Annotated in this window: 96 protein-coding genes (2 of these 96 cut by a window edge); 43 read left to right on the forward strand and 53 right to left on the reverse strand. The window is 65.4% G+C overall.

Going from position 1 to position 115343, the window contains the following annotated elements:
- The 5 genes from E2I15_RS10435 to E2I15_RS10455 form a co-directional block, all read right to left on the reverse strand.
- Positions 1-514 carry the start of a L,D-transpeptidase gene (locus E2I15_RS10435; protein ID WP_137477096.1) on the reverse strand. It extends 1106 nt beyond the left edge of the window, so only the first 514 of its 1620 coding nucleotides appear in the window; it begins with the start codon at positions 512-514; its stop codon lies beyond the left edge, outside the window.
- Positions 515-775: 261 nt separating this feature from the next.
- Complete coding sequence (locus tag E2I15_RS10440) at positions 776-2014, reverse strand: MFS transporter (protein WP_137477097.1); 1239 nt, start codon at positions 2012-2014, stop codon at positions 776-778.
- An 87-nt stretch (positions 2015-2101) separates the two neighbouring features.
- A complete protein-coding gene (locus E2I15_RS10445) occupies positions 2102-2671 on the reverse strand; it encodes a PRC-barrel domain-containing protein (RefSeq protein WP_137477349.1) in 570 nt (189 codons plus the stop codon).
- Between the two features lie 57 nt (positions 2672-2728).
- On the reverse strand, positions 2729-4930 hold the full coding sequence (locus E2I15_RS10450) for an amylo-alpha-1,6-glucosidase (RefSeq protein WP_137477098.1): 2202 nt from the start codon (positions 4928-4930) through the stop codon (positions 2729-2731).
- 84 nt (positions 4931-5014) lie between these two features.
- On the reverse strand, positions 5015-6778 hold the full coding sequence (locus E2I15_RS10455) for an ABC transporter ATP-binding protein (protein ID WP_016846512.1): 1764 nt from the start codon (positions 6776-6778) through the stop codon (positions 5015-5017).
- A 313-nt stretch (positions 6779-7091) separates the two neighbouring features.
- Between E2I15_RS10455 and E2I15_RS10460 the strand changes: the two genes are divergently transcribed.
- The 6 genes from E2I15_RS10460 (at position 7092) to E2I15_RS10485 (ending at position 13045) form a co-directional block, all read left to right on the forward strand.
- Entirely contained in the window at positions 7092-8159 is a 1068-nt protein-coding gene (locus tag E2I15_RS10460; RefSeq protein WP_028334341.1) for a glycosyltransferase family 4 protein, read from the forward strand.
- Between the two features lie 303 nt (positions 8160-8462).
- Positions 8463-9716, forward strand: coding sequence for an ABC transporter substrate-binding protein (locus E2I15_RS10465; protein WP_137477099.1), 1254 nt, complete (start codon positions 8463-8465; stop codon positions 9714-9716).
- Between the two features lie 16 nt (positions 9717-9732).
- A complete protein-coding gene (locus tag E2I15_RS10470) occupies positions 9733-10602 on the forward strand; it encodes a branched-chain amino acid ABC transporter permease (protein ID WP_137477100.1) in 870 nt (289 codons plus the stop codon).
- A complete protein-coding gene (locus E2I15_RS10475) occupies positions 10602-11588 on the forward strand; it encodes a branched-chain amino acid ABC transporter permease (RefSeq protein ID WP_137477101.1) in 987 nt (328 codons plus the stop codon). Before E2I15_RS10470 ends, E2I15_RS10475 begins: the two co-directional genes overlap by 1 nt.
- A 10-nt stretch (positions 11589-11598) precedes the next feature.
- The gene (locus E2I15_RS10480) at positions 11599-12348 is read left to right on the forward strand and encodes an ABC transporter ATP-binding protein (protein ID WP_155262311.1); all 750 of its coding nucleotides are present in this window, start codon (positions 11599-11601) and stop codon (positions 12346-12348) included.
- The gene (locus E2I15_RS10485; RefSeq protein WP_210241865.1) at positions 12341-13045 is read left to right on the forward strand and encodes an ABC transporter ATP-binding protein; all 705 of its coding nucleotides are present in this window, start codon (positions 12341-12343) and stop codon (positions 13043-13045) included. The genes E2I15_RS10480 and E2I15_RS10485 overlap by 8 nt, the downstream gene beginning before the upstream one ends.
- 139 nt (positions 13046-13184) lie before the next feature.
- Here the strand turns inward: E2I15_RS10485 and E2I15_RS10490 are convergent, their stop codons facing one another.
- Together E2I15_RS10490 and E2I15_RS10495 are read right to left on the reverse strand one after the other, a co-directional pair.
- Entirely contained in the window at positions 13185-15128 is a 1944-nt protein-coding gene (locus E2I15_RS10490; protein WP_137477104.1) for an alkyl/aryl-sulfatase, read from the reverse strand.
- A gap of 49 nt (positions 15129-15177) precedes the next feature.
- Positions 15178-16998 carry a flavin-containing monooxygenase gene (locus E2I15_RS10495; RefSeq protein WP_137477105.1) on the reverse strand — a complete coding sequence of 607 codons (1821 nt, stop codon included), beginning with the start codon at positions 16996-16998 and terminating at the stop codon, positions 15178-15180.
- 123 nt (positions 16999-17121) lie between these two features.
- On the opposite strand from E2I15_RS10495, the gene E2I15_RS10500 reads away from it, so the two are divergent.
- Positions 17122-17910 carry an IclR family transcriptional regulator gene (locus tag E2I15_RS10500; protein ID WP_137477106.1) on the forward strand — a complete coding sequence of 263 codons (789 nt, stop codon included), beginning with the start codon at positions 17122-17124 and terminating at the stop codon, positions 17908-17910.
- A gap of 62 nt (positions 17911-17972) precedes the next feature.
- Here E2I15_RS10500 and E2I15_RS10505 read toward each other — a convergent pair whose 3' ends face one another.
- The 4 genes from E2I15_RS10505 to E2I15_RS10520 form a co-directional block, all read right to left on the reverse strand.
- On the reverse strand, positions 17973-19076 hold the full coding sequence (locus E2I15_RS10505) for an ABC transporter ATP-binding protein (protein ID WP_137477107.1): 1104 nt from the start codon (positions 19074-19076) through the stop codon (positions 17973-17975).
- Positions 19077-19103: 27 nt separating this feature from the next.
- Entirely contained in the window at positions 19104-20129 is a 1026-nt protein-coding gene (locus tag E2I15_RS10510; RefSeq protein WP_246667936.1) for an ABC transporter substrate-binding protein, read from the reverse strand.
- Between the two features lie 23 nt (positions 20130-20152).
- The gene (locus E2I15_RS10515; RefSeq protein WP_137477108.1) at positions 20153-21895 is read right to left on the reverse strand and encodes an ABC transporter permease; all 1743 of its coding nucleotides are present in this window, start codon (positions 21893-21895) and stop codon (positions 20153-20155) included.
- Between the two features lie 379 nt (positions 21896-22274).
- Positions 22275-22637, reverse strand: coding sequence for a darcynin family protein (locus tag E2I15_RS10520; protein WP_137477109.1), 363 nt, complete (start codon positions 22635-22637; stop codon positions 22275-22277).
- 76 nt (positions 22638-22713) lie between these two features.
- Here E2I15_RS10520 and E2I15_RS10525 point away from each other — a divergent pair, with 76 nt between their 5' ends.
- From E2I15_RS10525 to soxA, 9 genes are all read left to right on the forward strand, one after another.
- The gene (locus tag E2I15_RS10525) at positions 22714-23337 is read left to right on the forward strand and encodes a TetR/AcrR family transcriptional regulator (RefSeq protein ID WP_137477110.1); all 624 of its coding nucleotides are present in this window, start codon (positions 22714-22716) and stop codon (positions 23335-23337) included.
- Between the two features lie 100 nt (positions 23338-23437).
- Positions 23438-24835, forward strand: a complete 1398-nt coding sequence (locus E2I15_RS10530) for an MFS transporter (protein WP_137477111.1) — start codon at positions 23438-23440, stop codon at positions 24833-24835.
- A 153-nt stretch (positions 24836-24988) separates the two neighbouring features.
- Entirely contained in the window at positions 24989-25438 is a 450-nt protein-coding gene (locus E2I15_RS10535) for a (2Fe-2S)-binding protein (protein ID WP_137477112.1), read from the forward strand.
- A 10-nt stretch (positions 25439-25448) separates the two neighbouring features.
- Positions 25449-27635: a xanthine dehydrogenase family protein molybdopterin-binding subunit gene (locus E2I15_RS10540; protein WP_137477113.1), complete on the forward strand. Its 2187-nt coding sequence runs from the start codon at positions 25449-25451 to the stop codon at positions 27633-27635.
- A gap of 58 nt (positions 27636-27693) precedes the next feature.
- Positions 27694-28965 (forward strand): NAD(P)/FAD-dependent oxidoreductase, encoded by a 1272-nt coding sequence (locus E2I15_RS10545; RefSeq protein ID WP_137477114.1) that lies wholly within the window; start codon positions 27694-27696, stop codon positions 28963-28965.
- A 13-nt stretch (positions 28966-28978) separates the two neighbouring features.
- Positions 28979-29407 (forward strand): sulfur oxidation c-type cytochrome SoxX, encoded by a 429-nt coding sequence (gene soxX, locus E2I15_RS10550; protein ID WP_137477351.1) that lies wholly within the window; start codon positions 28979-28981, stop codon positions 29405-29407.
- Positions 29408-29415: 8 nt separating this feature from the next.
- On the forward strand, positions 29416-29880 hold the full coding sequence (locus E2I15_RS10555) for a SoxY-related AACIE arm protein (RefSeq protein WP_137477115.1): 465 nt from the start codon (positions 29416-29418) through the stop codon (positions 29878-29880).
- Positions 29880-30200, forward strand: coding sequence for a thiosulfate oxidation carrier complex protein SoxZ (soxZ, locus tag E2I15_RS10560; protein WP_137477116.1), 321 nt, complete (start codon positions 29880-29882; stop codon positions 30198-30200). The genes E2I15_RS10555 and soxZ overlap by 1 nt, the downstream gene beginning before the upstream one ends.
- A complete protein-coding gene (soxA, locus tag E2I15_RS10565) occupies positions 30197-30970 on the forward strand; it encodes a sulfur oxidation c-type cytochrome SoxA (RefSeq protein WP_137477117.1) in 774 nt (257 codons plus the stop codon). The genes soxZ and soxA overlap by 4 nt, the downstream gene beginning before the upstream one ends.
- Positions 30971-31096: 126 nt before the next feature.
- Here the strand turns inward: soxA and E2I15_RS10570 are convergent, their stop codons facing one another.
- Entirely contained in the window at positions 31097-31870 is a 774-nt protein-coding gene (locus E2I15_RS10570; RefSeq protein WP_137477118.1) for a ferredoxin--NADP reductase, read from the reverse strand.
- 146 nt (positions 31871-32016) lie between these two features.
- Here E2I15_RS10570 and E2I15_RS10575 point away from each other — a divergent pair, with 146 nt between their 5' ends.
- The 3 genes from E2I15_RS10575 to E2I15_RS10585 all read left to right on the forward strand — a co-directional run bounded on the left by E2I15_RS10575 (position 32017) and on the right by E2I15_RS10585 (position 35787).
- The gene (locus E2I15_RS10575; protein WP_076827077.1) at positions 32017-33213 is read left to right on the forward strand and encodes an amidohydrolase family protein; all 1197 of its coding nucleotides are present in this window, start codon (positions 32017-32019) and stop codon (positions 33211-33213) included.
- Positions 33214-33615: 402 nt separating this feature from the next.
- Complete coding sequence (locus tag E2I15_RS10580) at positions 33616-35016, forward strand: selenium-binding protein SBP56-related protein (RefSeq protein WP_137477119.1); 1401 nt, start codon at positions 33616-33618, stop codon at positions 35014-35016.
- A 183-nt stretch (positions 35017-35199) separates the two neighbouring features.
- On the forward strand, positions 35200-35787 hold the full coding sequence (locus E2I15_RS10585) for a hypothetical protein (RefSeq protein ID WP_137477353.1): 588 nt from the start codon (positions 35200-35202) through the stop codon (positions 35785-35787).
- 159 nt (positions 35788-35946) lie between these two features.
- Here the strand turns inward: E2I15_RS10585 and E2I15_RS10590 are convergent, their stop codons facing one another.
- From E2I15_RS10590 to E2I15_RS10625, 8 genes are all read right to left on the reverse strand, one after another.
- The gene (locus E2I15_RS10590) at positions 35947-36402 is read right to left on the reverse strand and encodes a MarR family winged helix-turn-helix transcriptional regulator (protein WP_137477120.1); all 456 of its coding nucleotides are present in this window, start codon (positions 36400-36402) and stop codon (positions 35947-35949) included.
- Between the two features lie 15 nt (positions 36403-36417).
- On the reverse strand, positions 36418-37122 hold the full coding sequence (locus E2I15_RS10595; protein WP_038383941.1) for an ABC transporter ATP-binding protein: 705 nt from the start codon (positions 37120-37122) through the stop codon (positions 36418-36420).
- The gene (locus E2I15_RS10600; RefSeq protein ID WP_137477121.1) at positions 37119-37910 is read right to left on the reverse strand and encodes an ABC transporter ATP-binding protein; all 792 of its coding nucleotides are present in this window, start codon (positions 37908-37910) and stop codon (positions 37119-37121) included. Before E2I15_RS10600 ends, E2I15_RS10595 begins: the two co-directional genes overlap by 4 nt.
- Positions 37907-39796, reverse strand: coding sequence for an ABC transporter permease (locus E2I15_RS10605; RefSeq protein WP_137477122.1), 1890 nt, complete (start codon positions 39794-39796; stop codon positions 37907-37909). Before E2I15_RS10605 ends, E2I15_RS10600 begins: the two co-directional genes overlap by 4 nt.
- Before the next feature lie 151 nt (positions 39797-39947).
- Complete coding sequence (locus tag E2I15_RS10610) at positions 39948-41162, reverse strand: ABC transporter substrate-binding protein (protein ID WP_137477123.1); 1215 nt, start codon at positions 41160-41162, stop codon at positions 39948-39950.
- Between the two features lie 28 nt (positions 41163-41190).
- Positions 41191-41775 carry an amino acid synthesis family protein gene (locus tag E2I15_RS10615; protein ID WP_137477124.1) on the reverse strand — a complete coding sequence of 195 codons (585 nt, stop codon included), beginning with the start codon at positions 41773-41775 and terminating at the stop codon, positions 41191-41193.
- A gap of 16 nt (positions 41776-41791) precedes the next feature.
- On the reverse strand, positions 41792-42802 hold the full coding sequence (locus E2I15_RS10620; RefSeq protein ID WP_137477125.1) for a UPF0280 family protein: 1011 nt from the start codon (positions 42800-42802) through the stop codon (positions 41792-41794).
- On the reverse strand, positions 42799-44247 hold the full coding sequence (locus tag E2I15_RS10625) for a 6-hydroxynicotinate reductase (protein WP_137477126.1): 1449 nt from the start codon (positions 44245-44247) through the stop codon (positions 42799-42801). Before E2I15_RS10625 ends, E2I15_RS10620 begins: the two co-directional genes overlap by 4 nt.
- Before the next feature lie 275 nt (positions 44248-44522).
- Here E2I15_RS10625 and E2I15_RS10630 point away from each other — a divergent pair, with 275 nt between their 5' ends.
- The 5 genes from E2I15_RS10630 (at position 44523) to E2I15_RS10650 (ending at position 52024) form a co-directional block, all read left to right on the forward strand.
- A complete protein-coding gene (locus tag E2I15_RS10630) occupies positions 44523-44990 on the forward strand; it encodes a (2Fe-2S)-binding protein (protein ID WP_137477127.1) in 468 nt (155 codons plus the stop codon).
- Complete coding sequence (locus E2I15_RS10635) at positions 44990-48532, forward strand: molybdopterin cofactor-binding domain-containing protein (RefSeq protein ID WP_137477128.1); 3543 nt, start codon at positions 44990-44992, stop codon at positions 48530-48532. Before E2I15_RS10630 ends, E2I15_RS10635 begins: the two co-directional genes overlap by 1 nt.
- A gap of 61 nt (positions 48533-48593) precedes the next feature.
- On the forward strand, positions 48594-49898 hold the full coding sequence (gene pncB, locus E2I15_RS10640; RefSeq protein ID WP_016842460.1) for a nicotinate phosphoribosyltransferase: 1305 nt from the start codon (positions 48594-48596) through the stop codon (positions 49896-49898).
- Positions 49899-49944: 46 nt separating this feature from the next.
- Positions 49945-51240: an O-acetylhomoserine aminocarboxypropyltransferase gene (locus E2I15_RS10645; protein ID WP_137477129.1), complete on the forward strand. Its 1296-nt coding sequence runs from the start codon at positions 49945-49947 to the stop codon at positions 51238-51240.
- Positions 51241-51244: 4 nt separating this feature from the next.
- On the forward strand, positions 51245-52024 hold the full coding sequence (locus E2I15_RS10650; protein WP_137477130.1) for an alpha/beta fold hydrolase: 780 nt from the start codon (positions 51245-51247) through the stop codon (positions 52022-52024).
- A gap of 245 nt (positions 52025-52269) precedes the next feature.
- Here the strand turns inward: E2I15_RS10650 and E2I15_RS10655 are convergent, their stop codons facing one another.
- Both E2I15_RS10655 and E2I15_RS10660 read right to left on the reverse strand, forming a co-directional pair.
- On the reverse strand, positions 52270-53670 hold the full coding sequence (locus E2I15_RS10655; protein ID WP_137477131.1) for a DASS family sodium-coupled anion symporter: 1401 nt from the start codon (positions 53668-53670) through the stop codon (positions 52270-52272).
- Positions 53667-54359: a hypothetical protein gene (locus E2I15_RS10660; RefSeq protein ID WP_137477132.1), complete on the reverse strand. Its 693-nt coding sequence runs from the start codon at positions 54357-54359 to the stop codon at positions 53667-53669. The genes E2I15_RS10655 and E2I15_RS10660 overlap by 4 nt, the downstream gene beginning before the upstream one ends.
- Before the next feature lie 75 nt (positions 54360-54434).
- Here E2I15_RS10660 and E2I15_RS10665 point away from each other — a divergent pair, with 75 nt between their 5' ends.
- Both E2I15_RS10665 and E2I15_RS10670 read left to right on the forward strand, forming a co-directional pair.
- On the forward strand, positions 54435-55079 hold the full coding sequence (locus E2I15_RS10665; protein ID WP_137477133.1) for a hypothetical protein: 645 nt from the start codon (positions 54435-54437) through the stop codon (positions 55077-55079).
- A gap of 6 nt (positions 55080-55085) precedes the next feature.
- A complete protein-coding gene (locus tag E2I15_RS10670) occupies positions 55086-56015 on the forward strand; it encodes a TorF family putative porin (protein WP_137477134.1) in 930 nt (309 codons plus the stop codon).
- Between the two features lie 163 nt (positions 56016-56178).
- Here E2I15_RS10670 and E2I15_RS10675 read toward each other — a convergent pair whose 3' ends face one another.
- The 4 genes from E2I15_RS10675 to E2I15_RS10690 form a co-directional block, all read right to left on the reverse strand.
- Positions 56179-57201, reverse strand: a complete 1023-nt coding sequence (locus E2I15_RS10675) for a S1C family serine protease (RefSeq protein WP_137477135.1) — start codon at positions 57199-57201, stop codon at positions 56179-56181.
- A gap of 90 nt (positions 57202-57291) precedes the next feature.
- Positions 57292-57741, reverse strand: a complete 450-nt coding sequence (locus tag E2I15_RS10680) for a hypothetical protein (RefSeq protein WP_137477136.1) — start codon at positions 57739-57741, stop codon at positions 57292-57294.
- A 17-nt stretch (positions 57742-57758) separates the two neighbouring features.
- Positions 57759-59360, reverse strand: a complete 1602-nt coding sequence (locus E2I15_RS10685; RefSeq protein WP_137477137.1) for a GMC family oxidoreductase — start codon at positions 59358-59360, stop codon at positions 57759-57761.
- Positions 59361-59473: 113 nt separating this feature from the next.
- Positions 59474-60697, reverse strand: coding sequence for a cytochrome P450 (locus E2I15_RS10690; protein ID WP_137477138.1), 1224 nt, complete (start codon positions 60695-60697; stop codon positions 59474-59476).
- 234 nt (positions 60698-60931) lie between these two features.
- Here E2I15_RS10690 and E2I15_RS10695 point away from each other — a divergent pair, with 234 nt between their 5' ends.
- Entirely contained in the window at positions 60932-62566 is a 1635-nt protein-coding gene (locus E2I15_RS10695) for a flavin-containing monooxygenase (RefSeq protein WP_137477139.1), read from the forward strand.
- A gap of 230 nt (positions 62567-62796) precedes the next feature.
- Here E2I15_RS10695 and E2I15_RS10700 read toward each other — a convergent pair whose 3' ends face one another.
- The 11 genes from E2I15_RS10700 to E2I15_RS10750 all read right to left on the reverse strand — a co-directional run bounded on the left by E2I15_RS10700 (position 62797) and on the right by E2I15_RS10750 (position 78618).
- Positions 62797-66099 carry a carboxyl transferase domain-containing protein gene (locus E2I15_RS10700; protein WP_137477140.1) on the reverse strand — a complete coding sequence of 1101 codons (3303 nt, stop codon included), beginning with the start codon at positions 66097-66099 and terminating at the stop codon, positions 62797-62799.
- Positions 66100-66175: 76 nt separating this feature from the next.
- Positions 66176-67060, reverse strand: coding sequence for an ABC transporter permease (locus tag E2I15_RS10705; protein ID WP_137477141.1), 885 nt, complete (start codon positions 67058-67060; stop codon positions 66176-66178).
- Complete coding sequence (locus E2I15_RS10710; protein ID WP_137477142.1) at positions 67057-68013, reverse strand: ABC transporter permease; 957 nt, start codon at positions 68011-68013, stop codon at positions 67057-67059. The genes E2I15_RS10705 and E2I15_RS10710 overlap by 4 nt, the downstream gene beginning before the upstream one ends.
- A 3-nt stretch (positions 68014-68016) precedes the next feature.
- Positions 68017-69564, reverse strand: a complete 1548-nt coding sequence (locus E2I15_RS10715) for an ABC transporter substrate-binding protein (protein WP_137477143.1) — start codon at positions 69562-69564, stop codon at positions 68017-68019.
- Between the two features lie 18 nt (positions 69565-69582).
- Positions 69583-70587, reverse strand: coding sequence for an ABC transporter ATP-binding protein (locus E2I15_RS10720; RefSeq protein ID WP_137477144.1), 1005 nt, complete (start codon positions 70585-70587; stop codon positions 69583-69585).
- Positions 70584-71660: an ABC transporter ATP-binding protein gene (locus E2I15_RS10725; RefSeq protein WP_137477145.1), complete on the reverse strand. Its 1077-nt coding sequence runs from the start codon at positions 71658-71660 to the stop codon at positions 70584-70586. Before E2I15_RS10725 ends, E2I15_RS10720 begins: the two co-directional genes overlap by 4 nt.
- Positions 71660-74092, reverse strand: coding sequence for a CaiB/BaiF CoA transferase family protein (locus E2I15_RS10730; protein WP_137477146.1), 2433 nt, complete (start codon positions 74090-74092; stop codon positions 71660-71662). Before E2I15_RS10730 ends, E2I15_RS10725 begins: the two co-directional genes overlap by 1 nt.
- A gap of 173 nt (positions 74093-74265) precedes the next feature.
- Positions 74266-75705 carry an amidohydrolase family protein gene (locus E2I15_RS10735; RefSeq protein WP_155262312.1) on the reverse strand — a complete coding sequence of 480 codons (1440 nt, stop codon included), beginning with the start codon at positions 75703-75705 and terminating at the stop codon, positions 74266-74268.
- A gap of 210 nt (positions 75706-75915) precedes the next feature.
- Positions 75916-76941, reverse strand: coding sequence for an ABC transporter substrate-binding protein (locus E2I15_RS10740; protein WP_137477148.1), 1026 nt, complete (start codon positions 76939-76941; stop codon positions 75916-75918).
- 43 nt (positions 76942-76984) lie between these two features.
- Positions 76985-77761 (reverse strand): ABC transporter permease, encoded by a 777-nt coding sequence (locus tag E2I15_RS10745; RefSeq protein ID WP_137477149.1) that lies wholly within the window; start codon positions 77759-77761, stop codon positions 76985-76987.
- Between the two features lie 2 nt (positions 77762-77763).
- Entirely contained in the window at positions 77764-78618 is an 855-nt protein-coding gene (locus E2I15_RS10750; RefSeq protein WP_246667938.1) for an ABC transporter ATP-binding protein, read from the reverse strand.
- A 201-nt stretch (positions 78619-78819) separates the two neighbouring features.
- Between E2I15_RS10750 and E2I15_RS10755 the strand changes: the two genes are divergently transcribed.
- Positions 78820-79578, forward strand: a complete 759-nt coding sequence (locus E2I15_RS10755) for a GntR family transcriptional regulator (RefSeq protein WP_137477151.1) — start codon at positions 78820-78822, stop codon at positions 79576-79578.
- Between the two features lie 149 nt (positions 79579-79727).
- On the opposite strand, the gene E2I15_RS10760 is transcribed toward E2I15_RS10755, so the two are convergent.
- Positions 79728-80147 carry a nuclear transport factor 2-like protein gene (locus tag E2I15_RS10760; protein ID WP_137477152.1) on the reverse strand — a complete coding sequence of 140 codons (420 nt, stop codon included), beginning with the start codon at positions 80145-80147 and terminating at the stop codon, positions 79728-79730.
- Between the two features lie 154 nt (positions 80148-80301).
- Here E2I15_RS10760 and E2I15_RS10765 point away from each other — a divergent pair, with 154 nt between their 5' ends.
- Positions 80302-81561, forward strand: a complete 1260-nt coding sequence (locus E2I15_RS10765) for an amidohydrolase family protein (protein ID WP_137477153.1) — start codon at positions 80302-80304, stop codon at positions 81559-81561.
- 223 nt (positions 81562-81784) lie between these two features.
- Positions 81785-82999: a mandelate racemase/muconate lactonizing enzyme family protein gene (locus tag E2I15_RS10770; protein ID WP_137477154.1), complete on the forward strand. Its 1215-nt coding sequence runs from the start codon at positions 81785-81787 to the stop codon at positions 82997-82999.
- 79 nt (positions 83000-83078) lie between these two features.
- On the opposite strand, the gene E2I15_RS10775 is transcribed toward E2I15_RS10770, so the two are convergent.
- The 3 genes from E2I15_RS10775 to E2I15_RS10785 all read right to left on the reverse strand — a co-directional run bounded on the left by E2I15_RS10775 (position 83079) and on the right by E2I15_RS10785 (position 88274).
- On the reverse strand, positions 83079-84311 hold the full coding sequence (locus E2I15_RS10775; RefSeq protein ID WP_422109814.1) for an ABC transporter substrate-binding protein: 1233 nt from the start codon (positions 84309-84311) through the stop codon (positions 83079-83081).
- Positions 84312-84575: 264 nt separating this feature from the next.
- Complete coding sequence (locus E2I15_RS10780; RefSeq protein ID WP_137477156.1) at positions 84576-86615, reverse strand: hydantoinase/oxoprolinase family protein; 2040 nt, start codon at positions 86613-86615, stop codon at positions 84576-84578.
- 6 nt (positions 86616-86621) lie between these two features.
- The gene (locus tag E2I15_RS10785; protein WP_137477157.1) at positions 86622-88274 is read right to left on the reverse strand and encodes a hydantoinase B/oxoprolinase family protein; all 1653 of its coding nucleotides are present in this window, start codon (positions 88272-88274) and stop codon (positions 86622-86624) included.
- 233 nt (positions 88275-88507) lie between these two features.
- Here E2I15_RS10785 and E2I15_RS10790 point away from each other — a divergent pair, with 233 nt between their 5' ends.
- Genes E2I15_RS10790 through E2I15_RS10805 form a run of 4 tightly spaced genes read left to right on the forward strand, consistent with a single transcriptional unit; the run spans position 88508 to position 91739 of the window.
- Positions 88508-88984 carry a DUF305 domain-containing protein gene (locus E2I15_RS10790; RefSeq protein ID WP_137477158.1) on the forward strand — a complete coding sequence of 159 codons (477 nt, stop codon included), beginning with the start codon at positions 88508-88510 and terminating at the stop codon, positions 88982-88984.
- Positions 88985-88996: 12 nt separating this feature from the next.
- Positions 88997-90454: a YncE family protein gene (locus E2I15_RS10795; protein WP_137477159.1), complete on the forward strand. Its 1458-nt coding sequence runs from the start codon at positions 88997-88999 to the stop codon at positions 90452-90454.
- Positions 90451-90978 carry an RNA polymerase sigma factor gene (locus E2I15_RS10800; RefSeq protein WP_137477160.1) on the forward strand — a complete coding sequence of 176 codons (528 nt, stop codon included), beginning with the start codon at positions 90451-90453 and terminating at the stop codon, positions 90976-90978. The genes E2I15_RS10795 and E2I15_RS10800 overlap by 4 nt, the downstream gene beginning before the upstream one ends.
- Positions 90975-91739: an anti-sigma factor family protein gene (locus tag E2I15_RS10805; RefSeq protein ID WP_137477161.1), complete on the forward strand. Its 765-nt coding sequence runs from the start codon at positions 90975-90977 to the stop codon at positions 91737-91739. Before E2I15_RS10800 ends, E2I15_RS10805 begins: the two co-directional genes overlap by 4 nt.
- 13 nt (positions 91740-91752) lie before the next feature.
- On the opposite strand, the gene E2I15_RS10810 is transcribed toward E2I15_RS10805, so the two are convergent.
- The 8 genes from E2I15_RS10810 to E2I15_RS10845 all read right to left on the reverse strand — a co-directional run bounded on the left by E2I15_RS10810 (position 91753) and on the right by E2I15_RS10845 (position 100529).
- Entirely contained in the window at positions 91753-92988 is a 1236-nt protein-coding gene (locus E2I15_RS10810; RefSeq protein ID WP_137477354.1) for an MFS transporter, read from the reverse strand.
- A 157-nt stretch (positions 92989-93145) separates the two neighbouring features.
- Entirely contained in the window at positions 93146-93991 is an 846-nt protein-coding gene (locus E2I15_RS10815) for a CmcJ/NvfI family oxidoreductase (protein WP_137477162.1), read from the reverse strand.
- Positions 93992-94417: 426 nt separating this feature from the next.
- Positions 94418-95359 carry an ABC transporter substrate-binding protein gene (locus E2I15_RS10820; protein ID WP_137477163.1) on the reverse strand — a complete coding sequence of 314 codons (942 nt, stop codon included), beginning with the start codon at positions 95357-95359 and terminating at the stop codon, positions 94418-94420.
- Entirely contained in the window at positions 95356-96450 is a 1095-nt protein-coding gene (locus E2I15_RS10825; RefSeq protein WP_137477164.1) for an LLM class flavin-dependent oxidoreductase, read from the reverse strand. Before E2I15_RS10825 ends, E2I15_RS10820 begins: the two co-directional genes overlap by 4 nt.
- A gap of 33 nt (positions 96451-96483) precedes the next feature.
- Entirely contained in the window at positions 96484-97656 is a 1173-nt protein-coding gene (locus E2I15_RS10830) for an acyl-CoA dehydrogenase family protein (RefSeq protein ID WP_137477165.1), read from the reverse strand.
- Positions 97650-98447: an ABC transporter ATP-binding protein gene (locus tag E2I15_RS10835; protein WP_137477166.1), complete on the reverse strand. Its 798-nt coding sequence runs from the start codon at positions 98445-98447 to the stop codon at positions 97650-97652. Before E2I15_RS10835 ends, E2I15_RS10830 begins: the two co-directional genes overlap by 7 nt.
- Complete coding sequence (locus E2I15_RS10840) at positions 98441-99457, reverse strand: ABC transporter permease (RefSeq protein WP_137477167.1); 1017 nt, start codon at positions 99455-99457, stop codon at positions 98441-98443. Before E2I15_RS10840 ends, E2I15_RS10835 begins: the two co-directional genes overlap by 7 nt.
- Positions 99435-100529, reverse strand: coding sequence for an ABC transporter substrate-binding protein (locus E2I15_RS10845; protein WP_137477168.1), 1095 nt, complete (start codon positions 100527-100529; stop codon positions 99435-99437). Before E2I15_RS10845 ends, E2I15_RS10840 begins: the two co-directional genes overlap by 23 nt.
- Before the next feature lie 129 nt (positions 100530-100658).
- Between E2I15_RS10845 and E2I15_RS10850 the strand changes: the two genes are divergently transcribed.
- The 3 genes from E2I15_RS10850 (at position 100659) to E2I15_RS10860 (ending at position 103085) form a co-directional block, all read left to right on the forward strand.
- The gene (locus E2I15_RS10850; RefSeq protein ID WP_137477169.1) at positions 100659-100982 is read left to right on the forward strand and encodes a hypothetical protein; all 324 of its coding nucleotides are present in this window, start codon (positions 100659-100661) and stop codon (positions 100980-100982) included.
- An 18-nt stretch (positions 100983-101000) separates the two neighbouring features.
- On the forward strand, positions 101001-101987 hold the full coding sequence (locus E2I15_RS10855) for an ABC transporter substrate-binding protein (protein WP_137477170.1): 987 nt from the start codon (positions 101001-101003) through the stop codon (positions 101985-101987).
- Positions 101988-102305: 318 nt separating this feature from the next.
- The gene (locus E2I15_RS10860) at positions 102306-103085 is read left to right on the forward strand and encodes an SDR family oxidoreductase (RefSeq protein ID WP_137477171.1); all 780 of its coding nucleotides are present in this window, start codon (positions 102306-102308) and stop codon (positions 103083-103085) included.
- Between the two features lie 268 nt (positions 103086-103353).
- Here E2I15_RS10860 and E2I15_RS10870 read toward each other — a convergent pair whose 3' ends face one another.
- Positions 103354-103653, reverse strand: a complete 300-nt coding sequence (locus E2I15_RS10870) for an HU family DNA-binding protein (protein ID WP_016843119.1) — start codon at positions 103651-103653, stop codon at positions 103354-103356.
- 434 nt (positions 103654-104087) lie between these two features.
- On the opposite strand from E2I15_RS10870, the gene E2I15_RS10875 reads away from it, so the two are divergent.
- The 4 genes from E2I15_RS10875 (at position 104088) to E2I15_RS10890 (ending at position 109355) form a co-directional block, all read left to right on the forward strand.
- Positions 104088-105701 carry an ABC transporter substrate-binding protein gene (locus E2I15_RS10875; RefSeq protein WP_137477172.1) on the forward strand — a complete coding sequence of 538 codons (1614 nt, stop codon included), beginning with the start codon at positions 104088-104090 and terminating at the stop codon, positions 105699-105701.
- 221 nt (positions 105702-105922) lie between these two features.
- On the forward strand, positions 105923-106900 hold the full coding sequence (locus E2I15_RS10880) for an ABC transporter permease (RefSeq protein ID WP_038383993.1): 978 nt from the start codon (positions 105923-105925) through the stop codon (positions 106898-106900).
- Positions 106901-106902: 2 nt separating this feature from the next.
- The gene (locus E2I15_RS10885) at positions 106903-107733 is read left to right on the forward strand and encodes an ABC transporter permease (RefSeq protein ID WP_137477173.1); all 831 of its coding nucleotides are present in this window, start codon (positions 106903-106905) and stop codon (positions 107731-107733) included.
- The gene (locus tag E2I15_RS10890; RefSeq protein WP_137477174.1) at positions 107730-109355 is read left to right on the forward strand and encodes an ABC transporter ATP-binding protein; all 1626 of its coding nucleotides are present in this window, start codon (positions 107730-107732) and stop codon (positions 109353-109355) included. The genes E2I15_RS10885 and E2I15_RS10890 overlap by 4 nt, the downstream gene beginning before the upstream one ends.
- A gap of 16 nt (positions 109356-109371) precedes the next feature.
- Here the strand turns inward: E2I15_RS10890 and E2I15_RS10895 are convergent, their stop codons facing one another.
- The 3 genes from E2I15_RS10895 to E2I15_RS10905 all read right to left on the reverse strand — a co-directional run bounded on the left by E2I15_RS10895 (position 109372) and on the right by E2I15_RS10905 (position 113507).
- Positions 109372-110589 carry a fructose-1,6-bisphosphatase gene (locus E2I15_RS10895; RefSeq protein WP_276486392.1) on the reverse strand — a complete coding sequence of 406 codons (1218 nt, stop codon included), beginning with the start codon at positions 110587-110589 and terminating at the stop codon, positions 109372-109374.
- Between the two features lie 143 nt (positions 110590-110732).
- On the reverse strand, positions 110733-111920 hold the full coding sequence (locus tag E2I15_RS10900; RefSeq protein ID WP_137477175.1) for a 6-phosphofructokinase: 1188 nt from the start codon (positions 111918-111920) through the stop codon (positions 110733-110735).
- A 219-nt stretch (positions 111921-112139) separates the two neighbouring features.
- Complete coding sequence (locus E2I15_RS10905) at positions 112140-113507, reverse strand: NAD(P)/FAD-dependent oxidoreductase (protein ID WP_137477359.1); 1368 nt, start codon at positions 113505-113507, stop codon at positions 112140-112142.
- A gap of 77 nt (positions 113508-113584) precedes the next feature.
- On the opposite strand from E2I15_RS10905, the gene E2I15_RS10910 reads away from it, so the two are divergent.
- Both E2I15_RS10910 and E2I15_RS10915 read left to right on the forward strand, forming a co-directional pair.
- The gene (locus tag E2I15_RS10910; protein ID WP_137477176.1) at positions 113585-114439 is read left to right on the forward strand and encodes a VOC family protein; all 855 of its coding nucleotides are present in this window, start codon (positions 113585-113587) and stop codon (positions 114437-114439) included.
- A gap of 115 nt (positions 114440-114554) precedes the next feature.
- Positions 114555-115343 carry the 5' portion of an ABC transporter substrate-binding protein gene (locus E2I15_RS10915; RefSeq protein ID WP_137477177.1) on the forward strand. The gene runs 534 nt beyond the window's last position, so 789 of the gene's 1323 nt are visible here — the first part of the coding sequence; it begins with the start codon at positions 114555-114557; the stop codon falls past the right edge of the window.

A 115343-nucleotide genomic window follows, 5' to 3' on the forward strand; every position in this document is an offset into this window, starting at 1 on the left:
TCGGCGCGATGATCACCCGCATCCCGATCCGGGTCTTGTCGAACAGCTTCTCGGCAAAATCGTAGGGCATCCGCACGCAGCCGTGCGAAGCCGCATATCCCGGGAGCGGCCCGCCATGCAGCGCGATGCCGTTCCAGGTGATGCGCTGCATGTTGGGCATCCAAGCATCGTCATAGAGGGTCGAGTGGTGGTCCTTGTCCTTCTCGATCAGCGCAAAGACGCCGGCCGGCGTCTCGCGTCCCTTGACGCCGCTCGACACCGGCGCGCGGTAGATCCAGCCCTCGGCGTCGTAGAACGTGACCTTCTGGGCCTTGATCGACACGATCGCCATGATCGGCTCGCCAGCGGTGCGCGGCGCGGTCGCCTCGACGGCTGCCGCGGGACGCTGCTCTTTCGCCGCGACGCCACCGGTCAGTGACGCAACTGTGACCATCGCCGCGAAAGTCACAAAGGCGGGACGTCCCCAACGCCGCATCGCTCCGGTGGTCTGCGCCGTCGTCGTTCGATTTACCATGCCGTTCCTCGGTCGAATGCCTGCGCGCGCTGCGTCAACCGTACCAGACCGCGATTTTAGATTGATTAATCGCCGCCACGGTTCAACGCGCGAACTCGCTCCTGGGGACCATCGGACTCGTTCCAGCAGCAAATCACTTATGCATTCACTCATATATGACGGCACATGCAGGAGGAAGGGTGCCGCGCAGCAAAACGGACCCGTAGCCGCATCCCTGGTCCGGTCGGTGGCGGCCAGTGGTGCCGCGATTGCGCCCTGCCATCATGCCGTCCGCCGCGTCTCCGGCATCACCAGCCAGATCACGAGCAGCCCGAACGCGGCGATGCCGGCGAGGCCCATGAAGGCGGTGCTGCTGCCGAGCTTGTCGCTGACATAGCCGGCCAGCACCGTGCTGAGCGACGCGCCTATGCCGACCGCGGTGCCGACAATGCCCTGCGCCAGGTTGAAATGGCCGCTGCCGAAGGCGACGTCGGCCACGATCAGCGGAACCATCACGCTGAAGACCGCCGCTGTGATGCCATCGAAAATCTGCACGATGACCAGCAGATAGGGATCTCGCACGGTTGCAAACAAAAGGCCGCGAACCGCCAGCGCCACGAATGCGATCAGGAGCAGCGGCCGCCGGCCCCGGATCTGGGCTATGCGGCCGACCGAGGGCGAGGACAAAGCGACGATCGCCTGCGGCACAATGATGCAGGCCGCGATCAGAACCGGAGCCCATTGGCTCGACCGTGTCGTCACCACGCCCGCCATCAGCGGCAGCATCGCGGCGTTGGCGAGTTGGAACAGCATCATCGCGCCGGCGAAGATCAACAGCGGCCGCTGCCGCACCAGCGCGAACACGCTGGTGGCGCGCTTGTCGGGCACCTCGCGTTTCACCTCACCATGGGCTTGTGCGATGTCGATCTCGCGCTCGCGGATCCGCGCCAGCGACAGCAGCGTCGGGATCGCCAGGATGAAGGTGACGAGGAACACCGATCGGCTCGACAGCAGATAGCCGCAGGCGCCCATCAGTGCCGCGGCCGAGCCGCTGCCGAGCGAGGCGAAGCGCGCGTTGCGGCCGAGCCGCTCGCCGATCGCAAGCGGCCCGACCAGGCCGAGGCTGATCGCGGCGATCGCCGGACCGAGCACGCAGCTCGCGAGCGCGTGCAGCGTCGCGGCGAGCGTCACCACGGGAAAGATCGGCCAGAGCGCGTAGGCCAGCGCGCTGGCGCCGATCGCGGCCACCGCACAGCCCGCGACGACCCGCTCCGAGCGCGCCGCATCGACGATCGCTCCACCGGGCATCTGGCCCAAGAGGCCGATGATGCCGCCGATCGAGAGCACGAAGCCGATCTCGACCTGGGTCCATTTCTGCGTCGTCAGATAGACCGCGACGAACGGGCCGAAGCCGGTCTGCACGTCGGCCAGGAAGAAGATGAACCAGTCGAGCCCGCGCTGGCTTTCCCGCGATGGCCCGCGCGGCTGCTCCGGAGTAGGCTGATCCGGGACAATTGACACAACGTTGGTGCTGCCGGCTGATCGTTCGCCACGATCGTCGCCAACCGTCTCGAAAGAAGAGTTCGGACGCGCGACCAGCTCTACCCCCTAATGTTCGTAATCCCATGGATGGAGGCTTCCCGCCGCGCCCAGCACGATCAGCGGCGTATCTTCCTTGTACTCGGGCGCAGCGCTCACCTGCTGCTTGTTGAGATCCAGCGTGATGCTATCGCTCTTGCTGGAAACACCGGCGAAACGCAGCGCGTTCCAATCCACCACGATCTTGCGGCTGCCGACGCCGAGGAAGCCGCCGAAATCGATCACCGCGGCGCGGACCTTGCCGTCGCGGTCGACAATGACGTCGACGATACGGCCCATGTTCTCATTGGCGGAACTGCGAACGTCGCGCCCGAGAATGCCGTGCGCATCGCGCGCGCCGATCACGGTTACCGACGGCGGCGGCGACGGCTCCTTGGACGATTCCTTTGAAGGCTCCTTGGCCTGCTCCTTCGGCGTCGCAGAGGCGGCTGGCGGCGCAGGAGTTGCCGGCGGCGCCTGTGCTGCTGGCGGCGCCTGGGCCGCCGGCGGCGGCGATGGTGTCGGCGACGGCGCTTCGTCGTCGGCGGCACGGACACCCGCGCATGTCAGCAGCGCCGCTGCGACCAGCATCATCATCATCCTCGGACGCATGTTACTCTCCCCGCGATTTCCTTAGCGCGTGCCGCGCGACGACGCTCAATGCGTCAGCACGATCGACACCTGGATCTGGCCGCGCGTGCGCAACACTTCGAGCGACACCTCGTCGTCATGGCGGCGCAGCCTCAGGTCGACGCTGGAGGCGCCGAGCCTGAGGTCGCGCAGCACCACGTCGTTGAGGAACTCCGGCAGCCGCGGATCGCGCAAGCGAATCTCGCCGCGCGCGGTGTCGAACTCGAGGCCGAGCGCCGCCTCCAGCAGCGTGAACGGCGTCGCGCTCGCCCAGGCCTGCGGTGCACAGGCCACGGGATAGAGCACCGGGCCGCGCCGGCGCTCGCGGCGGAAGCCGCAGAACAGCTCCGGCAGCCGCCGCAGTTCCATATAGCTCGCGGCGTCGAACAGGCCCTTGAACAGATGCGCGACCGAATGCTTGAGGCCGTAGCGGGCAAATCCGAGCGCGATCAGCGCATTGTCATGCGGCCAGATCGAGCCGTCGTGATAGGACATCGGGTTGTAGCGCGCCTCGCCCGCAGCGACGGTGCGGATGCCCCAGCCCGAGAAGAACTTCTGGCTCATCAGATCCGCGGCGACCCGTCGCGCGCGGTCTTCCCGCACCATGCCGGAAAACAACGTCTGGCCAGCATTCGACGTGCGCACCTTGCACGGCTGCTTGGCGCCGTCGAGCGCGACCGCATAGGTGCCGAGCTCCTCGCACCAGAATGCCTCCTCGAACCGCTCCCGCAGCCGCTCGGCCTCGGCTTCCAGCTTCGCAGCCTTGTCTGCAAAGCCGAGTTTGCGCGCCGCGCGCGCGGCAAGCTGCTTGCCGGCAAACACGTAGCCCTGCACTTCGGCCAGCGCGATGTTGCCCTCGGCGAGCGTTCCGTCGGCATGGAAGATGGCGTCGAACGAATCCTTCCAGCCTTGATTGCGAAGCCCCTCCTCGGTGGCGCGCTGGTATTCGACGAAGCCGTCGCGATCCGGATCGCCCGGACCGTCGATCCATTGCAAGCCGGCCTCGACCGCGGGCCACAGCTCGCGCAGTGTCTCCAAATCGCCGGTGCGCTCCAGATAGAGCCCGGCGAGCAGCACGAACAGCGGAGTCGAATCGACGCTGCCGTAATAATGCGCGAACGGCACTTCGCGAAGCGCGGCCATCTCGCCGCCGCGCATCTCGTGCAGGATCTTGCCTGGCGCGGCATCGGCCAGCGGATCGACCGCCTTGGCCTGGAACAGCGCGAGCCGCTTCAGCACGCCCTTGGCGATCCGCGGATCGACCCACAGCATCTGCAGCGCGGTGATCAGCCCGTCGCGGCCGAACGTCGTCGAATACCAGGGAATGCCGGCATAGGGGTAACGGCCCTGCGGCGTCTCGGTCATCAGCATGTTGAGGTCGGCCATCGCCTGGCACAGCACCTCGTTGAAGATGTTGTTCGAGGTCTCGATGCTGGCCGCGCCGGCCGACGAGGTCCGCATCTCGCGGCGATGCGCCAGCAGGCCGCGGAAGAACGGCACCGGCTTCTGCATGATCGGCTTGTTGCAGGAGACCGCGACGAACAGCGACGTCACCTGCCCGGGCTCGAGATCGAAATGATAGGTCGCCGCGTTGACCGACAGCCGCGTCGGCCGCGGATCGAAATGCAGCGCGGTGATCCGCGTCTGCTCGTCGAGGCCGCAATATTCCAGCACCACGTCGGTCGGTCCGAGCAGCTTGCTCGAGCCGATGCCACGCCGCGGCCGGCGCTCGCCGCGCACCTCGAACAGATCGGCAAAGTCGTTGTCGAACAGCAGCGTGAGATCGAAGCTCGCAGCATGATCGCCGTGATTCTGCAGCCCGATGCGCTGATAGGCCGTGCCGCGCCACAGAAAGATCGAGCGCACGATGTGCAGCGTGTCCTTCGGCAGGGTCAGACGGTCGTCGCGATAGACGTCGGAATTGGTGAGGTCGACCGTCAGCGCCGAATTGTCGTCGCGCATGTTGGAGCCGAGCAGGAGCGGCTGCACGTTCTCCAGCACCATTTCCAGCCGCGCCAGATAGCGGGTGTCGGCGTTGAACAGGCCGTCCGGCCCGCCGGCCGAGGCGCCGATGTCGCCGTGGCTGTCGAGCACGATGAAGGTGTCGTCATGCTTGAGCGAGCGCCGCGGCCGTGCCGCGGGCCCGGTCATCGGAATGTAGAACGGCGATTCGGCGACGTGCTCAGTGATGCGAGCGGTGATGATCTGCGTAACGACGTCAGCTGCCATCTGAACCTCTGGCGACTTTGCTTGGCTCCACTTCGGCTCGAACGAACGCACCGGAACGCAAGAACACGCTTAAGAAACGCGGGGTCAGGCCGCGCTGGTGGAGAGGCGGCCCATCTCGCGCGCGACCAGGTCGCGGTAGGGGCCCCTTCCCTTCACGAGGATATCGGGCGGACCATCCTCGACGATGCGGCCGCCCTGCAGCACGATCACGCGGTCGAAGCTGCGCAGCGTCGCGAGGCGGTGCGCGATCGCGACCACGGTACGCCCGCGCATCAGCCGCGACAACGCCTCGCGGATCGCCTCCTCGGATTCCGCATCGAGCGCCGCGGTGGCCTCGTCGAGCAGCAGGATCGGCGCGTCCTTCAGGAAGGCGCGCGCGATTGCGATCCGCTGGCGCTGGCCGCCGGAGACCTTGACGCCGCGATCGCCGACGATGGTGTTCATGCCCTCGGGCAAGGATTCGATGAAGTCGCAGCGCGCCGCGATCGCCGCCCGCAGCACCTCGTCGTCGGTGGCGTCCGGCCGGCCGTAGCGGATGTTCTCCAGGATCGAACGGTGGAACAGCGAGATATCCTGCGGCACCACCGAGATTGCCGCGCGCAGGCTCTGCTGGGTGACGCGCGAGATGTCCTGACCGTCGACGGTGATGTTGCCCTGCTCGACGTCGTAGAAGCGCTGCAGAAGGGTAAACAATGTTGACTTGCCACCACCCGACTGGCCGACCAGGCCGACCCGCTGGCCGGGCTGGATGCGCAGGCTGAAGCGCTCGAACACCTGCAGGCCGCCGGGATAGCGGAACGCCACATTGTTAAAGGCGATCGCGGCGCCGCTCTTCACCAGCGCCTCGGCCTCCGGATGATCCTTCAGCTCGTGCGGCTGCAGCAGCGTCGCCAGCGCCTCGGTCAGCCGGGCGACATGCTGGGTGACGTCGACCAGCGCGACCGCGAGATCGCGGGTGGCGCTGAGGATCGAGATGCCGAGCGTGCACACCAGCACCACGTCGCCGGTGGTCGCCGCGCCCTGCTGCCAGAGACTGAGCGCCCAAGCCAGCATCGCGATGGTCAGAATGACGGTCACGCCGGCGTGAATGAGACGAAGCTTCTCAAGGTAGCGCAGGGAACGGCCGCGCGCGACGAGTTCCCGATTGACGGTCGCATCAAAGCGTTCGTGCTCATAGCCGAGGCCGCAGAACGCACGCACCAGCGGCAGGTTGTTGATGACGTCGACCATTTCGCCGTCCACGGCAGCAGCCCTGTTGGCGAAATCGTCGTGCAGCGGCCGGCCGGCGGCGGCAATGCGGAACATGGCTACCACCATGGTTCCCGCGATCAGGATCAGCACTGCTGACATTGTCACGCTGACTGTTCCAACCAGGGTGATCGCCGCGAAGGTCGCGATGCAAGGCGGCAACACGTTCCACACAAACATGTTCTCGACGGTGAACACCGCGTTCGACGTCGCCGTGATCCGGCTGGTCAGCATGCCCGGTAGCCGGTCCGTGAAATAGCTCGGCGCGTGGCCGGTGAGATGGCGGAACATGTCGCGGCGAAGATCGCCGGTGACGCTGACAAAGGTGTAGCTCGCGGTCCAGCTCGCGATCCGCCACAGGAAGTTGTCGGCCGCAATCAATGACATGAGCAAGGCGAATGCCAGCCATACGCCGTTTGCGGCCGACGGCCCCGCCGACAACGCATCGACCAGATTCTTGACGCCGTATTGGGTGCCTACCGAACAGGCAACCGCCGCAACAACGGCTGACAGAATTACAACATGCGACGGCAGACGCCGACGCAGATAGCGCAGCACAAAGGGAAACGGGCGATGCGCATATCCTGACAGATGGTCCATGACGTCCTGCAAAGCTGTTGAAGGTGAACGAGAAAATTTTAGTCGAAGCTCTCGCGCACGATGACGTGAAGGGCGGCGGTGGGATTCCTTGATGCAGCCATCACTGCGCAACAATTTTGCAACGCTGGCATAGGCAAAAACCTGTTAGAGCGTGATGGCATCAGCAAGACCACAGTGTGATGGAAGAAAGAAGCGGCAGATCTCCCACATCTAAGGAACCTCGCACGTGCGAGAACGTTCCCGTCTTTGGCATGTCGGTGCCATCTGAGGGCTGAGGGTAGTTCATTCCACATTACAAACAGGAGACGGAGAGATGCGCATCGCGCAGGTTGCCCCGCTGACGGAGGCTGTTCCCCCCAAGCTCTACGGCGGCACCGAACGGGTCGTGCACTGGCTGACCGAAGAACTTGTAACACTTGGACATGACGTGACGTTGTTCGCCAGTGGCGATTCTCAAACCTCCGCGAAGCTCGATGCGACCTGGCCGAAGGCACTGCGGCTCGACGGCTCGGTCCGCGATCCCAATGCGCTCCACATGGTGATGCTGGAACGCGTGCGGCAGAAGGCCGACGATGAGGAATTCGACTTCCTGCACTGCCATCTCGACTATTACCCGTGGTCGCTGTTCGCGCGGCAGCCGACGCCGTTCGTCACCACATTACACGGACGGCTCGACCTGCCGGAGCATCAGCCGGTCTTCAACACCTTCTCCAAGATTCCGGTGATCTCGATCTCCAACGCGCAGCGGCGGCCGGTGCCGCAGGCGCATTGGGTGCGCACGATCCATCACGGCCTGCCGGAGAATCTGCTGACGCCGCAACCGGCGAAGCCATCCTACCTCGCGGTGCTCGGGCGCATCGCGCCGGAGAAAGGCGTCGATCGCGCGATCAAGATCGCCACCCGCTGCGGCATTCCGCTGAAGATCGCGGCCAAGGTCGATCGTGCCGACCAGGAATATTACGATGAGTTGATCAAGCCGCTGATCACCAGCAACCCGCTGGTCGAGTTCATCGGCGAGATCAGTGACCGCGAGAAGCCGGATTTTCTCAGTGGCGCGATCGGGCTCCTGGTTCCGATCGACTGGCCGGAGCCGTTCGGACTCGTGATGATCGAAGCGATGGCCTGCGGCACGCCCGTCATCGCCTATAACCGCGGCTCGGTGCCGGAGATCATCGAGGATGGCCTGACCGGCTTCATCGTCGAGGACGAGATCAGTGCGATCTCTTCCGTCGGCCGCCTCGGAACACTCAATCGCGACGCGATCCGCAAGCAGTTCGAGACCCGCTTCACCGCGCGGCGCATGGCGCTCGACTATCTCGCTGCCTTCCGCAGCCTGATGGAAGCCGAGCCGCGCTTCAAGCTGGTGGCCAGCGCGGAGTAGCAGTTGCAGCGGCCGATCGAATGATCCGGCGGGCCGGCCGGCACCATCCGTGCCGGTCCGTCGGGTCATTCGATTGTCAATAATACCGTCGTGTGTGGCGGCAACTCTCACGCAGCAAAGCAATCCGCTTGCGCGCGTCGCGCGATTGCTGCGACGCACCAGCAATGACCGGTTTCCCCCATCAGTTCGGCTGATATCGCCTTTGCGAATGTCGAATTACGTGCTCTTATGTGCCCCGCTTGAGCAAAAAATAATAAGCGAGCGGACGGAGCAACCGTGCCGGGATCGCGCAGGGGGAACGCCATGACAGGGGACCGCAAGCCGTCGGCCATTAATAATGCCGCACCGATCAAAGCCTCACCAAAGAAGCTGAACCGCCGCAAATTCCTCGCCAAGACCGGCGGCGTGCTGGCGGCAGGCGCGTTCGGCGCCGTTCCGCTGCGCGGCTGGGCGGCCGACCCGATCAACATCGGCGCGCTCTATCCGACCACCGGCAGCATGGCGCAGATCGGCGTCGGCTGCGTGGCTGCGGCCAAGCTCGCGGTCGACATGGTCAACGAGGCCGGCGGCATCAAGTCGCTCGGCGGCGCCAAGCTCAACCTCATCGTCTCGGACGTGCAGAGCGACACCACGGTGACGCGCACCGAGACCGACCGCCTGATCACGGGCAACAAGCTGTCGGCGATCCATGGCTGCTATGCCAGCGCGCTGACCTTGATCGCGAGCGAAGTCTGCGAACGGGCAAAGGTCCCGATCATCACCGGATCGAGCTCAGATCAGCTCAACAAGGGGCGCACCTACACCTTCACGCCGTTCGCGCGCGCCTCGCAATTCGCCAAGGCACAGCTGCAGATGGCCAAGCTGGTCAGCGAGCAGGCCAAGGTCGCCGTGATTTTCGAGAACACCGCGTTCGGCACCTCGACCTCGAACGGGCTGAAGGAGCTCGCGCCGGGCGAAGGCGTCGAGATCGTGATGTTCGAGCCCTACTCGGCCGGCTTCACCGACGCCAGTCCGCTGATCAACAAGGTCAAGGCCTCCGGCGCCAACACGCTGTTCTCGCTGTCCTATCTCAACGACCTCATCCTGATCGTGCGCACCGTGAAGCAGGTCGGGCTCAACATCGCGATCAATGGCGGCTCCGGCGGCTTCGTGATGCCGGACTTCTACAAGAATGTCGGCAATGCCGCCGAGGGCCTGCAGGGCGTTGCGCACTGGAACCACGACGTCAGCGACGACGCGCAGAAGGTGAATGTCGAATTCAAGAAGCGCACCGGCGAGTTCGCGTTCGAATATGCCGGCGGCCTGGTCGCGCAGACCTTCATGCTGGCCGACGCGCTGGAGCGCGCCGCCTCCTCCGATCCCAAGAAGGTGCGCGAGGCGCTCTCGACGCTCGATGTTTCCTCGGGGTTTGCCGCGATGGCGCCGGGCGGCAAGGTGAAGTTCGGGCCGGACGGCAAGAACGTCTACGGCCGCCCGGTCGGCGTGCAGTGGCAGAACACCGATCTCGTCAGCGTCTTCCCGAAGGAAGACGCCCGCGCCCCGCTGATGAAGACCTGAGCCGCGGTCGCATCGCATGTGGGAGACACTGGCCCAGGCCGTGATCAACGGCCTGCTCATCGGCGGCATCTACGCACTTGTCAGCATCGGCGTCACGCTGATCTTCGGCGTGGTCAAGATCGTCAACTTCGCCCAGGGCGAGTTCGTGATGATCGGGATGTATATCTCGTTCTTCCTCGCCACCCAGTTCGGCATCGATCCGCTGATCTCGCTCGTGGTCTCGATGCCGGTGCTGTTCCTCGCCGGCGTCCTGATCCAGCATTTCCTGATCCGCAGGGTGCTGGGGCCGAACGACATGCCGCAGATCTTCCTGACCTTCGCGCTGTCCCTGCTGCTGCTCAATCTCTCGCTGATGTTGTTCAGCGCCAACTACCGCACCGTCCACACGTCTTATTCGGATGCGGCCTGGCACATCGGGGGGCTGTACATACCGGTGGCGAAACTGATCGCCTTCGCGGTCGCAATGGCGCTGAGCGGGCTGCTGTGGGTGTTCCTGCACACCACCGACCTTGGCCGCGCCATGCGCGCGGCATCGCAGAACCGCGACGTCGCGATGCTGATGGGGATCAATCCGAACCGCGTGTTCGCGGTGGCGTTCGGCACCGCACTGGCGCTCGCGGGCGCCGCCGGCTCGCTGCTGATGCCGTTCTATTCGGCCTATCCATTCGTCGGCCAGGTGTTCGTGCTGATGGCGTTCGTCGCCGTCGTGATGGGCACGCTCGGCAATGTGATGGGCGCGCTGATCGCAAGCCTGATGATGGGCGTCGCGGAATCGCTCGGCATCCAGTTCGTCGGCGCCGATTCCGGCCTGATCGTGGTGTTCGCGCTGCTGCTGCTGACGCTTGCCTTCAGGCCGAGCGGGCTCGGCGCCAGGAGGGGCCGGTGATGCAGACGTCCAGCAACATCAAATGGCTGTGGCTGGCGATCGGGGCCGTCGTCATGCTCGCCTTGCCCCAGCTCGTCACTTCATCGTTCGCGATCGACATCTTCATCCGCATCCTGCTGTTCTCCTTCATCGGCGTCGCCTGGAACCTGATGGGCGGCTACGCCAAGCAGCTGTCGCTCGGGCACGCCGCCTATTTCGGGCTCGGCGCCTACACCTCGACCATCATGCAGGTGAATTACGGCATCTCGCCCTGGATCGGGATGATCGCAGGCGGCGTGGTCGCGATGCTCGCAAGCCTGCCGATCGGCTGGCTCTGCTTCCGCCTGCGCGGCCCCTACTTCACCATCGCCACCATCGCGACCGCCCAGGTTCTGATGCTGATCTTCCTCAAGTTCCGCGACTTCGCCTGGGGCGCCGAAGGCACCACGATCCCGAACCTCGGCAGTGCGCCGTTGATGATGCAGTTCGAGGAGAAGTCGTCCTACTATTACGTCGTGCTCGGCCTGCTCGTGGTCGGGCTGTGGATCACCCACAGAATCGAGAAATCCTGGATCGGCTACTACCTCGTCGCGATCGGCGAGGATGAGGACGCGGCCGAAGCGGTCGGCGTCAACGCGCCGAAGGTCAAGCGCGACATCTACATGATCAGCGCGTTCCTGACCGCGCTCGCGGGGACGTTCTACACGCAGTACATCTACTTCATCGATCCGGCGACCGCGTTCAGCTTCAACGTCTCGATCGAGGCGGCACTGGTGTCGATCGTCGGCGGCATCGGCACGCTGTGGGGTCCGGTGATCGGCACCGTGCTGCTGGAGACCACGTCGGCGCTGCTGCAAAGCTGGCTCGGCAGCTCGGTGGGCGGCATCCAGCTCACGGTCTACAGCCTGATCCTGATGGCTGTCATCCTGTGGCGGCCGACCGGGCTGATCGGGTTCGCGACCGATATCTATCACCGCACCGCCCGGCGCAAGCCGGTGCGTGCCTGAGGTCGTTGCGATGGCAGAAGCACTGGTCATCAAGGGTCTCAGCAAGCGCTTCGGCGGCCTGCGCGCCGTGCAGGACGTCAGCTTCACGGTGCAGGAGAACGAGACGGTCGCGCTGATCGGGCCGAACGGCGCCGGCAAGACCACGAGCTTTCATCTGATCACCGGATTTCATCGGCCGGATTCCGGCTCAGTGCTCGCCTTCGGCCACGAGGTCGTGGGGCTCAGGCCGCACGATGTGTGCGCGCTCGGCCTTGCCCGCACCTTTCAGGTGGCCAAGCCGTTCGGCGCGATGACCGTGCTCGCCAATGTGATGACTGGCGCGTTCCTGCGCGACCGCCATATCGCGGCCGCGCGCGCCAAGGCGCGCGAGGCGATCGAGTTCGTCGGCCTCGGCGCCAAGGAGCAAACGCCGGCCAAGGACCTCACCACCATCGACCAGCGCCGGCTGGAAATGGCCCGCGCGCTGGCAACGCAGCCCAGGATCCTGCTGCTCGACGAGGTGATGGCCGGACTCAACCCGGCCGAGATCGACCAGGCGGTGGCGCTGGTGAAGAAGCTCTCCGCCAGCGGCCTGACCATCGTGATCGTGGAGCATGTGATGCGCGCGATCATGGCGGTGGCCCGCCACATCGTGGTGCTCGACCACGGCCAGAAGATCGCCGAGGGCGCGCCGAAGGAGATCGTGGAGAATCCGGAAGTGATCCGCGCCTATCTCGGCTCCTATGTGCATCCGCCGGCGCAGGGAGACGCCCATGCTTGAGCTCTCCCGCGTCAGCGCCAGCTACGGCTCGGTCCCTGCCATCACCGATGTCAGCATCTCCATCGGCGAAGGCGAAGCCGTCGGCCTGCTAGGCGCCAATGGCGCCGGCAAGAGCACGACGCTGCGCGCCGTCTCCGGCCTCGTCAAGCTGTTCGGCGGCAAGGTCACGTTCGACGGCGTCGACCTCGCCACGCTGCCGCCCTACCGGATTCCCGAGCTCGGCATCGCGCATGTCCCGGAAGGCCGCCAGGTGTTCCCGGAAATGACTGTGCAGGAGAATCTCGAGATCGGCGCCTACACGCCGAAGGCCAAGGCGGATCGCGCGCGCACGATGGAGCTCGTCTACAGCATCTTCCCGCGGCTCGCCGACCGCAGGAAACAGTTCGCCGGCACCATGAGCGGCGGCGAGCAGCAGATGGTCGCGGTCGGCCGCGGGCTGATGCTGAAGCCCCGCCTTCTGATGCTGGACGAGCCCTCGCTCGGCCTCGCCCCGGTGATGACCGACGTGACCTTCGAGAAGATCGGCGATATCCACAGGATGGGCACCGCGATCCTCTTGGTCGAGCAGAATGTCAGCCGCGCATTGTCGCTGGTGCAGCGCGCCTATGTGCTGGAAAGCGGCAACGTGATCATGCAGGGCGCCAGCGCCGAGCTCGCGGGCAACAAGCAGGTGCAGGCGGCGTATCTCGGGATTTGAGAGGCCCGACTATCGAACCGTCGCTGAGGAGCGCGAAGCGCGTCTCGAAGGATGCACGGCCACCAGCCGGGCCATCGACCCTTCGAGACACCGCTACGCGGCTGCTCAGGGTGACGGTCGTTGTTCTGCATGTGCGGCCCTACGTCACCACCGTCCGCTTCGGCTCGACGATCTCGAACATACGCGGGAATTCGTCCATCAGCGCCATCAATTCATAGAGCCGCTGCGGCTCGCCTGATGCCTTGATCTTGCCGGCGTCTACGGCGTCCGGGAACGTGGTCAGCTTGGCGATGACCTCGTCGAGCACGCTGCGCGCCAGCGTGAAGCTCGCCTGCGCATCGGCCGCCTGCGCACCCCCAACGTAGGTCAGGGCGGAATTCTCGAGATTGAGCACGAAGGTCTCCCCGGTGTCGGTAAAACTCCAGTTCAGCACGATGCGCTTGCCTTCGGCTTTGGGACCGTTGAGGCGGATGCCGAGTACGTCCCAAAGCTGCTCGGTGCGCAGCGCAGCCAGCGTCTCGCGCGGCATCGCCGAGCGCGGCGGCGTCTTCGGCATGCCCTGCCGCAGTTCCTGCGCGCCGAACAGATAGGCGTTGCGCCAGGTCGAGCTTTCCGCGGCGTAGCCGAGCTGCTCGAACGTATCGGCGAGGAGCGAACGCGCGGCCTGATTATCAGGCTCGGTGAACACGAGATGACTGACGGCCTGCGCGACGAACCGGAATTCGCCCCTGGCAAAATCCGCCGCAGCGCGTTTCAGGATCGCGTCGGCGCCGCCCATATACTCGACATACTTCTTGCCGGCCTCGACCGGCGGCAGCGGATCGAGGTTGACCGGATTGGCGTCATACCAGCCGAGATATTTCTGGTAGATCGCCTTCACATTGTGCCTGATATGGCCGTAATAGCCGCGGCCGTGCCAGGCGCCCTCCAGACTCTGTGGCAGTCGGATCGTCTCGGCGATCTCGGCCGCGTTGAGCCCGTGGTTCATCAGACGGATGGTCTGGTCATGCGCGTATTTGTAGAGGTCGCGCTGCTCGCGGATCATGGTGTCAATCCGCGCCTGTCCCCACACCGGCCAGTGATGCTGGCCGCACATCGCTTCCGCCTTGCCGCCCCACATCTGCAGCGCCTCGCCGAGATATTTCGACCAGGCCAGCGCATCGCGCACATCGGCGCCGCGGAACGGCAGCAGATTGTGGAAATTGTGGGTGCAGTTCTCCGCGAGGTTCAACAGCTTGTAGCGCGGGATGAAGAAATGCATCTCCGCCGGCGCCTCGCTGTTCGGCGCCATGTGAAATTCGAACTCGACGCCGTCGATCACGCGCCTGTCGCCGGTCGCGATGATCAGGTCGGTCGGCCGCAGCAGCGCCACGCCGCCCGCCGCCATGGTCTTGCCGAGGCCACAGTCGACATGGCCGCGCACGCCCTTGGCGAGGAATGGCCCGAACTGGTATTGCGCCCGGCGCAGCATCGCCGGCCCCGCGATGATGTTCTCGGAGACCGCGTGCTCCATGAAGAAGTTCGGCGCGATGATCGGTACGCCCGCCGCCAGCATGGCGTCGTCGAGCACGCCGCGCGCGCCGCCCCAATGGTCGGTGTGGGTATGCGTGAAGATCACGGCGGCGACCGGCCGCTTGCCGCGATGCCGGAAGTACAATTCCATCGCGGCGCGCGCGCCCTCGATCGAGGTCAGCGTGTCGACCACGATGACGCCCTTGTCGCCCTCGATCAGCGTCATGTTGGCGATGTCGAGCCCGCGCACCTGGTAGACGCCCGGCACCACCTCGAACAGGCCGTGATGCATGTTGAGCCGCGACTGCCGCCACAGGCTCGGATCAACGGTCGCGGGCGCTTTCTCCTCCGACAGGAATCCGTAGGGCTCGAGGCTCCAGACCACCCTGCCCTGGGCCGAGGTGACGCGTGCGTTCTCGATGGTGCCGAGGAAGCCGCGCGCGGCGTCCTCGAAATCTCTGGTGTCGGCGAACGGCAGCGCCTTCAGCGTCGCCTCGTGCTGCTCGATGACCGGCGCGGATGCCGCCTTCGGACCTTCGTGCGACGCTTCACCTGCGGTTGGCTGGGTCATTACTCAAGCACTCCTCGTTTGGCGAACATCCGTTCCGATCGCGCCTTCCTCAGCGGAATTGCACGCCCTCGAACTGGCCGCTGCGGCGCCAGTTGTCGATATATTTGAAGTAGGCCAGCGCGCCCGAGGGATGGCCGACATTGAGCTTGGCCGCGGGACCGGGCTCACGGCCCTCATTGTTGTAGTAGCCGGGCGTGCAATTCGGGCCGCCGATCATCCGGCCGACGCCGGTCAGCAGCAGTTCGACCCAGCGATCCTCGGCTTCCTTGCTGACTTCGATTTCCTTGAAGCCGTTGTCCTGCGCGTGGCCGACCATCAGCGCGATGGTCCGCGCCGCTTCGGTCAGATTGTGCGGCACATTGGAGATCAGATTGGCGCCCTGGGTCGGCTGCACGAAGAACACGTTGGGGAAGCCGTGCACGTGGATGCCGTGCTTGGTGCGCATGCCCTCGGCCCAATGTTCCGAGAGCTTGACGCCATCGCGGCCGGTGAGATCGAAGCCCGCGCGGCGCTTGTACTCGGTACCGACCTCGAATCCCGACGCATAGATGATGCAATCGAGCTGATATTCCTTGCCCGCGACGACGATCCCGTTCTCGGTGATCTCCTCGACGCCCTTGCCGTCGGTATCGACCAGATGGGTGCCAGGGGTGTTGAACGCCTGAAGATAGGCGTCGTGGAAGCACGGCCGCTTGCAGAGCTGGCCGTACCAGGCCTTGAGATTCTTGGCGGTGTCGGCATCGCGGACGATGGTGTCGATCCGGTTGCGGATTTCCTCCATCTTCTCGAAGTCGGAATCCTCGAACGCCGCCCGCATGTTTTCCACGCTCCGCTGCTCGCGCGGCAGCAGCATGATCTTGGCGCGGATCCGCTTCGACAGATCGGTCCAGCCGTCCTGCACCAAGTCTTCGTCGGCCGATCCGCCGGCCTGGTTGGCGGTGAAATTCTCCAGCCAGCGCTGTTGCCAGCCCGGCGTCGCGATCTCGGCGAACCAGCCCGGATCGATCGGGCCATTGCCGCGCACATCGACCGACGATGGCGTGCGCTGGAATACGTAGAGCTCCTTGCAGGCGCGTGCGAGGTGCGGAATGCATTGCACCGAGGTCGCGCCGGTGCCGATGATGCCGACGCGCTTGTCGGCAAGCCTCTCCATCAGCGCGCCCTTGGGATCGCCGCCGGTGTAGTCGTAATCCCAGCGGCTGGTGTGGAACGAGTGGCCTTTGAAGCGCTCGATGCCGGGAATGCCGGGCAGCTTCGGCACGTGCAGCGGGCCGGTGCCGATGCCGACATATTGCGCGGTGAAGGCGTCGCCCCGCGTGGTGCGGATGATCCAGCGCGATTGCGCCGCGTCCCAATCGAGGCTCGTCACCTCGGTGTGGAACAGCGCATTGTCGTAGAGATTGAACTGCCGGCCGATCCGCTGGCAGTGCGCGAGGATCTCGGGCGCATGCGCGTATTTCTCCGACGGCATGTGGCCGGTCTCTTCGAGCAGCGGCATGTAGACCATCGACGCCGTGTCGCACTGCGCGCCGGGATACCGGTTCCAGTACCATGTGCCGCCGAAATCGCCGCCCTTCTCGACAATGCGGACATCCTTAATCCCGGCCTCGGTCAGCCGCGCCGCGGTGGCGAGCCCGGCAAAGCCGCCGCCGATGAAGGCGAAGGTAACGTGATCGGTCTTCGGCGCGCGCTCGACGACCGGCGTGTAGGGATCGTCGAGATAATGCGCGAGCTGGCCCTTGATCTGGAGATACTGGTCATTGCCGTCGGGACGCAGCCGCTTGTTGCGCTCCTCCTGATATTTCAGGCGCAGCCGCTCCTTGTCGATCACGGATGGTTTTGCGTCTCGGTCTTGCTCGGTCATCGTCATCGGAAGGCGCCTCACTCCACCGGTTCCTTGTCCTTATTCCCCGTAGATAAACCGATATCGACACGATTTGCAAATTCATTCCGATATATTGACAAATCCGGCCCCCTGAGACCAATATTCCCTATGACAGCATCTTCCCCTGCCGAGGTTCAGGCGGATCCGTCCTTCGCCACCACCCTGGCCCATGGGCTCGACGTGCTGGCCGCGTTTCGCCGTCATCCCGGCTCGTTGTCGAACGCCGAACTCGCGTTGCATACCGGCCTGTCGCGGCCGACGGTGTCGCGGCTGACCTACACACTCGAGCAGCTCGGCTATCTCAGGCGCGACACCAAGGGCCGTTTCGTGCTTGGGCTGGGCGCGCTCGCCGCCGCCTACCCCGTGCTGTCTTCGCTGAAGGTACGCCAACTCGCGCGTCCGCTGATGCGCGACTTCGCGACCTATGCCGGCGGCACGGTGTCGATCGCGATGCCGTTCGGCATCGACTTCATCTATGTCGAGACGCTGCGCACGACGGATACGGCGCCGCATGTGCCCGACGTCGGCTTTGTCAGCACGCTGGCGCCGACCGCGGTCGGGCGCGCGCTGCTGTCGCTGTTCACCGAGGACGAGCTCAGCGCCTATGTCGCGCGCGTCAAGGCCGAGCGCCCCGACGAGTTCGATTACGTGCAGAAGCGCACCTTGCCCGACATCGAATTGTGCCGCGAGCGCGGCTTTGCCGTCTCGCTCGGCGAATGGCGGCGCGAGATCTTCGGCGTCGCCGCGCCACTCTATCGCACGCCGAGCGGTGAATGCCTGTCGGTCAATTGCGGCGTCCCCTCCTTCCGCTTCAGCGCCGAGCAGATCGAGCGCGAATGCGGCCCGCGCATCCTCGGACTCGCCCGCAGCATCCGTGCGCTGGTGGAGGAAGGCTAACGGGCGAACCGTCGGCACGGGCTGCATCACCTCATTGCGAACCGACGACGGCCGCGGTCACGCTAGTCATGCGATGCCGGGCCGCTGTCGCGGTAGGCCCACAGGCATTCGCGCGGCAAAGCGACCTGTGCCTCGACACCGACCTGATGCCGCGCGGCGGTGCCGAGTTCGACTGCTTCCAGCCGTTTGCCGAACAGCTCGATGCTGTAGGCGGTCTGGGTGCCCTGATATCTGCGGTCGAGCACCTTGGCCGAGAACGTATTGGCGCCGTCCGGCCGTCCGATCGCGATGTTCTCGGGCCGCAGCGCAATCCGCACTTTCTCGTCGGGATTAAGCGTCTGGCACAAGGCCACCTCGCCTTGCCGGCCGTCGCCGAAATCGACCACGCCATAGCGGCCGTTGCATGTGACGAGCGTGCCCGCGAGCTCGTTGGTGGCGCCGGTGAAATTGGCGACGAACAGATCGGCCGGACGATTGTAGATCACGTCGGGCGTGTCCATCTGCAACAGCTTGCCGTCGCGCATCACGCCGATCCGGTCGCCCAGCACGACCGCCTCGGCCTGGTCGTGGGTGACGTAGAGCGCGGTCATGCCGGTCTGCTTGAGGATGACGCGAAGGTCGTCGCGCAGCCGCAGGCGCAGTTTGGCATCGAGGTTCGACAGCGGCTCGTCGAGCAGCAGGAGCTGCGGCCGGTACACCATGCTGCGCGCCAGCGCGACGCGCTGCATCTGGCCGCCCGACAACGCCACCACCGGCCGGTCGGTATAGTCGGACAGTCCGACCAGCGCCAGCGCCTCCTCGACCATGCGGGCGGCATCGATGCGCCCGATCTTGCGGTGCTTCAGCGGATAGATCACGTTCTGCCGCACCGTCATATGCGGCCACACCGCATAGGACTGGAACACCATGCCGAGATCGCGCGAACGCGGCGGCACGAGGATGCCGCTTGCCGGCGACGAGACCACGCGCCCTGAAATGCTGATCTCGCCACCCGTCGGATGCTCGAGCCCGGCGACGCAGCGCAGCGTCGTGGTCTTGCCACAGCCGGACGGCCCCAGCAGCACCACGATCTCGCCGGCCGGCACGCCAAAGCTGACGCCGTCGATGGCCGGGCGGCCGATCGAAAACTGCTTCCTGAGATCGGTGACTTCGAGCGTCGCCGTCATCGTCGCACCATCAGCCTATCCATCAGCCTATTGCCGGTAGCCAAACGTCTTGTCCCAGTCCGCGACCCACGCCGCATGCAGCTTCACATACTCGTCGAACTTCGGATACCAGAGCTTGACCACCTTTGGATCGAACCCCTCCGGGTATGCCGGCGGCGCCTTCAGGGATGTGAGATTGCCGAGCTCCTTGATCATGAAGGTCTGTCCTTCCCTGGACAGGCACCAGTTCAGGAACAGCTTTGCTGCGTTGGGGTGAGCCGCCGTCTTCGGAATCCCGGTCGCGTAGGGGTTGACCGGAGCACCTTCAGGCGGAAAGAAGATCTCGATCGGCGCACCGTCCTTCTTCTTTTGGTAGATCACGTTGTAGAGCAGCGGCGCGATCGCGATCTCGCCGCGCACCAGCGCATCGGCGGTCGGCGCGCCGGAGGGATACAGCACCGGATGGGTCGCGGCCTGCCTGGCCCAGTAGTCTTCGCCGAGCACCTGGCGCTCGAACATGATCCGCGTCCAGGTGGTGCCGCCGGACTGCGCGAACACCTGCCCGATCAACTTATCATATTGCGGCTTGGTCAGATCCATCCAGGATTTCGGCGGATCCTTCACCAACTCGGTGTTGTAGGCGATCGACCAGGCGATCGTCGCGCGCGGCCAGTATTTCGGCGAGATCAGCGCATGCGGATCGTAATCGGCCGCGTTCGGCGGCGCGTAATCCTGGAACAGGTCTTCCAGCGGCTGCATCAGCGCGCGGTCGGAATGGTCGACGACATCGGCGATCAGCTTGCCGGCCGCAGCCTCCGTCTTGACGCGGGTAATCAGCTGGCCGCCGGGCGCGCGGACCATCTCGACCTTGATCTCGGGAAAGCGCTTGTTGAAGGCCTTGATCACCTGCTGCTCGATCTCGGCGAAGTTCGCGGTGTAAAAGACGAGCTTGCCTTCGGACTTGGCCGCCGCGATCAACTCTGCCGAGCCGAACTCCTGCGCCTGTGCCGCAGGCGCCAATGCAAGCGCCGCCACGCTTGCCAAGGCCAGTGTGGTGAAGGTTCGTCTATCCATCGCAATCCTCCGCTTATTCGTTGTTATCCGGTCCGCGCCACGTTGCCCTGCGCTGATCCACGCGACAGCCAGTTGGCGCCCCCGATCAGGACACCGAGCAGCACCGTCTGCACTAGGCTAAAGGCCGCGGTCTTGCCGATATTGCCGCCTTCGTAATAGTCGAGCAGCAGCACCGACATCACCATGGTGTTGCTGGTGTAGAGAAACAGCGACGAGCCGAGCTCGCGGATCGCCAGCACGAACAGCAGCGTCATCGACGCCAGCACGCCCGGCCGCGCCAGCGGCAGCACGATGGTCCTGATGGTGCCGAGCACGCCCTTGCCGCAGACCCAGGCCGCCTCCTCGAGCTCGCGGTGGATTTGCAGGAACGAGGTCGACAGCGCCTTCACGGTGTCCGGCATGAAGCGCGCAATGAAGGCCAGCGCGAGAATCCAGATCGTGCCGTAGAGCCCGCCCGGCACGCCGATCCAGGCCCAGAGATAGGCGACGCCGACCACCAGTCCGGGGATCGCGACCGGCAGGGTCGAGATCAGGTCGATGGCGCCGCGCCCGCTGACGCGGGTGCGATGGATGGTGTAGCCGATCGCAAAGGCGAGCGCGCCGCCGACCACAGCCGTGATGACGCCGACCTCGACCGCATTGTAGATCGACCGCATCGTCAACGGATTGTCGAAGATGCTCTCGAAATGCGTCAGCGAGTATTGCCGCATGTCGAACAGGCTCGCGACGTCGCGGATGAACATGAACTTGCGGAACGCCGCGACGATCAGCGCCAGCGACGGCAGCACCACGACGATGAGGAGGTAGACGATGCCGATCGCGAAGGTAAGCCAGCGCCATGGGCCGAGATCGAGGCTGCGCGGCCGGAACGCCTTGCCCGCGACGGTGGTATAGCTGCGTCCGCTCAGCAATTTCTGCTGCAGATAGACCAGGAGCCCGGTGACCACCATCAGGATGATCGCGACCGCCGCCGCGGTGTTGTAGAGCGGCGGCGACCAGTTGGTGAGCTTGAAGATGTAGGTGGTGAGCACGTTCAGGTTGGTCGGCGCCCCGAGCACGGCCGGGATACCGTAGATGCCGAGCATCACGATGAACGACAGCAGCATGCCCGAGACGATTGCCGGCATGATCAGCGGGAACGTCACCGTGAACAGGGTCGCGACCGGGCTCGCGCCGGAGATTTCCGCGGCCTCCTCCAGGCTCGGGTCCATGTTGCGCAGCGCCGACGAGGTGAACATGTAGACATAGGGCGCGTAGTAGATGCCGAACACGAACACCAGGCCCCACATCGAATAAAGATCGACGCGCAGGTCGGAGCCCATCCACTTGAACATCGTGTTGATCAAGCCGGTCTTCGGCGAACCGAGGATGGCCCAGGCCACGCCCGCGACCAGCGGCGGCGCGAACAGCGGCAGGATGCTGGCCGCGGCGATGAAGCCCTTGAACGGCGTGTTGGTGCGCACCACGATCCAGGAAAACAGGAGCCCGATCGCGACCGCGATCGCCGTGCCGCCGCCGCAGGCAATCAGCGTGTTGAGCAGCGCTTCGGCGACATTCGGATTGGCCAGCACGGCGAGGAAATTGGCGATCGACAAATGGCTCAGGCTGAGACCGATGCCGTCGACCACCGGATTGGTGTCGGTGAGCGCGCCGAGCAGCAGCATGAAGACGGGATAGATGACCAGGAAGGTCAGGATCGCCAGCAATGCCGCGACCCAGAGGCCGGTGAACGCGCGGCGGCGAGTTCCCTCGCTGGCGCTTCGCATGGCTTCGCTGCGCCGGTCGGCCTGTCCGTGCAATGCGCGTTCCCTCTTGCGGCCCGATCTGACGCCGAGCCTGCTTGTATACCAAGGTTAGTCGATCGCGACTGTGACGCAAGCTATCCGAAAGTCGCTTCAGCGCGTTTCTGTGACGCACCGCGGGAACATGAATTCGGATTGATCGCGCTCGCGGGCCACAATCTGAGCGTCGTCCCTGCGAAAGCAGGGACCTATGCGCCGCAGCGGGTGTAGAGAACGGGACTCGTCGTCCCAGCATCGTTCAACAATCGGCATTTGTGGTTATGGGTCCCTGCTTTCGCATGGACGACGCCGAATATGTGGTTCGGGACGCCGGCCCGGAACAGTCCGGGCCGGCTTCGGCATTCTAGGCAAGGTAATTGCCTTCGAGCGCCGGCATGATGTCGAGCACTTCGAAATAGTGGTCCCAGAACCTCGTCTCCCGCAGATGGTCGCAGAACCACGCCCAGGCCGAGAGGTCATCGGTCTCGCAGATCATGACGTCGGTCGCCCTGGTCGAGAAGGCCTCCGGCTCAAACCAGCGCACCTTCAGCTCCGGACGGCGCCGGAGCAAGGGAATGACCTCCTCATGCAGGAAGGCGAGGCGCTGCTCGGTCTTCAGATCGAGCCAGTGCCGCGTGGTCTTGACCATGACGAAGATATGAAACCTGTGCGGATCGCCCTCGTGTTCAGGAAGCACGGGGGACGAGGTCGTTTGCAGTGTCACCATTGATCGGTTCTCCTTTCACGGCCATAATGTGAGCAATTGCTCATATTCCACAACTCGCGTTTTGGGAGATGCCCTCATGCCGGCGAAGCGGCGTACAAAGGCCCGGAAACAGCCGCTTCAGCAGCGTTCGCGGGAAACCGTGGCGGTGATTCTGGAAGCGGCGGCTCGCGTTTTGGAGGCGCGCGGGCTTGAGGGCTACAACACCAATGCGGTGGCCGAGCGCGGCGGGATCAGCGTCGGATCGGTGTACCAGTACTTCCCCAACAAGGACGCGCTGACGCTGGCATTGATCGGCAGGTTCGAGGACGCGTTGCTGGCGAAAGTCAGGGATGCGGTCGCGGCATCCGAGGGCAAGAGCCTGACGGCGTCGCTCAACCTGATCGTTCGGGCCCAGTTCGAGGCACATGCTGAGCGGGCCGGGCTCAATCGCATTCTGGAGGCCGAGGAGGATCGGCTGCGCCCGGCGTCATCGGGCGCGTCAGCGGCCGGCGAATTGAAGGAACTGATCGCCGCCCTGCTGGCCCGGCATCGTCGTGAGATAGCAAGGCCGGTCGGCGATGACGCCGTCGAGGATTTGATCGTGATCAGCCGCGCCATGGTCGACCACGCGCTTCAAAACGGCCTCTCGCAGGTTGCGGCCAGCCGCCGGGTGCTGCGCGCCATCGAAGGATATCTGTTCGGTCCGCGGCGGGACTTTTGACACTTCCGGCTAGGCCGCTTCGCATACGCATCATGCAATGCCGCGGCTGGGGAACGGGATGCCGGCGTAGTACATGGCGGTCCCGGAGACATTTTCAGGCATGCTCGAGAAGACCCCGACCACCGCGGCAGCAGCGCCGATCACCGATGGACTGACTTGGGAACGCCGGCGCTGGGCGGTGGCCGCGATCTTAACGGCGCTGGCGATGGCCTCGCTCGATACCGCGATCGCCAATATCGCGCTGCCGGCGATCGCGAGCGATCTGCATGTCAGCCCTGCGGAAGTGGTCTGGGTCGTCAACGTCTATCAGATCGCGCTGGTCGCGACGCTGCTGCCGCTCGGCGCGCTCGGCGAGATCGTCGGCCATCAGCGAATCTATCTCGGCGGCCTGCTGCTGTTCACATTGGCGTCACTCGGCTGTGCGCTGGCGTGGTCGCTGCCGAGCCTGCTGATTGCGCGCACCCTGCAAGGGCTCGGCGCCAGCGGCCTGATGAGCGTCAACACCGCGCTGGTGCGCTTCGTCTATCCGAGCCGGATGCACGGCCGCGGCTTCGGCCACAATGCGCTGGTGGTCGCGACCGCCTTTACGCTGGGGCCGACCATCGCCTCCGGAATCCTCGCGCTCGGACCATGGCCCTGGCTGTTCGCCGTCAACATTCCCTTCGGCATCGTCGCGTTACTGATCGGCATGAAGACGCTGCCGACGACGCCGCGCGCCACCCACGCTTTCGATTTCACCGGCGCGGCGCTGGCCTGCGCCTGTCTCGGCCTCTTCATCATCGGCATCGGCAGCGCCGCGCACAAGGCTGCGCCGGCGCTCGTCATCGCCGAGCTGGTCGGCGCGCTGGTGATCGGCTGGATCCTGACCCGGCGGCATGCCGATCATCCGGCGCCGATGCTGCCGATCGACCTGTTCCGGCGGCCGATCTTCGCACTGTCGGCCGCGACCGCCGTCTGCTCATTCGCTGTGCAGGGCCTCGCCTTCGTATCGCTGCCGTTCTACTTCGAGGACATATTGCACCGCTCGCAAGTCGAGACCGGCTTCTTCATGACGCCCTGGCCGCTGGTGGTCGCCTTCATGGCGCCGATCGGCGGCCGGCTGTCGGATCGCTATCCGGCCGGCATCCTCGGCGGCATCGGCATGCTGCTGCTCGGACTTGGCATGGTGCTGCTCGCGACCCTGCCGGCCGAGCCCAGCGTCGCCAACATCGTCTGGCGCACGATGATCTGCGGCATCGGCTTCGGCTTCTTCCAGACCCCGAACATGAAGGCGATCATGTCGAGCGCGCCGTCGCATCGCAGCGGCAGCGCGAGCGGCATCGTCGCGACCGCGCGGCTGACCGGGCAGACCATCGGCGCCGCCCTCGCCGCGCTCTGCTTCGCGTTGGCCGATCGTGAGGGCGCGACCGTGGCGCTGGCGCTGGGTGCCGGATTTGCCGCGCTCGGCGGCGTCATGAGCTTCCTGCGCCTCGCGGTCGCTTCGCCGCAAAAGTCATGACAGGTATGCGGCGCGCACAGTCCGCGGCCAAACACCACAGCATCAACTTTCTTTCGCGCTGCGAGCGCATTTTCTTGATTTGAACCGTTCCAGTTTCAAGGCCAACATCGCCCCGCAGTCCGGTCGGAGGATCGGACCATTCAGGGGATCGCGATGGCAAACCTCAAAATCAACGGCAAGACAATCACAGTAGACGTCGAGGACGACACGCCACTGTTGTGGGCTATCAGAGAGAACGTCGGACTGACAGGGACCAAATACGGCTGCGGGATCGCCCAATGCGGCGCCTGCACCGTGCATGTCGACGGCGTCGCGATGCGCTCCTGCGGCGTGACGGTGAGCGAGGCGGCCGGCAAGGAGATCACCACGATCGAGGGTCTCGCGGCGGGCGGCGTGATGCACAAGGTGCAGCTCGCCTGGATCGCCAGCGACGTGCCGCAATGCGGCTATTGCCAGAGCGGCATGATCATGGCCGTCGCGGCGCTCTTGAAGGACAATCCGAAACCGACCGACGACGACATCAACGACGCCATCACCAATATCTGCCGCTGCGGCACCTTCCAGCAGGTGCGCGAGGCGATCCATGCTGCCGCGAACGCATAAGGACGCAGCGATGAACCAGCACGTCATGCCAAAGCTCAATCGCCGCGCCTTCGTGATCGGCACCGCAACCGCCGGCGCCGGCCTTGCACTCGGCCTCGATCTGCCGTTCGGCGGCCCCGCCGTCGTGCGCGCGGCCGACGGCGCGCCCGAGGTCAATGCCTGGGTCGTGATCCGGCCCGACGACACCGTGGTGATCCGCATCGCCCGCTCCGAGATGGGCCAGGGCACGCTCACCGGCCTCGCCCAGCTCGTCGCCGAAGAGCTGGAATGCGACTGGTCGAAGGTCACCACCGAATATCCGACGCCCGGCCAGAGCGTCGCCCGCAAGCGGGCCTGGGGCGATTTCTCGACCGGCGGCAGCCGCGGCATCCGCACCTCGCAGGACTATGTCCGCAAGGGCGGCGCCACCGCGCGCGTGATGCTGATCCAGGCGGCGGCCAACGAGTGGAAGGTGCCGGCCTCGGAGTGCAAGGTCTCCAACGGCGTCATCACCCACACGGCCTTGGGCAAGACGACGACCTACGGCAAGGTCGCGGAAGCCGCGGCCAAGCTCGAGCCGCCCGCCGACGTCAAGCTGAAGGACCCGAAGGACTGGACCATCGCCGGCAAGGGCCTGAAGCGGCTCGATACCGTCGACAAGACCACCGGCAAGATGATCTACGGCATCGACGTCAAGCTGCCGGGCATGCTGAACGCCGCGATCAAGGACTGCCCGGTGTTCGGCGGCAAGGTGAAGAGCTTTGATGAAGCCAAGATCGCCGGCATGAAGGGCGTCAAGCAGGTGATGCAGGTCGGCGACAGCGCCGTTGCCGTCGTCGCCGACACCTGGTGGCACGCCAAGACCGCGCTGGATGCGCTGCCGATCGTCTGGGACGAAGGCCCCAACGCCAAGGTCTCCAGCGAGACGATCGCGACATGGCTCGCCGAAGGTCTCGACAATGCGCAGCCGGCCTACATCGGCAACCAGAACGGCGATGCCAAGGCGGCGATCGCTGCTGCTGCCAAGAAGGTCGAGGCGGTCTACAGCTATCCCTATCAGAACCACGCCACGATGGAGCCGATGAACGCCACCGTGCTCTACACGCCTGACAAATGCGAGGTGTGGTGCGGCACGCAGAATGGCGAGGCGGCCTTCGCCGCGGCGCTCGAGGCCTCCGGCCTGCCGGCGGAGAAGGTCGACGTGCATAAGCTGATGCTTGGCGGCGGCTTCGGCCGGCGCGGCATGACCGACTATGTGCGGCAGGCGGTGGCGATCGCCAAGCAGATGCCGGGCACGCCGATCAAGCTGTTGTGGTCGCGCGAGGAGGACATGCAGCACGGCAAGTATCACCCGATCACGCAGTGCAAGCTGACCGGCGCATTCGATGCCGACAACAACCTGGTCGCGCTGCATTACCGGCTGTCGGGCCAATCCATCCTGTTCTCGGTGCGCCCGGAAGCATTGCAGAACGGCATGGACCCCGCCGCGTTCCAGGGCGTCGCGCAGGCCGGCGAAGCCGCGATCGGCTACTCGGTACCGAACCTTCTGGTCGAGCATTCGATGCGCAACCCGCACGTCCCGCCGGGCTTCTGGCGCGGCGTCAACGTCAATCACAACGCGATCTACATGGAATGCTTCATGGACGAGTTGGCGCTATCCGTCGGCCAGGACCCGCTCGAATTCCGCCGCAAGCTGATGGGCAAGCACCCCAAGCATCTCGCCGTGCTCAATGCCGTGGCCGAGAAGATCGGCTGGGGCACGCCGGCGCCGCAGGGCGTCTATCGCGGCATCGCGCAGGTGATGGGCTATGGCAGCTATGTTGCCGGCGCCGCCGAGATCTCGGTCACCGACGGCAGCAAGATCAAGGTGCATCGCATCGTCGCCTCCACCGACCCCGGCTATGTCGTCAATCCGGCGCAGGTGGAACGGCAGATCGCGGGCTCCTTCGTCTACGGCCTCAGCGCGCTGTTCTACGGCGGCTGCACGGTGAAGGACGGCCGCATCGAGCAGACCAATTTCGACACCTACAACTCGATGCGCATCAACGAGATGCCGAAGGTGGAAGCGGTGATGGTGCCGAGCGGCGGGTTCTGGGGCGGCGTCGGCGAGCCGACCATCGGCGTTGCGGCGCCGGCGGTGCTGAACGCCTATTTCGCGGCGACGGGCAAGCGCATCCGCAGCTTCCCGCTGCGCAACCAGAACATCAGCTTCGCCTGATCAAACCCGAAGCGGCGGCCGCAACCGGCCGCCGCTTCCTTTTTTCGGATTCTCGTGCATGGCCGTCACGCGTCATCAGACGCGCAGGGATGTGATCCGTGGCGCCGCTGCCGTCGCAGCGGCCGCCCTGGCGCGTCCGGCGCTGGCGCAGGCGGCGCCGCGCATCGCGGTGATCGGCGGCGGCTTCGGCGGCGCGGCCTGCGCGCGGGCGCTGCGGCGGCTCGACACAAAGCTCCAGGTCACGCTGATCGAGCCGAACAGGACTTTCACCGCCTGCCCGTTCAGCAACGAGGTGATCGCGGGTCTGCGCGAGCTTGCCGCGCAGCAATTCACCTATGACAAGGTTGCGGCCGACGGCATTACGGTCGCCGCGCAGGCGGCGACGAAGGTCGATGCTCAGGCGCGCGGCATCGCGCTCGCTGACGGCACGACGCTGTCCTATGATCGGCTGGTGCTGGCCCCCGGCATCGACATGCGCTTCGACGCCCTCTCCGGCTATGACGAGGCAGCGGCCGAGAAGATGCCGCACGCCTGGAAGGCCGGCGAGCAAACTATGCTACTGCGCAAGCAGCTTGAAGCCATGGACGATGGCGGCCTCGTCGTGATCGCAGTCCCCGCCGCGCCGCTGCGCTGTCCGCCCGCGCCTTACGAGCGCGCCAGCCTGATCGCGCATTATCTGAAGGCGAACAAGCCGAAGTCGAAAATCCTGGTGCTCGACGCGAAAGACAATTACTCGCAGCAGAAGCTGTTCGAGAAGGCCTGGGCGGAGCTCTATCCCGGCATGATCGAACGGATTGCGCTGTCGCAGGGCGGACGGGTGACGTCGGTCGATCTGACGACAAATGAGATCGTCACCGACTTCGGCAACTATACCGCCGCGGTTGCCAATGTGATCCCGCCGCAAAAAGCCGGCCGCATCGCTGACATCGCCGGCGCCGCCGACCACACCGGTTGGTGCCCGATCGATCCCGTCAGCTTTGCTTCAAAGCTCGCTCCCAACATCCACGTCATCGGCGATGCCGCGATCGCAGGCGGCATCCCGAAATCTGCCTCCGCCGCGGCGGCGCAAGGCCGTGCCTGCGCGGCCGCGATCGTCACCTCCCTGGCGGGCAAGGCGCCGGAGACGCCGCGGCTCGATGGCGCCTGCTACAACACGGTCGCTCCCGGCTACGCTTTCTCGCTGAAGGGCGTTTATCAGCCGAAGGAAGATCAGTACGCCGAGGCCGAGGTCACCACGAGCCCGGTCGACGCGCCGCGCGAGGCGCGCCAGCAAGAAGCTGACCAAGCGCTCCACTGGTTCAAGAGGATCACGGGAGAGGCCTTTGGCTAGGCTCGCCCGCACAATGCTTCTCGCCGCCGGACTGTTCGCGGCCTGCTGGCCCGCATACGCCGAGGAGCTACGGTCCTACACCGTCGCGGGCGATGCGATTCCAGCCTCGCTGACAGGAACCAAAGGCGACGCCGCACGCGGCCGTGCGCTGATCGTCGAGCGTTCCTCCACTTGCATCCTCTGTCACAGCGGCCCATTTCCCGAGCAGGCGTTCCAGGGCGACCTTGCGCCAAACCTCGCCGGCAGCGGCAGCCGCTGGTCGGAGGGACAATTGCGGCTCCGCTTGGTCGATGCGTCGCATCTCAATGCGGCGACGATCATGCCGTCCTACTATCGCGTCGACGGACTCGCGCGTGTCGGCACCTCCTGGCGCGGCAAGCCGATCCTGTCGGCCGAGCAGATCGAGGATATCGTGGCGTATCTGGTCACGCTAAGGAACTAGGACAAGCGATGGCGAATTCCGACCATACCACACGCCGCACATTCCTGACTCTCGCTGGCGGTGCCGCTGTGCTGGTGATCGTGCGCCCCGTGGACGCGACGCCGGCAATGCTGTCGGCTGCGATCCGCAATGTCGTCGGCGAGGCCAATGTGCACACCGGCAAGGTCAAGCTCGACATTCCGCCGCTGGTCGAGAACGGCAACACGGTGCCGATGACGGTCAGCGTCACCAGCCCGATGACTGCGGACGCGTATGTAAAGAGCATCCATGTCTTCAACGAGAAGAACCCGCAGCCGAACATCGGTAATTTCCATCTCGGCCCGCGCGCCGGACGCGCCCAGGTCTCAACCCGCATCCGCCTCGCCGACAGCCAGAAGGTCACCGCCATCGCGCGGCTATCCGACGACACGTTCTGGTCGGCAACCGCCGACGTCGTGGTGACGCTCGCCGCCTGCACCGAGGAGGCGATCTGATGCCGTCGGCCCTGATCAATGTCCCGGCCAAGGCCAAGCGCGGCAGTGTCATCGAGATCAAGACACTGATGTCGCACATCATGGAGACCGGCTATCGCCACACCGCCTCGGGCAGCGTGGTGCCGCGCGACATCATCACGAGCTTCACTTGCCGCTTCAACGGCGAGGAAGTGTTCCGTGCCGATCTTTATCCTGCGATCGCGGCCAATCCGTTCATCACCTTCTTCACCACTGTGACCGAGAGCGGCAAGTTCGAATTCGAGTGGATCGGCGACAAGGGATTTTCGGAGACCGCGCAAGCTTCGATATCAGTCGAATGAAGATTGCGGTCTGCATCGCGCTGCTGACGGCGATGGCGAGCGCCGCGCTCGCGACCGAGATCCCGCGATCCGAACGCCGCTCGGGCTACAGCTTCATGAGCCCGGACAGCAAGGCGATGCAGGACGAGGACACCGCCAATCCCGGCATGCTGTCTGTGCTCGACGGCGAGGCCTTGTGGACGCGCAAGTCCGGCACCGCAAACAAGGCCTGCGCCGACTGCCACAACGACGCGCGCGTCAGCATGAAGGGGGTCGCGGCGCACTACCCGGCCTTCGACAGAGCGCTGCAAAAGCCGGTCGACCTCGAGGGACGGATCAACTTCTGCCGGACCAACCACCAGCAGGCCTCGCCCTTCGCCTATGAAAGCCGTGAGTTGCTGGCGCTGACCGCCTATGTCGCACGGCAATCGCGCGGCATACCGATTACGGCCGGCGACGATCTGGAGCTCGCGCCGTTCGTCGAACAGGGCCACGCGCTGTTCATACAACGGCAGGGCCAGCTCAATCTCGGCTGCACCAACTGCCACGATGACAACTGGGACAAGAAGCTCGCAGGCAGCGCGATCACGCAAGGCCAGCCGACCGGCTATCCGCTGTACCGGCTGGAATGGCAGGCGCTCGGATCGCTGCAGCGGCGGCTGCGCGCCTGCATCACCGGCATCCGCGCGCAGGCTTATGATTATGGCTCGCCCGAGCTGGTCGAGCTCGAGCTTTATCTGATGACGCGGGCACGCGGCATGCCGGTCGAGGCGCCGGCGGTCAGGCCCTAGCGCCAACCCTCATGGCGAGGAGCGCGAAGGCGCGTCTCGAACCATGAGGCCCCAGTCGGCCTCGCCCTTCGAGACGCTTGCTGCGCAAGCTCCTCAGGGTGAGGAGATGGAGTTACTGCGTAGCGGTCAGCGCTCGGCGAACGCCTTCTCGACCACGAACTGCGCGGGTTCGCCGTGATTGCCTTCGACGAAGCCGCGGCCATTCAGCAGCATGCGGGTATCGGCGACCAGCGCGGGCGAGCCGCAGATCATGACGCGGTCATGCGCGGCATCGAGCGCCGGCAGGCCGATGTCGGTGAACAGCTTGCCCGAGGTGATGAGGTCGGTGATGCGGCCGCGGTTGCGGAACGGATCGCGCGTCACGGTCGGATAGTAGATCAGCTGGTCGCGCACCAGTTCGCCGATCAGTTCGTCCTGCGGCAGCTTTTCGGTGATCATCTCGCCATAGGCGAGCTCCTTGACGCGGCGGCAGCCGTGCAGCAGCACGACCTTCTCGAACCGGTCATAGGTCTCGGGATCCTTGATCACGCTGAGGAACGGCGCGAGGCCGGTGCCGGTGCCGACCAGATAGAGGTTGCGACCGTCCTCGAGGTTGTCGATGACCAGCGTGCCGGTCGCCTTGCGGCTGACGATGATCTCGTCGCCTTCCTTCAGGTGCTGGAGGCGCGAGGTCAGCGGGCCGTCCGGAACCTTGATCGAGAAGAACTCCAGCGTGTCCTCGTAATTCGCGCTGGCGACGCTGTAGGCCCGCAGCAGCGGCTTCTCGCCGACCTTGAGCCCGATCATGGTGAACTCGCCGTTGCGGAAGCGGAACGACGGATTGCGCGTGGTTTTGAAGGAGAACAGCGTATCGGTCCAGTGGTGAACGCTGAGGACGCTTTCCTGGTTGAAATTGCTCATCGTCAGTTTCCTTGACGCGCGGGCCGGATTGGCGGCAAAATCATTTGTACACGATCGTTCGTATACAAATGAATAATCCAGCTTGATCCGGCCGTCAAGCCACGGGCACAATGGCCGGCGAAGGCGTTGAACCAAAAGGAAAAACCATGGCGCACGATGCACCCCAGGCGACCGGTCCGAGCAAGCTGGTGATCCGCAATATCGGGCTGTTGCTGTCGGGGGCCCTGGAAAAGCCGATCCTGGATGCCGACACCATCGTCGCCGAGAACGGCAAGATCACCGCGATCGGCCGCCTCAAGGACGTCGACACCGAAGGCGCCACCACCATCGTCGATGCCAACGGCACGACGGTCGCGCCCGGCCTGATCGACAGCCACGTCCATCCCGTCGCCGGCGACTGGACGCCGCGGCAGAACCAGATCAACTGGATCGACAGCTACCTGCATGGCGGCGTCACCACCATGATCTCCGCCGGCGAGGTGCATATGCCCGGGCGTCCGCGCGACGTCGTCGGGTTGAAGGCGATGGCGATCTTCGCGCAGCGCGCGTTCTGGACGCTGCGTCCGGGCGGCGTGAAGGTGCACGCCGGCGCGCCCGTGATCGAATGCGAGATGGTGGAGGACGACTTCAAGGAAATGGCCGCCGCCGGCGTCAAGCTGCTCGGCGAGGTCGGGCTCGGCGGCGTCAAGGACGGACCGACCGCGCGGAAGATGGTCGGCTGGGCGCGCAAATACGGCATTCAAAGCACGATCCACACCGGCGGGCCGTCGATCCCGGGCTCGGGCCTGATCGACAAGGACGTGGTGCTGGAAGCCGACACCGACGTGGTCGGCCATATCAATGGCGGCCACACTGCGCTGCCCGACGACCAGATCCGCTGCATCTGCGAGGGCTGCAAGCGCGGGCTCGAGCTCGTGCATAACGGCAATGAGCGCTCGGCGCTGTTCACGCTGCGCACCGCGCGCGAGATGGGCGATCTGCACCGCGTCATCCTCGGCACCGACGCGCCCGCCGGCTCCGGCGTGCAGCCGCTCGGCATCCTGCGGATGGTCTCGCTGCTGTCCTCGCTCGGCGAGCTCCCGGCCGAGCTGGCGTTCTGCCTGGCGACCGGCAACACCGCGCGGATGCGCGAGCTCGATTGCGGCCTGATCGAGGTCGGCCGCTCGGCCGACTTCGTACTGATGGACAAGGCTCAGCATTCGCCGGGCAAGAACATCCTGGAGAGCGTTCAGCTCGGCGATCTCCCAGGCATCGGCATGACCATCATCGACGGCATCGTCCGCACCCAGCGCAGCCGCAACACGCCGCCCGCGGGCAAGGTGCCGGAGGTCGTGGCGAAGTAGCCGCGATAGTCGACCCGTTACCCCCGCCTGAAGGCGCACGCGCAAGCGTGCCTCAAAAGTTGAACAGCCTGCGGCAAACTTGCGGGCCGTTCACCCTTCGAGACGGTCGCTTCGCGACCTCCTCTGGGTGACGGCGAGAGATAAGTCCGGAGGGAAAGAAACGCGGCGCTTGCTCAACCTCTTGAAGACGCTGCCGGATCATGGACAACGCGGCGCGCGCCTTTGCCGCGCCGCCTGCGTAACCGAACCTTGTTTTCACCTGTCACCATTGCGGTGTATCCTGAGCGCAAGCGAACCTTAGCCGGCGGCACTCGCAAGAGGCATTTTTCGATCCGGAATAGTTCTTGCTGCTGCGTGCCGCCATGCCGTGTTGATCCACACCAGGCAATCAGGAGGCAGCCGATGACGATGAGGCCAGATCCTACGTTCCACGCGTCGCCGAAGCTCGCGATGGAAGCGCCGGCCGAGAGCTTTGCCTACACCGTGCTGCTCAGTCCGGATTTTTCAAAGCCGGACGCACTCGCGGTGATCGACGTCAAGCCCGGCTCGCCGACCTACAGCAAGATCGTCCATACGGTGACGATGCCCAACAAGGGCGACGAGTTCCACCATTTCGGCTGGAACGCCTGCTCGTCGGCGCTGTCGCCGCTGGCCGGACACGCCTTCCTCGAGCGTCGCTATCTCATCATCCCCGGCATGCGATCGTCCCGAATCTATATCGTCGACACCAAGCCGGACCCGACGCAAGCGAAGATCCACAAGATCATCGAGCCCGAGGAAATCTTCAAGAAGACCGGCTACTCGCGCCCGCATACCATCCACTGCGGGCCGGAAGGCATCTATGTCAGCACGCTCGGCGGGAGCGGCAAGGACGGCACCGACGGACCGCCCGGCATCTTCATCATGGACTGCGAGACATTCGACGTGCTCGGCCGGTGGGAGATCGATCGTGGGCCGCAGACCAAGCATTATGACTTCTGGTGGAACCTGCCGCGCGACTACATGGTGAGCAGCGAGTGGGCCCTGCCGCCGCAGTTCGAGAACGGCATCGTGCCGGAAGACCTGCTGTCGAACAAATACGGCCATCGGCTGCATTTCTGGGACCTCCGAGCCCGACGCAATGTCCAGACCATCGACCTCGGCGCCAACCATCAAATGGCGCTGGAGGTGCGTCCGGCGCATGATCCGGTTCGCGAACACGGCTTCGTTGGCGTCGTGGTCGACACCACGAACCTCGAGGGTTCGATCTGGACCTGGTGGCGCGAGGGCGGCAAGTTTCACATCGAGAAGACGGTGACGATCCCGCCCGAGCCCGCATCGAAGGACCAGCTGCCGCCGCTGTTGCAGGGTTTCGGCGCCGTACCTCCGCTGGTGACTGACATCGACCTGTCGATGGATGACAAGTTTCTCTACGTCGCCTGCTGGGGCACTGGCGAGATGCGCCAATACGACGTCAGCGATCCGCGCAAGCCGAAGCTCGCCGGATCGGTCCGCATCGGCGGCATCGTTCGTCGTGCGCCTCACCCGAATGGACAGGCTTTTGCCGGTGGGCCGCAGATGGTCGAGATCAGCCGCGACGGCAAGCGGGTGTACTGGACCAATTCGCTCTACTCGACCTGGGACGACCAGTTCTATCCGCAAGGCGTTCCCGGCGCCGAAGTGATGGCGAATGCGAGCCCGGGCGGAGGCCTCGAACTGGCGAAGGACTACTGGGTCAGCTTCCCCGACGGTTACCGGGCGCACCAGATCCGGCTCGATGGCGGTGACTGCTCGACGGATTCGTTCTGCTATCCGTCGGTCTAGAGCGTTTTCGAGCGAAGTGGGTACCGGTTCGGGTGAAGAAAACGCGTCAAAACAAGAATCCAGAGCCCGTTCCAATTCGATCGGAACGGAAAAGGCCCTGACGTGAGCGCAACCGGCTGGACACTGGTTTGGCTGTGGCTGGCGGTGATTGCGAGCGGCCTCTACCACGGGATCAACCCGGGCATGGGCTGGCCGCTCGCCGTTTCTGCGGGCCTGATGCAGAGGAGTTCGCGCGCGCTGCTCGCCGCGCTTGGCCCGCTCGCGATCGGTCATCTGCTGGCGATGCTGCTGGTCATCCTTCCGTTCGCGCTCTTGATCACCCTCGTCGAATGGCAGCGCACGATCCGCATCGGCGCGAGCCTGCTCGTCATCTTGTTCGGTGTCTATCGACTGATCGACCGGCGCCATCCGCGGGCCCTGGCGCGGATACCGCCGACGCAACTCGCTTTGTGGTCGTTCGCGGTGGCGATCGCCCATGGCGCGGCGCTGATGCTGGTGCCGATCTATCTCGGGCTATGTCGCGAGGCTGAAGCGGACCAAGGCCATGCGGCCGCCAACAGCCTGATCGACACCAGCCTCACGATGGCCGTGTTGGTCTCGATCGTTCATGCCGGCTCGATGATCGCCGCCGGCGGATGCCTCGCGTGGCTGGTCTACCGCTATCTCGGCCTCAAATTCGTATCGCGGAGCTGGTTCAACCTGGACACGGTTTGGGCCCTCAGCCTGGTGCTGGTCGGCGCCGTCGCGCTGGTGCTTGGCCTGGAATCGTAGTGCGGACGCGATGCCCGCCGACGAGCGCGGGACATGACCCGTCACCCCCGCAACGGCTTCGCCGTTGTCGCTGGACGGCCCGCGGCAGACAGCCGGGCCGTCACCCCTTCGAGACGCCGCGCTCCGCGCGGCTCCTCAGGGTGACGGTGATAGATTGTGTCAGCGAAGCTTGCCGAGCAGCGCGATCAGCGTCTCGCGCTCCTTGGCGTCGAGCGGCGCCAGCGTCTCCCTGGAGATCACCAGCGCGTTGGGCGCGGCCTTGTCGGCCATCTGCTGGCCGGCACGCGTCAGGCTCACCAGCAGGCGGCGGCCGTCGTCGGGATCGGGCGCGGTCTCGGTCAGGCCGCGCGCGGTCAGGCGATCGATCACGCCCTTGATGGTCGCAACGTCCATCGAGGTCAGCCGCCCGAGTTGGTTCTGCGAGCAGGCGCCGACCTCCGACAGCTTCGACAGCGCCGCCCACTGCGTCGGCGTCAGATTGATGCCGATCTCGCGGGCGAAGATCACGGCGTGGCGCTGCGACACCTGGCGCAGGATGAAGCCAATCTGCTCGTCCAGCACGTATCCCGGCTTGGTCGCCTTGACGCTTCGCTTCTGCGCAGCATTCCTCGCCATCGTCCACCCCGCCCGTTACAGCGACAGATGCGCGTCGCGGATATCCGGACGCGCATCGAGTTCCGCCATGGTGCCGCCAAAGCAGATCCGGCCGCGCTCGATGATGTAGGCGCGATCCGAGATCAGCCGGGCGAAATGCAGATTCTGCTCGGAGACGACGATGCTGACGCCCTCTTTCTTCATCGCCAGGATCGCATCGACCATCTGCTCGACGATTTTCGGCGACAGCCCCTCCGAGGGTTCGTCGAGCAGCACCAGCGACGGATTGCCCATCAGCGTGCGCGCGATCGTCAGCATCTGCTGCTCGCCGCCGCTCATGCGCCCGCCAGGCCTGCCGCGCATCTCGCCGAGGTTCGGGAACAGCTTGAATAGTTTTTCGCGATCCCATTGCGGCGCGCCTGCCCGCTTCGGCTGACGGCCGACCTCGAGATTCTCTTCGACCGTCAAATCCGTGAAGATGCGCCGCTCCTCCGGGACATAGCCGAGCCCGCCGCGCACGATCGCATGCGTCGGCAGATCAGAGACGTCCCGGCCCTCGAACATGACGCGGCCGGAGCGGTTCTCGACCAGGCCGACGATGGAGCGGAACGTGGTCGATTTGCCGGCGCCGTTGCGCCCGAGCAAGGCGACCACTTCGCCCTCGCCGACCTCGAGCGCGATGTCGAACAGGATATGCGCCGGGCCGTAGAAGCTGTTGAGATCCTTTACCGTCAGCTTCATGCCGATACTCCCTCGCGGTGCCGGGCGTCATAGACGAGGCCTTCGCCGAGGTAGATCGCGCGCACCTGGGCATTGCCGCGAACTTCCTCGGGCGAGCCTTCGGCGATCAGGCTGCCGCGGTTCAGCACCAGGATGCGGTCGGCATGCTCGAACACCACGTCCATGTCGTGCTCGGTGAACAGCACGCCGATCGCCTGCTCGCGGGCGATCCGCGCCGTCAGCCGCATCAGCTCGACGCGCTCGCGCGGCGCCATGCCGGCGGTCGGCTCGTCCATCAAGAGCAATTTTGGCTGGTTGGCGAGCGCGATCGCGAGCTCGAGCCGCTTGACGTCGCCATAGGCGAGCTCGCCGCAGGGCCGCTCCGCATAGGCGCCCATCCCGACCAGATCGAGCAGCCGTCCCGCCTCGTCGCGGGCGTGCCGCGCGGTCGAGGCCCACAGGTTGAACAATTGCCCGCCATGCGAGACCAGCGCGACCTGCACGTTTTCGCGCACCGTCATGGTGGGAAATGTCGCCGCGATCTGGAAGGTGCGGCCGACGCCCATGCGCCAGATCACGCGCGGCTTCTTGCCGGTGGTCTCCGCGCCCAGCACGCGGATGCGGCCGCTGTCGGGAATATTCTGGCCGTTCAGCATGTCGAAGCAGGTGCTTTTTCCCGCGCCGTTCGGCCCGATCAGCGCCAGAATCTCGCCGGCGCGCAGCTCGAAGGAGACGCCGCGCACGGCATGCACCCCGCCATAGGATTTGGTCAGCCCCTCGACCGACAGCAATGTGGGAACCATGCTCATTCGGCGCTCTCGATGCGGGAGGTCAGCAAGGGCGATACCGACGAGGAGGACTTGCGCCGGCGATGCATGAAGGCTTCCAGCGTGCCGACAATGCCCTTCGGGAATGCGACCACGATCAGCACCACGAAGCCGCCGAGCACGAGTTTTGACCAATCGGTCTGGCTGACCAGCCAGATGTTGAGCGCCTTGTAGACGATGGCGCCAACCACAGCGCCCGACACCGTCTCGACGCCGCCGAGCAGCACCATGACCAGCGCATCGACCGACAGCGAGATGCCCATGTTGTCGGGGAACACGCTGCCCTTGAGATAGGCGAACAGCGCGCCGGCGAGGCCGGCGACCGTGCCCGCGATCACGAAGGCAGTCCACTGGATGCGCTTGCCGTCGATACCGACGGCTTCGCTCCGCAGCGGCGAATCGCGCGTCGCGCGCAGCGCGAAGCCGAACGGCGAGAACACGATGATGCGGAGAATCACCACCGCGAGCGCGGCGATGCCGAGCGACAGCCAGTAGAAATGCGACGGGCTCGCCGCCCATTTCTCCGGCCAGACGCCGAGGATGCCGTTGTCGCCGCCGGTGACCGACACCCACTGGAACGCGATCGACCAGACGATCTGGGCAAAGGCCAAGGTCAGCATCGCGAAATAGACCCCGGAGAGTTGCACCGCGAAGAAGCCGAATACGGCGGCGCCGGCGAGCCCGAGCAGCGGCCCGAGCAGCAGGCAGGCGATCATCGGCAAGCCGGCCATCTTGGCGAGCAGCGCCACGCCATAGGCGCCGAGGCCGAAATAGGCGGCGTGGCCGAACGAGGCGAGCCCGCCGACCGACATCAGGAAGTGCAGGCTGACCGCGAAGATCACGAAGATCGCGATCTCCGATCCCACCGTGAGCACGTAATTGCCGGCAACGAACGGCAGCGCGGCGGCGAGGACGAGCACGGCAATCGCGGCGAACCGCTCGTTCATCGTCAGCGGCCGCCACGGATTGACGGTGAGACCAGGCGTGCGCCGTGCCGGCGCCTCCGGCTTGCCGAACAGCCCCCACGGCCGGACGATCAGCACCACCGCCATCACCAGGAACACCAGGATGATGGAGATCTTCGGGAAAATCAGGATGCCGAAGGCGTTGAGCTCCGACACGAGCACCGCCGCGACGAACGCACCGATGATGCTGCCGAGGCCGCCGATCACGACCACGACGAAGACCTCGACGATGACGCGCAGATCCATCGCGTGGTTGACCGCATCGCGCGGAATCTGCAGCGCGCCGCCGAGCGCGGCGAGGAAGACGCCGAGCGCGAACACGCTGGTGAACAGCCATTTCTGATTGACGCCGAGCGCCGCGACCATGTCGCGGTCCTGCGTCGCCGCACGCACCAGCACGCCCCAGCGGGTGCGCTGGAACAGCAGCCAGAGCACGCCGAGCACGACCGGCCCGAGCACGATCAGGAACAGATCGTAGCTTGGTATATTCTGGCCGAAGAAATCGATCGCGCCCTTGAAGCCGGGCGCGCGGCGGCCGACCAGATCGTCCGGACCCCAGATCAGCACCACGAGATCCTCGACCATCAGCGTCAGGCCGAAGGTGGCGAGCAACTGGAACAGTTCCGGCGAGTGATAGATCCGGCGCAGCAGCACCATCTCGACCAGCACGCCGATCGCGGCAACCGCCAGCGCGGCAACGACGATGCCGCCCCAGAAGCCGAGCGCGCCGGAAAAGCGCTCGGTGAGCGTGAACGCAACATAGGCGCCGAGCATGTAGAACGCGCCATGCGCGAAATTCACGATCCGCGTCACGCCGAAGATAATCGACAGACCCGAAGCGACCAGGAACAGCGACGCCGCGCTGGCAAGACCGGTCAGGAACTGGACGACATAGAAGGCCATGGGCGGTCCGCTTCAACGTGAACTTGCATCGGGGCCTCATCCTTCGAGACGGCGCTCCGCGCCTCCTCAGGATGAGGAGCGAGACCCTCATGGTGAGGAGCGCGGCAACGCCGCGCGTCTCGAACCACGAGGCCCCGCTATATTCGCAACCTCAATCCTTCGGCCGCAGCTTCTCGATCTCGGCATCGCTGGGCAGATAGTCCGAGCCCTTGCGATAGGCGGTGTCGACCATGATGCCCTTGCCGTCCTTCAGCGCGGTCTTGCCGGTGAAGGCGCCGAGCGTCGACTGGTGATCGATCTTGCGGAAGGTGATCTCGCCGAACGGCGACGGCATCGAGATGCCCTCCGCCGCCGCGATCAGCTTCTCCGGATCGCTCGAGCCGGCCTTGGCGAGGATCGCCGCCGCCGCCTTGATGGTCTGGTAGCCGACGATCGAGCCGAGCCGCGGATAGTCGTTGTACTTGCCCTGGTAGGCCTTCAGGAACGCGTCATGCTCAGGCGTCTTGATCGCGTACCAGGGATAGCCGGTGACGATCCAGCCCTCCGGCGTCTCGTCCTTGAGCGGATCGAGATATTCCGGCTCGCCGGTCAGGAAGCTCACCACCGTGCGGCCCTTGAACAGGCCGCGGGTGTTGCCCTCGCGCACGAGCTTGACGAGGTCGGCGCCGAAGGTGACGTTGAGGATCGCTTCCGGGTTCGCCGCGGCAACCGCCTGCACCACCGGACCGGCGTCGATCTTGCCCTGCGGCGGCCACTGCTCGTCGACCCACTGGATGTCGGGCCGCTTCGCCGACATCAGCTTCTTGAACACCGCGACCGCCGACTGGCCGTATTCATAGTTCGGCGCGATCGTCGCCCAGCGCTTTGCGGGCAGTTTTGCGGCTTCTTCCACCAGCATTGCCGCCTGCATGTAGTTCGACGGCCGCAGGCGGAACGTGTAGCGGTTACCCTTCGACCAGGTGATGGCATCGGTCAACGGCTCGGCCGCAAGGAAGAACACCTTCTTCTGGTTGGCGAAGTCGGAGACGGCAAGGCCGATATTGGAGAGGAACGTGCCGGTGAGCATCGCGACGTTCTCGCTCGACACCAGTTCGTTCGCCGCGGTCTGCGCATCCGCCGGCTTGCCGCCGTCGTCCTTGGAAACGACCACGAGCTTCTTGCCGTTGATGCCGCCCGCCGCGTTGATCTCTTCCACTGCGAGCTGCCAGCCCTTGCGATAGGGCTCGGTGAACGCCGGCAGCAAGGAATAAGAGTTGATCTCGCCGATCTTGATTTCGCTCTGCGCCATGGCCTGCGTCGTCATGGCGCTCGTTGCCATGGTCGCGACCGCGATCGCCAATCCCGTCCCTACGAAATAACCACGCATCCCGTCCTCCAGTTTTTCTTCAAAGAGATTATCGCAATCCGTCTTCGCCCTTGATCTCGCCGACTGTCAGCCCGCCGACGCGCGGCAGCGGCCGCCCGCTGTCGGTCACGGCGACCGCGACCATGATCTCGTTGGCCCGCGGCGCGTCGTTGATCTGCACTTCCATGCCGTCGAAATGGCTGCGCACGAAAGCCGCGTCCTTGTGCCCGAGCGGAATATCCAGCGTGGTGCCGAGGCCCGAGCGCTTCTTCGACGACGGGATCAGCGCCGCGCCTTTCGACAGCACCTTGCGCACCGGCGCGCCCATCTTCGGATGCAGGATCGCCGCCGCATGCTCGAGCTCGCCATTTTCGCCGACCGCGGCGGCCTTGCCGTAGCTGTGCGCCTTGGCGCCGTCGATGCCGAGGGCGGCGACGGCCCGTTTCGAGAGCAGTTCGCCGAGTTCCTCGCCGATCGCGATCAGCGGCGACAGATCCTCGACGTAGCGGCCGGCAAAGGGGTTTTCGATCACGGCGATGGCGGCGGCGCGCCGTGTCGGCGGCGCGATGGTCTTGCCCATCTCCAGATAGGTCTCCTCGACCACGGTGACAATCTTGCGAATGACGGCGCTCATCTTGCCTCGCTCCCGCTCATGCCCGCAGCATGTGTTCTGTCGTTTGTCCCTGTAACGCGTGCGACGCCGGCGCGCTCATCCCAGTTGCGCCGACAATTCGCGTTTCGCCCAGTAGACGCAATGCCGCGCCCTCGATCAATCCCGACATCAGGAGGTCGCGTGCCCGCACAGCTCCCGCCTCGAGCGCGTGCTCGATCTCGCGCTCCGCCAGCCGCCCGACATCGCGGGTCACGAGCCGCGCGCCGAGGTCGCTGTCGGGCTGCAGCTCGCTTGCCGGAACGCGCAGGATCGCGGGGTGATCAGGCAGATCGACCGCATTGGCGATCACGGTCGCCGCGGCATCGGCCTGCGACGCCGTCCGCGCCAGCACGGTGACGGCATCGGCGATGCCAAGCGAGAAACTGCGGCCGTGGCGGCCGCTGGTCGCGATGCCGCGGACCGGCGTGTCGGCATCGACCGTCATGGTACGCATCACGCCGTGACGGTCGGGCCGATCCATCAGGCCGACGGTGAATTGTTCGCCATCGCTAAGATGCAGGGCAATGTCGCCGCCATTGTTGACATAGGCGCGGTCGAGCGCTGCTGCCTCAAGCATCGCGCCGAGGATTTCCTCGGCGACCGAGCCCGCGACCGCCGCCATCGGCGTGATGAAGCCATCGGCGGCAAACGGCGCGACGGCCGCATGCATGCGCCGCGCGACCACGCCTTTCAGCGTGCACCCGCCCGGAGCGGCGGCGCTGCGCAGTTCGGCCAGCTCGGCGCAGAGTTCGTCAAGCAAGCCGGTGAAGCGCGCCGCCGCGGCCTGATAGGCAACGCTGACATCAGCATCCCGGCCCTTGGCCTCGATGATCAAATCGATGGGGCCGTCCTGCAAATGCAGCCGCTTGCCGTCAGGAAGAAGCGCGATTTGCGGGAGCCTCGAGCCGTTTCCGTTCCGATGGAATCGGAACGGGGCTCCAGATTCCTGTTTTGACGCGTTTTCTGTGCGCGAACCGGTATCCACTTCGCTGGAAAACGCTCTGGTCATGCGCGCCGCCCGGGGAGAAACGGCATCGGCCGGACCTCGGCACTGTCCCGCAGCGAGGACAGTGGCCGGACATAGTCCATGTGGCCGCCGAGCGCCGCGTAGTCCGACAGCTTCATCGTGAATTCGATCGGCGCCACCAGCGCCGGGGTCGGCACATAGCCGAAGGCGCCTGCGGGCATCTGCGTGACATCGACCATGAAGGTGATGCCGCCGCCGGGCCAGACATAGACCGGCGCGCCGCCGCTGGTCACCCGCGTCAGCGCGTCCTTCACCGAGCGCGTCAGCCGCACCGGATTGTCGGTGACGCCGGCGCGCAGCGATCCGCCCGCGCCGCCCATGAACAGCACGGTGCACAGCGCCGGCTCGCAATTCTCCTGGATGCGCTCGACGGAAAACCGGAGATCCGCCGGCATCTCGGTCTCGACCGGCTTCAGCGCCTCGTCGAGCACGTAATAGGACGCATGTTCGCCGGTGGTGGAGACCATCAGCATGGTGAGCCCGGGCCGCGCCTCCTTCGCATTGAAGGGGCCGAGGATCGACAGCGGATCGGAGATATTGGTGCCGCCCCATCCGGTGCCGGGATCGGCGACCTGGAAATAACGGCCCGGCGTCGAGCGCCGCCCCTTCATCTTGATGCCGGTGTCGGCGATATCGAGCAGCTTGCCGGCCTGGTGCTCGCTGAGCACGCCGGTGATGTGGTCGTCGACCACCACGACCTCATCGACCTTGCCGTGCCATTGCTTGGCGAACATGCCGATGGTCGCCGAGCCGCAGCCGACCCGCATGCGCTCTTCTGCCACACCATTGACGATCGGCGGCCTGCCCGCCTGCACCACGACGGTGGCGCCGCCGTCGATCGTCAGCTCCACCGCCTTGCAGTTGGAGAGATCCATTAGCGTGTCGCAGGTCACCCGGCCTTCCTTCTTGGAGCCGCCGGTCAGATGATGCACCCCGCCGAGCGAGAGCATCTGCGAGCCATATTCGCTGGTCGTGACATGGCCGACAGCCTCGCCGTCCGCGCGCACGGTCGCGGTCTCCGGCCCGAGATAGCGGTCGGTGTCGATCTTCACCTTGACGCCGCAATACGAGAAAATGCCTTCGGTCACCACGGTGACCATGTCGACGCCGTCGACTTCCGACGACACGATGAAGGGCGCGGGCTTGTAGTCCGGATAAGTGGTTCCGGCGCCGATCGCGGTGACGAACAGGTCGGGCTGGCGGACGATCTTGCCGTCCCAGTCGCCGCTCACCTGGAACGGAACCAGCTGGCCGCCATGCGACACGGTGCGTTCCAGCACGACATGCGGATCGACGCGCACCAGCGTGCCGTCATGATTGGCATAGCGGTCGCAGGCGCCGGCCGCACCCGGCTTGATGTAGCACATCACCGGACAGGCATCGCAGCGGATCTTGTCGCCGGCGGCGACGGTCATTGTGTCAGCCATCGTGACCAAGCCTGGACTTGTGGCGGCGGTCGATCATACTGCCCTTCCGCCTCCCATGCATATCGTTCGTATACGAATGATCCTGCGCGCAGGTCTCAAGCCTGTCAAGCGGGCTTTGCGATCAAACCCTGCCATTCGCTTGCGCACCCTGTTCATAAAGCGGGCACGCGCTGCAGCGCGGCATGCCGCCGCTTGCACGTTTGTATACAAACGTTATCCTCGTCGGCGATCTGACGCTGACGTTGCAGCGCAAACATCAGGGGAGAACCGGGGCAATGCGCCTGACCGTGAACGGCAGGAATCATGATGTCGATGCCGCTCCCGACACCGCCTTGCTTTACGTGCTGCGCAACGACCTCGAATTGAACGGACCGAAATATGGCTGCGGGCTCGGCGAGTGCGGCGCCTGCGCGGTGCTGATCGACGGCGTCGCGGCGCGCGCCTGCCTGATTCCGATCGAAGGCTGCACCGGCCGCAACATCGTCACGCTCGAGGGCCTCGGCAGCCGCGAGCATCCCGATCCGGTGCAGGGTGCCTTCATCCGCGAACAGGCCGCGCAGTGCGGCTATTGCCTTAACGGCATGATCATCACCACCAAGGCCTTGCTGACGCGCAATCCCAATCCATCCGAGCATGAGGTGCTGGAGGCGCTGCGCTACAATCTCTGCCGTTGCGGCGCCCATATCGAGATCATCCGCGCGGCGATGCGCGCGGCCGGCCACGTGCTCGAGGCGCGCGATTGATGGTCGACGCACAGCCTCCCGAGCAACGCCGGCGCGGCTCGCTGTCGGTCGTCCGCCCCGCGGTGCTCGGCGCGGAAGGCGCGTTCGAGACCTTCATCACCATCACCGCCGACGGAACGGTCAACGCCTATAACGGCCATGTCGATCTCGGCACCGGTATCCGCACCGCGCTCGGGCAGATCGTTGCCGAAGAGCTCGACGTCTCCTTTGCCCGCGTCGTCGTGATCCTCGGCGACACCGCCGTGGTGCCGAACCAGGGTCCGACCATCGCGAGCGAGACCATCCAGATCACGGCCGTTCCGCTCCGCAAGGCCGCCGCCCAAGCGCGGCATTTTTTGCTCGCGCGGGCCGCCGAGCGATTGGAGCTAGCTGTCGACGAGTTCACGATCGAGGACGGCCTGATCCGCGGTCACGACAACCGCAGCATCACCTATGGCGAGCTGATCGCGGACGAGATCATCCGGCTCGATCTTGCCGATGAGGTTCCGGTCAAGGCCGTGAGTGCCTATTCGGTGGTCGGTAAGTCGGTGCCGCGTGTCGATCTGCCGGCGAAGGCCACCGGCGAGCTCGTCTACGTCCACGATGTGCGCGTGCCCGGCATGCTGCACGGCCGGGTGGTCCGCCCGCCTTACGCCGGCATCGACGCCGGCCCGTTCGTCGGCACCAGCCTGATCGCGGTCGATGAAGCCTCGGTGCGCGATATTCCCGGCCTCGTCGCGGTGGTGCGGATCGGCGATTTCGTCGGCGTCGTTGCCGAGCGCGAGGAGAATGCGATCAAGGCTGCCGCGCAGCTCGCGGTGAGCTGGAAGCCGGGGCCGGCACTGACCGATCTTGCCGACGTGGAGAAGGCGCTGCGCGCCAATCCCTCGACGCCGCGGCAACTGATCGACAAGGGCGACGTCGATGCCGCGATCAAGGCGGCGGCGAAGCCGATGCAACGGACTTACGTCTGGCCCTACCAGATGCACGGCTCGATCGGCCCGTCCTGCGCGGTCGCCGATTACAGCGAGGGCGCGATCCGGGTCTGGTCCGGCACGCAGAACCCGCACATCCTGCGCGGCGACCTCGCGCTGCTGATCCAGCGGCCGGAGTCCGAGATCGACGTGATCCGGATGGAGGCGGCCGGCTGCTACGGCCGCAACTGCGCCGACGATGTCTCCGCCGATGCGCTGCTGCTGTCGCGCGCGGTCGGTCGCCCGGTGCGCGTGCAGCTGACCCGCGAGCAGGAGCATGCCTGGGAGCCGAAGGGCACCGCGCAGCTGATGGACGTCAATGGCGGGCTCAACGCCGACGGCAGCGTCGCCGGTTACGATTTCGCCACGCGCTATCCCTCGAACGGTGCACCGACCTTGGCGCTGCTGCTCACCGGGCGGATCGCGCCTGAAGCCGCGGTGTTCGAGATGGGCGACCGCACCGCGATCCCGCCCTACGACTACGAGAATATGCGCGTGGTCGCCAACGACATGCCGCCGATCGTGCGCGCGTCCTGGTTTCGCGGCGTCTCGGCGCTGCCGAACACCTTTGCGCATGAATCCTACATCGACGAGCTTGCGGCGGAGGCCGAAGTCGATCCGATCGAATACCGGCTGCGCTATTTGAAGGACAAGCGCGCGATCGACCTTGTCAATGCGGTTGCCGAGCGCGCCGGCTGGACGCCGCGCCCGGTGTGGAGAGAGCCCGAGGCGGACGGCGATATCGTGCGCGGCCGCGGCTTTGCCTATGCGCTCTACGTGCACAGCAAGTTTCCCGGTTACGGCGCGGCATGGTCGGCGTGGATCGCCGACGTCGCCGTCAACAAGGCGACCGGCGATGTCAGCGTGACGCGCGTCGTCGCCGGCCAGGATTCCGGATTGATGATCAATCCGGAAGGCGTACGGCACCAGATCGAAGGCAACGTGATCCAGTCGACCAGCCGCGCGCTGATGGAGGAAGTGTCCTTCGAGCGCGGCGCGGTGACGGCGCGGGAATGGGGCGCCTACCCCATCATCAAGTTCCCTGAGCTGCCCAAGATCGATGTGCTGATGCTGCCGCGGCAGGATCAACCACCGCTCGGCGTCGGCGAGTCCGCTTCGGTGCCGAGCGCCGCCGCGATCGCCAACGCGATCTATGACGCGACCGGCGTCCGCTTCCGCGAACTGCCGTTCACGCCGGAGCGCATTTTGAAGGGACTGCGCGGCGAGCAACCGGCCGCGCCCGCGCCGCTCCCACCGCCTGCGCAGACGGCTGACCTCAACAGATGGCAGAATCCGTTTGCAAAGCGCGGCGGCCTGCTCGCCGGCATTGCCGCACTCTGCGCCGCCGCTATCGGCGTCGGCGCGGCCGTGCTGCCCTGGCGCGCGATCGCGCCGATCGCCCGGCCGGATGCCTCGGTCTATTCCGCCGCGACGATCGCGCGCGGCAAGGAGCTTGCGGCGCTCGGCGCCTGCGCCGTCTGCCACACCTCGGAGCATGGCATCGCGAACGCCGGCGGCCGGCCGCTCGAGACGCCGTTCGGCACCATCTTCACCACCAACATCACGCCCGATGTCGACACCGGCATCGGCGCCTGGTCCTATCCCGCCTTCGAGCGCGCGATGCGCGAGGGCATTCATCGCGACGGTCGCCATCTCTATCCGGCGTTTCCGTACACGCATTTCGCCAAGACCAGCGATGCCGACCTGCAGGCGCTCTACGCCTATCTGATGGCGCAGACGCCGGTGCGCGCCGAGACGCCAGCCAACACGCTCGCCTTTCCGTTCAACCTGCGGCCGCTGCTCGCCGGATGGAATGCGCTGTTCCATCAGGCGCAGGCATTCCAGCCCGAACCATCGAAGTCAGCGATATGGAATCGCGGCGCCTATCTGATCGAAGGGCTCGGCCATTGCAGCGCCTGCCACTCGCCGCGCAATGCGCTCGGCGCCGAGCGGCAAGCGGCCTATCTCGCCGGCGGCTTCGCCGAGGGCTGGGAGGCGCCGGCGCTGACGTCGCTGTCGAAGGCGCCGATCCCCTGGAGCGAGGACGAGCTCTACGCCTATTTGCGCACCGGCGAGTCCCGTCTGCACGGCGTCGCCGCAGGGCCGATGGCGCCGGTCGTGCAGGAGCTCGCCGCGCTGCCCGACCAGGACATCCGCGCGATGGCGGTCTACCTCGCCTCGTTCAACGAGACCGCCGACCGGCCGGCCCACGATGCCTTGGCAGCGAAGCTCGAAGCCGGCACCGTCGTCACCACTACCGCCTCGGCGGGGGCGCGGATCTATCAAGGCGCCTGCGCGGTCTGCCATGAGGTCGGCGGCCCGCCGCTGTTCGGCAGCCGGCCCTCGCTGGCGCTGAACAGCAATTTGCACAGCCACGCGCCCGACAATCTGATCCAGGTGATCCTGCACGGCATCGCCAAGCCGGCCGCGACCGATCTCGGCTACATGCCGGCCTTCAAGGACAGCATGAGCGACGGCCAGGTCGCCGAGCTCGTCACCTTCCTGCGGCGGCAATTTGCCCCTGACAAGCCGGCCTGGGCCGATGTCACCGCCACCGTCGGCCGTATACGGCAGACCATAGCGCGCTGACCTGCCATGTTCCGCCGGATACCCACTGGGCGGGCGGCGCCCGGCAGGCTAAGGTTCCCGCATGACCGTGACAGATATCGCGACCCGGACCTATAACCACGGCTGGCGGCTCGACCCGATCGTGCGCAGCCTGCTGGACACCGATTTCTACAAGCTGTTGATGCAGCAGATGATCCGGGAATGCTATCCGGACACCCGCACGACCTTTTCGGTCATCAACCGCTCGACCCATATTCGGCTCGCCGAGGTCATCGACGAGGCCGAGCTGCGCGCCCAGCTCGACCACGCCCGCACCATCCGCTTCACCAAGAAAGAGCTGATCTGGCTCGCCGGCAACACGTTCTACGGCAAGACCCAGATGTTCTCGCCCGACTTCATCAACTGGCTCTCGACCTTCCGGCTGCCCGAATACGAGCTGAACAAGGTCGACGGCCAGTATGAGCTGCATTTCCACGGGCCGTGGACCCACACCACGATGTGGGAGATCCCGGCGCTCGCGATCCTCAACGAGCTGCGCTCGCGCGCCGCGACCAAGACTTACGGCCGCTTCGCGCTCGACGTGCTCTACGCCCGCGCCAAGGCCAAACTGTGGGCCAAGGTCGAGCGGCTGCGCAAGCTGGACGGCTTGCGGCTGTCCGATTTCGGCACACGCCGTCGCCATGGCTTCCTCTGGCAGCGCTGGTGCGTCGAGGCGGTGAAGGAAGGCCTCGGCCCCTCCTTCACCGGCACGTCGAACGTGCTGCTCGCGATGGACAACGATCTCGAGGCGATCGGTACCAACGCGCACGAGCTGCCGATGGTCGCCGCCGCGCTCGCCAATGACGACGAGGCGCTGCGCTGGGCGCCCTATCGCATCCTCGACCAGTGGCGCCACACGTATGGCGGCAACCTCTTGATCGCGCTGCCCGACGCCTTCGGCACCAAGCCGTTCCTGCGCGACGCGCCCGATTGGGTCGCCGACTGGACCGGCTTTCGACCCGACAGCGCGCCGCCGATCACGGCCGGCGAAGAGATCATCAAATGGTGGAAGCAGAAGGGCCGCGATCCCAAGGAGAAGCTGCTGGTGTTCTCCGACGCGATGGATGTCGGCTCGATCGAGGAGACCTTCCACCATTTCAAGGGACGCGTGCGCGTCAGCTTCGGCTGGGGCACCAACCTCACCAACGATTTCGTCGGCTGCGCGCCGGACGGCACCGCCGAGCTCGACCCGATCTCGATCGTCTGCAAGGTGACGTCGGTCGACGGCCGACCGGCCGTCAAGCTCTCCGACAATCCGGAGAAGGCGACCGGCATCCCGTCCGAGGTCGAGCGCTATTTGCGCGTGTTCGGCAATGTTGGCCGTGTTCGCACCGCAGTTCACGTTTAAATCCAACGCACCGATCACTCTGATCGACTGACCTGACGAGCTTCCCATGCCCGCACCCAAGCCGCCTGCCTTCGAAACCCTGAGCCTGCACGCCGGCCAGCGCCCCGATCCCGCGACCGGCGCGCGCGCGGTTCCGATCTATCAGACTACGTCCTACGTGTTCCAGGACGCCGACCACGCCGCGGCGCTGTTCAACCTCGAACGCGCCGGCCACATCTATACGCGCATCTCGAACCCGACGACTGCGGTCCTGGAAGAGCGCATCGCGGCGCTCGAATGCGGCGTCGGCGCGATCTGCACCGCCAGCGGCATGGCCGCGATGCATCTTGCGACCGCGACCCTGCTCAATGCCGGCGATCACATCGTCGCCTCCGCCTCGCTCTATGGCGGCACCATCAATCTGCTGGCGCACACGCTGCCGCGGTTCGGCATCACCACGACCTTCGTGAAGCCGCGCGCGCTCGACCAATTCCGTGCTGCGATCAAGCCGAACACCCGCCTCGTGATCGGCGAGACCATCGGCAATCCCGGCCTCGAGGTGCTCGATATCCCCGCGGTGGCACAAATCGCGCATGACGCGAAGATCCCGCTTTTGATCGACAATACCTTTGCGACGCCCTATCTCAGCCAGCCGATCGAGCTCGGCGCCGACATCACGATGAACTCGGCGACCAAGTGGATGGGCGGCCATGGCATCGCGATCGGCGGCGTGATCGTCGACGGCGGGCGGTTCGACTGGCGCGCCTCCGGCAAGTTCCCGCAGCTCACCGAGCCCTATGCCGGCTATCACGGCATCGTCTTCGACGAGCAGTTCGGCAAGGCCGCCTTCATCATGCGCGCCCGCACCGAGGGCCTGCGCGATTTCGGCGCCTGCCTGTCGCCGACCAACGCGTTCCAGCTGCTGCAGGGCATCGAGACGCTCGGCGTCCGCATGGACCGCCACGTCAGCAACACCCATGCGGTGCTGGACGCCCTCGCCGCGAACAAGGCGGTCGACTGGGTGCTGCATCCGTCGCTGGAGACGCATCCGGATTACGTGCTGGCCAAGAAGCTGCTGCCGCGCGGCGCCGGCTCGATCGTCAGCTTCGGCATCAAGGGCGGCCGCGCCGCCGGCAAGAAGTTCATCGAGTCCCTGAAGCTGATCAGCCATCTCGCCAATGTCGGCGACGCCAAGACGCTGGTGATCCATCCCGCCAGCACCACGCACCAGCAGATGGATGCCGGGCAGCTCAAGGCCGCCGGCATCGGCGAGGAGCTGGTGCGGCTCTCGGTCGGCATCGAAACCGCTGAGGATATCATCGACGATCTCGGCCAGGCGCTGCGCGCCTCGCAAAGGACTTAGGGCCATGCAGCTTTCCGTGAACGGATCAGACACCTTCATCGCGACCGGCGGCAGGCCGTTCGATGCATCGCTGCCGGCGGTGGCGATGATCCACGGCGCCGGCTTCGACTCTTCGACCTGGTCGCTGCACAGCCGCTGGTTCGCCCATCACGGATTCTCCGTGCTGGCGCCCGATCTGCCCGGTCATGGCCGCTCCACCGGCAAACCGCTGGCGACCATTGCCGAGATGGCCGACTGGATCGCGGCGCTGATCACGGCAGCCGGTGCATCGAAGGCCCGATTGATCGGCCATTCGATGGGCTCGCTGATCGCGATCGAAACCTCGGCGCGGCATCCCGACAAGGTCTCCGGCCTCGCGCTGATCGGCACCGCCGCGACCATGACGGTCGGCCCCGATCTGCTGAAAGCCGCCGAGGCCAATGACACGGCCGCGATCGACATGGTCTCGATCTGGGGCCTCGGCTTCAAGGCCGAGCTCGGCGGCAGCCTCGCGCCGGGCCTGTGGATGCACCAGGGCGCGCAGCGGGTGCTACAGGAGGCGAAGCCGGGCGTGCTGTACAACGACCTCAACGCCTGCAACGCCTACCAGAACGCACTTACGGCTGCTGCCGCGGTCAAGGTGCCCGCCACCTTCATCCTCGGCGAACGCGACATGATGACGCCCGCCAAGGCCGGGAAGGCGCTCGCCGCCGCGACGCCGAACGCCCGCACCGTCGTGCTGCCGGGCGCCGGCCACATGATGATGGTCGAGCAGCCCGACGAGCTGCTGGCAGCGCTGCGGTAGCGGAGCCGCGGGCTCCTCTCCCTTTCCTCGTCGGAGAAGGTCGCGCGGACGCCGTCCGGGCCGGATGACCACCACCAAAATATCGAAAACAACCCCATGCAAAGTAGCAAGGCAGCCGCCGGCCCTCGGACAGGCCACTTGACACGTCGGGCAACTCAGCGATATCTTCTGTTATTCCGAATTTCTGCACCTCGAACTCCCGGTGAACTACCGAAGTCGGGCTGGTGGATCAGGGCTGCGCGCAGTCACGTGACCAGCAGGATCCAGGGAGTTCCGATTACAAGGAACACGGCGAGAAAGAAGAGCGTCACAAGCAGGCCAACCCGATAGAGCTCCGGCTGTGTGAGGTAGCCGCTGCTTACGAAGATGACGTTCTGGCTGCCACCCTGGGGCGTAATGACTGAGAAGTAACTGCTTGCAAACAGCAGAGCAAACGCCATCAACGGTGCGGGCACGCCTCCTCGGATGCCGACGTCAACAAAGACGCCGAGCAGAGCCAGCACCTGTGAAGTCTGACTGACAAACATGTAGTGAATTAGCACATACAGCGCGACCAGTGTGACGTAGGTCATCTGCCACGAAAGGCCGACTATGTAGGACGCCAGCCGCTGACCGACATAACCCATAAACCCGAGTTCGTTGAGCTGCCCGCTCAAGGCAAACAGCACGGCAAGCCACAGAAACGTTTCGAGGGCCTCTCCGTGTTCAGCAATATCTTTCAATCCGATGACATTTGACACGAGCAACATTCCGAGGCCAGCGAACGCGACACTGGTCGAATTCAGTTGCAACGAATCGCCAAATACCCACCCCAGGATCATGAATGCGAAGATTCCGGCCGTGATCCATTCATCGCGCTTGAGTGGACCAAGCGCCGCAAGCTCCTTCCGGGCAGCAACGGGTGCTTCGGGTGTCTGGCCAATCCCTGGCGGGAAAATGCGCGCCACAAGCCAGGGAAGCAGCAAGAGCGCAATCAGTGCAGGCACTGCCGCCACAACCAACCACTTGCCGAAACCGATTTCTACCCCGAACCCCTTGACTATCTGGACCCCGAGCGGGTTGGCCGAGGTGGCCGTCATCCAAAGCGCAGACGAAACCGACAAGCTCGCCATCCCGCAGAACATAAGATAGCCGCCCAGTTTACGACCCTCGGGCTCCTCCGGTCGCGAACCGGATCCGCTGGCGACCGACAGCACTATCGGGAACAGAACACCACCTCGCGCCGTGTTACTGGGAAAACCCGGAGCAATGATGGCGTCCGTTATGACGATACTGTAGGCAAGCCCAAGAGACGATTTGCCGAATATGCCGACCATGAACAGGCTGATCCGCCGCCCCAAACCCGACTTCACCACGGCGAGCGCGACCAGGAAAGCAATCACGACCAGCAACACACTGGCGTTGGCAAAACCCGCAAAGGCCTTCGCCGGCGAAATGGTGCCGGTCAGGACCACCGCCGCGACAGCGAGCAGCGCGGATGGGAGCAACGGAAAAGAGCCGATCAAGACCGATGCGATCGCCGACGCGAACACGGCGAACAGATGCCAAGCGGGCGGGGTCAATCCAGCCGGAACGGGTGTCAGCCAGATGCCGATCGCCAGCATGAACGGCAACGCCGGCTTCAGGAATGTGAGGGGGCGTTTCATGGCTTGGACGTTCCTGCGCCGGGCCCACTCGGTGTTGACAGAAATCGGACCTTACCGCTGAGCCCTATCGACTGGCCCTGCACGACACCGTCTTCGTTTTCCAGAAGAAAGCGCCAGGAGAATTCATAGGTGCCTGTCGCACCCTTGTACCGACCGCTGCCGCCCACAAATGTCCCGACGATGCGATTGCCTGCCGGGGTGGTTTCGCCGCGAAGCTCGCTATAGACGTGATTGTCTGTGTCATCCGTCCAGACAGCCCGTCCTGTCAGGCCCGTAGCGCTGTCGTTGAGTACGACGGCCTCGGCGCGGAAGCCCAGCGCAGGACGTGAGGACCCGTAGAGCATTAGTGATCCGCTGTAATCGGCAACCGAAGCTCGCCGATCGCCACCGAGCCCGATGTCGCGGCGGCTGCCAGCCGCGGTCCACGTTCCGCTGAACTCGTGCCACTCGGTGTCTTCGGAGGCAGCTTGTACGGGCGATGCAGCGCCAACTCCGGCAAGTATTAGCGCGACGAAAAGAAGAGATGATCTTTGCCGGCCATCGCTCCGGAGCCACGGTGCAGCGCGGAAGCTGCGGCCGCTCATCATCAGACATTCGCACCAGAGCGCAGCGAAAAGAAACATATATTTCGCCTCCGCATATACTTTGAGCCGGATACCTGCACAGAATTGAAAATCCCGGCTTGACATGGATCAATCGATGTCAGGCGCAGAGTGCGCAGCCCTTATAGGGAGCCGCCGAGAAGGCCAGCGGGAGATGATTTCATGTCAGACGCCTTAGCACCTCGACACGTACTGGATCCGATGGAACGGATCTCGGAGACCTTATTCGGTCTGATTATGGCCCTTACCTTCATCTGCTCGCTGAGTATCGCATCGGGTGCTGGCATCAACATTCGTACGATGCTGATGGGAGCGCTAGGCTGCAATCTAGCCTGGGGTATTGTTGACGGCGGTCTTTATCTTCTGGCTCGTATCAATGACCGGGGAGACAAGGCTTTGACGCTCCGCGCAATCAGGCAGGCGCCCGATCCCGAAACTGCGCAGCGCATCATCTCAGATGCATTGCCGGCTCAATTGGCGGCGATCCTACCTCTGGATCAATTGGAAGTACTCCGGAAAACTTTGCAGCAATTGCCTGAGCCGTTCCTTGGTCCAAGGCTGACGAAGCGCGACTGGACGGGAGCGCTGGGCCTTTGCTTATTGAGTTTCCTTTCGACCTTCCCGCTGACAATTCCGTTCGTGCTGCTGCACGACCCCAGATTAGCCTTGCATGTGACCTATGTTGCCGCCATCTGCTGTGGTTACGCATTTGGAGTACGTAGCGGGTTGCGGCCTTGGACGGCAGGGCTTTCGATGGTGGCTGTGGGTAGTGCACTGGTTGGCGTCGCGGTAGCTCTTGGAGGGTAATCGGCAGTGCGGCAGCGAAAGGACGCAACAAGTGGTCGCTCGATCACGGGGTTGGTCGCGCTATGGCTTGTGCTTTCGATCAGCGATCTCGCTTACGGCCAAGCCCCCAGCTCAGCCGGAGCAATCGGCCTTGGTAATCGCGGATGGTCGGCAGCCGACGCCAACCACACGACGTCTTCGAACGAACTGGAATTCAGCGCCCGCGCGGGACTTGCGTCCGACTACATCTATCGCGGCGTTACATTGTCCGATCATGGGCCTGCGGTCGGCGCCGCCCTGGAAGCAAGATGGGGCCAGCTATACGCCGGCACAACGGTCGCCACCGTCAACCTGCCGACACAGCCAGCCGCCGAATTCACCTACGCCGCCGGTATCCGTCCGACGTTCGCAACGATCGATTTCGATTTTGGCGTGACCTATTTCGCTTATCCCGGAGAACGGCTTCCCGGCGAGACCAACGGAATCAATTATTGGGAGACGGTCATCCGCGGCGACCGAAAAATCAGCGATCAAGTCCGCCTCGCCGCGGGCTACGCCTATTCACCGAATGTCTCGAACACCGGCGCTTGGAGCCAATATGTGGCAGGTGGCGTCGGCTATGATGTGCCGAGCCGATTGCTGCCGCGCGACGTAACCATATCCTTCACGACCGCTGCCGGCTATTCTTGGTTCGGCAATCAACACCAGCAACTCGGCGGATTCCCTTTACCTTCCTATCTCAATTGGCAGGCAGGCGTGACCTTCTCCCACAAGGCTTTCAACTTCGACCTGCGCTACTACGACACCAATCTGACGAAGGAAAACTGCTTTGTCTTTACAGGCGATCCAAATGCGCAGCCAGGCGGCCGCGTGAATCTCGCTACCAACCCGGATGGCCTGACCTCGAACTGGTGCGGCGCGACGTTTGTTGCCAAGGTCTGGTTTGCGTTGAACTAGGCAGGAACCATGGGGCTTAGGGTTGTTGCTGGAGCCGCCCGGTCTCTGTCCGCGGATAGAGACCCCTCACCCCGCTTCGATGCTTGCGCATCGAAGCCACCCTCTCCAAGGCTACGGCGGACATGAGGGGAAAGGGTGTATCTCGTACGCGGATAAAGCGCCCTTACTGCTTCGCGGGCTTCCGCTCGATCGGGTGAATGTCGATCGCGCGCAGGCGGCCGAGGCGGAGCACGTCCATCGACAGGGTGCGGTCGATCCGGCTGTGATCGAGCGCACGGATCAGGTCGTCGACGCCGTTGATCTCGATGCCGTCGAGCCTGATCACGACGTCGCCCGGCAGCAGCGCGGCGCGCGCGGCCGGGCTGTCCGGCTCGATCTGCATCAGGAGCGCACCCATCTTGTTCTCGACGCCGGCCAGCACCGCGTGCCGCCGCGGCACCGGCGCGGTCTGCCCGGCGACGCCGATATAGGCGCGGCGGACATAGCCGTGGCGGATGATCTCCGACAGCACGAACTGCGCGGTGTTGCTGGCGACCGCAAAGCAGATGCCCTGCGCGCCGTTGATGATCGCGGTGTTGATGCCGATCACCTCGCCCTTCGACGACACCAGCGGCCCGCCGGAATTGCCGGGATTGAGCGCGGCGTCGGTCTGGATCACGTCCTCGATGGTCCGCCCGCTGACCGAGCGGATCGAGCGTCCCAGCGCCGACACCACGCCGGCGGTGACCGTCGATTCGAAGCCGAGCGGATTGCCGATCGCGACCACGAGCTGGCCGCGCCGCAGCGTCTTGGAGTTGCCGAGCGAGGCATAGGGCAGATCGCGCGCGCCATCGGCCCGCAGCAAGGCGAGATCGGTGTCGGGATCGACGCCGAGCACATGGGCGTCGGTGACGAAGCCCTCGGTGTCGCGCAGCCGGATCTCCTTCGACGATCCGACCACATGGCTGTTGGTCAGCACGAAGCCGTCGGGCGAGATCACGATGCCCGAGCCAAGGCCGCCGCGCTGGCGCGCGTTGCGCACTTTCGGTCCGGTTTCGACCCGGACCACGGCGGGGCCGACGCGGTCGGTGACGTCGATCACGGCATTGGAATAGGCATCCAGCAAAGCCCGGTCATCGGTTTGGTCAGCATCAGCCGCCCGCGACGACGCCGTGTCAGCGGCGGTATCTGAGGTAAAATCCAGCATGGCGAGAGTCCTTTGGTCCCCTCAGATGGTGACCGGTTCCCGCCGCCGCAAGTGGTTACGCCCCCGGCCCGCCCATACCTGCCCAATCGGCTAGGTCGCCCGCCGCAACACCCCGCCACGCTCCCTGACCGGATCGAGCAGCGACCAGTCGCCCTCCGGCAGCACATGGCCTTTCGGGAACGGCGCGCGCAGCTCGAGGCCGAGCGAGCGCAGCACGCGGTCGTCGCGGTAGTAGCACTGCAGCACCACGCGGACGAGCGTCGCCGCGGCGGCGCCGCCACGGCTACGAAACTCCCGCGCCACCGCATCGCGCCCGGCATCGTCGAGCTCGGCGAGCGGCTTGCCCGCGAGATCAGCCAGACGATCCAGCGCCTGCGCGACCAGCGCGGCGTCGCGGCCGAGCGTTGCCAGCATGTCGGCCTGGATCGCGCCATCGTCCGCCCCCGGCACCTTGTACTCGTCACTTGCGGGAACGATCATCGCGGCGACGGTGCGGAGATCGGCGCGCTGGGCTGCGGTCAGTTGATTGCTATCGGACATGTCGGTCTCTGGCGGTCTCAGTCGAACAGATTGGCGAGGCGCTGCTTCATCTGATCGGCGATGTAGAGCGCAAGGGCCTGGATGGTGGAGGTCGGGTTCACCCCGCCCGAGGTGACGAAGATGCTGCCGTCGACGATGAAGAGGTTCTTCACGTCGTGCGAGCGGCCCCATTCGTTGACCACGGAGCGCGTCGGATCGGTGCCCATCCGCGCGGTGCCGAGCAAATGCCAGCCGCCCCACGGGATCGGATCGTTGATGCAGATGTCGGTGGCGCCGGCGGCCTCGAGAATCTCCCGGCCGCGCGCCAGCCCGTGATCCATCATCTTCCGGCTGTTCGCGCTGATCGTGTAGTCGATTTTGGGCGCGGGGATGCCATGGCTGTCCTTCAGCACGGGATCGAGCGTGACGCGGTTGTGCTCCTCCGGCAGATCCTCGCAGATCGCCGATACCGCGAGACGATGGCCGGTGAGCTTACGGAACACGCGGTGATGATCCTTGCCCCAGGGCAGGATGCCCTTCTGCTCGCTCGCGACCGCCTCGAATACCGGCCCGGCGCCGCGGCCGAACTGGATGCCGTAGCCGCGGACGAAGCCGCGCGAGAGATCGGTGTCGTAGAACTCCTTGCTCCACAGGCAGGTCGGCGGCGCGCGGTTGCTGTCGGTCGGCTCCTTCACGAAGCCGTAGATCTGCGCATAGGGGTGGAACATCAGGTTCTTGCCGACCAGGCCCGACGAGTTGGCGAGGCCATTCGGGAATTTGCCCGACGCCGAATTGAGCAGCAGCCGCGGCGTGCCGACACCGTTGCAGGCGATGATGACCACCTCGGCCGGCTGAAACTGCTCGATGCCGTCCTTGTCGTAATAGACGACGCCGGAGGCCATGCCGTGTTCGTTGGTCAGGATCTCGCGCACCCGGCAATGGGTCTTGAGCTCGACCCCGGCGCGGACTGCGTGCGGCCAGTAGGTGATGTCGGTCGAGGCCTTGGCACCCTGCGCGCAGGCCGGCGTGCAGTGGCCGAGATTGATGCAGCGCGCCCTGCCCTCATAATCCATCGTCGCCACCGTGGTGTCCGACGGCCACCAGTGCCAGCCGAGCTTGTTCATGGCCTTGCCGATCAAGGGGCCGGACAGCCCGAGCGGCTGCTGCGGCATCGGCGGGTGGCTCAGCGGCGACAGCGGATCGCCCGACAGGCCGGAGACGCCCATCATCCGATCGTTCTCCTCGAAGAACGGGGTGAGCGCGTCGTAATCGATCGGCCAGTCGTCGGCGACGCCGTCGAGCGTCTTCACCTTGAAGTCGGATGGATGCAGCCGCGGCCAGTGCGCGGTGTACATCACGGTCGAGCCGCCGACGGCGTTGAAGTTGACGACCTTGATCGGCGAGTTGTCGTCGTTGATCGGGTAGTCCTCGGGGCGCTTGCGGACATTCGGGCTGGACGACCACTCGCCGTAGAACTTCGCCTCCCAGTCGCGCCCGGTGCTCGGATATTCGGCCGGATTCATCCAGCCGCCCTGATCGAGGCAGAGGATGTGCATCTTGGTATCGGCAAGGCTCCAGGCCACGGCAGCGCCGGACGCGCCGGCGCCGATGATCAGGACGTCAACGGGATCGTTCTTCATTCTTGTTCCTTGATCTCATGATCCCGTCATTCCGGGGCGATGCGAAGCATCGAACCCGGAATCTCGAGATTCCGGGTCCGGTCCTTCGGACCATCCCGGAATGACACGTGCATTCAATTGACGATTCTCACCGGCAAGCTTCGTATACCGCGGATGAAATTGGAATAGAGCCTTTGCGGCGGGCCCATCAGCTCAAAACGCAGATCGCGCGCCAGGACCTCCTCCCAGAGGATGCGCAGCTGCTGCTCGGCGAGGCGGTCGCCGACGCAGCGGTGGACGCCGGCGCCGAAGGCGAGATGCTGGCGCGGCTTGGCGCGGTCGATGATGAATTCGTCGGCGCGCTCGATCTTGTCCTCATCGCGGTTGCCGGAGATGTACCACATCACGACCTTGTCGCCCTGCTTGATCCGACGGCCGGCAAGCTCGACATCGTTGCGCGCGGTGCGGCGCATGTGCAGCACCGGCGTGTGGTAGCGGATGCTCTCGGAGACCAGGTTCGGGATCAGTTCCGGCCTCGCGCGGACCAGCTCGAACTGCTCCGGGTTCTCGCACAGCGCCATCAGCCCGGCCGACATCGAGTTGCGCGTGGTGTCGTTGCCGCCGACGATCAGGAGCCCGATCGTGCCGATGAACTCGCGCGGCTCCAGATTCCGCGTCGCTTCAGAATGCGCCAGCATCGAGATCAAATCGAAGGTCGGCGGCGCATCGATCCGCGCGTCCCACAGCTTGCGGAAATATTCTCCCATCTTGACCAGTTCGGCGGTGCGTTCAGCCTCCGAATGCACCACCGCGTCGGAGGATTCGACGTTGGCGATCGCGACATCCGACCACCAGGTCAACTTGGCGCGGTCCTCGGAGGGGAAATCGAACAGCGTCGCCAGCATCATGTTGGTGAGGTCGACCGAGACCCGCTCGGCACAGTCGAAGGTCTCGTTGCGCGGCAGCGCGTCGAGCACCGCTGCGGTGCGCGTGCGGATCAGGGCGTCGAAATTGGCGAGGTGCGACGGCGCCACGATCGGCGCCACCGTGCGGCGCTGCGCGGTGTGGCCGGGCGGGTCCATGCGGATGAAGCTCGGCCGCTCCTGCCCCTTCGGCTGGTCTGCGACCTGGATACCGCCAAGCTCGGAGGCCGACGAATAGTTCTGGTGATCCAGCTCGACCGCGAAGATGTCGTCGTAGCGCGTCACCGACCAGTACGGACCGTAGGCCGACGCCTCGCAATAATGCACAGGATCGTCGCGGCGGAGCTGCGCGAACAGCGGCCGCCAGGTGTCGTCCTGATAAAGCCGGGGATTGCTGACGTCTATGGACGTCGGCCTGCGCAGCGCCTCTCCCATCGCTTCACTCCCGCTGGTTCCGTCGCCGCTTGGCGGGCGATCGTTGTGTCGGGCCGACGATAGAGGGAATCCCGCGGCCGAGTAAAGACGCGGGGCGTACAGTCCGCCGCGCGGAATGCGCGCGGGCCCACGCACCCGGCAAATCCCGATAGCTGCCCCGCTGTTCGATGTTTGTCGGCAGCAGGAAGACCGGCTAGCCTTGCCGGCAATCAATCCATCAGGGAGCAACGACCAGTGGCCGAATTGCGCCAGGACAACACCGCCGAGACGGCGGCGCTGGACTACGACGTCATCATCATCGGCGCCGGCCTGTCCGGCATGTACCAGCTCTACCGGCTGCGCGAGCTTGGTCTTACGGCGCGCGTGTTCGAGGCCGGCACCGGCGTCGGCGGCACCTGGTACTGGAACCGCTATCCCGGCGCGCGTTTCGATTCCGAGAGCTATTCCTACGGCTACTCGTTCTCGAAGGAGCTGCTCGAGGAATGGGAGTGGTCGGAGCATTTCGCCGGCCAGCCCGAGACCTTGCGCTACTGCAACTATGTCGCCGACAAGTTCGACCTGCGCCGCGACATCCAGTTCGAGAGCCGCGTTACGTCAGCGATCTACCAGGACGACACGCGAAGCTGGCGGATCACGCTTGAGGGCGGCGCGCAGCACGTCTGCCGCTTCCTGATCACCGCGATCGGTCCGTTGTCGACGCCAACCCTGCCGCGCATCGAGGGCCGCGACGATTTCAGCGGCCAATCGTTCCACACCGCGCGCTGGCCGAAGCAGAAGGTGGATTTCACCGGCAAGCGCGTCGCCGTGATCGGCACCGGCGCGACCGGCATCCAGACCATCCAGACCATTGCCGGCGAGGTCGGGCATCTCACCGTGTTTCAGCGCACCGCCAACTGGGCGGCGCCGCTGCACAACGGCAAGATCGACGCCGCGACGCAGGCCAGGATCAAGGCCGGCTATCCCGAGATCTTCGCGCGCTGCAAGGAGACGTTCGCCTGCTTCATGCATACGCCCGATCCGCGCGGCGCGTTCGATGTGAGCGAGGAGGAGCGCGAGGCGTTCTACGAGAAGCTCTATGGCGAGCGCGGCTTCGGCATCTGGCAGGGCAATTTCAAGGATATCCTGATCGACCGCACGGCGAATGCCACGATCAGCGATTTCGTCGCGCGCAAGATCCGCGAGCGCGTGAAGAACCAGGCGGTCGCCGAGAAGCTGATCCCGAAGAATCACGGCTTCGGCACGCGGCGGCTGCCGCTCGAGACCTTCTATTACGAGGTCTACAACCGCGACAATGTCGAGCTGGTCGATATCAAGGAGACGCCGATCGAGCGGATCACGCCCGAGGGCATCCGGACGACCGACAAGGACTACGCCTTCGACATCATCATCTACGCCACCGGCTTCGATGCCATCACCGGCAGCTTCGACAAGATCGATTTCCGCGGCGCGCACGGTGCGCGGCTGAAGGAGAAATGGACGCACGGCCCCGAGACCTATCTCGGGCTGATGGTCGACGGCTTCCCCAACATGATGATGCTGATGGGCCCGCACACGGCGCTCGGCAACATCCCGCGCAGCATCGAATACAGCGTCGACTGGGTCACCGGCCTGATCCGCTTTGCACAGCAGAGAGGCCTGACCTTCCTCGACGCCACGCCCGAGGGCACCGCCGACTGGACCGAGCATGTCAAGGCGCTCGGCGTCGGGCTTTTGTCGAACGAGGTCGATTCCTGGATGACCGGCATCAACCGCAACGTCGAGGGCAAGCAGACCCGCATCGTCGCCCGCTACAGCGGCAGCGCCCCGGCGTATCGCGCGCGGTGCGACGAGGTGGCGGCGAAGGGGTATGCGGAGCTGAGGTTGGGGTAGCTGTCTCGGTCGTCCGGTCTAGCTCTCTCGGTGACAACAGGCGCCAACCCATCCACCGCGGTCGTTCCGGCCTGCGCCGGGACGACACTGAATTTGCTCCGCCACTTGCGAGCTCTCTCCGCATTCGCCCCGTGGAATGGGTGGAGCGAAGCGATACCCATCATTTGCGCCGCGGATGGAGAATTGATGGGTTTCGCTTCGCTCTACCCATCCTACGCGTTCCGCTTCAGTTACCACGCATCGATGCACGGCCGCTTGCGGTGGGTCCGCGGCTCGGCCTTCGGCACCGAGCGCAGGCCGGCCATGATCCAGTGCCTAGTATCGGCGGGATCGATCACCTCGTCGATCTCGAGCACCGAGGCGATCGAGACCGCCTTGCCGTTGGCGTAGAGCTCGGCGACCTTGGTCTGGAAATATTTTTCGCGCTCGACCGGATCCTCGATCGCCTCCATCTCCTTGCGGAAGCCGAGCCGGACATAACCCTCGAGGCCCATGCCGCCGAACTCGCCGGTCGGCCACGCCACCGTGAAGAACGAGGCGTGGAAGCCGCCGCCGATCATCGATTGCGCGCCAAGGCCGTAGCCCTTGCGCAGCACGACGCCGAACAGCGGCACCGTGATGCTCGCGCCGGTGACGAACATCCGCGCGACATGGCGCACGATTGCGGTCTTCTCGGCCTCGGGGCCCACCATGAAGCCCGGCGTGTCGCATAGCGAGACGATCGGGATGTCGAAGGCGTCGCACAGCTGCATGAAGCGCGCGGCCTTGTCGCCGGCAGGCGCATCGATCGCGCCGCCGAGATGCTTTGGATTGTTGGCGATCAGGCCGAACGGCTTGCCCTCGATGCGGATGAAGGCGGTGATCATGCCGACGCCGAAATCCCTGCGGATCTCCAGCACCGAGCCCTCGTCGGCGATCAGGTCGATCACGTTGCGGATATCGTAGACCCGCAGCCGATTTTCCGGGACTGCACGGCGCAGCAGCCGCTGGTCCGGCGCCTTCCAGTCCTGCACCGCGCCCTGGAAGTAGGACAGATATTTCTGCGCCACCGTGGTCGCCTCGGCCTCGTCCTCGACCAGGATGTCGATCACGCCGTTCGGCGACTGGAACGAGACCGGGCCGACCTCGGCCGGATGGTAGACGCCGAGCCCGCCGCCCTCGATCATCGCCGGACCGCCCATGCCGATCGACGCATTCCTGGTGGCGATGATGACGTCGCAAACGCCGAGCATCGCGGCGTTGCCGGCGAAGCAATAGCCGGAGACCACGCCGACCACGGGCACCAGTCCGGAGAGTTTTGCGAACTGCACGAAGGACGGGCCGTCGAGGCCGGTCATGCCGAGCCGGTCGGTATCGCCGGGACGGCCGCCGCCACCCTCGGCGTAGAACACCAGCGGCATCCGCCACTGCTCGGCGAGGCCGAGCATGCGGTCGATTTTCTTGTGGTTCATATGGCCCTGAGTGCCGGCGAGCACGGTGTAGTCGTAGGAGATCACCATGCAGCGTGCACCGTCGGCGCCGAAATCCCTGGCGTTGACGGTGGCGACGCCGGCGATCAGCCCGTCGGCCGGCGTGTTCTTGATGAGGTCCTCGACCTTGCGGCGGCGGCGCTGCGCCGCGATCGCAAGCGAGCCGTATTCCACGAACGAGCCCTCATCGACCAGCTGCGCGATGTTCTCGCGCGCGGTGCGCTGGTTGGTCTTGCGGCGACGCTCGACCGAGGCCGGGCGGTTCTCGTCCAGAGTGATCGCCTTGCGCGCGATCAACTCGGCGAGATCAGGCCGGATGTGATCGAGATCAATCGCGGCCTCCTCCGCCGCGTGATGGCCGTCGACCTCGGCAGGCTCAAAGAACAGGATCGGCTCGCCATGCATCAACGTGACGCCGATGCCGCCCGCGATCCTGGTCACCCGGCCGCCATGCGGCGCGGTGACGAGATGCTCCATCTTCATCGATTCCAGCACCGCGATCTGCTGGCCGGGCCGAACCAGATCGCCCTCCGCGACCTCGATCGCCACGATGGTGCCCTGCAGCGGCGCAGGCACCGGAAGCGATCCCTCCGGCGCCGTCTCAGTGGCAGCCGGCTTGGCGACTACGGCTTCGTTCACCTCGACCAGCGGAGGTGCGAGCTCCCTCGCCGCGCCGACCAGCACCGAGACGTGGGTATCGATGAAGTTGGTGCTGATCTTGTTCCGCCCAAAACTCTGATGCGCCAGGATCGCGCCAAGGAACGGAATGTTGGTGGCGACGCCGCCGATCCGGAATTCGCGCAAGGCGCGCGATGCCTTGTGCACCACGTCGGTCCATTTTGGGCTCGGCGAATGCACGATGACTTTTGCCAGCAGCGAGTCGAACGCGGCAGAGGTCCGGTAGCCGGAATAGCCGAACGTATCGACGCGAACGCCGGGGCCCGACGGCAGGTCGAACACACTGAGCGTGCCGCCAGTCGGTTTTGTCACTCCCTTCTCGTCCATCACCTCCATGTTGACGCGCAGCTGCATCGCATAGCCGCGCGGCAGCGGCACCGCCGATTGCGCCAGCCCAAGCGAGGCCAGCGTGGCGCCGGCGGCGACCGCGAGCTGCGAACGCACGAGGTCGATGCCGAGCACCTCCTCGGTGACGGTGTGCTCGACCTGGAGCCGCGGATTGGCCTCGATGAAGGCAAACGCCCCCTCGCTCTCCCCGGCTTCGTCATCGACCAGGAATTCGAAGGTGCCGAGATTGTCGTAGCGCGCGGCGGTCGCGAGCTGCTTCGCCGCCTCGATGATGCGCGCGCGCATTCCCTCGCTCAGCGACGGGCTCGGCGCCACCTCGATGAGCTTCTGGTTGCGGCGCTGGATGGTGCATTCGCGCTCCCAGAGATGGCTGATGGCGCCGTGGCGGTCGCCGATGACCTGCACCTCGATATGGCGCGCCTTGCGGATCAGCCGTTCGACATAGACCGCATCGCTGCCGAACGCCGCCTTGGCCTCGGACTGGCAGCGCGCATAGGCCTCGTCGAGCTTGGCGGCATCCTCGACCACTCGCATGCCGCGGCCACCGCCGCCGGCGATCGCCTTGATCATCACGGCGGCGCCGGCACCGAGCGCGGCGAAGAAGGCCTTTGCCTCGTCGAGACTGGTCGCCTCCGAAGTGCCGGCAATGATCGGGACGCCGCATTTCTTCGCCAGCGCCTTTGCCTTGGCCTTGTCGCCGAACAGATCGAGCGCCTCCGGCGACGGGCCGACGAAGGTGATCCTCTCCCCGGCACAGCGCCGCGCGAGCTGGGTGTTCTCGCTGAGGAAGCCGTAGCCCGGATGCAGCGCGTCGCAGCCTGCGGCCTTGGCCGCCGCGATGACGGCCTCGATGTCGAGATAGGCCCGCGCGCCGCGGCCCGGAATCTCGTGGCTTGCGTCGGCCGATCGGACATGCAGCGAGGCGGCATCGTCGGCGGGATAGATCGCGACGGTCGCGATGCCGCTGTCGGCAGCGGCACGGGCAATCCGGATCGCGATCTCACCGCGATTGGCAATCAGCAATTTCTTGAACGACATCACAACTTCACCAAAGGCTCTTTTGTTTGAGCATGATCTGACCGGAAAACCGGTACCCACTTTTCCGGATCATGCTCTAGCGATCCTTCATGGTCGGATCGAGCACGACACGCAAGGACTCCCCGAGTGCGTTGAACGCCAGGGAGACGACGAGAATGGCAACGCCCGGCGCATACATCTGCTCCGGGGCGATTTCCATGTATTGATAGGCGCGCGCCAGCATGGCGCCCCAGCTCGGGTCCGGCGGCTGGATGCCGAGGCCGAGGAACGACAGGCTGGCCTCTGCCAGCAGCGCGGCGGCGAGCAAGAGCGTCACCTGCACGATGACCGGTTGCAGCGTGTTCGGCAGCACGTGGCGCCACAGCACATGCCAGGTCGGCGCGCCGAATCCCCTGGAGGCATCGACATAGAGCTCCTGCCGCACGATCAGCGTGCGGGCGCGGACGATGCGCGCCAGCGCCGGAAACATCGTGATGCCGACCGCGATCATGCCGTTGGTCAGCCCGATGCCGAGCGCGCCGGTGACCGCGATCGCCAGCACGATGGCGGGGAACGACAGGAAGGTGTCGATGATGCGGCTGATGATGTCGTCGATCCAGCCGCCGAAATAGCCGGCGATGAGGCCGACCGGCAGCCCGATCAGGACCGCGACGCCGACCGCAAGCAGGCTGGCATAGACGGTGGCCGGCGCCCCATAGATCAGGCGCGAGAAGATGTCGCGGCCGAGATCGTCGGTGCCGAGCAGATGGGCCGGCCCCGGCGGCGCCAGCATGTTGTTGACGTCCTGCGCGGTCGGCGCATAGGGCGCGATCCAGGGCGCACCGATCGCGACGACAACGAGCACCGCGAGCACCAGGATCGACAGCGCGGCGCGGAGATCGCCGGCGAGCCAGCGCGCAAATCGCCGCAGCCGCGTCGGCCTCGCCGGTGCCTTCAGGGGAGCAAGCGCCACCTCGGTCATTGCTCGATCCTCGGATCGACCGCGGCGCAGAGCAGGTCGGTGATCAGGTTCACCGCGATGACAACCACCACCATGGTGAAGACGACGCCCTGCACGATCGGGAAATCGCGCTGGATCGCGCCGCGCACGATCAGGCTGCCCAGGCCGGGAATCGCGAACACCGCCTCGATCACCACCGTTGCCGCCAGCATGCGGTTGACCAACAGGCTGATGATGGTGAGCAGATTGACGCCCACATTCTTCAGGCCGTGCTGCCAGAGGATGCGCGACATCGACAGCCCCTTGGCATGCAGGGTGCGGACATATTGCGACGACAGCACCTCCAGCAGCGCGCCGCGCAGCTGGCGCGCGACCTCGGCCATGCCGTAGGCCGCGATCGCGATGCCGGGCAGCAGCGCGTGCCGGATCGCATCGACCGGCGAGACGCCGAAGGATTTCGCGCCGGTCGCCGGCAGCCAGTTCAGCTTCAGCGAGAATTCCGCCACCAGGATCATCGCGAGCCAGAAGCCGGGCACCGCGACGCCGAGCGACGCCAGCATGCTGATCAGCTTGTCGATCCAGCCGTTCGGCTTGATCGCGGCCATCACGCCCATCGGGATGCCCGTGACCAGCGCCAGCGCCAGCGCGATCGCGACGATCAGCAGCGTGTTCGGAAACGCACGTCCGATCGAGTCCGCGACCTTCTCGCCGCTGAGTAGCGATTGCGAGAGATCGCCCTGCGCGACATTGCCAAGCCAGGCGCCGTATTGCACCAGGAACGGGCGGTCGAGGCCGTAGATCTTCCTGATCTCGGTGATCCGCGCGTCGGTCGCGTTGTCGCCCGCCAGTGTCACGGCGATGTCGCCGGGCACCAGCTTGAGCAGCGCGAACACCATGAAGGTCGCGAGCAGGATCACGGGCAGCGCCTGCACGAGGCGGCTGCCGACGACCTTGACCGGTGACCGTCGCGCCATCGCCTAACTCCCGAGCCAGACGTCGTCGTATTTCGGCTTGCCGAGCAGGTTCGGCCGATAGCCCTGCACCTTCTTGTTCATGGCGACCAGCTCGAACTGGAACGCCAGCGGCACGACGAAGGCATTCTCCATCACCAGCCGCTGCACGGTGGAGAACGCCTTGCGCCTGGTCTCGATGTCCTCCGACGCGCGCGATTCCTTGATCGCGGCCTCGAGCTCGGCCGGCACCGGCGCGCGGCCGCCATTGTAATAGGCGTCCTTGGTGAACATCAGCGAATAGGTCAGGCTCGGGTCGGGCCGTCCGGTCCAGGCCGAGAGCAGCCCTGCCCCTTTCTTCTCCGGACCGAAGAAAGCGGCGGAAGCCTCCGCGACCGGGGCATTGACGAAGCGCGCGTTGATGCCGGCCTTGCGCAGCTGCTCGATCAGGATCTCCTGGCGCTGCACCGAATCCTGGTCCGGATAGCCGCCGAACTCGATCGGGGTGTTCTCCTTGAAGCCGGCCTCGGCGAGCAGCTTGCGTGCCTTGTCGGGATCGTACGGATAGAGCTTCGCGACCTCGGCATCATAGGCCCAATGCGCCTTCGGCAGGTTCATGTAGGCCGGCTCGGCGAGGCCGGCGAGCGCGGCCTTGACGAAGGATTCGCGGTCGATCGCGAAGTTCAGCGCCTGGCGGACCTTGATATTGTCGAACGGCGGCTTGGCCCAGTTCAGGAAGATCTGGAACACGTACAGCGTCGGGCCATGCACGACCTTGACGCTGGAGGCGCGCTCGATGATCACCTTCTGCCGCGGCGGCAGCTGGTAGATCAGATCGTTCTGCCCGGCGGTGACCGAGCGGGCGCCGGTGGTGAGCTCGGGAATGATCGAGATCTCGATGGCGTCGGGAAGCGGCCGCTCCGGCTTCCAGTATTTCTCGTTGCGCTTGACCACGATCTTCTCGCCGTCGGCCCAGCTGACGAACGAATAGGCGCCCGCGCCGACCGGCTTGCGCGTCACCACGCCGCCCTCGGCCGCCTTCAGCGCCGTCGGCGACACCATCATGCCGGCGCGGTCGGAAAGGATCCCGGGCAGCGCGGTATCGGGTGTCTTCAGCTTCAACGTCACCTGCTGCGGGCCGGTGACCTCCACCGCGGCGACCGAGAGCAGATCGGCCTTGATGTTCGACTTCGCATCGCTGCGGTTGCGCTCGAGGTTGAACTTGACGGCTTCCGCATCGAGCGGCGTGCCGTCGTGGAAGGTGACGCCGGCACGGATGTTGAGCACCAGCGTGGTGGGATCGGTGAACTTCCAGCTTTCGGCAAGGCCGGGCTTCGGCTTCAGCGTATCGAACTCCCATTCGGTCAGCGTGTCGTACATCGTGAACAGGAAGGCGTGGTCGGAGCCGGCGCCGCCGGTCGCGGGATCGAGGCTCGATGGATTGGCCGGCGCCGAGATGCGCAGGGTGCCGCCCTTCTTCGGCGGGCCTTCCGCGAAGGCGCGGCCGGCGAGGGTGGTGCTGGCCAATGCGCCCGAGATCAGCGCCATGGCCTCGCGTCGTGTCGTCATTGTCATGGCGTTTCTCCGGTGTTCTTAGTTCGATGAAAAATTGGGGCGGTCGGCAAAATGGCAGGCCACCCAATGATCGGGCTTCAGCTCGCGCCACTCCGGCACGCGGTCGGTGCAGAGCGGCTGCGCATGCGGGCAGCGGGTGCGGAACCGGCAGCCCGAGGGCGGGTCGATCGGGCTCGGCACCTCGCCCTGCAAGACGATGCGGCTCTCCTGCCGCATCGTGGACGGCAGCGGCCGCGGCTCGGCCGACAGCAGCGCGATCGTGTAGGGATGCAGCGGCCGCTCGGCGACCTCTTCGGTCGGCCCGAGCTCGACGAACTGGCCGAGATACATCACCGCGACGCGCTCGCTGATATGCGAGACGACCGCGAGATCATGGGTGATGAAGACATAGGTCAGCCCGAGGTCGCGCTGCAGATCGGCAAACAGATTGAGCACGTCGCCGCGGATCGACATGTCGAGCGCGGCCACCACCTCGTCGCAGACGATCAGTTTGGGTTTGAGCGTCAGCGCGCGGGCGATCACGACGCGCTGCTTCTGGCCGCCGGACAGCTGATGCGGGTAGCGCGCGCCGAACTCCTGCGGCAGGCCGACGCGCTCCAGCGCCTCCCGCGCCTGCCGCTCGCGCTCGGCGCTGTTGCCGACACGTGCGAGCTCCAGCGGCTCCAGCACCGAGGCCAGAATGGTCATGCGCGGATTCAGCGCGGCGTTCGGGTCCTGAAAGATGATCTGGTAGTCGCGGCGATGGTTTTGAAACTCCCGGCGCGGCAGTGCCGTTGGATCGATGCCGTCATGCAGGATGGCGCCGGCGCTGGGATTGAGCAGGAACACCAGCGCGCGGCCGATCGTGGTCTTGCCCGATCCGGACTCCCCGATGATGCCGAAGGTCTCGCCGCGACGAACGTCGAAATTGACGCCATCGACCGCCTTCACGGTGGCGCGGCGGTCAGAGGTCTGGAAGCGGACCTGGAGGTCACGCACCGAGACGATGGCGTCGCGGCGGGGCTCGGCACCGGCTGTGGTCATTGCGTCGCGACCTTCGCGGCAGCCGGCGCGCCGGGCGGATGCAGCGCGCCCGGCAGATTGAGCTCGGCAAAGCGCCAGCAGCGCACTCTTCGGCCGCCGCCGGCGTCCAGCAGCTTCTGCTCGGCCTCGCAACCCTTCACCGCATGCGCGCAGCGGGCCCGGAAGCGGCAGCCGTTCGGCATCTCGGCGATCGACGGCACCCGGCCCGGGATCGACGGCAGCCGGCCGTGGCGCGGGCTCAAATGCGGCAGCGAGCGTAACAGTCCCGACGTGTAGGGATGCAGCGGCCGTACCAGCGCCTCGTCGACGGTGGCGTCCTCGATCACCTCGCCGGCATACATCGTGATCATCCGCGTGCAGGTCTCGGCGACGACGCCGAGATCGTGGGTGATCAGCATCAGTGCGGTCTTCGAGGTCTCGCTGATGTCGCGCAGCAGCTCGAGGATCTGCGCCTGCACGGTGACGTCGAGCGCGGTGGTCGGCTCGTCCGCGATGAGGAGCTGCGGCCCGCAGATCAAACTCGCGGCGATCATCACGCGCTGGCGCATGCCGCCGGAAAGCTGGTGCGGATAGTCGTCGATCCGCCGCTCGGGCGAGGCGATGCCGACGCGGCGAAGCATCTCCAGCGTTTTGGCGCGGGCTTCCTCATAGCTGACGTCGGTATGGACGCGCAGCGTCTCGGCGATCTGGTGGCCGACGGTGAACACCGGGTCGAGCGCGCTCATCGGTTCCTGGAAGATCATCGCGATGCGCTTGCCCCGGATCGCGCGCATCTGCCGCGCGCTGCAGGAGGCGAGATCGACGCCGTCGAACAGGATCTTGCCGTCGAGGCCGGCAAAATTGCCCGGCAACAGCCGCAGGATCGACAGGCCGGTGATGGTCTTGCCGCAGCCGCTCTCGCCGACGATGCCGACGCGTTCGCCGGGCAAGACGTCGAAGTCGATGCGGCGCGTCGCCTGCCAGACGCCCTGCGCGGTCTTGAAGCGGATGCCGAGCCCGCGCACGGACAGCAGCGGCCGCGCGGCCTCGCGCGCACCCGCCGCCCTGCGCTGTGCCGGCTGACCTGCCTCCATCAGCCCGCCGCCCGCTTCTTTTCTTTCACCAGCTGCTCCTCCATCAGCATCTCGGTGCCGATGATGCCCTCGCGGGTGAGCTCATCGAGCTCGGCGTCGGAGAGCCCGAGCATGCCGCCGAGAATCTCGCGGTTATGCTCGCCGAGGGTCGGTGGCACTGAACGAATGACAAATGGCGCATCGCTCTCGCGAAATGGCATCGACGGCTGCGGATGTCGTCCGATGAACGCGCGGTCGACCTGCTGGATGAAGCCGCGGGCGTGGAGCTGCGGATCCTTCAGGAGATCGATCGGCAGCCGCGCGACGCCGGAGGCAACGCCGGCGGATTGCAGCGCGGTCATCGCCGCATCGGCATCGTGCGTCGCGGTCCAGGCCATGATCGCAGCCTCGATCTCGGCCTCGATGGCGCGGCGGCCCGCGGCGGTCTTGAGCGTCTCGTCCGCCGCCCAGTCCTCGCGGCCGAGCAGCCGCGCGAGCTTTGGCCACATCGCGTCGTCGGACACCGCAACGACGATCCAGTTGTCTTCTCCGGCGCAGCGAAAGCAGCCATGCGGCACGAAATCCGGATGGCGGTTGCCGTATTTGGTCGGCGGCTTGCCATCGGTCGAATGCGCGACGATCCAGGGCGCGGCGAACGGCATCATGCATTCGATCTGCGCGAGATCGATGAACTGCCCCTGCCCCGTCAGTTTGGCGTGGATCAGCGCGGTCAGCACCGCGGCGGCGCCATTGAGCCCGCCGACGGCGTCGCCAAACGCGGTATGGCTCATGACGGGCGGACCATCGGGATCGCCGACCACGCTGGGCAGGCCGGAGCCCTGCTCCAGGGTCGAGCCATAGGCGCGGCAGTCGCGATGCACGCTGCCGGCACCGAACGCCGACATCGACATCATCACCAGCTTCGGATTGATCTTGCTCAGCACCTCGTAGCCGAGGCCGAGCTTGGGCAGCACCTCGACCGAATAATTGTCGACCACGAGGTCGGCACCAGCGAGCAGGCGTTTTGCGAGCGCAAGCCCCTTCGGCCGGGTCAGATCGAGCGTGATGCCGCGCTTGTTGCGGTTCATGATGCAGTAGCGCACCGATTTCTCGTACATCTGCTCCAGCACATAGGCCGGACGGCGGTCGACGCCGCGCCACCAGTCCGGATACTGGGTCGCCTCGATCTTGATGACGTCGGCGCCGAGATCGGCGAGCGTGCGGGTGCAGATCGGCCCGGCCCAGCCCATCGAAAAGTCGACGACGCGGATGCCCTCGAGCGGCAAGCGATCGGTTGCAGCGGGCCTGGGCGCCGGCACGCGCGGCGCAGCCTCGCGCCTCGGCTGCTGCTCGCCGAGATCAGGCACCCGGCCGCCGCGCAACGGCGGCGTTGCGGTCAGCCGCTGCATCGTGCCGGCGGAAAAGCCGGTCTCGTCGCCGACGGTGATCGGGACGATGGCGCCGCGCGCCCGCTTTTCCTCATCGGCGATGAGATCCGCTACCTCCGGCACCGGCACGATCGGAATCCTGCGCTTGAGCCCCTCGGCGAACCACTCCTGCGCGGTACGCTGCTTCAGCTTCGGCAATATCCTGCCTTCGATCTCGGCGACATGGCGCAGCCGGTCGACACCCATGACCAGCGTCGGATCGTCGCGCAGCTCGTTGAGCCCGAGCATCTCGCAGAACGCGCGCCATTGCGCCGGGGTCACCGTGGTGACGCCGAGCCAGCCCTGCCTGGTCTCGTAGATGCCGACCGGAAAGGTCGGCCAGAACCGGTTGACGCCGATCCGCCGCATGATGTCGCCGCGCTGGAACGCCTCGAACATGATGTATTCGGTGACGGCGATGGAGGCCTCGAACAGGCTGAGATGGTTTTCGCGCCCGCGCCCGTCCTGCATGCGCCCGAGCACCGACGATGCGGCGGCGATGAAACCCCACAGCCCGCCCAGAATGCCGATCTGGAAATCCGGCGCGTGCATCGGCGGCCCCTGCTCCGGACCGACCAGCTTCACCAGTCCGCTCAGCGCACGGATCGTGGAGTCCGTCGCCGCGAAATTGGCGTAGGGACCGCGATCGCCGAACCAGGCGAGGTCAAGATGGATCAGGCCGGGATTATCCCGCTTGATCGCGTCGAGATCGATCTCGGGACAATCCGCCGCAGCGATGCCGCGCCCGTCGAGCAGGATGTCGCAGCCGCTGATCAGCTCGCGCAGGCGCGATGCCGCGCCTGCGTCGCGCTTGTCGAGCACGACACTCGACTTGTTGAAGGTGAGAAACGCAAACCACGCGCTCTGGCCTTTGGGCGTCAGCGGCGCGGTGCGGCGAAGCGGATCGCCGTGCGGCGGCTCGACCTTCTGCACATCGGCGCCGAAATCGGCAAACAGCCGCGCGCAATAGCTCGTCGCCGCAGCACTTCCGATCTCGACAATCCGCAGATGCGACAACGCGCCCATCACGCTTCCTCGCGACAAAATGACCAGCCGGTGACAGCGGCTGATTCAGTTTCTTGTTGCCTGAACTTGAAGCCGCGCGACGAGTGTGATGCAAGTGGAATTTTCTTCCGCTTGACGGAATTAGCGAGCGTATGATTGAAATTGCTGCTCGGCGCGAAGCGAGGATTGTGCAGCTAATTGCAGGTGAGCTGCGCTTCGAACCAGTGTTGCACTGAGTTCGACAATCGCGGCCATGCGCGCAAGACATGCGCGTATGTGGCCGCGCTCGCGCGGGTGATGCCGCGCAGTTCCTGCTCAATGGCGGGAAAGTCAACAGCGAGGCACCGGCCGGCCTTGGCGACGGTGCGACCATCGACCACAAGCTCGGAGATCAGCGACGCATTGCCGCGCGCAAACAGCAGGTCGAGCGGATCCGCATCGAGAATCTGATCGCGCTCGAGGCGGTCGAGATCGATGCCGACGAAATCGGCCGGCGCACCGATGGCGAGCTCGCCGGCCCCGGGCGCGCCGGTGGCACGGCGGCCATTGCGGATCGCGAGCGCGAAGAACTCCCGAGCTGTCCAGGTGCGCTTGAAACCGAGACCACCGTGCATCATCTGCACCAGCCGCATCTCGCGCAGCAGGTCGTCGTCCTCGTCGAGTGCAAGGCCATCGACGCCGACGGCAATCGCACAACCGCAAGCGTGCGCCGCCGCGATCGGCGCCAACCCGGACCGCAGGTGCAGGTTGGAGGAGAAATTGGTGACGATGCGCGCGCCCGACGCCGCGATCATCTCCAGCTCGTCGGGCCGTGCGTGGATGCAATGCGCGAGCGTCAGCCGCTCGGAGAGGAAGCCGATGTCGCGGAGATAGCGGACGATGCCGCCGGGAAATTGCCGGTCGGCCCAGGCGCGCTGGTAGATCGTCTCGAGCAGATGCATGTGAATGCGGCGGCCGGTCTGCGCGGAGCTTTCCGCGACTGCCTCCAGCAGCGGCTTCGAGCACCACTGCACGCCCGCAGGCCCGAGCTGGACGTCGACCTTCGGGCCGCCGATCGCCGACGCGATGGCATCGGTCAGCTCGATATACGCTTTTGGCGACATCGGAGCGCGCACGAACAGCTGTTGGATCGTCTTGCGGTCGTCGGCCGGAAGGTCTGACAGCACACCTTCGCTGTCGCCATAGACGATCGGGTTCCGGTCGCGCACCGCGATGGCAAAGGCGATGCGGATGCCGACATCGGCGGCGGCGCGCGCGATCGCCCTGGCCTCCTCGACCAGCGGCATGGTCCCGCTCGGCCTCGTGTAGTGCACCATCATCGCGGCGCAGCCGGCCTGCGCTGCGCGGGCAAACGCCGAAGCCGCGGAGAGATAGGGATCGACCGGCGTGCCCACCACCGTGCGCAGGATCCAGCTCTCCAGCGGCATGCCGACCGCGCCGAAGCTCGACGGGCGCGGGCGCGCGTGGTCGTGGGCGTTGACGAAAGCGGGGAGGACGAAGGAACGCGGGCCTTTCGCCGGGCCCGCGGCTTCGGAGATCTCGGTGATGACGCCGTCGACGTGACGGAGCACGACGTCGTTGCGGATGTCGTGGTCAGGACCGCAGAACAGACGGGTTGCCGTGACGTCGGTCATGATCGGCTGTCATCTCCACTTCCGCAACTTCACCTCTCCCGCTTGCGGGGAGGTCGACGCACGACAAGCGACGCGAAGCGTCGTCCGGAGCGCGGCGGGTGGGGGCTCTCTCCGCGATACAACTCGTGGATAGAACCCCCACCCCGACCCTCCTCCGCACGCGGGAGAGGGAGCAAACCTCCGATGCGGCCGGAGCTCGGCCTCGCTCAATCAATTCGCCGTATACACCAACTCCCGCTCGGCGCGTGGCGGCAGGAATTCCCGCGAAAACACTTCGGCCGGGGCTGGCGTGCGGGCAAGCTGGTAGCCCTCGACGATGAAGCCGATGGCGCGGGCCATGCGGTCGTCCCTGACGTCGCCGATGCCGATGTCCTTCATCTCCGGCGAGACGATCAGCTTCTCGAAGGAATATTGCAGCCGGCGCTTCTCGACATCGACATTGATCAGATTGTCATAGTTCAGCGCCGCCTTCATGGCCGCGTTCTGGTCCTTGGCGACCGCGATCGCGCCCTTGTTGATGGCGCGGACGAGGCCGGCCACCGCCTTCGGGTTCGACGCGATCAGCTTGCGCGAGACCATCACGCCGTTGGAATAGAGGTCGAGCCCGTAATCGCCGAACGAGAACCATTTGAAGTCCTTGTCGGGATCCTGGCGGTTCAGCACCAAATTGAAATAGCTCGTGATGTTGAACACCAGCGCGGCGTCGATGTCGCCCTTGATCAGCATCGGCTCTTGCAGATTCGGCGCCATGTTGGAGACCTTGATCTTCTCGCCGTCGAGCCCGTTCTTGTGCACGAACACCGGCAATAGCCGCGTGGTCGGCGTGCCCTGCGCGCCGCCGAGCGTGTGGCCCTCGAAATCCTTGATCGTCTTGATGCCGCTCGAGTTCTTGGCGACGATCGCGAATGGCGGCTGGTTCCACATCATGTAGACCATGACGGGCGCGTCCTGCGGCTTGGTCGCCGCGTTTTGGATGATCGCGTTGACGTCGCCGAAGCCGGCGTCATAGGCACCCGACATGATGCGCGTCACGGTCGCACCGGAGCCCTCGCCCTGGTCGATCACGACGTTGAGGCCTTCCTCTTTGAAATAGCCGTTGTCCTTGGCGTAGAAGAACGCGGCGTCCGAGCCTTGCGTCTTCCAGCCCAGCGTGAACTTGATGGTGGTGTCCTCGGCGCGCGCGGGACCGGCGATCAGGGCCAATCCCAACAGCGCGGCGCTTACTTTTTTCAGCATCGAGATCTCCTTAAGCTTCATTGCTTGACGGTGACGAAGTGTCTCAAGTGGCGATGACATTGTCCTTGCGCGTCGCCCAGCCGGTGACCTGGCCCTCGATCAGCGAGAACAGGACGTAGAGTGCGACGCCGAGGCCGGCGAGCACGAACAGCCCGGCGAACACCAGCGGCACGTTGAAATTGGAGGACGCGGTCATCATGACGTTGCCGATGCCGCGGTTCGAGGCCACGGTTTCCGACAACACGGCGCCGACGAAGGCGTAGGAGACCGCGACCTTCAGCGAGGCGAAGAAGAACGGCATCGTGCGCGGCAGCCCGACGTTCCACAGGATGTCGAACTTGCTGGCGCCGAGCGCCTTCAGCACGTCCTCGAGTTCGGGTTCGGTGGTGGCAAGGCCGGTGGCGATGTTGACGACGATCGGGAAGAAGCAGATCGACAGCGAGGTCAACACCGCCGGCACGGTGCCGGAGCCGAACCACAGCACGAAGATCGGCACCACGGCGACCTTCGGGATCGACGAGAAGCCGACCAGCAGCGGATAACAGGTGTCGTAGGCGGTTTTTGACACCCCGATCACGGCACCGAGCGCGACGCCGAGCGCCACGCCGAGCACGAAGCCGATCATGGTGGTGACCAGGGTCTGCACGATGTGCGGCCACAGGATCGGGAGTTTCTCGAACAGCGTGACAAAGATCTGCGACGGCCGCGGCAGCACGAGGTCCGACATCCCCGTCATCAGGCAGAACAGCTCCCAGGCGACGAAGAACAGCACGATCAGGGCGGCGGACCAGGCCTTCTGCCTGATATCTGACACGGACATGGTCAGGCTCCTTCTCGCGCGGCGGTGCGCGCATCGACAATGAAGGCGCGCAGCTTCTGGTTAAGCGCGACGAAGTCGGGCTCGAAGGTCATCGCCACGGTACGCGGACGGGCGAAATCGACCCTGGAGTCGTCGAGGATGCGGCCGGGCCGCGCGCTCATCACGCAGATGCGGCTGGCGAGGAAGCCGGCCTCGCGCAGATCATGGGTGACCAGCAGCACGGTCGGCCTGTGGGTCATCCAGAGCTGCTGAAGGATTCCCCACAGCTCCTCGCGGGTGAACTGGTCGAGCGCGCCGAACGGCTCGTCGAGCAGCAGCATGCGCGGCTCGTGGATCAGCGCGCGGCACAGATTGGCGCGCTGAAGCATGCCGCCCGAGAGCTGCCAGGGATAGCGGCCGCCAAAGCCCTTCAGCCCGACCTGCTCGAGCAGCGCATTGGCCTTGTCGCGGAACTCGGTCTTGCGCAGCTTGCGGAATTGCGAGCGGAACGGCTCGACGATCTTCAGCGGCAGCATGATGTTCTTTTCGATCGTCATCCACGGCAGCATGGTCGGGTTCTGGAACGCCATGCCGACCCGCATCGCGCGCGCCGCGACCTCGCGGCCGCCGACGATGACGACGCCGGTGGTCGGCCGCGCCAGGCCGGAAACCAGCCGCAGGATGGTGGACTTGCCGCAGCCGGACGGGCCGACCAGCGCGACGAACTCGCCGTCGGCGATCCGCAGCGTGGTTGTCGACAGTGCCGGCACGGCGCGGGCGCCGCGGCCGAAGGTCACGGAGGCGTCCGACAGTTCGATCGCGGTCGGCGCGGATCCGGCGGCCATCGGTTCGCCGGCAAATTCGGAGTTTGGTTGCATGCGCATCACGAGAAAAGTGCATGCAAACTGGATGCCAGCGGGGGCCGCGTTGAAAATCAAGGAGATCGCGCGTTCCGCGCTTCAAAGGGCGGATTCCTTTTGGGCAATCGGTGGCTCAAACTGCATGCAATTCGAGCGCCCGATTGCCTTGGCGGTATGATAAAGAGGCGTTCGAAGCACCTTCGAGAGGGATTCGCGGCAATGGCGGGGCGCGCCGACAGCAGCAAGACGGCTGAATCGTCAGACAAGGTCGGCGTGATCTGCCGCGCGCTGCGGCGCGCGATCATCGAGCAGGCGCTGGAGCCCGGCGCCAAGCTGCCCGAGGATTCGCTCGGCGAGCGCTTCGGCGTCAGCCGCACCATCGCACGGCATGCGCTCGGGCAATTGGCGGCGGAAGGCCTGGTCGAGCTGCGCCGCAACCGCATCGCGGTGGTGGCGACGCCGAGCTGGCAGGAGGCGCGCGATGCCTTCGATATCCGCATCGAGCTCGAGCGGCTGGTGGTGCGGCAGCTCGCGGGCAAGCTGACCAAGGCGCAGATCGCCGAGCTCACCGCGCATGTCGACGCCGAGGATCGGGCCCGCGACGGCACCGACGCGGTGTCGATCCGGCTCGCCACCGAATTCCACATCCTGCTCGCTCACATGACCAGCAGCCCGATCCTGGTGCGCTATGTCAGCGAGGTCGCCTACCGCTGCTGCCTGACGCTGTCGCTGTACAGCCGGCCGCATTCGTCGGAATGCGCGATCAACGAGCACCGCGCGATCATCGCCGCGCTGGCGAAAGGCGACGTCGACAAGGTGATGGGGCTGATGCACAGCCATCTGGATTCCGTGGCGAACCGGGCGCTGGTCGCGCCGAGCCCGCAGCGCGGGCGCGATCTGCTGGATATTCTGGCCCCCTATGCCGACGAGGCAACCGGCGAAAAGGTGGTGAAGCTGCCGAAGGCGGCGCGGCGCTGACGCTCTTACCTCGCCCCGCTTGCGGGGAGAGGTCGGATCGCATCGCAGATGCGATCCGGGTGAGGGGTACAGGTCTATCCGCGGCCGATACTCGCGGATGCAGCCCCTCACCCCGCCAGAGCGGGGCGAGGGAGAACTGGCACCGCCCCCTACGCCTCGATCCCCCGCTGCACCAAAATCCGCTCGGCGCTGTCGTTCCAGACGTCCATCTTGACGATCTGCCCGCCCCGCACCACGAAGCGGTCGACATAGCGGTTGCCTTCGAACGGCGTGCCGTCGGTCCATTCGCCGTAGAGCGTCCCGACGCTGTAGACGACAGTCTCGTCCGTGCCAGGGCAGACATCGAAGCGGTCCATCCTCTTCTTCACCCAGCGATAGCGCTTCGCGTTGAAGGCGGTCGGCCCGCGCGGATGGTCGAATTCGCGCCCACCGGTGAAAGTGATTACCGTGCCCGGCTTCATATAGGCCGCCGCCGCATCCGGATCGGGGATCATCGACGCCGTCAGATAGGCCTCGACGGTCTCGGCATCGGACATCGGGCGGGCATCGGCTTTGGCGGGTGCGGACATGGCGGGTCTCCAGGGATCATCCGGACTCTACAATCTGGCCGCCAAAGTGTATGCATATTTTTTAGACAATCGAACTGTAAAACTGCACACAATCTGGTGCTGCCGGATCCTCGCCCTTCCGCTAGGCTGCAACCATCTTGATGTTTCCTCGCCGATGATCGCGAAACCTGCCTTCGACCTGGTCTTCCGCAATGCCGTGACGCGCAGCTCCGCGTCAGCGGTCGATATCGGCATCGCCGGCGGCAGGATCGCCGCGATCGCGCCGCGCCTCGTGAGCGAGGCGATCGAAGTCGACCTCAACGGCCGGCTGGCGTTGCCCGGCTTCGTCGACACCCATATCCATCTCGACAAGGCCTGCCTGCTCGGCCGTTGCGGCCACGATCACGCCAGCCTCGGCGAGGCGATCCGCGCGGTGTCGGCGATGAAGCGCGACTTCACGGTCGAGGATGTCTATGCGCGCGGCGCCAAGGTGATCGAGCGCGCGATCACGGCGGGCACCACGCGGATGCGGACGCATGTCGAGATCGACCCGCGGATCGGGCTGCGCGGCTTCGAGGCGGTCAAGGCCTTGAAACGCGACTATGCCTGGGCGCTCGACCTCTCGCTCTGTGTCTTCCCGCAGGAGGGCCTGACCAACGATCCCGGCGCCGACGAGCTCTTGGTCGCTGCGCTCAACGACGGTGCCGAGGCGGTCGGCGGCTGCCCCTATGTCGACAGCGACCCGAACGCCCATATCGCGCGCATCTTCGACCTCGCGCAGGAGTTCGACGTCGACGTCGATCTCCATCTCGATTTCGACCTCGATCCCTCCTGGTGGCACATGGAGGAGGTCTGCCGGCAGGCCGAACGGCGCTCCTATCACGGACGCGTCGCGATCGGACACGCGACCAAACTCTCCGCGCTGCCGCCCGAGCGGCTGAAGGCGGCGAGCGCGCGCCTCGCCGAGGCCGGCGTCGGGGTCACCGTGCTGCCGGCGACCGACCTCTACCTGATGGGCCGCGACGCCACCCATAACGCGCCGCGCGGGCTAACGGCCGCGCATCGGCTCGTCGCCGATGGCGTGCTGTGCTCGGTCGCGACCAACAATGTGCAGAATCCCTTCACGCCGTTCGGCGATGCATCGCTGCTGCGGATGGCCAATCTCTATGCCAATGCGGCGCATGCCGGGATCGGCGAGTTCGACTCGTGCCTCGATCTCGTCACCGACCTGCCGGCGCGGCTGATGAACCTCGGCGACTACGGCATTGCGGTCGGCAACCCCGCCGACATCGTCGTGCTCGATACCGACAGCGGAACCAACGCGATCGCCGAACTGCCCGACGTGCTGATGGGTTTCAAGCGCGGCCGCAAGACATTTGAGCGTCGGCGCCCGACGCTGTTCCGGCCTGACACCGGACTCTCCCCGTCACCCTGAGGAGCCGCGAAGCGGCGTCTCGAAGGGTCGACGGCCACGAGCGGGGCCATTCATCCTTCGAGACGCGCGTTCCGCGCTCCTCAGGATGACGGTTTGAGAATACGGCCGCGCGAAAATATAGCCTGCACCAACCTGCGTGCATTGTCGCCTTGCCCTGACGCGAATTGACGCCCTCGCCGATCCGTTGTTGAACCCAACAGCAACAACAGCCGGGCAGGAAACCATGCGCAAATCAACCACAATCAAAAGCGTCGAGACGCTCGCCTGCGATGCCGGCTGGCGGAATTATCACTTCGTCAAGGTGACGACGACGGACGGGCTGGTCGGCTGGAGCGAATATGACGAGGGCTTCGGCGCTCCCGGTGTGACGGCGGCAATCGAGCGGCTGTCGGCGCGGGTGATCGGCAAGAATGCGTTCGAGCACGAGCGGATCTATGTCGAGCTGTTCGCCGCGACGCGCCCCGCAGCCGGCGGCGTGGTGGCGCTGGCGCTCGGCGCGATCGAGAACGCGCTGCTCGACGTCAAGGCCAAGGCGCTCGGCGTGCCCTGCTACGACCTGCTCGGCGGCAAGATCCGCGACCGCGTGCGGGTCTACTGGTCGCATTGCGCGACCTGGCGCATCAATCACCCCGACTGGTACAAGCCGGCAATCACAGATCTCGACGGCGTCAAGGCGATCGGGGCCGAAGTGCGCGAGAAGAAATTCACGGCGATGAAGACCAACATCTTCGTCTATACCGACGGCAAGCCGCAAGGCTGGCGCCCCGGCTTCGGCTCGCCGTTCCAGCCCGAGATCAATATCGACCGCACTGTCCTGCGCAATCTCTGCATGCACCTGGAGGCGATCCGCGACGGCGCGGGGCCGGATGTCGATCTTCTGCTCGACCTCAACTTCAACGCCAAGACCGAGGGCTATCTCAAAATCCTGCGCGCCATCGAGAAGATGGACATGTTCTGGGTCGAGATCGACACCTTCAACCCGCAGGCGCTCGGCTATATCCGGCGCCAGAGCCCGCACCCGATCTCATCCTGCGAGACGCTGCTCGGCCTGCGCGAATTCCTGCCCTATTTCACCGAGCAGGCGATGGATGTCGCGATCATCGACACGCCGTGGAACGGGGTCTGGCAATCGATGAAGATCGCTGCCGCCGCCGAGCATTTCGAGGTCAACGTCGCGCCGCATAATTTCTACGGCCACCTCTGCACCATGATGAACGCGCATTTCTGCGCCGCGGTGCCGAACCTGCGCATCATGGAGACCGACATCGATCGGCTGGCCTGGGACCACGACCTGTTCACCCACGTGCCTGAATTCGTCGACGGCCATCTCGTGATCCCGGATCGGCCGGGCTGGGGCACCGAGCCGAACGAGGAAGGCCTGCGCGCGCACCCGCCAAAGAACAAGGGCGGGTTGTTGAATTACGGGCTGAAGAAGTAGGCGGTTGTTGCGCCGGCCCTTACCCATCGTCGTCCCGGCGAAGGCCGGGACGACGACGCATAACGCCAGCTGGGTGCCCTCAATTATCCTCGCGCACCGCCGTGAACGCGCTCTCGATCACGTCGCCGATCGGCTGCCAGGCGTTGCCGTCGAACTGCACCAGCCGCATCTGCTTGATCGGGCGGAAATCCTTCGGCCCGGTGTTGATCACGATCCCCGGCAGCGCGATCGGGCTCTGGTAGTCCTTCAGCGACGCGGCCTGCCGCATGATGTTCTCGCGCGACAAATCGTCGCCGCACTGGCGCAGCACCTGCATCAGCGTATCCGCGGCGGCGTAGCCGAACACGGCGTAGATGTCGTCCTTGTCGCCGTCGGGGTAATACTTGTCCATGAAGGCGAGCCACGCCTTGATCTGCGGATCGTCCTTCCAGGAGGCATCCCCGGCATCCTTGAGGAACGAGGTCGAGATCACGCCGAGCGAATTCTGCAGGCCCGCCGGGCGCAAGGCGCTGGCGATCGAGGCCGACGCGTTGTCGAGGATGAACACCGGATGCCAGTCGAGATCAGCGGCGACGCGGATCGCGCGCGCCGCGATCGCCGGCGCGCCGTCGAACACCAGGATGTCGGCGCCGGAGTTCTTCAAAATTCCGATCTGGTTCTGGATCGCGGTCTCCGATGCGTCGAAGGCGAGATCGGCGACGATCATGCCGGCGGTGTCGCCGAGCCCTTCCTGCAATCCCTTGAACAGGTCGCGGCCGAACTGATCGTTCTGCCAGAGCACCGCGATCTTGCGCGAGGGATAGGCCGCCTGGATGTAATTGGCGTAGATCCGCCCCTCGGCGCGGAAGGTCGGCTGCCAGCCCATGGTCCAGGGAAAGGTCACAGGATGCGCCCACGCCTCGTCGCCGGAGGCGACGAACAGCTGCGGCACCTTGTTCTCGTTGAGGTACTTCCGGACCGCGAGATTGCTCGGCGTACCGAACGAGCCGAACATCAACAGCACGTCCTGCTTCTCGACGAGATCGCGGGTCTGCTCCATCGCAGTCTTCGGATTGGAGCTGTCATCGACCGAGACGAACCTGACCTTGCGGCCGTTGATGCCGCCATGCTCGTTGACCATGTCGAAATAGGCCGCCTCCGCCCGCCCGATGGTCGCGAACGCGGCGAGCGGTCCGGTGTAGGGCATGACGTTGCCGATGCGGATCTCGTTGCCGGACGCCGTCTGCGCCTGCTGCGCGCGCAACGGCGCCGCCGCGAGCATTGCTGCGAGGACGAGGGATATCGAAAGCGCAGTTTGTCTTTTTGTTCGCATCAACATCGCCACAAACGCCGGCGGCTGGCCGGCGCTCCTCCCGAGCGAGCGGAGTTTATCGCCCAAGCCAATGCCGGAAAAATGAAATGTTGATGGCGGACCGATACTCTTCTTGCCTTCCCCGCTTGCGGGGGAGGTCGGATCGCATCGAAGATGTGATCCGGGTGGGAGCTGCTTCCACATAGAGAGAGTCGTTTTGCGGCAAGACCCCCACCCCAACCCTCCCCCGCAAGCGGGAGGGGGAGCGCAGTTCCCGCATGGCGATCAGCGCAATGTTATGTCGAGCCAGCCGAGCGGGTTGACGGCGACGCGGTCGCCGCTGTCGACCAGGACGGTCGTGGTTTCAGCCTCAATGATCGCGGGACCGGCCAGCGCTTGGCCTGGCTTGAGATCGTCGAGCGCATAGACCGGCACCTCGCGCCAGGCACCGAACCAGGCCTGCCGCTTGCCGCGCGGCGCGCAGGGCGCAGCCGAGCTGGCCGTTCCGGCATCACTGCTGCCGCGCGCCACCTTGCCGACCGCAGCGACGCGGGCGTTGACGAACACCACCTCCTGGCCGCGCGAGACATAGGTGTAGAGTTCCTCGTGGCGGCGATGGAAGCGCTCCTCGATCTGCGCCACCAGGTCGGCGGCGCCGAGATCGAGCTCGCCGAGCGGCACGTCGATCTCGAACACCTGCTCGCCATAGCGCATCTCGGCCGAGCGCTCGATCGCGATGTCGCCCTTGAACCAGTCGCGCAGCCGGCCCGCCGCCTGCGCCTCCAGCCCGGCGAACAGCGCCCTCACCTCATCGGCGGAAACCCGGCCCGTGCCGTAATGGGTGCGGCTGACCTCGTAGCGCAGATCGCTGGTCAGCATGCCCCAGGCCGATAGGACGGAGGCGACCGTCGGCACGATGATGCGCTTGATCTCGAGTTCGCGCGCGACTTCGGCGGCGTGCATGCCGGCGGCGCCGCCGAAGCTGAGCAGCGCGAATTTGCGGGGATCGACGCCGCGGCGCAGCGTCATCAGGCGGATGCCGTCGGCCATCTTCAGATTGATCATCTTGTAGATGCCGGCGGCGGCCTCGATCCGCGACAGCTCGAGGGCCACGGCGATCCGGTCCACCGCGGTTTCCGATGCTGCACGATCAAGCGGCCGCGCGCCGCCCATGAAGGCCGCGGCATCGAGATAGCCGAGCACGACATTGGCATCGGTGACGGTGGCAGCCAGGCCGCCATTGCCGTAGCAGGCCGGCCCCGGCACCGAGCCCGCGCTCTCCGGCCCGACCCGCAGCGTGCGGCCGCCGTCGACGCTCGCAATCGAGCCGCCGCCGGCGGCGATGCTGGCGATATCGAGGCTGCGCAGCGCAATGCGCTGGCCGGCGAGCATGCCGTCGGCCGACAGCGAGGCCTGGCCGTCTGCGATCAGCGAGATGTCGGTCGAGGTGCCGCCCATGTCGAACGGCACGAGATCGGGAATTCCGAGAAGATCCGCGCAGCGGCGGCTGCCGGAAATGCCGCCGGCCGGCCCCGACAGCACGGTGCCCGCGGCGAGCCGCGAGGCTTCCTCCACCGGCGCCATGCCGCCATGCGACAGCACCACGAACAGCGAGCCCGCAAAGCCGGCTTCCGCGAGGCTGCGCTCCAGATTGGTGAGATAGCGCCGCACCGTCGGCGCGACATAGGCGTTCACGATGGTGGTCGAGACGCGCTCATATTCCTTGATCTGCGGCAGCACGTCGCTTGAACGCGACACGCTGACGTCAGGCAGCTCCTTGGCAAGCTGCTCGGCGGCGGCAAGCTCATGCGCCGGGTTGAGATAGGCGTGCAGAAAGCAGACCGCGACCGAATTCGCACCCGAACGTTTCACCTCGGCGATGACATCGCCGAGCGCTGTAGCATCGAGCGCAACCGCGGCGCGGCCATCGGCCTTCAGCCGCTCGCGCACGCCAAAGCGGCGCTCGCGCGGCACCAGCGGCTCCGGCGGCGGCGTGCGCAGATCGTAGCGATCCGGCTTCAGCCCTTCGCGCATCTCGACGACATCGCGGTGTCCCTCGGTGGTCAAGAGCGCAACCTTCGCGCCCTTGCGCTCGAGCAGCGCATTGGTCGCAACCGTCGTGCCGTGCACCAGGCGGTCGGTCGCGGCGAGCATCGCCGCGCGCGTGACGCCGAGGCGGCGCGCCAGCTCTTCCAGTCCCGCCATGACGCCGATCGACTGATCGGCCGGCGTGGACGGCGATTTCGCGAAAACCGTGCGCCCGGTTTTGTCAGTTGCAACCAGGTCGGTGTAAGTGCCGCCGACGTCGACCCCAATCGTATACATCGCTGCCTACACCACTTTGGAAACCAAACCTTGCGCAAGATCGCGCGCCCGCGCTTCCGCCGAGCGCTTCTCGGGCGGGCCCCAGCCGCCGCCGCCGGAGGACCGGATCTCGAGGCAATCGCCGGGGCGCAGCTCGATGCCGACTTCTTTCGTCTTCAGCACGCGCGGCGCGCGGCCTTCCGAGAGCAGCTGGTAATGATGCGGCTCGCCGTCCTTGCCGCCGAGCATGCCGCAGGGGCCGTGGCGCGCGCCGTCGCCGGCGGTGTTGCCCTTGGCGGGCTTTTGCGTCTCCAGCACCATGTCGAGCGCGACGCCAAGGCCGCCGCGATGCTGGCCGTCGCCGCCGGAGTCCGGCCGAAACTCATGCTGGCGGAAATGCAGGGGAAAGCGCACTTCGGCGACCTCGATGCTGCCGAACTTCAGGCCACCGACCGTGTGCCACTCGCCGATCGAGGAATAGCCGTCGCCGCCGATTGAGGCGCCGCCGCCGGGCCGGGCCTGGAACATGTGCCAGATGAAATTGCGTCCGTTGCGCGGGTCTTCGCCCTGGATCGCGATGCGGAAGCGGCGCCCCCACCCGCCCATCACGCGGTCCGGACAGGACGCCGACATCGCCTTGATGATCGCCTCGACGATCTCGTTGGAGGGATGGCTGGTGCACAGGGTGACGGGGCGGCCAGGATCGGCCCAGACGATCGTGCCCTGCTTCGCCACCACCTTCAGCGGCCGCAGCCCGCCGGTGTTCTTGGGAATGTCGGCGTCGATCAGATAGGCAAAGGCCATCGCGACCGCCGCCTGCATGTTAGCGTGTGAGGAATTGACGAAGCTGGTCGACTGCGGATCGGAGCCGGTGAGATCGACCTCGACGTCACTGCCCTTCTTCGTCACCTTGGCGGCGATCTTGATGTCGGTGCGGCCGTGGCCGTCATCGTCGAGCAGCGCCTCGCCATAGAACACGCCGTCCTTCCAGCTCGACACCACGGCGCGGGTCTGCTGCTCGGTCGCGTCCAAGATCGCCTCGATCGCGGCTTCGACCGTCTCCGCGCCGAACTCGCTGAACAGTTTGGAGACGCGGCGTTCGCCGAGATGCGCGGCCCCGAGCATTGCCGCGAGGTCGCCGCGGAATTCTCTGGGGTTGCGGATGTTCAAGGCCAGCAGATCGAGCAGATCCTCGCGCGGCTTGCCGGCCTCGTAGAGCTTGATCGGCGGAATGCGAATGCCTTCCTGATAGATCTCGGTGGCGGCCGGATTGTAGGCGCCGTGGGTCGCGCCGCCGATGTCGCTCTGATGCGCGCGCACGATGGTCCAGAGCAGCCTTTTTCCCCCGTCGAACACCGGCACGAAGGCGGTGAGATCGGGCAGATGGCTGCCGCCCTGATAGGGATCGTTGAGCAGGATGACGTCGCCGGGCGCGACATCCTTGAAGCGCTCCTCGACCGCCAGTGTCGCCCAGGGCAAGGCGCCGACATGAACCGGAATGTGGTCGGCCTGCGCGATCAGCCGCCCGTTGGTGTCGCAAATCGCCAGCGAAAAATCGCGGCTGGAATTGAGGATCTGCGAATAGGAGGTGCGAAGCATCGCTTCGCCCATCTCCTTCACGATCGACGATAGGCGGTGCTGAACGACAGAGCGGGTGATCGGATCGATCTTGGCGGACATTTTTGCCCTTGTGGGCGCCCGGGTGGCGCAGGGAGGATCGAGGAACCGGTCAACCGAAACCGGAATTCCCTCTTATAACCAGACGCTTCGAGATCGCAAACCGCGGCGCGGGGTCGAAGAATTTATTCCGTCGTTCAGTAATTCGTGATCGACATGAATCTTCGCCCCTCCTACGGAATAGAATTCGCCGCCCCGCGTCCCACCCGTGCCAGCTAACTTTCAGGGTGAACGTGATGATCCTGCGATTCTTCAGACCCGGCATCGGTGCCGCGCTGCTCGGCGCGCGTGTGCTGTTTGCCGTTGTTCTCTCCCCAGTAGCGCTTGCGCAAGAGGCGCACCAACCGGCACCGACGGCGCAGTCGGCCGAAGAGAGCGCCTTCCTCGCCGAGAACGATGCGGCGATGACCAAGATGATGAATGACATGGCGGCCAAGCCGAGCGGCGATATCGATCGCGACTTCGTCGCGATGATGGCGCCGCATCATCAGGGCGCGATCGACATGGCGGTGATCGAACTCCGCTACGGCAAGAACGAGCAGCTGCGCCGGATCGCGCAGGAAATCATCGTCGAGCAACGGCAGGAGATCGACGCCATGAAGCTCGCGATCGGCGATCCGGTCACGGCGTCCGCGCCCGCCCCGACGCAGCCGGGCCCGGCGCCCGCCGCCGCTCACGATCATATGAACATGTCCCACGGAATGAAGAACTAGGAGTTTGGAGCGATGAACCGTCATATCCTGAAAAGCCTGCTGGCCACGACCGTGCTGGCGATGTCGAGCTCCGCCTTCGCCGGCCAGGCGCCGGGCGCTGCGTCTGTGCCCGACATTCCGGTCAGCCATCACGACCGCGTCTACGCCGCCGAGCAGTTCTCGAACACGGTGTCGGTCACCGACCCGGTCGACAACAAGCTGCTCGGCGTGATCCGGCTCGGCGACCCGCAGCCGGGCAATTTCAGTCCGCTCTACAAGGGGCAGGTACTGGTCCACGGCATGGGCTATTCGCCCGACCACCGCACGCTCGCCGTGGTCTCGATCGGTTCGAACTCGGTGAGCTTCATCGACACGGCAACCAACTCGGTCAAGCACGTCACCTATGTCGGACGCTCGCCGCACGAGGCGTTCTTCACGCCCGACGGCAAGGAAGTCTGGGTCACCGTGCGCGGCGAGAATTACATCTCGGTCATCGACGCGCAGAGCTTCAAGGAAACGATGCGCATCGAGGTGCCCGCAGGACCGGGCATGCAGATCTTCTCGCCCGACGGCAAGTACGGCTACATTTGTTCGTCGTTCAATCCGGAGACCGATGTGGTCTCGGTCGCAGACCATCAGATCGTCGCGAAGGTGAAGCAGGAAAGCCCGTTCTGTCCGAACATCGCGGCGACCCCGGATGGCGACCAGGTGTGGTTCACGCTGAAGGATGTCGGCAGGACGCAGGTGTTCAACGCCAAGCCGCCCTTCAACCTGATCAAGACCATCGACACCGGCCCGATCACCAACCACGTTAATTTCGCGAAGACCGCCAAAGGGACCTTCGCCTATGTGACCATCGGCGGCACCAATGAGGTCAAGGTGTTCCGAACCGATGATTTCTCGCAAGTCGCGACCATCCCCGTCGGCAATCTGCCGCACGGCGTCTGGCCGTCCGGCGACGGCACGCGGATCTATATCGGTCTCGAAAATGCCGACGCGCTGGCCGCGATCGACACCGCGACCAACAAGGTGATCGCCAACATCCCGATCGGCCAGGCGCCGCAGGCGATCGTCTATGTGCCGAACGCCGCGCCAAATCCGGATGACCGCCAGAACCTGCAAGCCCTCGGCGTCGCCGGCCAGGCCGCTCACCTCGCGCTCGCACCGAAAAAGGAAGCCAAGGGCGAGAAGCCCCCGACCAGCGTCTCGCTGTTCGATCAGGGGCTGATCCAGGTGCTGCAGGCTTCCGTGACCGGGCTCGAGCCGAAGCAGCGCTACGTGCTGGGATTGGCCGAACACGCCGACGGCGGCGGCATGGTGGAGCCGCTGGCAGCCTTCATGACCAATCCGGCCGGCTCCGCGATCGTCAACGCGGCCGGTCCGATCCGGCAGATCGTGCAGAGCGCGGCCAGGACCGAGCGGCGCTACCTCGTCATCGCATCCGGCGAACCGGCGAAGCTCGGAGCGGTCGTCCAGGTACAAGCGCCATGAGCGACATGCTGCACCTGGTCGAGCCGCTGATACCCGCCTTGCGGCGGTATGCGCGGGCCCTGGTCCGCGATCAGGCGGCGGCCGACGACCTGGTGCAGGACTGCCTGGAACGCGCCGTCATCCACTGGGAGCAGCGGCGGTCGGACAATCCGCGGCCGTGGCTGTTCGCGATCCTGCATAATCTCGCCATCAACCAGTTTCGCCGCGCAACGGTGCGCGGCGTTCATGTCGCGATCGACGAAACCAACGAGGATGCATTCGGTCAGGAAGCGGCGCAGGAGCACAAGGTGATGTATCGCGACGTCATGGCGAAGCTCGCCAAGCTTCCGCATGACCAGCGCGCAGTGCTGCTGCTCGTCGGCGTCGAGGATTTGTCCTATGCCGATGCCGCGAAGGTGCTCGGCGTGCCAATTGGCACGGTGATGTCACGCCTCGCGCGCGCCCGCGAGCGGCTGCATCACGAACTGGAAGGGACGCCCGGCGACCTGGATCATAATGTCGTGCAATTGCGGAACAAGACATGAGCAACCGACCCATTACAGAAGACGATCTGCATGCCTATGTCGATCGCGCGCTCGAATCGGAACGCGAGGCCGAAGTCCGAGCCTATCTGGACAAGCATCCGGACGTGGCCAAACGCATCGCCGCCTACTCCGATGAGCGTAATCTTTTGCGATCGGCGCTGCTGCCGATCGCCGAGGAGCCGCTGCCGCCACAGCTCAATCTCGCCAGGATGATCGAGAGTCCGCGCCGCCGCCCCTCGTCGTTGCGCTGGGCCATCGCGGCGATGCTGATGCTCTCGATCGGCGGCCTCGGCGGATGGGTGATCCGTGGCGCGACACAGGCACCGGCCGGCGGAATTGTGGCACTCGCAGAGGAGGCCAGCGATTCCTACAGAGTGTACGCCTCCGATCGCACGCGGCCGGTCGAGCTGCGCGACAGCACCGAGCTTGTGCAATGGATCTCCAACCGGTTGCATCAACCGGTCAAGCTGCCGGACCTCACCAAGTCGGGATATCGCTTGATGGGCGGACGGGTAGTGCCGACCGCACATGGTCCTGCGGCCATGTTCATGTACGACGACGATCGCGGCGAGCGGCTTGTGGTTCTCACCCGCCCGATGACGTCGGACCAGAACGCGCCGATGGCCGCGCATTCGGGTGGCGACGTCGCGGGCTTCTCGTGGGCTGACGGCGGAACGGGCTACTCCCTGGTGGGGCCCCGCGGGGGCGATTCCCTGCGGCCGCTCGCCAACGAGATTCGCAAGCAGGCGCAGACGATCTGATCGGAACGGAACGCTAGGGCCTGGTGTAGACCAAGAACAGCACGATCCCGATCGCCAGTGCGCCGGCGATGAACAGCAGCACCGCCGGCAGCCCGAACAGCGCGGCGACGCCGGCGGTGCTGGACTGCAGCAGCGCCGCGCCGAGGAAGAACGCGAGGTTCACCGACGACAGCGCCTTGCCGGTGTTCTGGGCGGCGACGAGCTGCCGCGTCATGCCGTAGATCAGCGGCTGCGCCGACGTCGCGAGCCCGATCAGGATCAACAGCACCAGGTCATATTGCGTCGGCATCACGGCAACGCCGAACAGGTTCGAGACCGGGAAATGCGGTGCACCGGCCGCCATCAGAACGAGCAGCAGCGCGGCGATGGCGTGCGTCAGCGCCACCATGGCGCGGCGGTGCCCGAACTTGCGATCGAACGCGCCGATGCAGGCCGGGCCAACGATCATCGCCAGCGTGAACAGGCCGAGCACATTGCCGGCCTCGATTCGGCTCAGCCCTTTCTCGTCCATCAGCCACGGCCCGCCCCACAAGCCGCGCAAGGTCAGCGACGCGCCGAGCGACACCAGCGACAGCGCGATCAGGCCGCGCAGGCCACGCGACATGCCGAGCCGGAGCACCTCGGCCATCTGGTGCAGCGGCGAGGAATCATCCGCATGCGCGGCGGGCTGCCGCGGCACCAGCGCGAACACCGCGATCAGCACCACAATGCCGAAGCCGGCCGAAACCCAGAAGCCGGCGCGCCAGCCGAACTGATCGACCACGAAGGCCAGCGGGCTTGCCGACAGCAGCATGCCGATATTGCCGATCGAGAGGATCAGACCGGACCACAGGCCGAACTTCGCCGCCGACATCTGCTTGGCCGCGAGCGTCATCGGGCACATCAGCATGCCCGACGTGGCGACGCCGAGCATCAGCTGGCCCAGCACGAAGCTCGCGGGCCCCGTCGCCAGCGCCGAGACCAGCGTTCCGATCACGGTCCCGGCGAGCAGGCTCAGCGACACCGGCCGCACGCCGAAGCGATCCATCGCGGCGCCGACCGGGATTTGCGAGGCCGCAAAGGAGAAATGATAGATCGAGGTGAGGCTCGCCAGCGCCTGCGGCGAGGTGCCGAAATCCGACGCCATCAGATCGAGGCTGATCGCCGGGATGGTCCGCAGCAGTGTCGACAGCATGTGGCCGGAGGCCAATGCCAGAAGCGCAAGCACAAGGGCGCGGAACCCGATCCCCGCCTCTTCCTTCGTCACCACGCCGTCCACGAATCGCCTCTTCCCCGAGCGGTTTGGCGACGGGCGTAACATTATTGGGCGGATGGTGCCAAGTTTGAGGGCAGGCGACCTTCTGCGCTCCACGCACCGTCATGGCCGGGCTTGTCCCGGCATGACGAATTTATGGGAAGCGCGTCCCCTACTGCTTATGGAACACCAGCGTGCGCAGCTCGATGCTCTCGCGCGGCGCGGCGTCCGCGGGCGTGGTGGGATCGACAAACGCCGTGTGCGGCCCGAACCGCGTGCGGCCGTCGGTCGCCGAGTCGTAGCATTTCAGCAGGATCGCCTCGTCCGGCGTCATCTCGGGAATGTAGAACCAGCGGTGGTTCGGATTGTACTTCACCGAATAGGTCTCGCCGCTGCGGTTCGGATAGATCAGGTCGGAGGCGATCAGATCCTCCGGCGCGATCGTGGTGCCGTCGGCCATCGCAAGCGGTGAATCGCGCAACGGGCCGCGGATCGGGCGCCACAGATTGATCACCTGGACGCGACCCTTGATGAGTTGCTCGGCCTCGTCGGGCAGGTGCTCGAACACCCGGTTGCGGCCCGAGGCGGCGGTCTGGTCGACATGGACGCGGGTCGCCGGCTGGCGCGGTCCCCCGCCGCGAATATCCGCCGCGCCCTCGACGCGCTTGCGCACGGTGTGATCGAAGATGAAAACACGATCCGCCTTCAGCGTCGCCTTCAGGAAGGCTTCGACGGCGGGATAGTAGACGTTGCGGACTTCGTTGTCGTCGTAATAGTCCTTCACGCTGGTCGGATGCTTGACCAGCGCAAAGCCCTCGCGATCGAGCGAGAAGCTGTCGGCGATCAGACGTCCGTCAAAGATCGGAACGTTGTGGGCTTCGGGCAGCGCGGTGGATTTGGGCTCGCCGGGCGGCGGATCGAAGGCGTAGGTCCGGGGCTTGCCCGGCGTCGGCGCGAGATAATTCAGTTCAGCGGTCACAAACGGTAGCGACTCGATGCGAGTTTGTTGAAGGCCCATGGTGATCTCCCGGACTCGATTGTTCGTGCTTTTGATCTTGGCGGCGCCGGGCGCAGTGGCAAGGCCGCGGCGAAAATAGCAACGTTGCGGTTTTGGAATGTGCCAAACGGGGAAAATCCTTGCCGCGCGACAGCCTGTGGACGAATGGATGTTTTTGAGATCACGGGTTCGTTAGCGGTGCAGTGATGCGACGTCAAATCGCTTCCGCGCAGATGGTCCACATCTCCCGCTTGCAAGGCCGCCGCGGCTGCGCTGGCAAAATATCGAAAACAACCCCATGCAAAGGGGCTGGCAACTGCCGGCCTTCGACTGAGCCGCTTGACACGTCGGGCAAATCAAGGATACATTTCCATTATTCCGAAGTCATGCAAGCGCCCGTCGTCCTGGCGAAAAGCCAGGACGACGCTGGTGTCGCTTGCAAATTGCCTACAGCCCCGCGCCCTTCTCCACGGCCGCACCAAACGACCGGTCGACGATGTCGGCCGCGTTGATCTTCTGCCGGATCAGGCCCCAGCGGTCGTAGAGGTCGATGGTCTTCTGCTCGTCGGCCACCACGCTGTCGTCGATCGGTGCGATGCGGATCCTGGCCCGCGTCAGCCAGTTCAGCGGCACCGCGGGCGGGATATTCATCAGCCTGCCCCAGGTCGCGGCGTAGCCCTCGACATTGTGCTGCGACCAGGCGCGCGCCGCGGCAAGCCGGCACACGAAATCCTCCAATTGGGCGCGCTTGTCCTTGATCGCATCGGGCGTTGCGACCTGGAAGCCGAGGCCGGGCGTGATGCCGTCCGCCGTGATGACGCGGCGCGACTTGAACAGCACCTCTTCCTGGCTGACATAGGGCTCCCAGGTCGACCAGGCGTCGACCGCGCCCTGCGTGTAGGCGACCTTGGCATCCGACGGCGCGAGGAACACGATCTGCACGTCGCTCGCCTGCCAACCCTTGGATTCCAGCGCGGCCAGGATCAGCTGATGGCCGATCGAGCCGCGGCCGGTCGCGATCTTCTTGCCGCGCAAATCGTCGAAGCTCTTGATCGCGGAATTCTCCGGCACCAGGACCGCGAGCCCGTCGCGCGACTGCCGCACCGCCGCGATCGCCTTGACCGGAATTTTGGCGGCGGCCGCGAAGGTGAACGGAGCGTCGCCGACCAGGCCGGTATCGATCGCGCCCGCCCCAAGCGCCTCCAGCAGCGGCGCGGCTGCGGCGAACTCCTTCCACTCGATCTTGTAGGGGACGTCCTTGAGCACACCGGCCGCTTCCATCACGGCCTGCGAATTGCCCTTCTGGTCGCCGACGCGCAATGTGGTCTGCGCGGCGGCGCCATCGACGGCGGCGAGCGCAAGCGCTGCCGCAACAATGAGACGGATCATTCGGCGGCAATCCCCCGCTGCCGGTCCCGCGCTTCGATCAGCTTGCGGGTCAGCGGTATCAGCGCCCGGCCATAGTCGATCGCATCGACCAAAGGATCGAAGCCGCGGATCAGGAAGTGGCTGACGCCGAGATCGTAATAATCGCCGAACACCTCGGCAACCTGCTCGGGCGCGCCGACCAGCGCGGTGGTGTTGCTGTTGGCGCCCGTCAGTTTGGCGATCTCGGTCCACAGCCGCTTGTCGATGCGCGTGCCCTGATCGGCGAGCGCCAGCAGCCGCTTGGCGCCGTCGGTGGCGTGGTTAGGCCGGCGATAGCCGGTCTGGTCCTGCAGCGCGGTGGCGCGCTCGAGGATATGCTCCGCCCTCGCCCACGCCTTCTCCTCGGTGTCGGCGAGGATCGGCCGCACCGACAGGCTGAAGCGCGGCGTCGGCCTTCCGTGCCTGGCCGCTGCCGCGCGCACCCGCGCGGTGACGTCGCGCACCTGCGCGTAGGACTCGCCCCACAGCGCGAAAGTATCGGCGTGCTTGCCTGCGACCTCGACCGCGGCGTCCGAGCCGCCGCCGACGAAGGTGTAGATGCCGCCCTTCTGCAACGGCTTCACCTGCGAGAAGCCGTTCTCGACATTGTAATACTTGCCGCTGTAGTTGAACGGCTTCTCGCTGGTCCATTCCAACCGCACCACGTCGAGGAATTCGCTGGTGCGGGCGTAGCGCTCGTCCTTGTCGTCGAGCGTATTGCCGTCCTGGCGCAGCTCGATCGCATTGCCGCCGGTGATGACGTGCAGCGAGACGCGGCCGCCATAGAATTGATCCAGCGTTGCGAGCTGGCGCGCCAGCAGCGTCGGCGCGGTGAAGCCCGGGCGCTGCGCGATCATCACCTTGAGCTGCTTGGTGATGGTCAGGACATGCTGCGCGACCTGCAACGCATCCGGCGTGGTGGAGTGGAACGCCAGCAGCGCGCGATCGAAGCCGGCGAGCTCATGCGCCTTGGTCACCGTCTCGATATAGGGCGGATCGAGCACCGGGCCGGCGCGCACGATGGTCTCGGAGGCATTGTTGTTGGTGATGAAGCCGATGAACTCGACCGGCATGACTGACTACTCCGTTGTTGTTGGCTATTGTTTTCAGACGCCCAGCGCAGAGCGTCCGGCGGAGACACGGGTGGCATCGTCTTGCGGGGTATGGACGCGGCCGCACAGCACGTCGCGATAATGCCGCTCCAGCGGATTGGTGCGCGACAGGCCGTGATTGCTGGTCAGCGACAAGGCATCCTCCACCACTGCCGCGGCGTTATTGGTCACCGTCAGCTTGATGATGTTAGACTCGATCGCGGACAGCTGGAAGCCGTTATCGAAATCGGTGGCGAAGCTGTCGATCAGGCGGGAATTGACCGCGAGCCGTGCCTCGATCGCGCCGACGACCTCCTGCATCCGCGGCAAGGTCGCGAGCGGCGCGCCGAGATTGGCGGGCACCCGCTCCTTCAGGAATGTGACCAGCCAGTCGCGGGCAGCACGGGCGATGCCGTCATAGATCGCGGCCACAAATATTGCATGCACGGTCGCCTGGGTGACGTCGGGAACCTTCCAGTCGTCGGGCCTGCGCACGTCGATCTCGTAATCCAGCGGAAACACCACGTCGTCGAAGATCACGGTATGGCTGCCGCTGGCGCGCAGGCCGAGATGATCCCAGCTCTCCTCGATCCGCGTTCCCGGCAACCCGGCCGGAACCAGAAACAAGCCGACACGGGTCTCCGGCTCGTCGGTCTTCGCCCAGACCGAATACCATTTCAGGATCGGCGCGCCGGTCGAGTAGATCTTGCGGCCGGTCAGCCGCCAGCCGGTCTCGGTGCGGCGCGTCGTGGTCGCCGGCAGGCCGCCGCGCGCGGGCGAGCCGAGTTCGGGCTCGACGCGCAGCGCGTTGATCAGCGCCACGCCCTCGACCGTCTCCTTGGCGAGCTTGCGCGACAGACGTGCCGGCCAGCGCGTGCTGCGCGCCATCACCAGATGCTGGATGTAATGCATCGACAGCACCAGCGCGGTCGACGGATCGGCCTTGCCGATGAAGCCGAGCACGCGCGTGGCGTCGCGGGCGCCCGCGCCGCCGCCGCCGAGCGCCGCCGGCACGGTCAACGCCAGCAGGCCTTCGCGCGACAGATCGGCGAAATTCTCGAACGGAAAGCTGGCGTCGCGATCATGCGCCGGCGCACGCGCCGCAAACACCTCGGCGAGCCGCACCGCGCGCGCGATGTGCTCCGGCGCATTTGCCGGCGGCAGCTCCTTCGCCGCAGATGTCACCATGTTGCCTCCAGTCCGAGCAGGCCGAGGATCTGCTTGCGCAGCTCGGCGAGATAAGGATCGCCGCGATGCCGCGGATACGGCCGGGCCACGGCGATGTCGGCCTTGATCCGCGCCGGCCGATCGGAGAGCACGATGACGCGGTTGGCCAGCACCAGCGCCTCCTCCACGTCGTGGGTAACGAGCAGCGTGGTAAAGCCCTTGCGCTGCCACAGCGCCACGAGCTCGGACTGCATGGCGATCCGCGTCAGCGAATCGAGCTTGCCGAGCGGCTCGTCGAGCACCAGGATCTTGGGATCGTTGACCAGCGCGCGCGCCAGCGCCACGCGCTGCGCCATGCCGCCGGAGAGCTGATGCGGATAGGCATTGCGGAACGAGGACAGGCCGACCAGCTCGATGACGTCATCGACGCGGTGGCGCTGCGCCTTCAGGATGCCCTGCGCTTCGAGGCCAAGCGCGACATTGTCCCACACCGTGCGCCACGGAAACAGCGTCGGATCCTGGAACACGACAACGCGCGACGGATGCGGGCCGGCGATCCGCACTTCATCCTCGCGCAGCGTGCCCGCGCGCGGCTTTTCCAGCCCCGCGACCAGCCGCAGCAGAGTCGACTTGCCGCAGCCGGACGGGCCGAGCAGCGCCACGAACTCGCCCGGCGCGATCGCGAGATCGACATTGTCAAGCACCGGCAGCGTGGCGCCGTCGATATCGAAGGCGTGGCTGACGCCTTCGACATCCAGCTCGGCGCCGACCGCAGGATAGGCGATCGCCTCAGTTGCGGACTGCACTACCATTTGACGACGCCCTTCTGCCAGACCAGCAGGCGGTCACGGGTGCGGAACAACAGCGTGATCGCGCCGGAGCAGAGCAGCGACATCACGATCAGCGCCGCATACATGTTGGCATAGGCCGCCCAGCCTTGCGCCCATTGCAGGTACCAGCCGAGCCCGGCCTTGACGCCGATCATCTCGGCGACGACGAGCACCGCAAAGGACGAGCCGAGCCCCATGAACAGGCCGACGAACACATGCGGCAGCGCGGCGGGGATCGCGACCTTCAGCACCAGGAACGATGGCTTCGCGCCGAGCGTGCGCGCGACGTCGTAATAGGCGCTGCTGACGCTCGCCACCCCCGACCAGGTCAGCACCGTCACCGGGAAGCCGGTGGCGAGCGCGATCAGGAAGGTCGAGGCGCTCCAGCTCGACGGGAAGGTGAAGAAGGCGATCGGCAGCCAGGCGGTGGCCGGCAGCGGGCCGATGAAGCGCAGCACCGGGTGCACCCAATAGCCGATCCTCTGCGACCAGCCGATCGAGACACCGGTGATAAAGCCGACGGTTGCGCCGACGATGTAGCCGCCGAGCTGCAGCTTGATCGAGGCGAACACGCTGTCGAGCAGTTTTGGCAGATCGTCGGTGTAGACTTCGAGGAGCGACTGCGGCGGCGGGAAGAACGGCAGCGGCAGCCAGGCGAATTTCGCGGTGGCAACCTCCCACAACGTCACGAAGGCGCCGAACGCCACCAGCCACGGCGCGCGTTTGCGCAACGCCTGACCGGCGCCGCCGAGATAATCCGCGCTGAATGTGCCGAACAGGATGAAGGCGGCGATGACGATCGCGCCGATGCCGAGCGATCCGGTCCGCGACCAGTCGCCGACATCGGGCCAATAAAGGCATGAGAGGCCAAAGGCGAGCCAGACGAGGCTCGCTGCAAGGCCGACACCGCAACTGCCGGAGAGGTTCGAGAACGTGACCGCCGCGCGCGGCGCGGCCGCGGCCGTCGTGTCAGACACTGAATACGTCGACATAGATCCGCTCCGCGAATTTGGCCGTGTCGGTGCTCTGCTTGAACACCTGCACCGTCTTGAGGTCGTCGGCGTAGCCCTTCAGCTCGCGCTTGAGCACCTCGCCGGTCGGATGATGGTGATGGGTGTGGTAGCGCGCCATCGCCTCGAGATCGGCAAGGCTCGCCGCCTTCGGCGCATAGGGCTGGAACGATTTTGCCGCCTTGTCCGGGTTCTGCGAGGTGAACATCGCAGCGTCGAGCAGCGCTTGCGTAATGGCGCGCGCGACTTGCGGCTCTTCCCGTACCAAACTGCCGCGCAGGCCGACGATGCAGCAGCTCTTGTCGCGATATTCGCCGTCGAGGTTGGAGGCGACCTCCTTGTATTGCGCATCCTTCAGCCAGAGATAGGCCAGCGGGTCCGACGACAGGAAGGCCTGCACCTCGCCCTTCTCGACCGCGACGTTCAGCAGATTGCCGGGATAGGCACGCCAGTCGACGTCCTTGATCGGGTCGATGCCGAGCTTGGCGAGCTGGATCGAGAAGAAATTCTTGTCGGGACCGGCAAGATCGCCGACCGCGACGATCTTGCCCTTGAGATCGGCGAGCTTGTCGACCCCGGAATTGGTGCGGGTCAGGACGCGCATACAGCCGCCATGGGTGCCGGCGGCGATCTTGACGTCAAAGCCCTGCTCCAGCGGCTTCAGCCAGCGCAGCGCCATGCCGAGCCCGGCGTCGCTCTTGCCGGTGGCGATCGCCTCCAGCAGCTGGTCGGTCGAGCCCGAATAGTTGACCAGCTCGACGTCGAGGTTCTGCTTCTGGAAGAAGCCATGGTCGATCGCGACCGGCAGCGGCGCAAGGCAGACCGCGCCGGCGTTCCAGGACAGCTTCAGCTTGCGCGGTGCGCCGGTCAAAGCCGGCGCATCGGACGCGGTCTTGCAGATCGGGAATTCGGAGAAGTCGATCGCCGGCGCGATCGGACGCGGCGCGAACGCCTGCGCGCTGTACGCCCCGATCGGCGCGGCAAGGGCCGCGGCGGCACCGGCGCGCAGCAATGTGCGGCGATCCATCACCGTCTTCTTGTTATCTCTCGACATCATCACTCCTGCATTTCGGCAAGGCTCCGCCCCGCGCGCAAAGCGTGTCCGCAACGCCCGTCGTCCGAAGCTCATGCTTTTAGAAAAAACGGATTTCTCCGGCGCTATTGCACTCAAAGCAACCTGCAAATGATGCGGCGCGACAACTTCATCGTCAATGAAATGGAATTTCGAATGTTGTCGGCGCCACAGCCGAACTCTCCACGATCGCATCGCGCGGCGATGAAAGGATTTTCGCGATCATCCCACTCGGAGATGCGACGCGATCACCGCGACTGCATCAAATCCAGGCGTTTTGCGGTCGCATGTACGATGTCTTCTACGCGCGGCATGCTTGACGAGATCATCCTTGCCGCGCAGCCGGCGAATTCAGATTTCCGTTTCGTTGACGGCGAGCGGCTTGCTCATAGACTTGATCGAACGCTGCCGCGCGTTCCGCCGCGCAGCGAATGAATCAGGAAGAAAATTCAAATGCGCAAACTGACCCGCTCGGACCCTGCCTATTCTCTCACCCGCCGCACGGCGGCCGCGCTGATCACAGCCGTGATCACGCTGTCGACGTCGGCTGCGGCACTCGCCGCTGACGCGATCGTGCTGCGCGTCGGCGACCAGAAGGGCGGCAACCGCTCGCTGCTGGAGATTTCCGGCCTCGCCAAGGATCTGCCCTACAAGATCGAGTGGTCGGAATTCCCCGCTGCGGCCCCGATCCTGGAGGCGATCAACGCCGGCGCGCTCGACGTCGGCTACACCGGCGATCTGTCCTTCCTCACCGTTTATGCGTCGGGCGCGCCGATCAAGGCGATCGGCGGCACGCGCTCCGATGCGCGGACGCAGGCGATCCTGGTGCGCGGGGATTCGCCGATCAAGACGGCGGCCGATTTGAAGGGCAAGCGCCTTGCCGGCACGCGGGGCGGCTGGGGCCAATTCCTGATCAATGCGACGCTGGAGAAGGTCGGCAGCAGGATCGAGGACGCGACCTTCGCCCCGCTCGGCCCGGTCGACGCCAAGATCGCGCTGCTCGCCGGCTCGATCGACGCCTGGGCGGTGTGGGAGCCTTACATTTCCTACGCCACGCTGAAGGACAAGGCGCGCATCGTCGCCGATGGCGAAGGGCTGACGCCGACCATCACCTTCATCGTCGCTTCCGACAACGCCATCGCGACCAAGCGCGCCGCGGTGCAGGACCTGGTGCAGCGGCTCAACAAGGCGCGGCTGTGGTCGCTCGACCATCTCGCCGAGTACGCCAGGAACACGGCCGAGCTGACCAAGCTGCCGGAGGACGTGCTGCTCGCCGCCTACACCGCGCAGAAGACGAGCCCGATCGCGATCGACGAGGCTGTGGTGAAGGAGGTGCAGGCCGCCTCCGATCGCGCCACCCGCTACGGCATCCTCGGCAAGACGCTGGATGTCAGCAAGGCCGTTGACCGGAGCTTTACGGCCGGCGCGAGCTTGAACTAGCGCGTACATGAATTGGCGCCCGCTCTTTCCTTACCTCCCCTTGAAAAGGGGAGGTGGGTTTGCGCAGCAAACCGGATGGGGATCCTGCCTCCACAGGCACCGGCGTCCGTGGAGAGCACCCCCACTCCGCCCTCCCCCTTTCAGGGGAGGGAGACGAGCGGCGGTGCTCACCTCACAACGCACCACAATGGAGACCTCCGATGTCCGGCCCGCTCCATCTCGCACTGATTGTCACAGCACACCTGCTCTACATGACCTTGTTGGTCGCACTGTCGGTTTGATAGCGTCCTCTCCGGGCCAGCCCCAGGGAGAACAACAATGAACCTATCAATGAAGGACCGCGTCGCGGTGGTTACCGGCGGCAGCAAGGGCATCGGGATCGCGGTGGCGCGGCGGTTTGCCGAATCCGGCGCCAAGGTCGCGATCCTCGCCCGCGGCGCCGCCGATCTCACAGCGGCGCGCGAAGCGCTCGCCAGGGACGGCCTCGTGGTGCGTGATTACGTCTGCGACGTCGCGAAGGCCGCCGACATCACCAAGGCCCACGACCAGATCGTTGCCGATCTCGGCAAGATCGACGTTCTCGTCAACAACGCCGGCACCGCACGCACGCTGGCGTTCGAGAGCATCAGCGACGAGGCCTGGCAGGAGGACCTCGACCTGAAATTGTTCGCCGCGATCCGCTTCAGCCGGCTGGTATGGCCGGGCATGAAGCAGCGCAAATGGGGCCGCATCATCAACGTGCTCAACACCTTTGCCAAAGCGCCGGCCGGCAATTCCGCGCCGACTTCGGTATCGCGCGCCGCCGGCATGGCGCTGACCAAGGTCATGGCCAATGAAGGCGGCGAGCACAACATCCTGGTGAATGCGCTCTTGGTCGGCCTGATCATGAGCGATCAATGGGTCAAGCGGCATGCTGCCCAGGCGCCGAGCACGGATTTCGGGGAATTCGCCAAGGGCCTTGCCAAGGGCACGCCGCTCGGCCGCATCGGCACGGCGGAGGAGTTCGCCAACCTCGCCTGCTTCCTGGCATCGGAGCAAGGCTCCTACATCACCGGCACCGCCATCAATGTCGATGGTGGCCGGTCGCCGGTGGTCTAGAGCCATTTCCGTTCCGATAGAATCGGAACGGGGCTCTAGATTCTAGTTTTGACGCGTTTTCTTGACGCGAACCGGTATCCACTTCGCTCGAAAACGCTCCAGAGCCCCGGTCCCGGTTCAACCCGGACCGGAGCTCCAGATTCTGCTTTGGCGCGTTTTCTTCACGCGAACCGGTGTCCACTTCGCTCGAAAACGCTCTAGCGGGCAACCAACGGCAGGAAGCGACGGCTCAAAAGCAAAAGGCCTCCGTCACCGGAGGCCTCTCATCTTAAACCGCGTCCTTGGCGGCCTTGACCGGCCGTGCGCGGACGATCTTCCGGGCCGGCTTGGCCTTGAACATCATCTCTTCGCCGGTGAAGGGATTGGTGCCCTTGCGCGCCTTGGTCGCAGGCTTCTTGACCACAACGAACTTCGCGAAGCCGGGGACGAGGAACACCCCGTTCTTCTTCAGCTCCTTGTGGCCGACATCGACGAGCGAGTCCAAAACGTTCTTGACGTCGCGCTTGGAGAGTTCGGTGGTAGTCGCGATCTTCTCGATCACTTGCGACTTCGACAGTTGGGTAGCCATGGTTGCTCCATTGATTCTGGAGTGGGCACGATATGGCGGAAAACGCCGAGAAAAACAGTGTTTTCTGCACTCCCCACAGCAATATCGCTGTGGACAGCCCCCGAATCAGGGGTTTTTCCAGTGTTTTTTCCAGTCAAGTCGCTTCCGACCCCTAAATTTACAGGGTTTGCGCGGCTTCGGCGCTCCCGAAAACGCCCCCTCGAGAGAATCACTCGACCCATCCCGCGTGGCCCCAAGTGCGACAATGCTGCGCGCAATCCGGGTTGCGAAGCGCTGCGACAGGCCACTTCAGGTTTTGGAAACGATCCTCCAAAAGACCGAGGCATTAGAAAATGACTCGGGTTCCCAATCCAAGGTAACATCGGCGAAGCGTGGCCACGACCGATCGGCTGGCCGCCGGATGCAAGCCTTTATGTATGTGCTGGAGACCGCGTATGGATTTGAGCCGCCTCGAGATCAACCGCCGCACGGCCCTTCTGACCTCGGCCGCGATTGCGGCAAATGTCGTCAATCCGATGCGGGCCTTCGCGCAGGAAACCCCGCGCAAGGGCGGCGTGTTCAACGTCCATTACGGCGCCGAGCAGCGCCAGCTCAACCCCAGCATCCAGGCCTCGACCGGCGTCTACATCATCGGCGGCAAGATCCAGGAGAACCTGGTCGACCTCGACGCCAACGGCCAGCCGGTCGGCGTGCTCGCCGAGAGCTGGGAGGCGACGCCGGACGGCAAGACCGTCACCTTCAAGCTGCGCAAGGGCATCACCTGGCACGACGGCAAGCCGTTCACCTCGGAGGACGTCGCCTTCACTGCGATGAACATGTGGAAGAAGATCCTCAACTACGGATCGACGCTGCAGCTGTTCCTCACATCGGTCGATACGCCCGATCCGCAGACCGCGATCTTCCGCTACGAGCGGCCGATGCCGCTGAACCTGTTGCTGCGGGCCCTGCCCGACCTCGGCTATGTCTCCGCCAAGCATCTCTATGAGAGCGGCGACATCAGGCAGAACCCGACCAATCTGGCGCCGGTCGGCACCGGCCCGTTCAAATTCGTCAAATATGAGCGCGGGCAATACATCATCGCCGACCGCAACCCGGATTACTGGCGGCCGAACGCGCCCTATCTCGACCGCATCGTCTGGAAGGTGATCACCGACCGCGCCGCCGCGGCCGCCCAGATGGAGGCCGGCGAGCTGCACTACAGCCCGTTCTCGGGCCTGACGATCTCGGACATGGCGCGGCTCGGCAAGGACAAGCGCTTCATCGTCCAGACCAAGGGCAATGAGGGCAACGCCCGCACCAACACCATCGAGTTCAACTTCCGCCGCAAGGAGCTGTCCGACATCCGGGTCCGCCGCGCCATCGCGCACGCGATCAACGTGCCGTTCTTCATCGAGAATTTTTTGGGCGATTTCGCCAAGCTCGGCACCGGCCCGATCCCCTCGACCTCGACCGACTTCTATCCCGGGCCGAACACGCCGCAATATCCCTATGACAAGGCCAAGGCGATCGCGCTGCTCGACGAGGCCGGCTTCAAGGCCTCCGGCGGCAATCGCTTCTCGCTGAAATTGCTGCCGGCACCGTGGGGTGAGGACATCTCGCTGTGGTCGACCTTCATCCAGCAGTCGCTGGGAGAAGTCGGCATCCAGGTCGACATCGTGCGCAACGACGGCGGCGGCTTCCTCAAGCAGGTCTACGACGAGCACGCCTTCGATCTCGCGACCGGCTGGCACCAGTATCGCAACGACCCCGCCGTCTCGACCACGGTGTGGTACCGCTCCGGCCAGCCCAAGGGCGCACCATGGACCAACCAGTGGGGCTGGGAGGACAAGACCGTCGACAAGACCATCGACGATGCCGCCACCGAAGTCGATCCGGCCAAGCGCAAGGCGCTCTATGCCGACTTCGTCAAGGAGGTGAACACCGAGCTGCCGGTCTGGATGCCGATCGAGCAGATCTTCGTCACCGTGATCACGGCCAAGGCGCGCAACCACTCCAACACGCCGCGCTGGGGCTCGACGAGCTGGCACGATCTTTGGCTGAGTGCATGAGGCCACTGCTCCTCTCCCCGTTCTTCACGGCGTCGAGACGAGCGAGGCTCGCTCTTAGAGGGTTGGGGTGAGGGGCTCTCTCCGCAATAGTGCTCCATCGATAGACCTGTACCCCCTCACCCGGATCGCATCTTGCGATGCGATCCGACCTCTCCCCCCAAGCGGGGCGAGGTGACCGAGAGGCCGGTGTCCACTTCGTTCGAAAACGCTATAGATAACCGATGCGTATCCTGAGCCTTGCGGGGCGGCGGCTCGCCGCCTCGATCCCGACCCTGTTCCTGATCCTGATCGGCGTGTTCCTGCTGCTGCAGCTCGCGCCGGGCGACACCGTCGATGCGCTGATGGCGCAGATGGGCGGCGGCGACGCCGCGACCGCCGAGGCGCTGCGCAAATTCTACGGGCTGAACCTCTCGGTTCCGGCGCAGCTCGGCAACTATCTGTGGCACCTGGTCCGGCTCGACCTCGGCTTCTCCTCGATCTACGGCAAGCCGGTGGCGACCGTGATCCTGGAACGGCTGCCGCCGACCATCCTGCTGATGACGGCGTCGCTGTCATTTGCGTTCTTCTTTGGCCTCGTGTTCGGCGTGATCGCCGCGCGCGGCGTCAACCGCTGGCCGGACACGATGATCTCCACCCTCGGCCTGATCTTCTACGCCACGCCCTCGTTCTGGTTCGGGCTGATGGCGATCGTGGTGTTCTCGGTCTATCTGCAATGGCTGCCGCCGGGCGGCTTCGAGGATATCGGCAACGTCCAGACCGGGATCTGGCGCGTGCTCGATATCGCGGCCCATCTGGTGCTGCCGACGCTGACGCTCGGGCTGATCTTCCTCGCGATCTATCTGCGCATCATGCGCGCCTCGATGCTGGAGGTCCTGAACCTCGATTTCGTCCGCACCGCCCGCGCCAAGGGGCTGGACGAGACCCATGTCATCACCCGCCATGTGCTGCGCAACGCGCTGCTGCCGATGGTGACGCTGATCGGATTGCAGGCCGGCACCATGCTCGGCGGCTCGGTCGTGGTGGAGAGCGTGTTCTCCCTGCCCGGTCTCGGCCGCCTTGCCTATGAATCCGTGGTGCAGCGCGACCTCAACACCTTGCTCGGCATCGTTTTCGTGTCCGCGCTGCTTGTCATATCCGTGAACTTCGTCGTCGATCTGCTCTACGCGCGGCTCGATCCGCGCATCGCGGCGGAGGGCTGACGATGGACGCCGTGAAACGCTATTTCCGTAGCCCGGCCGCGGTGATCGGCCTGATCCTGCTGCTGCTTGTGATCGCGATGGCGATCAGCGCGGGTCTCCTCTATCCGCGCGATCCGCTCGCCCTTGCCGGCCGGCCGCTGATCTGGCCGTTCTCCAACCCGCGCTTCCTGCTCGGCACCGACAATTCCGGCCGCGACATCGCCGCCCAGATCTTCTACGGCGCGCGGATCTCGCTCCTGATCGGCGGCGTCGCCACCGTGATCGCGATCCTGATCGGCATCCTGGTCGGCGCCTTCGCCGGCTATTACGGCGGCTGGGTCGACAATGTGCTGATGCGGATCACCGAGGCATTTCAGACGCTGCCGAACTTCGTGCTGCTGCTGGTGCTGGTCGCGGTGTTCGGCTCGACCCTGACCACGGTGACCATTGCAGTTGGAGCGGTGTCGTGGCCGGCGCCGGCGCGGCTGACCCGCGCCGAGTTCCTGTCGCTGCGCAACCGCGAATTCGTCCAGGCCGGCAAGACGCTTGGCATGAAGGACGTCCAGCTGATCCTTGGCGAAATCCTGCCCAACGCGCTGCCGCCTGTGATCGTCTACGCCAGCGTGGTGATGGCGGTCGCGATCCTGCTGGAAAGCGCGCTCGCCTTCCTGAGGCTGTCCGATCCCAACGTCGCCTCCTGGGGCAACCTGATCGGGCTCGGCCGCGACGTGCTCCGGGTGCAGTGGTACGTCTCGGCGATCCCCGGCATTGCGATCCTCGTCACCGTGCTCGCGGTGTCGCTGGTCGGCCAGGGCCTCAACGATGCGCTCAATCCGAGGCTGAAGAGCCGATGAGCGAGAGCGTCCTTTCCCTCGACGCCCTGACGGTGCGCCTGCCCAAGGGCGCCGACCGCCCGCATGCGCTGTCCGACGTCTCCTTGTCGATCGCCTCCAACGAGATCCTCTGCGTGGTCGGCGAGTCCGGCTCCGGCAAGTCGATGATGGCGAACGCCATCATGCGGCTGCTGCCGAACGAGGTGACGATCGAACGGGGCCGGATGATGTTCGACGGCCGCGACCTCTGCGCCGCCGACAGCGCCGAAATGCGCGATGTGCGCGGCGCCGGCATCGCGATGATCTTCCAGGAACCGATGACCGCGCTCAATCCGCTGCGCACCATCGGCGACCAGATCGGCGAGATGTTTGCGATCCACACCGCTCTCTCGAAGTCCGAGATCAATGCGCGGGTGCTGGCGCTGCTCGAGGACGTCCGCATCCCCGACCCCAAGGCGGCCGCAAAAGCCTATCCGCACGAGCTGTCCGGCGGCCAGCGCCAGCGCGCCATGATCGCGATGGCGCTGGCGCTCGACCCGAAGCTCTTGATCGCGGACGAGCCGACCACCGCGCTCGACGTCACGACCCAGGCACAGATCCTGAAGCTGATCCGCGATTTGCAGCAGCGCAAGAAGACCGCGGTGCTGTTCATCACGCATGATTTCGGCGTGGTCGCCGAGATCGCCGACCGCGTCGTGGTGATGCAGCACGGCGCGATCGTCGAGCAGGGCGCGGCCGACAAGGTGCTGAACGATCCGCAGCATGCCTACACGAAACAACTGATCGCAGCCGTTCCGCCGCTGAAGGCGCCGCCGCCGCGCATCCTGTCCGGCAAGGACATCCTGACCATCGACGGCGTCTCCAAGACCTACCGCACCGGCGGCTTCCTCGGCCGCGGCGCGCGGATCACGGAAGCCGTCAAGAACGTCTCGCTGCACCTGCCGCGCGGCGCGACGCTCGGCATCGTCGGCGAGTCCGGTTCGGGCAAATCGACGCTCGCGCGCTGCATCGTGCGGCTGATCGATCCCGACAACGGATCGATCGTGCTCGACGGCAAGGATTGGGCGAAGCTCGGCCGCGACGAGATCAGGCGCGAGACGCGCCACATCCAGATGGTGTTCCAGGATCCGTTCGCCTCGCTCAACCCGCGCCGCAAGGCGGCTGAGCTCGTGGCGCAGGGACCGATCGTCCATGGCACCGATCGTGCCACGGCTATTGCGGAAGCGCGAGAACTGTTCGAACTGGTCGGGCTCGACCCGTCCGCCGGCGATCGCTATCCGCACGAATTCTCCGGCGGTCAGCGCCAGCGCATCGGTCTCGCCCGCGCGCTGGCTCTGAAGCCCGACGTGCTGGTTGCCGACGAGCCGGTCTCGGCGCTCGACGTCTCGGTGCAGGCGCAAGTCCTGAAGCTGCTTGCCGGACTGCGCCAGCAGCTCGGCCTCTCCATCATCTTCATCACCCACGATCTGCGCGTTGCCGCGCAGATCTGCGATCTCGTCGCCGTGATGAAGGATGGTGCCGTGGTCGAGCAAGGGCTGACCGCCGAGGTGTTCGGCAAGCCCCAACATCCCTATACGCAGGCGCTGCTGTCAGCGATCCCCGGCGGCGCGTTCGCGCGCGAGCACGATACCGCAACCGTGTAGCCGGGCACGCGCGGCCCTACTCCGCCGCTTGTGGCTTGGGCTCCTCGCGCAGCCGGAAGCGCTTCAGCAATCCGGATACCGTGTCGCGGAAGCCGCCATATTCCAGCTCTGAATAGGGCAGCATCGCAGCGCCGGACCAGCCCTGGCTGCGCATCTCGATCGCCTTGCGCTGCGCGCGCTGGCGGACCTCGTCCCACGCAAGGTTGTCAAAGAAATCGGTGTAGGACTCCGAGAACTTCCCGTCCCGGTCGATCGAGAAGCCGACGCAGGAAACGATCGGCAGGCAGTACATCCCCGTCACTGGGGTGTTGAGCGGCACCGGCATGAGCGGCATCACATGCGAGCCGCGCGCATCGCCGCCCACGAAGTGCGCCTTGGCGAAGGGCGAGATGATTTCTTCGGGCGCCGCGAAAATACCCTGGTTCCTGACGACCGCGACCGGATCATCCTTGCCGGTGTACTTGCCTGCAATGGAGTGAAGGCGCTGCGCCGAAACCGCGACGGCGACCTCGCCATAGGTTTTTGAGACGATGCGGTCAATGCCGAAACGCTCGTTGTCGCGAAGCAGCGCCGCAATGTGGTAGCCGTCCGCGGGCGCATCGAGTTCGATCACGCTGTCGCCGGCCGTGTTGTCCATATCGATGATATGGAAACGGAAGCCCTTGATCATCGGGGGCAGCATCAGCCCGGCGCAATACATGGGATCGGCAAAAGCCAGATAGAGCGGCAGGTTGTAGGCGCCGGGGCCGCATTTGTCTGCGGCGAACACCATGAAGGACTCCGCGGGTCTCGCGCCCGAGAGGCTGTGGTCGAAGCTGAGTTCGGCGACGGCCGGGCCCGCGCCGCGAACGTTTCCGGAAGGGGCGTCGACGAGAAGATCCTGGCCGGCGCCGTAGAGCCCGGAGGTCTTCGCAACCGCAGTGGCCGCGAGAAACGTCTTCCAGGCGAATTGGTGGACTTCGGAGCTCCCTTCGTCCCGCGTGTGGGTCATGATGATCGCAATATCGTCGCCGGTATGGCGCACGAAACCGTCGATCAGGAGACCGTTGTCGATCGCTTTCGCGACCTCCCCTTCGACAGCCGTCATCATGCGCGCAGATGGTTTGGTGTGGCCTCCAACGGAGCCAATGTCAGCCTTGATGACCGAAATGGTGAGTTTCATGAGCATCCCTCCGACCGCAGCGCAGCGCCTTCGCCTCGGCGCTCGCTGCGCCGGGGGCGACGGCGCGCTCATTTGCGAAGAAGAACGTCGTGTGGTGCGACAGGTTCCCTGCGCAAATTCCTTGCGGAACTATGGCCCCTCCGTCACCGCCTGTCGATACGGGCGATCGACGCACCTGGAATAGCTCGTCATGCTCGATGGGGTTACCACCCGCCCTATGAAGCGCGGTTGAGAAAGATCGGCAGGCCCCGCTTGTTGGAATAGAGGGGACGGTAGCGCTCGGTGTTGTACGCGCTTGCGACGTCCAATTTGCGTGCCCCGAGCTTGGCATCGGGGATCGGCACGAGGTCGTAGCGGCCCTCGACCAGCGCCGACATGAGGCCGGTTTTGCCTTCCAGGATCGCATCGTAAGCCATGTTGCCGAACGTCAGCGCCACAAGCTTGTCGATGAAGTCCGGATCGCCTGACCGCAGGTCGTAGGTGAGGTCGGAGACGATGGTCTCCTCGCCGGTGCGCCGCTTGATCTCGTCCGCGAACGCTTCGGCCACGCTCGCCCTCCTGCGGTGACCGTAGGCGTCAGGCTCGCCGAATTCCTGCACCTTGTAGCCCTCCCACTCGGCGCCCTCGCTGAGCACGATCAGCGCGTAATTGCTTGGGTTGCCGTGCTTGTCATCGAGGAGAAGCTGGATCAGCTTGCCGAGATCGACCTTGTACTCCGGTATGGCGCATCGGATCGAGGTTGCGTATGCGGTATAGAGTGCCGTAAAGCCGGCATCGCGACCAAAGACGCGGAAAATGCCGATTCGCTCGTGCGAGCCGACGGTGGTGCGCTGGCGCTGGATGGCATCGCTGGCACGGGTGATCGCGGTCGAGAAGCCGATGCAGTATTCGGTGTTGCGCACGTCGTTGTCCATCGTCTTCGGGATGGCAATGATCTTGACGCCTCGCCTGTTGAGCTTGTCCGCGTAGCTGAGAGTATCGTCGCCGCCGATGGCGATCAGATGTTCGATACCGAGCCCCGCGAGGTTCGCGAGCACCTCGTCGGTGAGGTCCCACGTCGTGGTTGCGATGCCACCCTTGGTACTCCGGGAAACCGGAAAGTCGCGGCCCGCGAGATGATCGGGCAACTTCTTCATTTTAGAGGGATTGGTACGGCTCGAGTGCAGCACGGTGCCGCCGCGCCGGTCGATGACGCGCGTGTTTTCGCGGTTCAGCGGGATGATGTAATGGGACTTGCTCGACGGGTCGTCGAGGTTCAGGTGCGTGAGGGCCTCCCAGCCGCGGCGGAGACCGATAACCTCGATGTCGTCCTCGCTGCCGCGATAAGTCACGCTCTTGATCACCGCGTTAAGGCCGGGGACGTCACCGCCTCCCGTGAGAAGACCAATGCGCTTCCTCGCCATGCCCACCTCCCAGGGTTGCTATCTGGCAATAACGCCTGCGTCGCGTCGGGGTTTCCACAACGCTATCCGCCGACGGCGGAATCCTCGTGATCGCGGCACCCGGCCGAACCTGCTTGGGCCCCCACTCTTCCAGCGACGCTCTCCGACCAGTCCCCACCTCGGGCGGCTTGCCCCTCCATGCCCTTGATCTCGCGTGCGTGGAGCGACGTTGCTCCGCGCTTACCGTGAACGGCGCGAGGCGAGGAAATACTCCGCCCATCGCAGCAACTCGAAACGATCGCCCTTGACCAGCTCCTGTGCATCGCGGCGCCGGTAGAGCACCAGCATCCATGGCGCGAGTTTGCGCAGCAATCCGTGCGCCATGTAGTGCACCGGTTCGGAGAACGGCAGCGCCAGCTCGCTTTCCGGGACGCCCTGGACCGCGCGTGCCAATTCGCGGCCGAGCGGGATCGTCAATGCGACCGCGCGGCCATTGCAGCCGGTCCAGCCATAGGCGTTGGGACCCAGCCGGTGCATGCGCGGCAGGAAATCCGCGGTCATCCCGACATAGCCGTTCCAGACATAGTCGAAGGAGACCTCGCCGATCTGCGGCCACAGGCGCTGCAACCGCTCGGTCACCCGCGCCTTCAGCCGCCCGGCCTTGTCGCCCGGGCCGAGCACGGCACCGCCGGTGACGAGGCGATTGCGGGCGTCGTAACGCGCAAAATACAGTTCGCCATGGGTGTCCGACATCGCCTGCCGGCCGGGAATGATGGTCTTGCGGACATTGTCCGACAGCGGCTGCGTCGCCATCTGCCACGACAGCACCGGCATCACCTCGGTCGCGATGTCAGGCACCAGCGATTTCGCGAACTCGCCGCTATAGGCATTGGTCGCGACCACCAGCGCGCGGCCGGAGATTTCACCGTTTTCCGTCTTCACCACCCAGCGAACGCCGCGGCGCTCGAAACTGAGTGCCGGCGAGCGGGCATAGATCCGCGCACCGAGGCTGAGCACGGTGCGCGCAAGGCCGCGCGCCAGCGCCAGCGGATTGACGTGGCCGCCGGTCCTGTTCCAGAAGCCGCCGTACCAGGCATTCGAGCCGAGCATGTCGCTGGTCTGATCGCGCGACAGCAATTCGACCGGCGCGCCGAATTTCGACCATTGCTGCACCCGCCACTCCGCGATCTTGATACGGCCCGGCGAGTGCACCGGCTGCACCCAGCCGGCCTGCTCCTGCTCGGCCTCGATGCTGTAGCGCTTGACGACGTCGAACAAATCAGCGGCACTGTCGCGCAGCATCGCGACGAAGCGCTCGCCGGCTGCGCCGTGCCTCGCGATGATGTCGTCGGGATCGGGCCGCGACAGCGTCGGGATTACCTGGCCGTTGTTGCGCCCCGAGGCTCCCCAGCCCGGTTCGGCGGCCTCGACGATCGCGACGTCGACATTGGCCTCGCGCAGATGCAGTGCGGTCGACAGACCGGTGAAGCCGCCGCCGATGATCACGACATCGGCCTGCTGCGCGCCGGTCAGCTCGGGACAATCAGGGCCGGACGGCGTCACTGCTGCCCAGAGCGAATTGGGCCAGCGCACGGCATTGCTGTTCATCATGATCCTTTCTTGCGGGCGCCCGGTCATTCTGGTTAGCTAATTCTACTCTCCTATTCCAGCCGGGAAGACAACAAGTGGCACTCAAGAACGTCATCGGAATCGATCACGCCGTGGTCATGGTGAAGGACCTCGACAAGGCCGCCGAGAACTACAAGCGGCTCGGTTTCACCGTGTCGCCGCGCGGCACCCATAGCGCGCATATGGGATCGGGCAATTACACCATCATGTTCGACCCCGACTACATGGAATTGCTCGGCGTGCTGACGCCGACTGAACACAATGCTCCGGCGCGCGCCTTCCTCGAGAAGCGCGGCGAAGGCATCGAACGCATCGCGTTCACCGCGGTGGATTCCGCTGCTGGTGCCGAGGAGATTCGCGCGCGCGGCTATGCGCCGATCGGGCCGACCGATTTCGAGCGCCCGGTGACCCTGCCTGATGGCACGGTCTCCGCGGCGAAATTCCGCACCTTCCAGTGGCCGACCGCGGAAGCGCCCGGCGGCGTCCGCATCTTCGCCTGCCAGCACAAGACTCGCGAGACGGTGTGGATTCCCGAATTGATGGCGCACGCCAATGGGGCAAAACGCCTCAAGCAGGTGCTGATCGTCTCGCCCGATCCCGCCGCCGATGCCGCACATCTCTCCAAGATGATCGACGTCGCCGTCAGGAACGACGCCGACGGTGCGGTTGCAGTACCGTCCGGCGGCGACCGCGCCGACTTCGTGTTCCTGACCAAAGAGCAGCTCGGCAAGCGCTATCCCGGCGTGTCGCTGGACGGCCTGTCCGATCGCGGCGGCGCCGGCCTCGTGATCGCGGCCGACCTTGCCGCGACCGAGAAGGCGCTCGGCTCAGCCGGCGTGAAGAGCGGCAACAGCATCACCGTGCCGCCGGCTTCCGGCAACGGCACCCTGCTCGCTTTCGTCAAGGCATAGCTGCCATACCATGCGCGGCGCAGCGTTATGCAACGGCGCCGCGCATGTGGGACTAGGCACAGAAAGTTGAGGCGCTAGTATCTCTCCCAAACAAGAACCGTCCAGGGAGAGAAACATGTCGCATCACCTGATCTCGCGCCGGCAGATGCTGGCCGGCACCGCGGCCGCCGGCGCGGTCGGACTGACCGGATTTCCGGCCCGCGCCGACGTCAACTGGAAGAAATATTCCGGCACCACGCTCGAGGTGATCCTCGCCAAGGGGCCGCGCGGCGACAATCTGCAGAAATACATCAAGGAATTTACCGAGCTCACCGGCATCAAGGTCGAGTCGGAGCAGATCCCCGAGCAGCAGCAGCGCCAGAAATGCGTGATCGAGCTGTCCTCGGGCAAGCCGAGCTTCGACGTCGTGCACCTCAGCTATCACGTGCAGAAGCGGCAATTCGAGAAGGCCGGCTGGCTCGCCGACATGTCGGGCTATCTCAGGGATCCGAGCATGACGCCGCCGGACCTCGTCGAGAGCGATTTCTCGGCGGCCGGGCTGCAATATGCGCGCAACGACAAGGGCCAGATGCTGTCGCTGCCGTGGTCGGTCGACTATTTCATCCTCTACTACAACAAGGAGCTGCTCCAGAAGAAGGGCGTCGAGGTCCCGAAGACGCTGGAGGAGATGGCAATCGCGGCCGAGAAGCTGACCGATCCGAAGGAAGGCATCTACGGCTTTGTCGGCCGCGGCCTGCGCAACGCCAACATGGCGATGTGGACCAACTTCTATCTGAACTATGGCGGCGAATTCCTCGATGCCAAGGGCAACATCCTGACCGACGGCCCCGAGGCGATCGAGGCCACCAAGCTCTATCAGCGGCTGCTGACGAAATGCGCGCCTCCCGGCGTCGCCGGCTTCAAC

Origin of the sequence: Bradyrhizobium sp. BR2003 (genome assembly GCF_009720285.1) — a bacterium.
Lineage (GTDB): Bacteria > Pseudomonadota > Alphaproteobacteria > Rhizobiales > Xanthobacteraceae > Bradyrhizobium > Bradyrhizobium elkanii.

Bases quoted from the DNA above. Each gene is read 5' to 3' on its own strand.
- E2I15_RS10850 (WP_137477169.1), top strand. From the start codon at position 100,659: ATGATGCGGCGCGACAACTTCATCGTCAATGAAATGGAATTTCGAATG.
- E2I15_RS10900 (WP_137477175.1), bottom strand. From the start codon at position 111,920: ATGGCGAGGAAGCGCATTGGTCTTCTCACGGGAGGCGGTGACGTCCCC.
- E2I15_RS10875 (WP_137477172.1), top strand. From the start codon at position 104,088: ATGGATTTGAGCCGCCTCGAGATCAACCGCCGCACGGCCCTTCTGACC.
- E2I15_RS10495 (WP_137477105.1), bottom strand. From the start codon at position 16,998: ATGACGATGACCGAGCAAGACCGAGACGCAAAACCATCCGTGATCGAC.
- E2I15_RS10480 (WP_155262311.1), top strand. From the start codon at position 11,599: ATGGCAGAAGCACTGGTCATCAAGGGTCTCAGCAAGCGCTTCGGCGGC.
- E2I15_RS10880 (WP_038383993.1), top strand. From the start codon at position 105,923: ATGCGTATCCTGAGCCTTGCGGGGCGGCGGCTCGCCGCCTCGATCCCG.
- E2I15_RS10665 (WP_137477133.1), top strand. From the start codon at position 54,435: ATGTCAGACGCCTTAGCACCTCGACACGTACTGGATCCGATGGAACGG.
- E2I15_RS10590 (WP_137477120.1), bottom strand. From the start codon at position 36,402: ATGGCGAGGAATGCTGCGCAGAAGCGAAGCGTCAAGGCGACCAAGCCG.
- E2I15_RS10575 (WP_076827077.1), top strand. From the start codon at position 32,017: ATGGCGCACGATGCACCCCAGGCGACCGGTCCGAGCAAGCTGGTGATC.
- E2I15_RS10455 (WP_016846512.1), bottom strand. From the start codon at position 6,778: ATGGACCATCTGTCAGGATATGCGCATCGCCCGTTTCCCTTTGTGCTG.
- E2I15_RS10720 (WP_137477144.1), bottom strand. From the start codon at position 70,587: ATGACCACAGCCGGTGCCGAGCCCCGCCGCGACGCCATCGTCTCGGTG.
- E2I15_RS10525 (WP_137477110.1), top strand. From the start codon at position 22,714: ATGCCGGCGAAGCGGCGTACAAAGGCCCGGAAACAGCCGCTTCAGCAG.
- E2I15_RS10755 (WP_137477151.1), top strand. From the start codon at position 78,820: ATGGCGGGGCGCGCCGACAGCAGCAAGACGGCTGAATCGTCAGACAAG.
- E2I15_RS10540 (WP_137477113.1), top strand. From the start codon at position 25,449: ATGAACCAGCACGTCATGCCAAAGCTCAATCGCCGCGCCTTCGTGATC.
- E2I15_RS10570 (WP_137477118.1), bottom strand. From the start codon at position 31,870: ATGAGCAATTTCAACCAGGAAAGCGTCCTCAGCGTTCACCACTGGACC.
- E2I15_RS10760 (WP_137477152.1), bottom strand. From the start codon at position 80,147: ATGTCCGCACCCGCCAAAGCCGATGCCCGCCCGATGTCCGATGCCGAG.
- E2I15_RS10730 (WP_137477146.1), bottom strand. From the start codon at position 74,092: ATGGGCGCGTTGTCGCATCTGCGGATTGTCGAGATCGGAAGTGCTGCG.
- E2I15_RS10860 (WP_137477171.1), top strand. From the start codon at position 102,306: ATGAACCTATCAATGAAGGACCGCGTCGCGGTGGTTACCGGCGGCAGC.
- E2I15_RS10890 (WP_137477174.1), top strand. From the start codon at position 107,730: ATGAGCGAGAGCGTCCTTTCCCTCGACGCCCTGACGGTGCGCCTGCCC.
- E2I15_RS10765 (WP_137477153.1), top strand. From the start codon at position 80,302: ATGATCGCGAAACCTGCCTTCGACCTGGTCTTCCGCAATGCCGTGACG.
- E2I15_RS10635 (WP_137477128.1), top strand. From the start codon at position 44,990: ATGGTCGACGCACAGCCTCCCGAGCAACGCCGGCGCGGCTCGCTGTCG.
- soxA (WP_137477117.1), top strand. From the start codon at position 30,197: ATGAAGATTGCGGTCTGCATCGCGCTGCTGACGGCGATGGCGAGCGCC.
- E2I15_RS10475 (WP_137477101.1), top strand. From the start codon at position 10,602: ATGCAGACGTCCAGCAACATCAAATGGCTGTGGCTGGCGATCGGGGCC.
- E2I15_RS10835 (WP_137477166.1), bottom strand. From the start codon at position 98,447: ATGGTAGTGCAGTCCGCAACTGAGGCGATCGCCTATCCTGCGGTCGGC.
- E2I15_RS10445 (WP_137477349.1), bottom strand. From the start codon at position 2,671: ATGATGATGATGCTGGTCGCAGCGGCGCTGCTGACATGCGCGGGTGTC.
- E2I15_RS10820 (WP_137477163.1), bottom strand. From the start codon at position 95,359: ATGATCCGTCTCATTGTTGCGGCAGCGCTTGCGCTCGCCGCCGTCGAT.
- E2I15_RS10580 (WP_137477119.1), top strand. From the start codon at position 33,616: ATGACGATGAGGCCAGATCCTACGTTCCACGCGTCGCCGAAGCTCGCG.
- E2I15_RS10675 (WP_137477135.1), bottom strand. From the start codon at position 57,201: ATGCTGGATTTTACCTCAGATACCGCCGCTGACACGGCGTCGTCGCGG.
- E2I15_RS10450 (WP_137477098.1), bottom strand. From the start codon at position 4,930: ATGGCAGCTGACGTCGTTACGCAGATCATCACCGCTCGCATCACTGAG.
- E2I15_RS10775 (WP_422109814.1), bottom strand. From the start codon at position 84,311: ATGCGAACAAAAAGACAAACTGCGCTTTCGATATCCCTCGTCCTCGCA.
- E2I15_RS10615 (WP_137477124.1), bottom strand. From the start codon at position 41,775: ATGAGCGCCGTCATTCGCAAGATTGTCACCGTGGTCGAGGAGACCTAT.
- E2I15_RS10470 (WP_137477100.1), top strand. From the start codon at position 9,733: ATGTGGGAGACACTGGCCCAGGCCGTGATCAACGGCCTGCTCATCGGC.
- E2I15_RS10780 (WP_137477156.1), bottom strand. From the start codon at position 86,615: ATGTATACGATTGGGGTCGACGTCGGCGGCACTTACACCGACCTGGTT.
- E2I15_RS10645 (WP_137477129.1), top strand. From the start codon at position 49,945: ATGCCCGCACCCAAGCCGCCTGCCTTCGAAACCCTGAGCCTGCACGCC.
- E2I15_RS10785 (WP_137477157.1), bottom strand. From the start codon at position 88,274: ATGTCCGCCAAGATCGATCCGATCACCCGCTCTGTCGTTCAGCACCGC.
- E2I15_RS10815 (WP_137477162.1), bottom strand. From the start codon at position 93,991: ATGGGCCTTCAACAAACTCGCATCGAGTCGCTACCGTTTGTGACCGCT.
- E2I15_RS10505 (WP_137477107.1), bottom strand. From the start codon at position 19,076: ATGACGGCGACGCTCGAAGTCACCGATCTCAGGAAGCAGTTTTCGATC.
- E2I15_RS10490 (WP_137477104.1), bottom strand. From the start codon at position 15,128: ATGACCCAGCCAACCGCAGGTGAAGCGTCGCACGAAGGTCCGAAGGCG.
- E2I15_RS10530 (WP_137477111.1), top strand. From the start codon at position 23,438: ATGCTCGAGAAGACCCCGACCACCGCGGCAGCAGCGCCGATCACCGAT.
- E2I15_RS10690 (WP_137477138.1), bottom strand. From the start codon at position 60,697: ATGGGAGAGGCGCTGCGCAGGCCGACGTCCATAGACGTCAGCAATCCC.
- E2I15_RS10745 (WP_137477149.1), bottom strand. From the start codon at position 77,761: ATGTCCGTGTCAGATATCAGGCAGAAGGCCTGGTCCGCCGCCCTGATC.
- E2I15_RS10805 (WP_137477161.1), top strand. From the start codon at position 90,975: ATGAGCAACCGACCCATTACAGAAGACGATCTGCATGCCTATGTCGAT.
- E2I15_RS10510 (WP_246667936.1), bottom strand. From the start codon at position 20,129: ATGGATAGACGAACCTTCACCACACTGGCCTTGGCAAGCGTGGCGGCG.
- pncB (WP_016842460.1), top strand. From the start codon at position 48,594: ATGACCGTGACAGATATCGCGACCCGGACCTATAACCACGGCTGGCGG.
- E2I15_RS10710 (WP_137477142.1), bottom strand. From the start codon at position 68,013: ATGGCGCGACGGTCACCGGTCAAGGTCGTCGGCAGCCGCCTCGTGCAG.
- E2I15_RS10555 (WP_137477115.1), top strand. From the start codon at position 29,416: ATGGCGAATTCCGACCATACCACACGCCGCACATTCCTGACTCTCGCT.
- E2I15_RS10725 (WP_137477145.1), bottom strand. From the start codon at position 71,660: ATGGAGGCAGGTCAGCCGGCACAGCGCAGGGCGGCGGGTGCGCGCGAG.
- E2I15_RS10465 (WP_137477099.1), top strand. From the start codon at position 8,463: ATGACAGGGGACCGCAAGCCGTCGGCCATTAATAATGCCGCACCGATC.
- E2I15_RS10535 (WP_137477112.1), top strand. From the start codon at position 24,989: ATGGCAAACCTCAAAATCAACGGCAAGACAATCACAGTAGACGTCGAG.
- E2I15_RS10740 (WP_137477148.1), bottom strand. From the start codon at position 76,941: ATGCTGAAAAAAGTAAGCGCCGCGCTGTTGGGATTGGCCCTGATCGCC.
- E2I15_RS10650 (WP_137477130.1), top strand. From the start codon at position 51,245: ATGCAGCTTTCCGTGAACGGATCAGACACCTTCATCGCGACCGGCGGC.
- E2I15_RS10520 (WP_137477109.1), bottom strand. From the start codon at position 22,637: ATGGTGACACTGCAAACGACCTCGTCCCCCGTGCTTCCTGAACACGAG.
- E2I15_RS10855 (WP_137477170.1), top strand. From the start codon at position 101,001: ATGCGCAAACTGACCCGCTCGGACCCTGCCTATTCTCTCACCCGCCGC.
- E2I15_RS10610 (WP_137477123.1), bottom strand. From the start codon at position 41,162: ATGCGTGGTTATTTCGTAGGGACGGGATTGGCGATCGCGGTCGCGACC.
- E2I15_RS10680 (WP_137477136.1), bottom strand. From the start codon at position 57,741: ATGTCCGATAGCAATCAACTGACCGCAGCCCAGCGCGCCGATCTCCGC.
- E2I15_RS10485 (WP_210241865.1), top strand. From the start codon at position 12,341: ATGCTTGAGCTCTCCCGCGTCAGCGCCAGCTACGGCTCGGTCCCTGCC.
- soxX (WP_137477351.1), top strand. From the start codon at position 28,979: ATGCTTCTCGCCGCCGGACTGTTCGCGGCCTGCTGGCCCGCATACGCC.
- E2I15_RS10750 (WP_246667938.1), bottom strand. From the start codon at position 78,618: ATGCAACCAAACTCCGAATTTGCCGGCGAACCGATGGCCGCCGGATCC.
- E2I15_RS10460 (WP_028334341.1), top strand. From the start codon at position 7,092: ATGCGCATCGCGCAGGTTGCCCCGCTGACGGAGGCTGTTCCCCCCAAG.
- E2I15_RS10800 (WP_137477160.1), top strand. From the start codon at position 90,451: ATGAGCGACATGCTGCACCTGGTCGAGCCGCTGATACCCGCCTTGCGG.
- E2I15_RS10905 (WP_137477359.1), bottom strand. From the start codon at position 113,507: ATGAACAGCAATGCCGTGCGCTGGCCCAATTCGCTCTGGGCAGCAGTG.
- E2I15_RS10545 (WP_137477114.1), top strand. From the start codon at position 27,694: ATGGCCGTCACGCGTCATCAGACGCGCAGGGATGTGATCCGTGGCGCC.
- E2I15_RS10840 (WP_137477167.1), bottom strand. From the start codon at position 99,457: ATGTCGACGTATTCAGTGTCTGACACGACGGCCGCGGCCGCGCCGCGC.
- E2I15_RS10830 (WP_137477165.1), bottom strand. From the start codon at position 97,656: ATGGTGACATCTGCGGCGAAGGAGCTGCCGCCGGCAAATGCGCCGGAG.
- E2I15_RS10870 (WP_016843119.1), bottom strand. From the start codon at position 103,653: ATGGCTACCCAACTGTCGAAGTCGCAAGTGATCGAGAAGATCGCGACT.
- E2I15_RS10895 (WP_276486392.1), bottom strand. From the start codon at position 110,589: ATGAGCGCGCCGTCGCCCCCGGCGCAGCGAGCGCCGAGGCGAAGGCGC.
- E2I15_RS10845 (WP_137477168.1), bottom strand. From the start codon at position 100,529: ATGTCGAGAGATAACAAGAAGACGGTGATGGATCGCCGCACATTGCTG.
- E2I15_RS10795 (WP_137477159.1), top strand. From the start codon at position 88,997: ATGAACCGTCATATCCTGAAAAGCCTGCTGGCCACGACCGTGCTGGCG.
- E2I15_RS10620 (WP_137477125.1), bottom strand. From the start codon at position 42,802: ATGACCAGAGCGTTTTCCAGCGAAGTGGATACCGGTTCGCGCACAGAA.
- E2I15_RS10600 (WP_137477121.1), bottom strand. From the start codon at position 37,910: ATGAGCATGGTTCCCACATTGCTGTCGGTCGAGGGGCTGACCAAATCC.
- E2I15_RS10515 (WP_137477108.1), bottom strand. From the start codon at position 21,895: ATGCGAAGCGCCAGCGAGGGAACTCGCCGCCGCGCGTTCACCGGCCTC.
- E2I15_RS10660 (WP_137477132.1), bottom strand. From the start codon at position 54,359: ATGTCAAGCCGGGATTTTCAATTCTGTGCAGGTATCCGGCTCAAAGTA.
- E2I15_RS10715 (WP_137477143.1), bottom strand. From the start codon at position 69,564: ATGACAATGACGACACGACGCGAGGCCATGGCGCTGATCTCGGGCGCA.
- E2I15_RS10700 (WP_137477140.1), bottom strand. From the start codon at position 66,099: ATGTCGTTCAAGAAATTGCTGATTGCCAATCGCGGTGAGATCGCGATC.
- E2I15_RS10500 (WP_137477106.1), top strand. From the start codon at position 17,122: ATGACAGCATCTTCCCCTGCCGAGGTTCAGGCGGATCCGTCCTTCGCC.
- E2I15_RS10685 (WP_137477137.1), bottom strand. From the start codon at position 59,360: ATGAAGAACGATCCCGTTGACGTCCTGATCATCGGCGCCGGCGCGTCC.
- E2I15_RS10770 (WP_137477154.1), top strand. From the start codon at position 81,785: ATGCGCAAATCAACCACAATCAAAAGCGTCGAGACGCTCGCCTGCGAT.
- soxZ (WP_137477116.1), top strand. From the start codon at position 29,880: ATGCCGTCGGCCCTGATCAATGTCCCGGCCAAGGCCAAGCGCGGCAGT.
- E2I15_RS10605 (WP_137477122.1), bottom strand. From the start codon at position 39,796: ATGGCCTTCTATGTCGTCCAGTTCCTGACCGGTCTTGCCAGCGCGGCG.
- E2I15_RS10625 (WP_137477126.1), bottom strand. From the start codon at position 44,247: ATGGCTGACACAATGACCGTCGCCGCCGGCGACAAGATCCGCTGCGAT.
- E2I15_RS10585 (WP_137477353.1), top strand. From the start codon at position 35,200: ATGGGCTGGCCGCTCGCCGTTTCTGCGGGCCTGATGCAGAGGAGTTCG.
- E2I15_RS10630 (WP_137477127.1), top strand. From the start codon at position 44,523: ATGCGCCTGACCGTGAACGGCAGGAATCATGATGTCGATGCCGCTCCC.
- E2I15_RS10705 (WP_137477141.1), bottom strand. From the start codon at position 67,060: ATGACCGAGGTGGCGCTTGCTCCCCTGAAGGCACCGGCGAGGCCGACG.
- E2I15_RS10825 (WP_137477164.1), bottom strand. From the start codon at position 96,450: ATGCCGGTCGAGTTCATCGGCTTCATCACCAACAACAATGCCTCCGAG.
- E2I15_RS10790 (WP_137477158.1), top strand. From the start codon at position 88,508: ATGATCCTGCGATTCTTCAGACCCGGCATCGGTGCCGCGCTGCTCGGC.
- E2I15_RS10655 (WP_137477131.1), bottom strand. From the start codon at position 53,670: ATGAAACGCCCCCTCACATTCCTGAAGCCGGCGTTGCCGTTCATGCTG.
- E2I15_RS10735 (WP_155262312.1), bottom strand. From the start codon at position 75,705: ATGACCGACGTCACGGCAACCCGTCTGTTCTGCGGTCCTGACCACGAC.
- E2I15_RS10885 (WP_137477173.1), top strand. From the start codon at position 106,903: ATGGACGCCGTGAAACGCTATTTCCGTAGCCCGGCCGCGGTGATCGGC.
- E2I15_RS10595 (WP_038383941.1), bottom strand. From the start codon at position 37,122: ATGAAGCTGACGGTAAAGGATCTCAACAGCTTCTACGGCCCGGCGCAT.